Raw genomic sequence first — 112,470 nt, forward strand, 5'->3', positions numbered from 1 at the left:
GACGGTGATCGCGCCCTGGCGCGAATGGGATCTCGCCAGCCGCGAGCAGCTGATCAAATTCGCCGAGCAGCACCAGATCCCGATCGCCAAGGACAAGCGCGGCGAAGCGCCGTTCTCGGTCGACGCCAACCTCCTGCACGCTTCGTCCGAGGGCAAGGTGCTGGAGGATCCGAGCCAGGAAGTGCCCGATTACGTCTATTCGCGCACCGACGGCCCGGAGAATGCGCCCGACAAGGCGACCTATATCACCATCGATTTCAAGGAAGGCGATGCGGTCGGCATCGACGGCCAGGCCCTGTCGCCGGCGACCATCCTGACGAAGCTGAACGAGCTCGGCAAAGTCAACGGCATCGGCCGGCTCGACCTGGTCGAGAACCGCTTCGTCGGCATGAAGTCGCGTGGCATGTACGAGACGCCCGGCGGCACGATCCTCTATTTCGCCCATCGGGCGATCGAGAGCATCACGCTGGACCGTGGCGCGGCGCATCTCAAGGACGAGATCATGCCGAAATATGCCGAGCTGATCTATAACGGCTTCTGGTTCTCGCCCGAGCGCGAGATGCTGCAGGCGCTGATCGACAAGAGCCAGGAATTCGTCACGGGCACGGTCCGGCTGAAGCTCTACAAGGGCAATGTCATCGTGGTCGGCCGCGACAGCCCCTATTCGCTCTACGACCAGGACCTGGTGACCTTCGAGGAAGGCGCGGTCGCCTATGACCACCGCGACGCCGCCGGCTTCATCAAGCTGAACGCGCTGCGCCTGCGCACGCTCGGCCAGCGCAAGAAGAAGCTGGGCCTCTAAGCCCAGGTGCCCTTCGCGGGCAGCGATCAGCGCGGATCGTTCGCCGGGGTGCCGCTCCATTGGCATGGCACCCTGGTCCTGATCCCGCTTTATCTTGCTCTGCAATTCCAGCGCTTCGGCCTCGTCACGGCGAGCCTGCTGGTCGTCGTCCTCGCCGTTGCGATCGTGGCGTCGATCCTGCTGCACGAGGCGGCCCATGTCTGGACCGCGCGGCGGTTCGGCATCGGCGCGCAGGCCATCCTGCTGCACGGCTTCGGCGGCTTCGCACTGCTGGATCACGCGGGGTTTCGGACCCCCCAACGGATCGCCATCAGCCTTGCCGGCCCGCTGATGAACTTGGCGCTGATGCTGGTCGGCCTCGCGCTGTTCCATGGCGTGGCCTTTCTGGCCCGTGGCCCGGATATGCTGCTGCTCGGCGAAGGCACATGGTTCCCCACACCCTTCGTGCGTGGCGGCTCGGCCTGGCTCAACCCGGTTCTTGCCGGGCTCAAGACCTTTACCGAACTCAATGCCCTCTTCGGCCTGCTGAACCTGCTGCCGGGCTTTCCGCTCGACGGTGGCCTGATCGTGCAGGCCCTGCTGGAACATGTGGCAAAGCCGCCGGCCGCGGTCCGTGTGACGGCCGCGCTCGGACTGTTCTTCGGGGTGTGGGTCTGCGCCGCGGCCGGGCTGATCGGGTTCGCTGCGATCGTTCTCGGCCTGCTCCTGATCGCGATCAATGGCTGGGCCTTGAAGAATCCGCAGGACTTCGCCTGAAGCGCCATCGGAGCGGTGCGCCGCCAATCGCGATCGATCGCGGATCACTTGCTCCGCATCGAGCCGGCTTTCGGGCCGGGCGTGCCGACGAAACCGTTGAAGCGGTTGGCCGGGCGGGTCAGCCGATGTTCGCTCCGGCCGCTGTGCTCATGGATGCCGGCTTCGGTCGCCTGGCTGATCATGATCGAGGCGCGGTGGCCGGAGGAAGCGATCGAGGCCTGAGCCGAAGAGGCAAGACCTGCTGCGGTCGACAAGGCTGCGGCAGCAAGCAAGGTGAGAGCCGACTTTCTGATGTCGATGAGAGCAAACATGGTCGCCTCCCCGGTTCAGGCCCCGCCGCGACATGCGGTGGGGTGACCATGGGTGGCGACCTCGCGCGATAAGGTTCAAAGGCTGCGGCCGACCGGCTCGGGTTTTTTCAGCCGGCCAGTTTCTTCAGCCAGCGGCGGGCCTGGGCGCGGACGTTTTTCGGCGCGGTGCCGCCATAGCTGACGCGGCTCGCGACCGAACGGGCGACCGACAGCACGGAGAAGACATCGGCCGTGATGCGCTTGTCGACCGATTGCAGGTCGGCGAGCGTGAGCTTGTGCAGCGGCACGCCCTCGGCCGAGGCGAGGCCGACACATTTCGCCGCGATGTGATGGCTGTCGCGGAAGGGAATGTCGAGCGTGCGGACGCACCAGTCGGCGAGGTCGGTGGCGGTCGAATAACCCTGGCCCGCGGCCTTCTTCATGGTTGCGGCATTGGCAGTCATGTCGCGCACCATGCCGGCGGCCGCGGCGATCGCCAGAGACAGCGAGGCGAGCGCGTCCATGGTCGGCTCCTTGTCCTCCTGCATGTCCTTTTGATAGGTCAGCGGCAGGCCCTTCAGCACCACGACGATGGCGTTGAAGCCGCCGAGCACGCGGCCGACCTTGGCCCGGACCAGTTCGGCGGCGTCCGGATTGCGCTTCTGCGGCATGATCGACGAGCCGGTGGAGAAGGCGTCGGACAGCCGGATGAAGGAAAACGGCGAGGAGCACCAGATGACGATCTCCTCGGCCAGACGCGACAGGTGCACGGCCGTGATGGTGGCCGCGGCGAGCGTCTCCATCACGAAATCGCGATCGGCGACCGAATCCAGCGAATTGGCCGTCGGCCGGTCGAAGCCGAGCGCCTTGGCGGTGGCGTGCCGGTCGATCGGGAAGGAGGTGCCGCACAAGGCGGCGGCGCCGAGCGGGCTCTCGTTCAGGCGACGGCGGGCATCCTGCAGCCGGCCGCGGTCGCGCCCGACCATTTCGACATAAGCCATGAGGTGATGGCCGAAGGTGGTCGGTTGGGCCACCTGCAGGTGGGTAAAGCCGGGCATGACGGTGGCGGCCTCGGCCAGCGCCTTCTCGGCCAGCGCCAGCTGCAGGTCCTTCAACTGGGCATCGAGGCCGTCGGCGGCATCGCGCACCCACAATTTGAAGTCGGTCGCTACCTGGTCGTTGCGCGAGCGGGCGGTGTGCAGCCGTCCGGCCGGGGCGCCGATGATCTCGGCGAGCCGCGCCTCGATGTTCATGTGAATGTCTTCGAGGCTGCGCTTGAAGACGAAGGTGCCGCCGTCGATCTCGGCCAGGACCTGGTCGAGGCCCTTCTGGATCGCGGCCTCGTCGGCGTCGCTCACGATCCCTTGAGCGCGCAACATGGCCGCATGGGCTTTCGAGCCGGCGATGTCCTGCCTATACAGGCGTTGATCGAAATCGATCGAGACGTTGATGTCTTCCATCACGGCGGCCGGTCCAGAGGCGTAGCGGCCGCCCCACATCGCATTGCTCATCGTCTCGTCCTCGATCGTTCTTGTCTTGTCGCATGATCGGGCGGAAAACCGGTTGCCGGTTTTTTCGATCTTGCCGAAATGAGGTGTTCTTCAGTGTCCCGTGCGAAAGTGATCATTGTGCTGGCTGGTCTGATCGGCCTTGGCGCGGGGCTCGGGGCCTTCTACTGGACAGGAGGCCTGTCGAGCAATGCAGGTGTGCAGGCCTGCACGGCGGCACAGCCGCTTTCCGCCCGCCTGAAGCCGCTGGCGCGCGGCGAAGTTGCCGCCTTCAAGGTGACCGACCGGCCGCAGCCGAGCCCGAACCTCAGCTTCAAGGCCGCCGACGGCCGCGACCTGAAGCTGTCCGACTTTCGCGGGCGCATCGTCCTCCTGAACCTGTGGGCGACCTGGTGCGTGCCCTGCCGGCACGAGATGCCGGCGCTCGACAAGCTGCAGGCGACGCTGGGGGGTGAGAATTTCGAGGTGGTCGCCGTCAATATCGACACGCGCCATCCGGACAAAGCCCGCGCCTGGCTGCAGGAGGCCGGCATCCAGCACCTCGCCAATTACGCCGACCATTCGGCCAAGGTGTTTCAGGATCTCAGATCGGTCGGCCGTGCCTTCGGCATGCCGACGACGCTTCTGATCGATGCCCAGGGCTGCGAGCTCGGCCACCTCCCTGGTCCGGCCGAATGGGCGAGCGACGATGCGCTCAACCTGATCCGTGCGGCGATCGCCCGCTGATATCCCTCCGAAGCAGTTCCCAGATCCCATGCCCGACACCACCCCCCTGCGCGCTCAGCTGTTCGCGCTGTTCGACCGCCTCGGCATCAAGACCACGACCCATGAGCACGAGGCCGTGTTCACGGTCGCCGAGAGCCAGCACGTCAAGGAGAGCATTCCGGGCGGCCATACCAAGAACCTGTTCCTGAAGGACAAGAAGGGCCGCCTGTTCCTGGTGGTGGCGCTCGGCTCGGCGGCGATCGACCTGAAGCGGCTGCACGAGACGATCGGCGCCTCGGGGCGGCTGTCCTTCGGTTCGGGCGAGCTTCTGGAGGAGGTCTGGGGCGTCAAGCCGGGTTCGGTGACGCCGTTCGGCGCGATCGCCGATCCGGACGGCCGGGTCACCGTGGTGCTCGACGCCGCCATGATGGAACACGCGGTGCTCAACTATCATCCGCTGGAAAATACCGCGACCACCAGCATCGGGCGCAACGACCTGGTGACGTTCCTGACCGCGACGGGTCATGCGCCTGTTATCGTGCGGGCCAGCAGCTGATTGCCGTCGAAGGCTCCGGTTGGAGAACGGTTCATCACAGGGCTGTCATCGGCGCCATGGTCCGGCCCCAATTCGGCCCCGGTGGGGCCAAGAGCCGAAGCGAGCCTGTGATCGTTGCCTCGTGCCTGATCGACGCCGCTTCGGACTCTTCAGCCCCCCAGCCCCCCGGGGCGCTGTCCGATCGGGCACGAGCGCCGCCAGCCGAAAGGCCGGTGGTGAACGTTCGGTCATCCCCTCCGACGCGAACGTGCGGGCCGGCGCCTGGCGCCGGCCCGCTTTTTTTGCGGGTTACCCAAAATCGCCGTTTCGAGTCATGCTGCGGCGGAGGTGCCCGGCATCGCCGCGCCATCCGGCTGCGACGCAGCGGCGCGTTCCAGGCGCAGGCACGGACCTCGGGAGTGATCGATATGCCCAGCAAGCTCGACCCGGTCGAACGCACCGTGGCACTCGCCGCCCTGCCGTCATGGTCGGAGGTGGCCGGCCGGGACGCGATCACCCGGCGTTTCGTGTTCAGGAATTTCTCCGAGGCCTGGGGATTCATGGCCCGGGTGGCGCTGATCGCCGAGCGCATGGACCATCACCCGGAATGGTTCAATGTCTACAAGACCGTCGAGGTGACGCTGTCGACCCATGACGCCGGGGGCGTGACCCATCTCGACACGACGCTGGCCAAGGCCATGGACGCGATTGCCGGCGGCTGAGCGCGGGGCGTTCGGAGAACGCGCCTCGGCTCAGCGGTCGCAGGTCCAGCTCATGACAGGCAGGCGGGCCTCCCGCTCGGCGATGAAGCCGTGGGCGGAGCGCGCGGGAACCTCCACCTCGATCAGCCGGGTCAGGCCCTGGTCGACGACCTGGCGCAGCTGAACCTTTTCGCCCGGCTCCAGGCGCACGACGGCGCGGCCGTTCTGCGCGGCATCGAGCAAGGTCGCGCCCTCGGACGCGACCTCGATCTCGAAGGTCCGGCACGGCTGCGCGGTCGCCGATTCGGCCTGCGGGGTGACGGTGATCGGCACGGTGCGGACGACACGCGGCGCCTCCGGTCCGGTCTGCGGCAAGGAGGCGGCGGTTTCGGGAAGATGGATCGAGGTGAAGATCGCGATGCCGAGCGCCGCCAGCGCCGCCGCCACCATCGCGACCAGGAACCATTTCAGCCGGCCGGGCGAGCTGTCGGGCAGCTTGACCGCGACCGGGCTGCCGCCGCGCTGGGCCTCGAGGTCCTTTTCGAGCGCCGCCAGCGACGCCAGGTGGGCGATCTGCGCGTCGAGATGGTCGTACCAGCCGTCGAAATCGTCTGGCGCCGGTTCACGCGCCCGATAGGAGCGGTCGAGACCGTCGAGCGTGGCGCGCAAGTCGATATGCGGTCCGGTCGGCGGCGCGCCGATATCGGTGCCGTAGCGGGTGATGGCGATGGCCAGATCGTTCTCGGCGCGCGCGATGACGTCGCGCAGCGCCGTGCGCGTCTCCATATTGGTCTGCACCGCCCGGCGCCTGAGCTCGGTCGGCGGATCGGCGGTGATCTTCAGCTCGGCGGCCGCCAGCCGCAACGCATCCTCGATACTGGGCGCCGGCCGCGTCAGTCCGCCGACCCGCGCCCCGTAGCTGTCGAGGACATGGTAGCGGTAGCGATAGGCCGAGACGAGGGGCGCAACATCCACGAGGGGCGATCCAGAAGGTTCAAGCCGTCGCTTCGGGGCCGCGAATGGCACCGTCGAGACGGATGGCAAAGCCGTTCAACATATTGTTGTCGATGATAGGGTCCACCATCTTGTCATATTCGTCGGGCTTGCCCAGGCCCAAAGGGAACGGCACCTGTGCTTCGAACGACTGGCGGAACTCCGGCGAAACGGTGTCGGAAAGCGGCGTGTGACGCAGGCCGGTCATGAGGCCGGCATCGACGGAAGCCTCGCCGGCGATATCGACCAGGCGGAACCGGCCGCCGATCCCGGCTGCGAGCTTCGCGCCGCGCCTGGCGTTGACGTCGAACGCCGCCACCTTGACGCCAGGCTTGGCGGACCGCCGCGCAGTGGTTTCGCCAAAGGCCGAGGCGCCGCCGGCGACGAAGGCAGCGGTATCCTTGCCGATCTGCATGTCGTCTCCTCTGCGCGGCCCGGATCGCCGTTTCGACGGGCACTCTGCATGCGGTCTTAGAAGAAAGGATTCACCAAGGCAAAGGCCGGCGCCATCAGCGGATCGACCGGCGCAGCGGCATGCGCGGCACGCTGACCGGCAAATGGCGCTTTTCGCCGAACAGCATGACGTCGCGGCTCTTGAACAGGCCGACCAGCAGCGCACCGGCGATCAGGCCGCCGATATGGGCCCACCAGGCCGTGTCGCCGCCATGGGCGGTGAACAGGTGGAACAGCTGCAGCACGATCCAGGCGCCCAGCGCCAGCCAGACCGGGATCGATATCGGCAGCACGTTGAAGGCGAGGCCGAACACCCGGACCCGCGGAAACAGGATCAGATAGGCGGCAAGGACCCCGGAGATCGCGCCGGAGGCACCGACCAGCGGTGCCTGCGAGCCGGGATTGATCGCCAGGTGCAGGGCGGCGGCGAACAGGCCGCAGATCAGGTAGAAGGCGAGGAAGCGGGCATGGCCCATGGCGTCCTCGACATTGTCGGCGAACACCCAGAGGAACAGCATGTTGCCGATCAGATGCATCCAGCCGCCATGCATGAACATATAGGTCAGCCAGGTGAACCAGGGCGACACCAGGGTCAGGTCGGGCGAAAGCGTCGCCTGATTGGTCACGACGGCGGGAATCAGCCCAAGGCCCAGGGCATTGGCATTGGCGGTCTGGGGTGGAACCAGGCCGGTGGTGAACAGAAAGATCGCGACATTCAGGCCGATCAGGCCATAGGTCACGAAGGGCCAGACGATGGCGCGATGCGGGTTCTGGTCGGACAGCGGCAGGAACATTGCCCAAGGTTAGCCTGGGCAGCCGTTTGCTGTCATCCTCGCCGTTCAGCGCTCTTGAATCCACGATGCAGGAATTCTAGTCTCGGATCGTGGAATTGGTCAGGGGCCTTGTCCATTCGGGATCGCGGCCGCGGCTCCGACGTCAGCACTCTCGCAGGATCGACATCATGGCGCCGACCAAGCCCTCGCAGTTGAAGCCCCGCACCCTCGCCGCCCAGGCGCTCGGCTGGGAGGAGCATGGCACCCATGGGGTGGTGACGCCGATCCACGTCGCCACCACCTTCATCCGCGATCCGGACAATCAATATCGCAACGGCTTCGTCTATGGCCGCCCCGACAATCAGACGGTCCGCCAATGCGAGGCCTTGCTGACCGAGCTGGAGCAGGGCGCCGAGACCATCCTGCTCGGTTCCGGCATGTCGGCCGCCACTGCCGTGGTGATGGCGCTGCCGGCCGGCGCGCATATCGTCGCGCCGACGGTAATGTATTGGGCGCTGCGCAACTGGCTGATGAACGATGCCACGACCTATGGCTATCGCACGACCTTCGTCGACGCCTCCGACCTGGCCGCGGTGAAGGCCGCGCTCGAGCCCGGCAAGACCAGGCTGGTCTGGCTGGAGACGCCGTCCAATCCGCTGTGGAGCGTGTCCGACATCGCGGCAATCGCCGACGCGGCCCATGCGGTCGGCGCGGTCGTCGCCGTCGATTCGACCGTGGCGACCCCGGTCTTCACCCGGCCGCTGACGCTCGGGGCCGATATCGTCATGCATGCGGCGACCAAATATCTGAACGGCCATTCCGACGTGGTGGCCGGCGCGCTGGTCACCCGCGAGACCAGTGACCTGTGGACCAGGATCCGCCGGGTGCGTTCGATGCACGGCCAGATCCTCGGGCCGTTCGAGGCGTTCCTGCTGATGCGCGGCATGCGCACGTTGCATGTGCGCGTCGAGGCTCAGGCGCGGGCGGCCTTGAGCCTCGCCGAGCGCCTGAAGGCCCATCCGCTGGTCGCCGACGTGCTCTATCCCGGGCTCACCACGCATCCCCAGCACGCGGTTGCGCTGCGCCAGATGAGCGGCGGCTTTTCCGGGATGATGTCGATCCGGGTCAAGGCCGGCGAGACCGCGGCGGTGTCGACCGCGGCGCGTGTCGCTCTGTGGAAGCGGGCGACCTCGCTCGGCGGTGTCGAGAGCCTGATCGAACATCGCGCCTCGATCGAGGGCGCGGGCTCGCCATGCCCGACCGACCTGCTCAGGCTGTCGGTGGGCCTGGAGGATGTCGACGATCTCTACGAGGATCTCGACCGGGCGCTGCGTGGCGCCAACGCCTGAGCCGGCGCGTGGCGCGCAAGCCTTGCGACGGTCACCAGTCGCAAGGCAGCGCCAGGCATTCCGCGCCGAGGCAGACGCCGTCGAGCCAGCCGCTGTCCGATCCCTTGGCGGCGCTGCGCTTGCGGCCGTCCTGCTGCTCGCCGGTCTCTTCCGAAGCCTCGGTCATGGCGAGCAGCCTCGCATAGGCGCGCCGGCAACGTGAGAATTGCCGCGGCAGAGCCCTGGTCAGCGTCAGGACACCATGGTCGAGCACGGTCTGGCGGGCATATTCCGAGCAGGACCGGCCGCCGGTCAGGGCCCGATAGGCGCAACAGAAGCCCTTATGGGGCGAGACCCATCGCTGATAGACGAAGATCGAGCCCGCTGCGGCATAGCGCACCATCCGTCCCGCCCCCATCGCAAGTCGTCGGGGGGCATCATCGGCAGGTTTGGTTGCGCTCTTATTGCATCCCGCCGGGAGTTCAGTTTCCGCCGTCGAGCAGGCGGCGTGCGATGACCTGGGCCTGGATCTCGGCGGCACCTTCGAAAATATTCAGGATGCGCGCATCGCAAAGCACGCGGCTGACCGGATATTCGAGCGCGAAGCCGTTGCCACCGTGGATCTGCAGCGCATTGTCGGCGGCCGCCCAGGCGACGCGGGCGCCGAGCAGCTTGGCCATGCCGGCCTCCAGGTCGCAGCGCCGGTCATGGTCCTTCTGGCGGGCGGCGTAATAGGTCATCTGGCGGGCGATCATCACCTCGACCGCCATCATGGCGATCTTGTCGGCGACCCGCGGGAAGGAGATCAGCGGCTTGCCGAACTGGATGCGCTCCTGGGCGTAGCGCAGGCCGAGATCCATGGCGGCCTGGCCGACGCCGACGGCGCGCGCGGCGGTCTGGATGCGGGCCGCCTCGAAGGTCTGCATCAGCTGCTTGAAGCCCTGGCCCTCGACCTCGCCGAGCAGGTTCTCGGCCTTCACCTCGAAGCCGTCGAAGCCGATCTCATATTCCTTCATGCCGCGATAGCCGAGCACCTCGATCTCGCCGCCGGTCATGCCGGGGGCCGGGAACGGGTCCTCGTCGGTGCCGCGCGGCTTCTCGGCGATGAACATGGACAGGCCCTTGTAGCCCGGCTCGTCCGGATTGGTGCGCGCCAGCAAGGTCATGACGTCGGCGCGGACCGGATGGGTGATCCAGGTCTTGTTGCCGGAAACCTTGTAGACATCGCCGTCGCGCACCGCGCGGGTCTTGAGCGAAGCGAGGTCCGAGCCGGTATTCGGCTCGGTGAACACGGCGGTCGGCAGTACCTCGCCGGAGGCGATCAGCGGCAGCCACTTGTCCTTCTGGGCATCGGTGCCGCCGGCCAGGATCAGTTCGCAGGCGATTTCCGAGCGGGTGCCGAGCGAGCCGACGCCGATATAGCCGCGCGAGAGCTCCTCGGAGACCACGCACATCGATTCCTTGCCAAGGCCCATGCCGCCGAAGCTTTCCGGCAAGGTCAGGCCGAAGACGCCGAGTTCGGACAGTTTGGCGATGACGTCGAGCGGAATGTACTGGTTGTTCAGGTGCCATTCGTGGGCAAAGGGAATGACCTCGGCGAGCGCGAATTTGCGCATCTCGTCGCGGATCGCCTCGAGCGTCTCGTCGAGCGCCGGCTCACCGAAATGGCCCGAGGACTCGCGCTCCTGGACGAGAACGGCGAGACGGGCGCGGTTGGCCGTGGTGTTGCCCGACGCGATCAGCGTGTCGGCGGCGCCGGCAAAACGCCTGGCGATATCGGTCGGCGTCAGGCCGAGATCGGTCGGCCGGACCGTTTCGCCCTGGCTCATGGCGATGCCGCCGAGCATCTGGGCGAGATATTCGCCAAGGCCGATCCGAACGATCAGTTCCTCGATCTCGCCGAACTTGCCCTGGGCGCTCAGCCGCTCGGCATAGGAGGCGAGCTGGCGTACGCTTTCGACATAGGTCGCAAGCCAGGCCAGGCCATGGGTGGCGCGCTGCTCGCGCTCCAGCGCCGCGGTGGAAATCCGTCCGTCCTCGCTGACCAGCGCGCGCACCGCCGTGGTCGCATCGGCCAGGATGGCGTCGCTTGCGGCAATGGCGCCGCGGGCGAGGTCGAGAAGGTCGGCCGACATGTCCTGGCGGGCGAGGGCGGGGCTCATGGCGGTCTCCCGAGCGCTAAATTCATTATGCTGCGTCGCAAAATAGCGCAGACCGGGGCGGACGCAATCCGCCTAACGACGCGTATCGCCGCGGCGAAGGCGAGCCCGCGGTCAGGACCGGTGGATCGCCAGCCAGACGCCGGCCGCCGTCACCGCCATGCCGACCAGCTGGATGGCGGCGAGCGTCTCGCCGAAGAACAGATAGGACATCAGCGCCGAGACCGGCGGCACCAGATAGATATAGGTCGCCGCCCGCGACACCTCGCCGCGGCCGATCAGGTAGAGGAACAGGCCGACCCCGCCGACCGACAGGCCGAGCACCGACCAGGCCATGGTCAGGACGAGCGTCTGGTTCCAGTCGGCCGCGACCGTGCCGAAGGCTAAAACCAGCGGCACCGTGGCGATGCCGGCCCCGGCATATTGCCAGACCGTGGTCGTGCGCAGGTCACCGCCCGATACGAAGCGCTTCTGGTAGAAGGTGCCGAGCGTCGCCGAGAGCATGGCCATGAGATTGACGCCGAGCGGGACCAGCACGGTCTCGAGGCTGGCGCGGTCGATGCCGACGATCTTCGGGGCCAGGACGAGGAAGATGCCGGCGAAGCCGAGGGCGACGCCGAGGCCCTGCTTCAGCGAAATGCGTTCGCCGACGAGTGCCGGCGCCAGCAGCGCCGTGAAGACGGGCTGCAGGCCGGCCATGATACCGGAAATTCCCGTCGGCACGCCGTTGCGGACCGCCCACCAGACACCGCCGAGATAAAACGTGTGCAGCAGCACGCCCGAGGCGAGCGCGTGGCCGATGCTGCGGGGACTGGACGGCCAGGGCGCGCGGGTCGCGGCGGCGATCACGGCGATGACCGCGGCGGCCAGGGCGAACCGCAGGAGCAGGAACCACAAAGGGTCGGCATAACGGGCGGAAAACCCGGCCACGATCCAACCCGTCGACCAGATCAGGACGAAGACGAGCGGCACGGCCTTGGCGGGCGAGAGCATGGTGGGATCCGGCGAATGGGCGCGGACCCTATTATCCTACCGCGCAACTTTCAATCGAATGGCCGCAATGCGTAATTGCGTTACGTAATGTCATGTAGAACCACATGAAATCATTGCGAAATCATTTTCGATGAGCGGTTCTTTAACTATTCCCCGCGAATGTGGCGCCGCCGGAATTCATGGGGATCCCCACAATGTCGATTCGTATGCCCGCCCTCTCGATACGCCTGCGCATCGCGCTGCTGGCACTGGTACCGATCGCGGGCGTCCTCGCGGCGGGTGTCGCCTCCTGGTATGGCCAGCGCTCCGCGGCGCAGGCCTTCGAGTCCTATGACGGCTATGCCAATCTCGCCCAGGATGCGCAGAAGGTGCGCACCGGCGTACGCGACCTGCGCTTCTATGCGATCGACTTTTCCGAGCGCTATCAGGGCGAAGCGCCCATGCAGTTCAACACCGCGCGGGCCGAGGCGATCATGGCGCTGCGCGCCGCCCGGGCGAAACCGGAGGCGGCTGCGCTCGCGGCCGATATCGACCAGTCGCTGAAGCAGCTCGCCGATGCCGCCCAGGCCTTCGAGCTGATGAAGGCGACGATCGAGACGCTGGGCATGGATGACCGGTCCGGCCTGAACGGCCGCATGACCGAGTCGGTCCAGCAGCTCGAAGTGCTCGCCCGCCGGGTGGCACAGAATTTCGACGACGGCGCCGGCATTCTCGAGCAGGTGCTGCAGATGCGCCGGCATGAAAAGGACTTCATGCTGCGCGGCTCGCAGGAAGACCTGGAGAGCTTCCGCCAGGCCCGGACGAAATTCGTCAACGAGGTCAGCCGGTCGGTCATCGCTCCGGCGATGAAGTCGGACCTGATGAAGGCAGGCGAGGTCTACTGGCCGGCGCTCGACGCCTTCGTCGATGGCACGCGCACGGTCGAGACGACGGTCTGGGAGCTCGAACGGCTGCTGGCCAGCCTCGATCAGACCACCGACAAGCTGGTCGCCGCGGCCGATGCCGGCAAGACCGAGGCGAGCGACGCCAGGCTCGCCGCCCAGAGCGCTACCAGCATGCTGGTCATCGGCATTATCGGCGCCGTGATCCTGCTCTGCTGTGTCGTCGGCCTGGTGCTCGGCCGCTCCATCACCCGCCAGATCGGCGGCATTACCGGTGCCATGCGGGAACTCGCCGCCGGCGACACCTCGATCACCGTGCCGGCGACGGAAGCCAAGGACGAGCTGGGCGAGATGGCCCGCGCGGTCCTGGTGTTCCGCGACAATGCCATCGAGCGCGAGCGGCTGGCCGCCGAGCAGATCGCCGAGGTCGAGGCGCGCAACCGGCGCTCGGGTGCGGTCGATCAGCTGATCCGTGGTTTCGAGGACGTGGCCGAGCGTTCGCTCGGCGCGCTGCGCGGCGCTTCCGGCGAACTCGACGGCGCCTCCGACAATCTGGAGACCGCGTCGGGCGCGGTGACCAGCGAGACGACCAACGCCACGGGCGCCATGGAACAGGCCTCCGGTTCGGTCGCTTCCGCTGCCGCGGCGGCGGAAGAGCTGTCGGCCTCGATCGCCGAGATCGCCACCCAGGCGGCCAAGTCCAACGAGGTCGCCGGTGTCGCCGTGACCGAAGCCGAGCGCACCGCCCAGACCATGGGCTCGCTGGCGCAGGCGGCGACCCGGATCGGCGAGGTGGTCAACCTGATCCAGGCGATCGCCGGCCAGACCAACCTGCTGGCGCTGAACGCCACGATCGAGGCGGCGCGCGCCGGCGAGGCCGGCCGCGGCTTCGCGGTGGTCGCGTCGGAAGTGAAGAACCTGGCGGCGCAGACCGCCAAGGCGACGGAAGAAATCGCCGCTCAGATCGGCGCGATCCAGGATGCCTCGGGCGACGCGGTGACCGCCATCGACAAGGTCAATACGGTCATCGGCGAGATGCGCGGCATCGCGGCATCGGTCGCGGCGGCCGTGGAAGAGCAGAACGCGGCGGTCTCGACCATTGCCAGCGCGGTCAATCGGGCCTCCGACGAGGCGCGTGGCAGCACCGAGGCCATGGTGCGGGTCGGCGGCACCGCCGAGTCGGCGCGGGCGACCGCCGAGGACGTCCGGGCGCTGTCCGGCCGTCTCGGCGAGGAGGCGCAGGCGCTGGATCGCGAAATCCGGGCTTTCCTGGAAGGCGTGCGCGCGGCCTGACGCCGTCCACCGATACAGGCGGGTCCACGAAAAAAGCGCGGCGAGATCATCTCGCCGCGCTTTGTCATGTCGGAACCGGCGCCAATCCCGCGCCAGCTGCCGGTCAGCCCTTGGCGGCGACGACCATGATCTCGACGGTGAACTGCGGGGCGGCGAGCTTCGCCTCGACGGTGGCGCGCGCCGGCGTGTGGCCAGGTGCCACCCAGCCGTCCCAGACGGCGTTCATTTCGGCGAAGGTCGAGATGTCGCTCAGCCAGATATTGACCGACAGCAGGTTCAGCTTGGAGCTGCCGCATTCGGCCAGCAGAGCGTCGATGGTCGACAGGATTTCGGTGGTCTGTTCCTTGACCGATTTGCCGGCCGCGGCCTTGGCCACCTGGCCAGCGAGATAGATGGTATTGCCATGGACGACCGCGCCGCTCATGCGGGGGCCGACCTGCTTGCGCTCGATGGACATGTTTGATCTCCCATGGGCCGCGTTCTCGCGGCGCGCGTGTCGTAGCGCGACCCGCCGGCGGGGCCAACCTGTTTCCGCGCGGTGCGCCGGGATGACGCCATGCGCTGCCGGCGCATCTTGGCCGATCGGAGCTCTTCCTGAGACCGGCGGGATTGGCTACAGAACGCCTGAGAGGCTGCCGGATATCACCATGCTCGACAAGTTCTTCGCACTGATCGCGGATATTGCCGGCGAACGGCAGCAAACATTCGAGCCCGGGGACTACCGGGTCGCGGCGGCCGCCCTGCTGGTCCACGTCATGACCGTCGACGGCGACGTCGCGCCGGTCGAGATGGCCAAACTCAAGGTCATCCTGTCGCGCGGGTTCACGCTGGGGCCGCTCGATACCGAGCTGCTGATCGAGGCCGCGACCAATGCCGAGAACGAAGCGGTGGATCTCGCCACTTTCACCACCGTCCTGGTGCGCAAGCTCGACGAGGCGGAACGCCGGCGCATCGTCGAGATGATGTGGAGCCTGGTGCTCGCCGACGGCAAGGCCCACGAGTTCGAGGAGGCGGTGGTCGCCCGCGCCGCCGATCTCCTGGGCGTCCGGGACGCCGGCGTGTCTCGACCGAACGTCGGCTGACGGCGCCCCCTCCGCGATCCGGTTCAGCCCTTTTCGGCGGCGATCTCGGCCTTGAGGTCGAGCGTGCTGCGCACGCCGAGATCGTCATAATGCGTGTCGAGGAAATGCTTGGCGGCGTGGCGGCCGGCATCGCGCAGCTGAATGAAGAAGTCGTAGTCGGTGACCGTCTTGGAACTGGCGGTCAGCCCGGTGACGACATCGCCCAGCGCGATGCGGTGAATTTTCACGTGCCGATACTGGCCGGGGCCGCGGCCGCGCGGCAGCTTGCCCTCGGCGACCAGGCGCGAGACGAATTCCACCGCGCGCAGTTCCGACTGCAGCGACGAGTTGAAGGTGATCTCGTTGATCCGATTGACGATGTCGTGGGACGAGGTCGGCACCTCCTGGCGGACGACCGGATTGATCTGCACCAGGATGACGTCTTCGGCCTCGGTGGTGCGAAACAGCGGAAAGATCGGCGGATTGCCCATATAGCCGCCGTCCCAATAGGGCACGCCGTCGATTTCCACGGCCTTGAACATCATGGGCAGGCAGGCGGAGGCCATGACCGCCTTGCAGCTCAGGCGGTCGCGGCCGAACAAGGCGAGCTTGCCGGTCTGGACATTGGTCGCGGCGATGAAGACCTGCAACGCCTTGAAGGCGACGAGCCGGTCGAAATCGACGAACTGGTGGATCAGGTCCTGCAGCGGGTTGATGTCGAAGGGGTTGAGGTCATAGGGCGAAAAGAAGCGCTGCATGGAATCGACCCAGGCTTCCATCGGCGACCCTTCATAGGGCACCACCGAGAACAGCCGGTCGAGCACCTTGCGCTGGGTCGGGCCCATATTGCCGTCGAGCGAGGTCGCCTTCCAGAAGGCCGAGAGCCGCTCCTGCGCCGCGACAGCGCCGCCGGCGGCCAGGCCGTCGGCGAGCAGCACCGCGTTGATCGCGCCGGCGGAAGCGCCGGTAATGCCGTCAATGGTCAGCCGGACATCGGAAAGCAGTCCGTCCAGCACGCCCCAGGTGAAGGCGCCGTGGGCGCCTCCGCCCTGCAGCGCGAGATTGATGCGCTTGCCGCCGTTCTTCTTCATGCGGCGGTCCAGCCGCCGTCGATCAGCATGTTGGCGCCGGTCACCGAGGCTGCCGCATCCGAGGCGAGATAGAGCGCGAGCGCCGCGACCTCGTCGGTGGTGACGAATTTCTTGGTCGGTTGCGCCGTCAGCAGCACGTCGTTGATGACCTGGTCCTTGGTCATGTTGCGCGCCTTCATCGTGTCGGGAATCTGCTTTTCCACCAGCGGCGTCCAGACATAACCCGGCGAGATGCAATTGGCGGTGATGCCGAAAGTGGCGAGTTCCAGCGCGATGGTCTTGGTGAAGCCGAGCAATCCGTGCTTGGCGGAGACATAGGCCGACTTGAACGGCGAGGCGACCACCGAATGGGCCGAGGCAATGTTGATGATGCGGCCGAAGCCGTTCTTCTTCATGCCGGGCACCACCGCGCGGGTCAGGTGGAAACCCGAGACCAGATTGATCGCGATGATCGCGTCGAACGTTTCGATCGGGAAATCCTCGACCGGCGCGACATGCTGGATGCCTGCGCTGTTGACCAGGATATCGACCTTGCCGAGACCTTGTTCGGCCGATTTCACCAGGGCGGCGATCTCGGCCGGCTTGGTCATGTCGGCGGGCGTGAACAGCACCTTGCGGCCGGTCTCGGCGGCGAGCGAGGAACGGATCTGCTCGATCTCGTCAGGCTTGCCGAGGCCGTTCAGCATGATGTCGGCGCCTTCATGCGCCAGCGCCTTGGCAATGGCCAGGCCGATGCCGCTGGTCGATCCGGTGACGAGCGCGCTCTTTCCATTCAACGCCATGATATCCATCTCCTGTGTCGCGCCGATCCAACGCCGGACCGCGGCATGTTGGCACGGCGTGTTTCGCTTTGCATTGCAACATTGGCCGAACTGCGGTGCGGCTTTGGCCCGACACGCTGTCGTGATAATAGCCACGGCCGCAGGATCTGGAGTAAGTCAACGCCATGTTGAAAGCCCGAGCAACGGCCCACGATCATGCTTGCGAGCACGGCCATCCGCCGGCCGATGCCCTGGCCTTCGCCGAGGCGCGCTGCGCCGAGCGCCGGCTGAAGCTGACGCCGATCCGCCGCGAGGTGCTGGAACATCTGGCCGCCTCGCCGGCGCCGGTCGGGGCCTATGACCTGATCGAGCGCATGCATATGACGAGCGGCCGGCGTCCGGCGCCGATCACCGTCTACCGGGCGCTGGACTTTCTGCTGGAGGCCGGGCTCGCGCACCGGATCGAAAGCCGCAACGCCTTCATCGCCTGCGCGCACCGGCACGACCGCTCGGATCTGGTCGTGTTCATGATCTGCGATGCCTGCGGCTGCGTGGCGGAGGCGCCGGCTTCCAGCGTTCAGCGCGACCTCGACAAGATCGCGCAGGGTGCCGGCTTCCGGCCGGCGTCACAGGTGGTCGAGATGTTCGGCCGCTGCGCCCATTGCGGCTGACGTCGCGGGCAAGCCGCTCAGGCGGCCTTCAACGCCTCGACAAACGCCTGAACCTCGTTCTGCAGCGTGCCGGCATGGCCGGCGAGGTCGGTGGCCAGCCCGGTCAGTTCACCGGCCGAGCGCCCCGTGGTTTCGGCGGCCTGGCCGACGCCGGCTATCGTGCCGGTGACGCCGGTCGCGGCGGCCGCCGCCTTCTGGCAATTGCCGGCGATCTCGTGGGTCACCGCGCCCTGTTGCTCGATGGCGGCGGCGACCGCCGCGGTGATCGACTTGATCGTGTCGATGGTCGAACCGATCGCGGTGATCGACATGACAGTGGCGGCGGTGGCGCCCTGGATCTCGGTGATCTTGGTGGCGATCTCCTCGGTCGCCCGGGCGGTCTGGGCGGCCAGGTTCTTGACCTCGGAGGCGACCACCGCGAAACCCTTGCCGGCTTCGCCCGCGCGCGCGGCCTCGATGGTCGCATTGAGCGCCAGCAAATTGGTCTGGTCGGCGATCGCCTTGATCAGGTTGACCACATCTCCGATGCGGTCGGCGGAACCGGCGAGATCGCGGATCTGCGCCTCCGAACGCTTGGCCTCGCCGACCGCGGTTTCCGCGCTTTCGGCCGATTTCAGCACCTGCTGATTGATCTCGCGCACCGAGGCGGCGAGCTCTTCGGTGGAGGCTGCGACCGTCTGGACGTTGATCGAGGCGATTTCGGCCGCGCCCGCCACTTCCCCGGCCTGGCGCGAGGTTTCTTCCGCCGTGGCCGAGAGGTCGCCGGCTGAAACCGCGACCCGGCCGGAGGAGGCGGTGAAGCCGGCGGCGAGATCGCTCATCGTGGCGACGAAGGCTTCGGCCACGGCATTGCGCCGCGCGAGCCTTTCGGCCTCGGCGACCTGGCGGCTTTGTTCCTCGGCGCGGGCCTGCTCGGCGTCGCGCATGGTATCGCGGAACACCGCCATGGCGCTGGCCATGGCGCCGACCTCGTCGGTGCGGCCCTGGCCGGGAATGGCGATGTCGAGCTTGCCGGTCGACAGGTCCTGCATGGCGGCCGTCATGCCGCCGATCGGCTTGACGATCATGCGGGCCAGCACGAGCGCGATGGCAAGGCCGGCGACCAGGGACAGAAGAGCGGCGAGCGTCAGCACGGTCGACAGCGAATTGGTCAGGTCGGCGGCATGACGGGTGTCCTGGGTCAGCAGCGCGATCTGGCCGTCGATCAGGCCGCCCTGGCGGACACCCTCGGCGTTGGTCGGCCCCTCGAGCGCGTCGAGAATGCGATTGGTCAGCGGCGCCACCTGGTCGTTCATCATGGCAAGCGGCGCGTTCCAGCCCGAGCCGCTGCGCAGCGAGGTGGCGGCGGCCGAGCCCTTGCGCACCGAGAGGAAACCGAAGCGGATCTGGTTCAGCGCCCGGGTCTGGTCCTCCGACAATGCGCTGGCGAGGCCGCCAATGTCGCGGATGCGGTCGCCGGCCGCGGTCCAGGCCCGCTCGAACGCGGCCTTGTCCTGGTCGCGGCCGAGATGAATGAAGCCGCGCAGGTGACGGGTGGCGGACAGGACGCTCGACTGCAGCGCCACCGCCGCGGTCAGCAATTGCTCGGAGGCCACCGGATTGGCGATTTCCTTGGTGATCAGGATGCCGAGGGCTTCGTCCAGCGGCTGCAGGCGCGGCACGATCTCGCGCTCATAGGCGGTCAGGGCCGGATAATGATCGGCCGTGCCGACGACCGCCAGCAGGCGCTGCTGGGCCTTCTGCATGTCCTCGAACAGCGGATAGGCCGCCCTCCACTGGGCGCGATGGTTTTCGTCGGCGAAATCGGTGGCGAAACGGTCCATGTCGTCGCGGGACCTGGCGAGGTCGCGCCACAGCTGTTCCCAGCGCCTGACATGGGCTTCGTCCGGATCAATCAGGTGATCACGCAGTACAATCTGCGTCCGGTTCACCGCGTCGACGATGCGGGTGCCGAGAATGGCGGTCGGCGAGCGCACCGCCGCGACTTTCTCCATGCTCTCCGAAATGGCCTGGGCGCGCCAGACCGAAACACCGGCGCTCGCCGCCGAGATCGCGATGAGGGCAGCGAAACCGGCGATCAACTTGCTGCGAAGATTGAAGGCGAGCATCCGTGTTCCCATCTGTTCTTTTTGTCACCGGGCAGCTGAGCAAGTCTTGGTGAAGTTTCGATTAAATCGGAGATTCCGTAGCGGAATATCGTCACGAAAGGCGGCTATGACGCTGGGGCAGGGGCGGCGCCTGCGGCGAGCGGCAGCCTGACGCGACCGGCCGGCCCGGCACGGGGGCTCTGGCTTGTCGGGCCCGGGAAGGCTATGTGCTCAGGGCGCGAAGCGGAGACGAAAACGATGATCGAGGGCTTTGGGGTGAAGACCCGCCAGCGGACGGTCGGCGTCAAAGTCGGGGCGGTCCAGGTCGGCGGCGGCGCACCGATCGTCGTCCAGTCGATGACCAATACGGATACGGCCGACATCGAGGCGACGGTGCGCCAGGTCGCGGCGCTGGCGCGGGCCGGCTCCGAACTGGTGCGCATCACGGTCGATCGCGACGAGAGCGCGGCGGCGGTGCCACATATCCGCGACCGTCTCGCCCGCATGCGTGTCGAGGTGCCGCTGGTCGGCGACTTCCACTATATCGGCCACAAGCTTCTTGCCGATCATCCGGCCTGCGCCGAGGCGCTGGACAAATACCGGATCAACCCCGGCAATGTCGGTTTCAAGGCCAAGAAAGACAAGCAGTTCGCGATGATCGTCGAAAAGGCGATCGAGCATGGCAAGGCCGTGCGCATCGGCGCCAACTGGGGGTCGCTCGACCAGGAACTCCTGACCCACCTGATGGACGAGAACGCCCGGAGCGAGGCGCCTCTGGACGCGCGCCGGGTCATGCACGAGGCCATGGTCCAGTCCTGCGTGCTCTCCGCCACGCGTGCCGAGGAGATCGGACTGACGCGCGACCGGATCATCCTGTCGGCCAAGGTTTCCGCGGTGCAGGACCTGATCGCCGTCTATCGGATGCTGGCGCTGAGGGCCGATTATGCCCTGCATCTCGGCCTCACGGAAGCGGGCATGGGCTCGAAAGGCATCGTCGCCTCCTCCGCCGCGCTGGGCGTCGTGCTGCAGGACGGCATCGGCGACACCGTCCGTGTGTCGCTGACGCCCGAGCCGAACGGCGACCGGACGCTGGAGGTCAAGGTCGCCCAGGAAATCCTGCAGACCATGGGGATCAGGACCTTCGTGCCGCTGGTCGCCGCCTGCCCGGGCTGCGGCCGCACCACCTCGACGCTGTTCCAGGAGCTCGCCCAGGACATCCAGGGCTTCATTCACACGTCGATGCCGGAATGGAAGACCCGCTATCCCGGCGTCGAGGCCCTGAATGTCGCGGTGATGGGCTGCATCGTCAACGGGCCGGGCGAATCGAAACATGCCGATATCGGCATCTCGCTGCCCGGTACCGGCGAAAACCCGGCGGCGCCGGTATTCGTCGATGGCCACAAGGTCACCACGCTGCGGGGCCCGACGGTCGCCGCCGATTTCAAGGCCATGGTGATCGACTATATCGAGAAGCGCTACGGCGTCGGTCGCCCGCAGGCCACGGCCGCGGAGTAGGTCATGCCGGCAGCGGTCGTCACCGGCGTCTCCACCGGCATCGGCGAAGCGATCGCCGCCGATCTCGTCAAGCGTGGCTGGCGGGTGTTCGGAACGATACGCCGGGCGGAGGACCGCGACCGGCTGACGGCGATGCTCGGCGAGAATTTCACCGGCCTGATCGCCGACGTGACCGATGCCGGCTCGCTCGGCCTGGCCGCGGCCACGGTGGCCGATGCCCTGGGCTCCGAGCCCCTGGCAGGGCTGGTCTGCAATGCCGGCGTGTCGCTGCCGGGACCGCTCCTGCATCAGCCGCTCGACGAACTCGACCGCCAGTGGGACGTCAATGTCCGCGGTCTGGTGGCGACCGTGCAGGCCTTCGCGGCGCTTGCCGGTGCAAAGCCAGGTTTTGCCGGCAACCCCGGCCGCATCGTCACGATGTCGTCGGTCTCGGGCCAGCTGGTCTGGCCGTTCGTCGGCGGTTATGCGGCCTCCAAACACGCGGTCGAGGCGGTCAGCCACGCGCTGCGCCGCGAGCTGATGCCTTTCGGCGTGGATGTGGTGATCATTGGTCCCGGTCCGGTGGCAACCCCGATCTGGGAGAAGTCGGCCGCGGCCATCGACCGGACGCGCTACCAGGCGACCCTCTACGGTCCGATCATCGCGGGCTTCGAGAAGGAAGTGCTGGCGCGGGCCAGAGATGCGCTGCCGGCCGAGGCGGTCGCCGAGGCGGTGTTTCATGCGCTGACCACGGCGAAGCCGAAGACGCGCTATCCGCTGACGCGCTCGTCGCTGACCAACTGGATCTTGCCGCGGCTCTTGCCGGATCGCCTGCTCGACCGGCTGGCGGCCAGGCGCCTGGGCCTCGGCAGGCGAACATAATCAGGCGCCCGGCCGGTTCGACGAACCGGGCGCCGGTTCATCTCAGCGGAACAGCAGGGACGACAGCTTGCGGCGGCCGGCGAGCGTCGCCTCGTCCATCGGTCCCCACGCCTCGAAGAACTGGACGAGCTGCTTGCGCGCGCCATCGTCGTTCCAGGCGCGGTCGCGCTTGAAGATCTCGAGCAGGTGGTCGGCAGCCTCGTCGCGCTTGCCGGCGGCATTCAGCGCCACCGCCAGGTCGAAACGGGCCTGATGATCGGCCGGATTGCTGGCGAGCTTCTCTTCGAATTCCTGTATCGGGCCCAGTTCGGCCGCCTGTTCGGCAAGCTCGAGCGCCGCCTTGGCCGCCGCCACGGCCTTGTCGTTCAGCTTGTCGGCCGGCACCTGCGCCAGGACGGCCTTGGCCTGTTCCAGGTCACCGCTGGCGACCGCCGCACGGGCAAGGCCGCCCAGGGCGGCCAGATTGTCCGGCTCGACGTCCAGCACCTGGGCATAGATCTCGGCCGCGCCGGGAAGATCACCCTCGGCCAGGATGGCGTCGGCCTGGGCGATGACCTCGGCCATGTCGGCTCCGGCCTTGCCGCCCACCAGCTTTTCGATGAAGGCGTTGACCTGACCTTCCGGCAGGGCTCCCATGAACCCGTCGACGCCCTGGCCCTTGTCGAAGGCGACGACCGCCGGGATCGACTGGATGCCGAGCTGGCCGGCGATCTGGGGATGGTCGTCGATGTTCATCTTGACCAGCTTGACCTTGCCCTTGAAGGCATTGACCACCTTCTCGAGCACCGGGGTCAGCTGCTTGCAGGGTCCGCACCAGGGCGCCCAGAAGTCGACCAGAACCGGCTGGCTCTTGGATTCCTCCAGCACGTCCTTGACGAAATCCTTGGTGGTCGTGTCCTTGATCCAGCCGCCGGCCGGAGCCGCGGCGTTGGGGGCGGGGGCTGGGGCCGCCTGGGGCGCTGCGCCGCCATAACCACCGCCGAACGAGCCACCGAAGGACCCACCAAATTTCGCGCTGCCATTGCCGCTCATCGCATGCTCCCTGCGGGGGGCCAATGACCCCGCCCTGGCCGAATTGTTCGAGGCATAGATGGACGCTCGGGCTCAAATTGCAACGTGAAATCGAACCGCGCCCGACGACGGCCGCCTTTCGACCATCGGTCGACTGGCCTGACGGCGCCGGCTTGACAGGGCAGGAGTGCCGACTAGCGTCTTGGCCCAAGCAAGACTGGCCGCTTCGCTCGGCCGAGGAGGACGCATTGACCCATGGCGGACCGCTCGCCGGCCTGACGGTGATCGAACTGGCGGGCCTGGGGCCCGGACCATTCTGCGGCATGATGCTGGCCGACATGGGCGCCGAGGTGATCCGTGTCGACCGCGCAGGCGCCGCCTCCTGGTCGGCGGACGGCTCGCTCGGCCGCGGCCGCAAGTCGATCGCGGTCGACCTGAAGAAGCCGGGGGCGGCCGAGCTCATCCTGCGCTTCGTGGCCAAGGCTGATGCACTGATCGAAGGCTTTCGCCCCGGCGTCGCCGAGCGGCTCGGGCTCGGCCCGGACATTTGCCTCGCCGCCAACCCGCGTCTCGTCTATGGCCGGATGACCGGCTGGGGCCAGACCGGACCGCTCGCGTCGGCGCCCGGCCACGACATCAATTACGCGGCTCTGTCGGGCATGCTCTGGCCGATCGGCCCGGCCGACCGGCCGCCGGCCATTCCCCTGAACCTGGTCGGCGATTTCGGCGGCGGCGGCATGATGCTGGCGCTTGGCATTACCGCCGGCGTGCTCAGCGCACGCGCCACCGGCAAGGGCCAGGTGGTCGATGCCGCGATGGTCGACGGGGCCGCGGTGCTGGGCACGATCATCTTCGGCATGATCGGCAACAAGACCTGGAAGGTCGAGCGTGAAGCCAACATGCTCGACGGTGGAGCGCCGTTCTACGGCGTCTATGAGACCGCCGATGGGCGCTACGTCTCGATCGGTTCGCTCGAGCCGCAATTCTACGCCGCCCTGATCAGGCTGCTGGACCTGACCGATCCGCGTTTCGCCAAGCAGTGGGACAAGGCCATGTGGCCGGACCTCAGGGCGACATTGACGGCGACGTTCAAGTCCCGGTCGCGTGATGCCTGGTGCGACCTGCTGGACGGCAGCGACGTCTGTTTCGCGCCGGTGCTGGATCCGGCCGAAGCCGCGACCCACCCTCATAATCTCGCGCGCGGCACCTTCGCCGAGGTCGATGGCGCGCCCATGCCCAAGCCTGCGCCGCGCTTTTCCGGAACGCCGACCCAGCTGGGGGCGGCGTCCGGCGAGCCGGGAGCCGATACCGGCGCCCTTCTGCTGAGCGCGGGTTTCAGCCGCCAGGAGATCGAGGCGGCCAGGGCCTCGGGCCTGGTCGCCGGCCGGATCGATCCGTAACCGAAGCCATGACGGGTGCGGCGATGCATCGCGATATCGATGCCCGGCCGCCCGATCCGAGGGACAAAGCATGACCGAGAGCTTCGCCGACATCATCGAGCGGGCCCGCCCGCTGATCGCCTCCGCGCCGGTCTCGGATGCGCTCGACCAGCACGGCTTTCACCGCCAGATCCTGCCGCCCCATATTCGCCCGGTCGATGACGGGACGGTGCTGTTCGGTCCGGTGCGCACCGGCTCCTACCGGCCGATCTGGGAGACCATCGAGACCGTCTACGATCTGGAAATCGCCCTGGTCGACGACCTCAAGCCCGGCGAGGTCTGCGTCATGGCCTGCGGCGGCAATCTCGGTATCGGCCCCTGGGGCGAACTGCTGTCGACACGCGCCCGCTACCTGAAGGCCGCCGGCTTCCTGACCGACGGCGCGGCGCGCGACATCGTCGCCATCCGCGCCATGGGCTTTCCGGTGTTCACCGGCGCGCTGTCGCCGGGCGACACCCAGGGACGCGGCATGATGGCGGCCAAGGATATTCCGATCCGCATCGGTGAGACCGATATCGCGCCCGGCGACATCATCGTCGGCGACGTCGACGGCGTGGTGGTGGTGCCGCGGGCGGCGGCGCTGGCGGTGCTGTCGACCGCGCTCGACAAGATCACCGGCGAGCGCCGCATGCGCGCCGATATCGAAGCCGGCATGTCGCTGGCCGAGGCCTTCAAGAAACACGGCCTGCTGTAGGGCCCGAAGCCTGGGGCGCGACGCTCAGGCGACCGTGCTGAGCGGCGGCGCCTCGGCATGGCCGCTCGAGGGATCGCCGTCGTCGAAGATGGCGTCGCTCCACTGCAGCTTGCGATAGTTGAAGCCGCGCTGGATGGTCGGTTTGACAATGGCGAAATAGGGCGAAATGTCGAAATCGCGCGGTGCGTAGAGCGAATGGTGGCGAATATGCAGGATCTCGCGCCGGGCGGCCCGGCCGCGCGCGCGCTGCTCGCCTTCCTTGGCCACCCGCTCGATCTTCGGCAGGATCGGGTAGCGCACGGATTCGAAGGCCTGGGCGATCAGCGTCGAGCAGATCGCGCGGGTCGGATCGCCCGAGCCGAAGGCGATCATCCGGCGGCGCCAGCGCACCGGTACCGGCATGGGCACCAGGAAGCGCAGCATGTCGAGAATGTTCTTCAGATCGTAATCGAGGCCGATCCGGTCGATCATGAAGCTGCAGACCCGGTGCTGGTCCTCGGCGGTCAGGCCGACCGGCCGGCAGATGCGGGTGTGGAAGTCGCGATATTTCGACAGCGGCGCGGAGATCACGCCCTCGCCGAGATAGGCTTCGATCAACACGTGAGGTTCGCCATTGGGCTCGAAGCGGCCCTCGATCGGCCCGACATACATGGCGGCATGGGACCAGGTCGACTGGGTCAGATATTTGATCACCGCGGAGATCCGGGTATCGCCCTCGACCAGCAGGATGTCGGCCGGGCGGAGCGCCGAGCGGAGTGCGAAGGGATCGCTCGGCGTGGTCGGCTCGTAGCCGGGCGAACGCTTGTCCAGGAAGCGCGCGACGCGCCGTCCGAGCGCCTCGAGTAGCCGTTCTCCCATCACGTCCCTCCCCAGGGACCCCCGTCACCTGGAGGTCGAGTGTCTGTCGCGATCGGTTGCGAACAGGTTCACGTGTCGCCCCACCATGGCCAAGACGATGCCATGAGCCCGTGATAAGCGTCACATATTGTCGGGATTCGCAGAGCACAATGAACGGATTGTTGATGACCCGCCGCAGTCTCCTCGCCGCTTCGGCAGCCCTGGCGGCGGGACCTGCCTCGGCCCAGGGCGAGCGATTGCCGGCCGAAGTCGACGTCGTGATCATCGGTGCGGGCGCCGCCGGCATCGCTGCCGCGCGCAAGCTGATCGCGGCCGGCCGGTCGGCCGTGGTGCTGGAGGCCAAGGACCGGGTCGGCGGCCGCTGCGTCACCGATACCGTCAATTTCGGCACGCCGATGGATCTCGGCGCTCATTGGATTCACGCCCCGGCCGACAATCCGCTGGTGCCGCTCGCCCGCGGCGCGGGATTTTCGCTCTATGACGATCCGGACAAGCCGCGCCTGATGATCAAGGGCCGGGGGCCGCGCGAGGGCGAGCGGGAGGGCTTCGCCTCGGCGCTGCGCCGCGCGCAGCGGGCGATCCTCGACGCCGGCGAGGCCGGGCGCGAAGTGGCGCTGTCGGAGGTGGTGCCGACCGATCTCGCCGACTGGCGGCCGACGGTGGAGTTCCTGAAGGGCGCCTGGGATTCCGGCAAGGAGATGGCGCAGATCTCCTGCGTCGATTTCTACAATGCCATCGAGACCCGCGACATGTTCTGTCGCGAGGGCTACGGCACGGTCGTCGCCAGGCTGGCGGAGGGCCTGCCGGTGCGATTGTCGACAGCGGTGACCAAGGTCGACTGGTCGGGCCGCGGCGTGACGGTGGAAACGCCCGCCGGCACGCTGAAGGCCCATCACGCCATCGTCACGGTGTCGACCGCCGTGCTGGCTGCCAATGTCATCCGCTTTTCGCCGGCCCTTCCGAAGCGCCAGCAGGACGCCTTCAATGCGCTGTCCTGCGGCGCCTACGAGCATCTGATCGTCCAGTTGCCCGACAATCCCGCCGATGCCAGCCCGGACGAGGCTTTCGTGGTCAAGGCGGACGGACCGGCGACGGCCAAGCCGCTGGCCCGGATCGGGGGTTCGGACTGGTGGTATCTCGATGTCGGCGGCCGGTTCGCCCGCGATCTCGCGGCGGCAGGACCGGCGGCGATGAAGGCCTTCGCCAGCGAGTTCGTCGGCAATGAGCTCGGGCCGCGGGCGCGCCGGGCGCTCGGTGAGGTGCAGGTGACCTCGTGGAGCACCGATCCCTTCGTGCGTGGCGCCTGGTCGGTGGCCGGCCCTGGCGCGACGCCGCAGCGGCTGCGGCTGGCCGAACCGGTCGGCCAGCGCATCCTGCTCGCTGGCGAGGCGACCGATGACGGCCTGTGGGGCACGGTCGGCGGTGCCTGGGCGTCCGGCGAGCGGGCTGCCGATCAGGCGCTGCGCTGGCTCGCGCCGCCGGCCGCCAACCGGCGACGTCGCTGACGCCGGCGGCGGCCGGTCCCATGTCGACGGCCCGTTAATGTCAACGGCTCATTAACGTTAACGGATTATGACCTGGATATTGAGGGGGAGGGGCCGCTCGATTCCGGAGTTCACCATGCCGCGTCTCATTTCGCTGCTGCCGCCCAGGTCGGTTCTGATCCTGGCGGTGACCGTCGCCGCCCTGGCGACCGGCGGCTGCACGACACGTTCGCGTTCCAGCGGCGGCGACATCACCGGCTCTGTGCCGCAGGCGCCGTTCACCGAGCAGCAAGCACGCCAGGAACTCGACGGCCTCGCGGCGCGCTATCAATCGAGCCCGCAGGATGTCCCCAACGCCATGCGTTATGGCCGGGCCCTGCGCGCGACCGGCCAGGCGACCCAGGCGGTGGCGGTGCTGGAGCGGGTGGCGATCAAGGATCCGACCAACATGGCCCTGCTGGGCGAATTCGGCCGGGCCCTGGCCGATGTCGGCCGTTTCGACCAGGCCATGGAAGTGCTGTCGCGGGCGCAGCGGCCGGACATGCCGGACTGGCGGGTGGTCAATGTCCAGGCTTCGATCCTCGACCAGATGTCGCGGCATGACGAGGCCCAGAAGATGTACCAGGACGCGCTCAAGATCGCGCCCGGCCATCCGTCGATCCTGAGCAATCTCGGCCTGTCGCTGGCGCTATCCCGCAAGCTGCCCCAGGCCGAGCAGGTGCTGAGGCAGGCGGCCGCCCATCCGCAGGCAGATCGCCGGGTCAGGCAGAACCTGGCGCTGGTCATCGGCCTGCAGGGGCGTTTTGCCGAGGCCGAAGAACTGGCGCGCAGGGATCTGGCACCCGCGGAAGCCGAGCAGAATGTCGCCTATCTCCGGCAGATGCTGGCCCAGCAGAACTCCTGGCAGCAGTTGCGCCAGGGCGACCGGCGCCCGGCGAGCAGGGCGGCCGCGCAGCCGGCGCCGCGCGGATGATGCAGGCCTGATAAGGCAACGGCCGGACGCTGGTGCATCCGGCCGCCGATATCGTCTCAAGCTGGCGCGTCGGCTTATTCGGCGGCGAGACGCACCGCGGGCGCCGCCGCCTTCACGTCGGCGTCGACATAGGGCTCGAACTTGGTGAAGTTCTCCTGGAACATCTCGACCAGCTTGCGCGCGGTCGTGTCGAACTCGGCCTTATCGCGCCAGGTCTTGATCGGGTAGAGCATGTGCGGCGGCACGCCGGGCACCGAGGTCGGCACCGCGAAGCCGAAATAGGGGTCGCGGCGGAAGTCGGCGCGGTTCAGCGAGCCGTCGAGGGCCGAGCGCAGCAGCAGCCGGGTGATCGAGATCGGCATGCGGCGGCCGACGCCATGCTTGCCGCCGGTCCAGCCGGTATTGACCAGCCAGCAATCGACATGGTGCCGGGCGATCAGCTCGCGCAGCAGATTGCCGTATTCGGACGGGTGGCGCGGCATGAAGGGGGCGCCGAAGCAGGTCGAAAAGGTCGGCTGCGGCTCGGTGACGCCCTTCTCGGTGCCGGCGACCTTGGCGGTGAAGCCCGAGAGGAAGTGATACATCGCCTCCGCAGGCGTCAGCTTGGCGATCGGCGGCATGACGCCATAGGCATCCGCCGTCAGCATCACGATGTTCTTCGGATGGCCGGCGCGGCCGGTCTCCGAGGCATTCGCGATGAAATGCATGGGATAGGCGACGCGGGTGTTCTCGGTCTTCGAGCTGTCGTCGAAATCCGGCACGCGGGTGACCGGGTCGATGACGACATTTTCCATCACCGAACCGAAACGCTCGGTCGTCGCGTAGATCTCCGGCTCGGCCTCGCGCGACAGCTTGATCGCCTTGGCATAGCAGCCGCCCTCGAAATTGAAGATGCCGTCCTTACCCCAGCCATGCTCGTCGTCGCCGATGAGCGTGCGGGTGGCGTCGGCCGACAGCGTGGTCTTGCCGGTGCCCGACAGGCCGAAGAACACCGCGGTATCACCGCTCGGCCCGACATTGGCCGAGCAATGCATCGGCATGACCCCCTGCGGCGGCAGCAGGAAGTTGAGCATGGTGAAGACCGACTTCTTCATCTCGCCGGCATAGCTGGAGCCGCCGATCAGCACGATCTTGCGGGTGAAGTCGCAGGCGATCACGGTCTCGGTGCGGACGCCGTATTTTTTCGGGTCGGCCCGGAACGAGGGCAGGTCGACGATCGTCATGTCCGGCACGAAGGACGCGAGCTCGGCAAGCGCCGGGCGGATCAGCAGATTGCGGATGAACAGGTTGTGCCAGGCATATTCGGTGAACACGCGGGTCTTGATCCGGGTCGCCGGATCGGCGCCGCCATGCAGGTCCTGAACGAACAGTTCGCGGCCCTTGGCATGGGCCAGCATGTCCGCCATCAGAAGCGCGAAGGCGTCAGGGGTGATCGCGCCGTTATTGTCCCACCAGACGGTCTTGTCGGTGGTGGCGTCGCGCACGACGAACTTGTCCTTGGGCGAGCGTCCGGTGTGCTGGCCGGTCTCGGCGACAACGCAGCCGCCGGCCGAAAGCTTGGCCTCGCCGCGGGCGATGGCCTCTTCGACCAACTGCGGCTCGAGATAGTTCCAGTGGATCGCCTTCAGCCCCGAAAAGCCGAAAGCTTCGGCCCCATGCGCCTTATTCCAGGTTCCGGTCTGATTCACGGAAGTCCTCCCTTAAGCCCCCGCGTGTTCCGCCTCGCGGGGGCAGTATGGTGATCCCAGGACGGGGGTCACGAAAGATGGCGCTTCCCCTAATCCAAAGGCTCTTTGCCGGCAAGTGCAACCGATGGCAGAGGCCCCGGGTTCCCGGCCCGGTGCCGCGTGGTCGAGATACGATGGCCGGGCCCGGCCGGTTGAAAGGCTTGCCAAGGCGATCGCCGCGCGGCAGAGACGCGCGATGAAGCCGGTTTCGAACCCGTCCGACCGTACATTGCGCTCTGCCGCCGAGCTGGTCGAGGCGCGACTTGTCGCGCCCGCGCGCGCGGGCGAGGCGGCGCGGGTGGCGGAGCGTTATGCGGTGGCGGTGACGCCGGCGGTGGCCGCGCTGATCGACCCGGAGGCCGCGAACGATCCGATCGCCGCGCAATTCGTGCCCGATATCCGCGAGCTCGACCGGCAGGCCGTCGAGCGCGACGATCCGATCGGCGACCACGCCTATTCACCGGTCGAGGGCATCGTCCACCGCTACCCCGACCGGGTGCTGCTGAAAGTCGTCCATGTCTGCCCGGTCTATTGCCGCTTCTGTTTCCGCAGGGAAATGGTCGGGCCGAAGGGCATGGGCAACCTGTCGCCGGCGGCACTCGCCGCGGCGCTCGCCTATATCGCCGCCCGGCCCGAGATCTTCGAGGTGATCCTGACCGGCGGCGATCCCTTCATGCTGTCGGCGCGGCGCGTCCGCGCCGTGACGCGAGCGCTCGCCGCCATCCCACATGTCAAGGTCATCCGCTGGCATACCCGCGTGCCGGTGGTCGATCCGGCCCGCGTCACCGCCGATTTCGCCCGTGCCCTGAGGGCACCGGGCAAGGCCGTCTATGTCGCGGTGCACGCCAATCATCCGCGCGAATTCAGCACCGAAGCCGAGGCGGCCCTCGCGCTGCTGGCCGATGCCGGCATCGCGCTGGTCAGCCAGACCGTGCTGCTGAAGGGCGTCAATGACGATGCCGAGACGATGGCGGCGCTGATGCGCGCGTTCCTCGCCAACCGGGTGAAGCCCTATTACCTGCACCATGCCGACCTGGCGCCGGGCACGGGGCATTTCCGCACCACCATTGCCGAGGGCCAGGCGCTGATGCGGCAATTGCGCGGCCGGCTCTCCGGCCTCGCCCAGCCGACCTATGTGCTCGATATTCCCGGCGGCGAAGGCAAGGTGCCGATCGGCCCGGATTATTCGGGCGCCGGCGAGGTGACCGATTATCGCGGCGGCCGGCACGACTACCCGCCCAATGACAATAAGAAGAAGGAGACCTGAGCCATGGATGTGAAGGACAGCAATGGCGCCATCCTGAAGGACGGTGACAACGTGACCCTGATCAAGGATCTGAAGGTCAAGGGCACCTCGGTCACCTTGAAACGCGGCACTGTGGTCAAGGGCATCCGGCTGACCGACAACGCCGACGAGGTCGAGTGCCGGGTCGAGAAGGTCAAGGGTCTGGTGCTCAGGACCGAGTTTCTCAAGAAGGCTTGAGCGGACCGACCTCCGCTCTGCACGGCGATCATGACGGCCTGATTTTGGTGCAGACAAGTCGTGGATATCAGGGACAAGCCCGGGCAAGACGATGTGCTGGCCGCACGGCGTGCAAGGCCGCGGAGCGGGCTTTGCGTCTTGGTCGATCCCGCCTCCGCCTTCAGGGGCAACTCTCGTCTTGGCCGGGCTTGTCCCGGCCATCCACGAATTCGCCCCAACGGCTCATCGACAGCGGTGCATTCAAGGGTGGATTTGTGGGGAAAGCGCGGCGTCACCGCAGGCTCTATTCGTCGATCGGCACGCGGCTTTCGACCATGATTTCTTCCGGGGTGAGCCGGCAGCGATAGGCCAGCATCTCGACGCCGCGCTCGCGCGCCCGGTCGAAGGCGCGGCCATAGGCCGGGTCGATATCCCTGGCGAGCGCGAAACGGTCGGCGCCGCCATATTGGATCAGGAAGACCATGACGGCGCGGGCTCCGGCCTCGACCTGGTCGCCGAGCTCCTCCAGGTGCTTGGCGCCGCGCGCGGTCACCGAGTCCGGGAATTCGGCGAGGCCCGGCCGGCGCATCAGGTGGACGTTCTTGACCTCGACATAACAGGGCGGCCGGCCCTCGGCGGTCAGCAGCATGTCGACGCGCGAATTCCGGCCATAGGCGACCTCCGGGCGGAGCGTCCCATAACCCGACAGTTCGGCAATGGTGCCATCCAGGACGGCGGCGGCGACCAGGCCGTTGGGATGGCTGGTATTGATGCCGACCATTTCGATGCCGCGGCCGAAGTCGATCTCGGCAAGCTCCCAGGAATGGCTGAGCTTGCGCGCCGGATTGTTCGATTTCGACAGCCAGACCTTGGCGCCCGGCACGTTCAGCCCGAGCATCGAGCCCGGATTGGCGCAGTGCACGGTCATCGCCTCGCCGGTGTCGAGCACGACATCGGCGAGGAAGCGCTTGTAGCGGAGGACCAGGCGTCCCGGAATCAGCGGTGTCGGAAAGCGCATGCCTCGCTCAGGCGACGTTGCCGCCGAGCTCGTCGTCGACATGGGCGCGGACGATCTCCTCGAAGCTGTTCTCGGCGGTGAAGCCGAAACTGCTCGCGCGCGCCGCGTTGAAACGCTGCGGCCAGCCGGAGACGATCTTGATGATGACCGGGTCGGGCTCGCGGCGCACCAGCTTCAGGGCCTTGTCGCCGCCGATCTTGCGCAGCGCATCGAGCTCTTCGCCAATGGTGGCGGCCACCCCCGGCATGGTCAGGTTGCGGCGCCAGCCGAGCGGCTCGAGGTTCATCGTCGCAGCATGAACCAGGAAGCCGACCGCCGAGCGCGGGCTCGCGTGCCAATGCATCACGTCGTCGCCAACCGGGAGGACCGCTTCCTGGCCGGCGAGCGGCTCGCGGATGATGTTGGAGAAGAAGCCGGAGGCCGCCTTGTTCGGCTTGCCGGGGCGCACGCAAATGGTCGGCAGGCGGATGCCGATGCCGTCGAAACAGCCCTTGCGCGAATAATCGGTCAGCAGCAGCTCGCCGATCGCCTTCTGGGTGCCGTAGCTGGTGAGCGGCGTGTGGAAGAACTCGTCCTCGATCACTTCGCGGAACGGCGCGCCATAGACCGCGATGGAGGAGGTGAACACGACGCGCGGATGATAGGGCGCGCGCAGCCCTTCCTGGCGGATCGCCTCGTAGAGCTGGCGGGTGCCGTCGAGATTGATCCGGTAGCCCTTGTCGAAATCCGCCTCGGCCTCGCCGGATACGATGGCGGCGAGATGGAAGATCACGTCCGGACGGGCACCGATCATCGGACCGGCGGTGTTGGGCGCCGAGATATCGGTCGCCCAGGCGGTCACCCGGCCGCCGAAGCCCTTCGGCTTCTCGGGCGCCACGACATCGACGAGCGACAGGGCGGTGATCGGCTTGCCGCCGAGTTGGCCGTCTTCGACAAGGCGGTCGGTCAGCTTGCGGCCAACCATGCCGGCGGCCCCGATGATCAGAATATGCAAGAGCGTATCCCCTGTGCGCTGAGTGATTACGCCGACCTTACCGCCCTATCGCGACACGGGGAACCGGTGTTGACGCTTGGGCCGGATGCGGCCGTCGCATCGAGCACCATTGACGCATCGAGCGGCCCGCGCCATGCAGCAGGCAACAAGGGCGACGATCCCGGAACATTTGGGAGTGGAGACACCATGGCGACCGTCTTGTCCGGCGAGTGGGACTATATCATCTGTGGCGCCGGCACCGCCGGCTGCGTGCTGGCCAACCGGTTGAGCGCCAATCCGAAAAACCGCGTGCTGCTGATCGAGGCCGGCACCAAGGATGACTGGATCTGGTTCCACATCCCGGTCGGCTATCTCTTCGCCATCGGCAATCCCAGGTCCGACTGGATGTTCAAGACCGAGCCGCAGGCCGGCCTCAACGGCCGCTCGCTGGTCTATCCGCGCGGCAAGGTGATGGGCGGCTCGTCGGCGATCAACGCCATGATCGTGATGCGCGGCCAGGCCGCCGATTACGACCACTGGCGCCAGCTCGGCCTGACCGGCTGGGGCTGGGACGACGTCAAGCCGATCTTCAAGGGCGTCGAGGATCATTTCCTCGGCGCGACAGAACATCACGGCGCCGGCGGCGAATGGCGGGTGGAGGCGCCGCGGGTGCGCTGGGACCTGCTCGACAGGGTGCGCGAGGCGGCGACCCAGATGGGCATTGCCGCCATTGACGACTTCAACACCGGCGACAACGAGGGCGCCGCCTATTTTCACGTGAATCAGAAAAAGGGCCTGCGTTGGTCGTCGGCGCGCGGCTTCCTGAAACCCATCATCGACAGGCGTGACAATCTGGAAGTGCTGTCCGGCGCCGTCGTCGAGCGGCTGACGGTCGAGGGCGGCCGGATCACCGGCGTCGAGCTCCGGCGCGGCGGCGAAACGCTGGTCGCCCGTTCAGCCGGCGAGGTCATCCTGGCTTCCGGCTCGGTCGGCTCGACCCAGATCCTCGAACTCTCCGGCATCGGCCGCGGCGAGGTGCTCGGCCGCCACGGCATCGCCGTGGCGCTCGACAAGCCGGGTGTCGGCGAGAACCTGCAGGACCATCTGCAACTGCGCGCGATCTATAAGATCGACGGCGTCAAGACGCTGAACGAGACCTATCACAACCTGATGAAACGGGCCTGGATGGGGATGGAATATGCGTTGTTCCGCTCGGGTCCCCTGACCATGGCGCCGTCGCAGCTCGGCATTTTCACCCGCTCCGATCCGCATCAGGAGCGGGCCAATATCCAGTTCCACATCCAGCCCTTGTCGCTCGACAAGTTCGGCGAGCCGCTGCACCGCTTTCCCGCCTTCACCGCGGCGGCCTGCAATCTGCGGCCGACCTCGCGCGGCTCGATCCATATCCGCTCGGCCGATTTCGCCGACAAGCCGATCATCCAGCCGAACTATCTGGCGACCGAGGAAGACCGGCTGGTGGCGGCCGATTGCATCCGCCAGACCCGCAGGCTGATCAGCCAGCCGGCGCTCGCACCTTATCACCCGCAGGAATATCTGCCGGGGCCGTCGGTCGGCGACGATCCGGAAAGCCTCGCCAAGGCGGCCGGCGACATCGGCACGACCATCTTCCATCCGGTCGGCACGGCCAAGATGGGGCTGCGCTCCGATCCGACCGCCGTGGTCGACGAGCGGCTCAAGGTGATCGGCATCGACGGCCTGCGCGTGGTCGACGCTTCGGTGATGCCGACGATCACCTCGGGCAATACCAATACGCCGACGCTGATGATCGCCGAGAAGGGCTCGCGGATGATCCTGGAGGACGCCCGACGCTAACAATCGGCTGGTGCCGTCGCAACCGGCCGAAACAGTGCCGCCCTAAAGCGCTTCTTTTCGCAACGATGCGAAGGATGGGGAGCGAATGCAGGGGATGACGAGACGGGTGGCCGTGGCCCTGGCGCTGATGCCGGGGATCTTCGGCCTGGCCAACTGCCGCGGCGAGAGCGCGGCGGTGGTCGCCGAGGCCGGTTATGTGAAGGGGCGGGCGGTCGACGACCAGGGGCGGCCCCTGGCGGGCATCCAGGTCAGCGCGGTCTATCAGTCCTATGGCGGCGGGCGGGCGATGCGTTATGGCGCAAGCCACAGCCGCAGCGACGTGACCGGAGCCGACGGCAGCTATCGCATCAGGATTTCCGATATGGCGCCGGGGGAATATTCGGCATCGGCCTATCGACCGGGGACCGGCGGCGATGCCGGCATCCAGGTCGCGCTGCTGGCAGAGGATCCTGCCCTGTTCGCCAACAATGCCGCGACCATCCGCAATTTCAGGATGGAATTCGTCGAGCAATTGCCCGGCAATCCCTATGGCAATGGCGGGATCTTCGTCGTCGAGACGGTCTTCGGCCACACCGTCGCGTTCGCCGATATCGAGGTCACGCTGCGGCCGACCGGGGGCGGCCGGACCATCGTCCGGCGACTCCGCCAGACCGGCGAGGGCTGGGTGGCCACCGGTGTGCCGCCGGGACAATATCGCGCCTCCGCCACGCTCAACGGCCGGCCGCTCTTGATGAATGCCAGCGGCATGGACGATGGCAGCGATCCCTTCGCGACCAGCCTGGTGGGGAATTTCAAGGGCGGTTTCAGCGGCAACCTGTTCCGCGTCAGGGTCAAGCCGCATTAGGTGCTGGGGCAACGAGGGCTGAAGCGGCCGGCATTTGCAGAACACTCTCACCTGACCGCTGCGACAGACGTCACCCCCGGCCGAGGCGAAGCCGAGGGGAAGGGGGCCAGAAGTTGCAGAGTTGAACCTTACCGCAGCGATCCTGTCGGAAATTGGCCAATCTGGACGATCATTCCAGTTGATGGCCTCGTCCAAGCCGCTCCTGGACCCCCTTCCCTCGCTTCGCTCGCCCCCGGCAAAGCAATTGCTTTGCCTTGGGGTGACGTAGAGATTGAGACTCAGCCGTCGGCGCATCCGGGCGGATGCGCCGACAACCGCAAAGGTCACGCCGGCATGGCGGTTTCGACGAGCTTGGCCCAGTAGCTGGTACCGGCGGGGATCGCCTTGTCGTCGAAGTCATAGGCCGGGTGGTGGCAGGCGGCGGTGTCGCCATTGCCGACGAAGATGTAGCAGCCGGGCCGCTCGTTGAGCATGTAGGAGAAGTCTTCGGCGCCCATCAGCGGCGGCGTGTCGGTGTCGACCTTGTCGGTGCCGACAATGCTCTTGGCGACCTCCGCGGCGAATTTGGTCTGGGCCTCGTGATTGAAGGTGACCGGATAGCCCCTGAGGTAATCGACCTTGGCGGTGCAGCCCATGGCCTCGGCGATGCCCTCGGCGGTCTGCTTCATGCGCTCCTCGACCAGGTCCTGCACCTCCGGCTTGAAGGTACGCACCGTGCCGAGCATGCGCAACGTCTGCGGAATGACGTTGAAGGCCTCGCCCGCATGGATCGAGGTGATCGACACGACGGCGCATTCGATCGGGTCGACATTGCGCGACACGATGGTCTGCATCGCCTGGCCGATGGCGAAGCCGACCGGCACCGGGTCGATGCACAGATGCGGCATGGCGCCGTGGCCGCCCTTGCCTTCGATATCGATGATGAAGCGGTCGGCGGCCGCCATGGACGGGCCGGTGCGGACGGCGAAAGTGCCGAGCGGAATGCCCGGCATATTGTGCATGCCATAGACCTCCTGGATGCCGAAGCGGGTCATCAGGCCGTCCTTGACCATCAGGTCGCCGCCGCCGCCGCCTTCTTCCGCCGGCTGGAAGATCATGATCGCCGTGCCGTCGAAATTGCGCGTCTCGGCGAGATATTTGGCGGCGCCCAGCAGCATGGCGGTGTGGCCGTCATGGCCGCAGGCATGCATCTTGCCGGGGATCTTCGACTTGTAGGGGGCGTCGGTCGCCTCTTCGATCGGCAGCGCGTCCATGTCGGCGCGCAGGCCGATGACCTTGCCGGACCCACCCTTGCGGCCCTTGATCACCGCCACCACGCCGGTCTTGCCGAGCCCGGTGACCACTTCGTCGCAGCCGAATTCCCTGAGCTTGTCGGCGACGATGCCCGAGGTGCGGAACACGTCGAACAGCAATTCGGGGTTCTCGTGGAAATCCCGGCGCCAAGCGGTGATTTCATCGGCGAGATCGGCGACGCGGTTGATGATGGGCATGGAACGCTCCGAACGGAAGACAGGTGGCGAGAGATGGCTGGTGTCAGGTCATTCTGCGCCTCTCCGCGCGCGAACGGGAGAGGCGCAGCACGGGATAGGGATCAGGCGGCGAGCCGCATCTCGACCAGCTTGGCCCAATAGCTCATGCCGATCGGGATGATCTCGTCGTTGAAATCGTAAGCCGGGTGATGCAGGCCGGCGCTGTCGCCCTGGCCGACGAAGATGAAGGCGCCGGGACGGGCTTCCAGCATGAAGGAGAAGTCCTCGCCGCCCATGACCGGGGTGACGTCGCGCTCGACACCGGCCTCGCCGACCACCGCGGCCGCGGCATCGGCCGCGAAGACGGTGTTTTCGGCATGGTTCCGGGTCACCGGATAGTCACGGTAATAATGCAGCTTGGCGGTCGCGCCGAACAGGGCGGCGGTGCCTTCGACGATGGCGTGCAGGCGAGCCTCGACGAAATCGCGCATCTCGGGCGTCAAGGTGCGCACGGTGCCGAGCAAGGTGGCGGTCTGCGGGATGACATTGTCGGTGAAACCGGCATTGAAGGCGCAGATCGAGACCACGACATTGTCGAGCGGATTGACGTTGCGCGACACGATCGACTGGACATTGGCGACGATCTGGGAGGCGACCAGCACAGTGTCGACCGACAGATGCGGCTTGGCGGCATGGCCGCCCTTGCCCTCGACCTCGATGCGGATGCGATCGGCGGCGGCCAGCAGCGGACCTGCGCGCAGCGCGAAGGCGCCGACCGGCATGCCCGGCGTATTGTGCATGCCATAGACTTCCTGGATGCCGAAGCGGTCCATCATGCCGTCATTGACCATTTCGCGGCCGCCGCCGCCGCCCTCTTCGGCCGGCTGGAAGATGACCGCGACGGTGCCGTCGAAATTGCGCGTCTCGGCGAGATATTTGGCGGCGCCCAGCAGCATGGCGGTGTGGCCGTCATGGCCGCAGGCATGCATCTTGCCCGCGGTCTTCGAGGCATAGGCCTTGCCGGTGATCTCGGTCAGCGGCAGGGCGTCCATGTCGGCGCGCAGGCCGATGACCTTGCCCGAGCCGCTCTTCGATCCCTTGATCAGGCCGACCACGCCGGTCTTGCCGATGCCGGTGACCACCTCGTCGCAGCCGAATTCCCGGAGCTTGTCGGCGACGATGCCGGCGGTGCGATGAACATCGAACTGCAGCTCCGGATGCTCGTGCAGGTCACGGCGCCAGGCGGTGACTTCGTCGTGAAGCGCGGAAATGCGGTTGTTGATGGGCATGGGATGTCTCCGAACAGAAAACGGGTGGTCGTCGGGTCTGGGGCGCGCCACTCTCCGCCTCGCGAGCACGGGGCGGGAGGGGCGATTGGCCGGGCGGATGTCAGGCGGTGAGCCGCGTCTCCACGAGCTTGGCCCAATAGCTCATGCCGATCGGGATGATCTCGTCGTTGAAGTCATAGGCGGGATGATGAACGTTTGCGGTGTCGCCCTGGCCGATGAAGATGAAGGCGCCGGGGCGGGCGTTCAGCATATAGGAGAAATCCTCGCCGCCCATGACCGGAATGGCGACACGGTTGACGCTTGCATCGCCGACGATGGCGGCGGCGGCATCGGCCGCGTAGGGCGTGTTGGCCTCGTGGTTGACGGTCACCGGCACGATCCGCTCGTAGTGCAGCGTCGCCTTGGCGCCGAACAGGGCGGCGGTGCCTTCGACCACCTCCTTCAGCCGCTTCTCGACATAGTCCCTGATCTCGGCGCTCAGGGTGCGCACCGTGCCGCGCAGCTCGGCGGTCTGGGGAATGACATTGTTGGCGAAACCGCCATTGAAGGCGCAGATCGAGACGACGGCGTTCTCCAGCGGGTCGATATTGCGCGAGACGATCGACTGGGCGGCGACGACGATATGCGAGGCGACCAGGATGGTGTCGACCGACAGGTGGGGCTTGGCGGCGTGGCCGCCCTTGCCTTCGACCTCGATGCGGAAATTATCGACCGCCGCGAGCAGCGGGCCGGGCCGGAGCGCGAAGGAACCGACGGGCAGGCCCGGCGCATTGTGCATGCCATAGACCTCCTGGATGCCGAAGCGCTCCATCATGCCGTCGTCGACCATGGCCTGGCCGCCCTTTTCGCCCTCTTCCGCCGGCTGGAAGATGACCGCGACGGTGCCGTCGAAATTGCGGGTCTCGGCGAGATATTTGGCCGCGCCCAGCAGCATGGCGGTATGGCCGTCATGGCCGCAGGCATGCATTTTCCCGGGGATCTTGGAGGCGTGCGGCTTGCCGGACATCTCGGTGAGCGGCAGGGCGTCCATATCGGCGCGCAGGCCGATGACCTTGCCGGACCCGCTTTTCGCGCCCTTGATGATGCCGACCACGCCGGTCCGGCCGATGCCGGTGACGACCTCGTCGCAGCCGAACTCCCGGAGCTTGTCGGCGACGATGCCTGCGGTGCGATGGACGTCGAACTGCAGTTCGGGATGTTCGTGCAGGTCGCGCCGCCAGGCGGTGACTTCATCATGCAGGGCGGAAATGCGGTTGACGATCGGCATGGGGTGGCTCCAGGGCGAAAACGGATGGTGCGGGCCTTGCGGCCGGACACCACGATGATCGGTCATGCGATGGATCAGGCGGCGAGCCGGCTCTCGACGAGCTTGGCCCAATAGCTCATGCCGATCGGGATGATCTCGTCGTTGAAGTCATAGGCGGGATGGTGGACATTGGCACCCTCGCCCTGGCCAATGAAGATGAAGGCGCCGGGGCGGGCCTCCAGCATGAAGGAGAAGTCCTCGCTGCCCATCACCGGCGGGAAGGCGCGGTCGACGCCGGCCTCGCCGACGACGCTTGCCGCGGCATCGCCGGCAAATCCGGCCTCCGCGCCGTGGTTGGCGGTCACCGGGGCGCCGCGCCGGTAGGTGAGCCTGGCGGTGGCGCCGAACAGGGCGGCGGTGCCCTCGACGACCGCGCGCAGGCGCGCCTCGACGATGTCGCGCACCTCGGGCGTCAGGGTGCGCACCGAGCCGAGCAAGGTGGCGGTCTGCGGGATGACGTTTTCGGCAAAGCCCGCATTGAACGTGCAGATGGAGACCACGACGTTTTCGAGTGGATCGACATTGCGCGACACGATCGACTGGACATTGGCGAGGATCTGCGCGGCGACCAGGATGGTGTCGACCGAATTATGCGGCTGCGCGGCATGGCCGCCCTTGCCCTCGACCTCGATGCGAATGCCGTCGGCGGCCGCCATCAGCGGCCCGGGGCGCAGCGCGAAAGTGCCGACCGGCAGTCCCGGCGCATTGTGCATGCCGTAGACTTCCTGGATGCCGAAGCGCTCCATGAGGCGATCCTGCACCATTTCGCGGGCGCCACCGCCACCCTCTTCGGCCGGCTGGAAGATGACCGCGACGGTGCCATCGAAATTGCGCGTCTCGGCGAGATATTTGGCGGCGCCCAACAGCATGGCGGTGTGGCCGTCATGGCCGCAGGCATGCATCTTTCCCGGCGTTTTCGAGGCGTAGGCCTTGCCGGTGATCTCGGTCAGCGGCAGGGCGTCCATGTCGGCGCGCAGACCGATGATCTTGCCCGATCCCAGGCCCGCTCCTTGGCCCGCTCCTTGGCCCCGGCCCTTGATCAGGCCGACCACGCCGGTCCTGCCGATACCGGTGACCACCTCGTCGCAGCCGAATTCCCGGAGCTTGTCGGCGACGATGCCGGCGGTGCGATGAACGTCGAACTGCAGCTCCGGATGCTCGTGAATGTCGCGGCGCCAGGCGGTGACTTCGTCATGCAGGGCGGAGATGCGGTTGACGATGGGCATGAATGTCCTCGCGGTCGGAAGGGGCAGAGCAAATCCGAGCGAACAGCGCCGGTCAATCGAGCTGCCATGCGGATGCGCCATCTTGACGTGCATGGCTCGGCTGGCGACGATCCGCCGATGCATATGACCAGCGTCGAGCTTCTCCACCGCCTTGTCGGCTTTCCGACCGTTTCGGACACCGACAACCGCGCCCTGATCGACTTCGTCGGCGACTATCTGACGGCCCATGGCGTGGCCTTCGAGCTGGTGCCGCAGGCCGACGGGCGCAATTTCAATCTGTGGGCGACGATCGGCCCGGCCGTCGATGGCGGCCTGGTTCTGTCGGGCCATGTCGACGTGGTGCCGGTCGAGGGCCAGCCCTGGACCACCGACCCCTTCACCCTGGTCGCCAAGGGCGACAAGCTTTATGGCCGCGGCGCCTGCGACATGAAGGGGTTCGACGCCTGCGTGCTGGCGGCGGTGCCGGCCATGCTGAAAGCCAAGCTGAAGCGGCCGATCCATATCTGCCTGTCGGCGGATGAGGAGGTCCGCATGGCCGGGGTGCGCGCGATGATCGCCAAGCTCGGCAAGGACTGGGTCAAGCCGGCGCTCTGCATCGTCGGCGAGCCGAGCCGGATGAAGGTGGTCACCGGCCACAAGGGCTATTTGCGCATCGATACCCATGTGCGCGGCTTCGAGGTTCATTCCAGCAACCGTTACGCCGGGGTTTCCGCCGTGATGGTCGCCGCCCGGCTGGTCGCCTGGCTGGAACAGCGCGACCTGAAGAACAAGGCCGAGGCGGAAAGGACCGGCGGCGTGCCGCATTTCGATCCGGGCTGGACCATGCTGCATGTCGGCATGATCCAGGGCGGCACGGCCCATAACATCACCGCGCTGGACTGTCGGTTCGTCACCGGCATCCGGGTCGTGCCGGGCGACGACGGCGAAAATTATGCCCGGGAATACGAGCATTTCGTCCGCACCGAGATCGAGCCGGCGATGAAGGCGGTGCATCCGAGCGCCGGCGTCACGATCACCCGGGGTTATGCTTCGCCGGCGCTCGGGGCCGAACCCGAGGGCGAGGCCGAGCGGCTCGCCCGCAAGCTGACCGGCGACAACGGCACCCATGTGGTGGCCTATGGCGCGGAGGCCGGCTTCTTTCAGCATGCCGGCCTGTCGACGGTGATCTGCGGACCCGGCGACATCGCCCAGGCGCATCAGCCCGACGAGTGGATCGAGGTGTCGGAGCTGGACAAGTGCGACGCTTTCATCGCCGGCCTGATCAGGGAATGCGCGGCGTGAGGCGCTCCGGCGGCCGTTAGCCGGCAGGCTGGCACATAAAGAAATCTTTATGTCTTTATTGCCTCGCGCCGGCTGGCGTGCTAGAGGCCGCGCGACCGCTGGACGGGCGTCCGGCGATGCCTGTTCTCTCCCGCCTGTCCCCTAGAGGATCCCATGGCCGCCACCGACTACATCGTCAAAGACATTTCGCTCGCCGCCTTCGGCCGCAAGGAAATCGACCTCGCCGAGACCGAAATGCCGGGGCTCATGGCGACCCGCGCCGAATTCGGCGCGTCGCAGCCGCTGAAGGGCGCCCGCATCGCCGGCTCGCTGCACATGACCATCCAGACCGCGGTGCTGATCGAGACCCTGAAGGCTCTCGGCGCCGACATCCGCTGGGTGTCCTGCAATATCTATTCGACCCAGGACCATGCCGCCGCCGCGATCGCCGCCGCCGGCATCCCGGTCTTCGCCTATAAGGGCGAGACGCTGACCGAGTACTGGGACTACACCGCCAAGCTGTTCGACTGGCATGGCGGCGGCACGCCCAACATGATCCTCGACGACGGCGGCGATGCCACCATGTTCGTGCATCTCGGCCTGCGCGCCGAGAACGGCGACACCGCCTTCCTCGACAAGCCGGAATCGGAAGAAGAGGAAATCTTCTTCGCCCTGCTGAAGAAGAAGCTCGCCGAGAAGCCGAAGGGCTGGTTCGCCGAGCTCGCCAAGGCGATCAAGGGCGTTTCGGAAGAGACCACCACGGGCGTCAACCGGCTCTACCAGCTGGCGTCCGCCGGCAAGCTCCTGTTCCCGGCGATCAACGTCAACGATTCCGTCACCAAGTCGAAGTTCGACAACCTCTACGGCTGCCGTGAATCGCTGGTCGACGCGATCCGCCGCGGCACCGACGTGATGATGTCGGGCAAGGTCGCTTTCGTCGCCGGCTTCGGCGATGTCGGCAAGGGCTCGGCGGCGTCGCTGCGCCAGGCCGGCTGCCGCGTCATCGTCTCGGAAGTCGATCCGATCTGCGCCCTGCAGGCGGCGATGGAAGGCTATGAGGTCGCCACCATCGAGGACGCCCTGCCGCGCGCCGACATCTATGTCACCGCCACCGGCAACAAGGACATCATCACGGTCGACCACATGCGCGGCATGAAGGACCGGGCGATCGTCTGCAATATCGGCCATTTCGACAATGAGATTCAGGTCGCCGGCCTGAAGAACCTGAAGTGGAACAACGTCAAGCCGCAGGTCGACGAGATCGAGATGTCGTCGGGCAAGCGCATCATCCTTCTGTCGGAAGGCCGGCTGGTCAACCTCGGCAACGCCATGGGCCATCCCTCCTTCGTCATGTCGGCCTCGTTCACCAACCAGACGATCGCGCAGATCGAATTGTGGACCAATCCCGGCAAGTACGAGAAGAAGGTCTACACCTTGCCGAAGCATCTCGACGAAAAGGTCGCCATGCTGCACCTGGAGAAGATCGGCGTGAAGCTGACCAAGCTGCGTCCCGATCAGGCCGCCTATATCGGCGTGCCGCAGCAGGGCCCGTTCAAGGCCGACCACTATCGCTATTGATCGCGAGCTTCGGCTCTGCGACGGATAAGGCCCGGCCCTGCGCCGGGCCTTTTTTGTTCAAGCTTCCGCGTCTCGCTGAACGCTATTCCTTGTCGCTCGACACTGGTCCTGACATGGCGACGCTCATGCCTCCCTTCTCGCTCTCCACCTTCACCGCCGGCATCATCGCGCCCCTGGTCGGGTTCGCGGGTACGGTCGCGCTGGTGATCGCGGCGGCCCAGGCGGTCGGCGCCACGCCCGGCCAGACCATCTCCTGGCTCGCCGCCATTTCGCTGGCCCAGGCAATTGGTGGAATGACGCTGACCTGGCGCTACAAGATGCCGATCATCGTGGCCTGGTCGACACCCGGAGCCGCCCTGATCGCGGCAACCGGCGGCACCATCACCATGCCGGCGGCGGTCGGTGCCTTCGTGCTGGTGGCGCTGATGATCGTCGCCACCGGCCTGATCCGGCCGGTCGGCGACCTCGTGGCGCGGATCCCGCCGGCCATCGCCTCGGCCATGCTCGCCGGCGTGCTGTTCAAATTCGTCGTTGATGTCGCGCTGACCGCCCCGGGCACGCCGCTGCTGGTGCTGCCGCTGCTGGCGATCTTCCTGGTCGCGCGCCTGGTCCATCCGGCCAGCGCCATGCTGGTGGTGGTCGCCGCGGGCGTTGCACTGACCTACGGGCTCGGGCTCGCCGGCCCGCTGCCGCGCGAACTCGGCCTGTCGCAGCTCGAATGGGTCACGCCGGTCTTCGACCTCGGCGCGCTGGTCGGCCTCGGCGTGCCGCTCTACCTGGTCACCATGGCGGCGCAGAACCTGCCGGGCCTCGCGGTGCTCAGGGCCAACGGCTACAACCCGCCGGTCGGTCCGGTGCTGACGGTGACCGGCATCGTCTCGTTGGTCTCGGCGCCGTTCGGCGCGCATACCACCAATCTCGCGGCGATCACCGCGGCGATCTGCGCCGGTCCCGACGCCCATCCCGACCGCGACAAGCGCTGGCCGGCGGGCATCGTCTACGGCATCGCCTTCCTGCTGCTCGCCGCTTTCGCCGGCACCTTCGTGGCGCTGTTCGCCGCCATGCCCAAGGCGTTGATAACAACCATTGCCGGGCTGGCGCTGGCCGGCGCGCTGATGGGCGCGCTGTCGATCGCCATGAGCGACGACAAGACGCGTTTCCCGGCGATCCTCAGCTTCGCGACGGCGGCCTCGGGGGTCTCGGTTTTCGGCGTCGGCGCGGCTTTCTGGGGCTTGGGCGTCGGCCTCCTCGCGCTCGGCATCGAGCGCATCTGTCACAAGATCGGCATAGGATAACCGTCACGACACGGTGAACTTCAAGACCGGCATCCTTGACGTGCGGAAGCCAATCCCTACCTTCATTGGCCGTAGTTTTGATTCCAGGAGAGCGCCATGGGTGCCGTTTCCGCCACCACAGATGCCACCTTCGAGAGCGACGTCATCAAGGCCGACGCGCCCGTCGTGGTCGATTTCTGGGCACCGTGGTGCGGCCCATGCCGAATGATCGCTCCGGCGCTCGACGCCATCTCGACCGAGCTCGGCGACAAGGTGAAGATCGTCAAGGTGAATGTCGACGAGAACCCGAAGATCGCGTCCAATTACGGCATCATGTCGATCCCGACCCTGATGATCTTCAAGGGCGGCAAGCTGGTCGACCGCAAGACCGGCGCTTCGCCGCAGGCGGCGCTGAAGCAGTGGATCACCACCCACGCCTGAGCGTCGGACGGCTTGATGCCTTAAGAACCGCCGGCTCGCCGGCGGTTTTGTTTTTGCGGCCGACCCCTGGTGGTCCCTCGGCACAGCCCGGATGCCGCAGGTGGTGGATTTGCCGCTAGTCTCGCCGGATGAACGGCGAAGGGGACGATGACAAACCGGCGCGCCGGTCGGCCGCCCGGCGATTGCGGGCGGGCGGCGCACGGATGCTCGACTGGCTGTTGCCGCCCCTGTGCCTGGCCTGCCGCAATCCGGTCGGCGATCATGGCGCGCTCTGTCCCGGCTGCTGGCGGCGCGTCGGTCATATCGAGGCGCCGGTCTGCGACCGGCTCGGCACACCCATGCCCTTCGATCTCGGGCCGGGCGCGCTCTCCCCCCAGGCGATCGCCAATCCACCGGCCTTCGACCGGGCGCGCGCGGCGTTCCGGTTCGACGATGTCGGCCGGGCGCTGGTCCATGGGCTCAAATATGGCGACCGGCTGGAGATCGCGCCGGCGCTGGCCGGCTGGATGGTGCGGGCCGGCCGCGACATCCTGAACGATGCCGATGCGCTGATCCCGGTGCCGCTGCACTGGAGCCGGCTGCTGCGCCGCCGGTTCAACCAGGCGGCCGAACTGACCCGGCATCTCTCCGCCAGAACCGGCATATCGAACGAGGCGCTGGTGCTCCGGCGGCGCCGGCGGACATTGCATCAGGTCGGCCTGACGCGCGCCCAGCGGCTGGACAATGTGGCGGGCGCCTTCCACGTGCCGGACGAACAGAAGAGCCGGGTCAGCGGGCGCCGGCTCGTGCTGGTCGACGACGTGCTGACGACGGGAGCGACCCTTGAAGCCTGCGCACGGGTGCTGCGCCGCGCCGGCGCGGCTCGCATCGATGTGCTGACGGCGGCGAGGGTTGTGGAGGGCACCTTCGCAGTCCATATCTGATGGCCGATACGACCCACGAGATGAGCGTGATGCCTGAAATCGTCATCTATACCAAGGATTACTGCCCCTATTGCCATGCAGCCAAACAGCTGCTGACGAGCAAGGGCGCAGTGTTCACCGAAATCGACATTCAGAAGCAGCCCGAGCGGCGCGCCGAAATGATCCAGAGGTCCGGTGGCAGCTCGACGGTGCCGCAGATCTTCATCGGTTCGCAGCATGTCGGCGGCTCCGACGACATTCACGCGCTCGACGATGCCGGCAAGCTCGATCCGCTCCTGGCGGCCTGATCCCGATGACCGAAACGAGCAGCAGCTTCACCGCGGCCTGCGTGCAGATGCGCGCGGATGTCGACGTCAAGGCGAGCCTGGAGCAGTCGCTCGGGCTCGTCCGGGAAGCCGCACGGGCCGGCGCGGTCTATGTCCAGACGCCGGAAATGACCAATATCCTGCAGCCGGACCGGCCGAAATTCTTCGAAACCATCAAGGCCGAAGCGGACGACCCGTCGCTGCCGGTGCTCCAGGCTGAAGCCATGCGGCTCGGCATCTGGCTGCATATCGGCTCGCTCGCCATCAAGATCGGCGACAGGCAGGCGGCCAATCGCGGCTATGTCATCTCCCCCGATGGCGAGATCGTGGCTGCCTACGACAAGATCCACATGTTCGACGTCAATCTGGCCAATGGCCAGTCCTATCGGGAATCGGCGGCCTATGCCCCGGGTGACCGTGCCGTCGTCACCGATCTGCCCTGGGCGAGGCTCGGGGTGACGATCTGCTACGACCTGCGTTTCCCGCAGCTCTATCGGACGCTGGCCGAGGCCGGCGCCGGCATCATGGCGATCCCGTCCTCGTTCACGGTGCCGACCGGCCAGGCCCACTGGCATGTGCTGATGCGGGCACGCGCCATCGAGACCGGTTCCTTCGTGATCGCGGCGGCCCAGGGCGGCAAACATGCCAGCGGCCGCGAGACCTATGGCCACAGCCTGATCGTCGATCCCTGGGGCACGATCCTCGCCGAAGCCGATCACGACGCGCCGGCCGTGGTGCTGGCCGAGATCGATCCGGCCAAGGTCGCCGAGACGCGTGGCCGGATCCCGTCACTCGCCAATGGCCGGGTGTTCCGGCTGGAGGGCGCGTCATGATCAAATATGCCCTGATCTGCGACAAGGCGCACGAATTCGAAAGCTGGTTCCCGTCCTCGGACAGTTTCGACCAGCAGCTCGCACGCGGTTTCGTCACCTGTCCGGCTTGCGGTTCCGCCAGGATCGGCAAGACCATCATGGCGCCGCAGGTGGCGCGCCGGGACCGCGCGGTGGCGCCGGCACCGGTGCCGGACGAGCCGCGCAAAGTGGCGATGGTCTCGCCCGAGGAGCAGGAGCTGCGCGCCAAGCTCAAGGAATTGCGCGACCACCTGGTGGCCAATTCCGACGCGGTCGGCGACAAATTCGCCGAGGAAGCGCGCAAGATCCACTATGGCGAGACCGAGCATCGCTCGATTCATGGTTCGGCGACGCCGGACGAAGCGCGCGAACTCGCCGAGGAGGGGATCGAGTTCCACGCCCTGCCGGTGCTGCCGGGCGAGCGGAATTGATCGACCGGCCGGCTTCCTATTCGCCGGGGGCGCTGCTACCCCTCGGCGAACAGGAGCCCTTGCATGTCCCGCTTCGCCGCCGCGTTCCTTGCGTCGCTTGCCTGCCTGGTTCTGCCGGCGCGTGCCGACGAACCCACGATCCGAGTGACCAATGAGAGCGTTCCGACGCTTTGCGCGGAAGAGGACAATGTCGACCTGCGCTTCCACTCGCCATCGGCCAGGCGTTTCCGCATCGAGGCCCAGCACCCGGCGGTGATCGGCGCGATCGTGCAGGATTCGACCGCGCCCGATTTCACCAATTGCACCATTACCGACAAGGCCGACCACCGCTTCACGCCGCGGCGGGTGGTGCTGCACGACGATGCACGGCTGAGGGTGGTCGGCATCACGTTCGACAAGTTCTGGCGGCCCGAGCGGGTGCCGGTGACGGTGGCCGGGCGGCGCGACGAGGGCTTTCACCTGATCCAGCTGTTCCACAAGGAACGTGGGCAGCCGGCATATGAGTTCCTCGTACTCTATCCGGTCGACGGCTATTGGCGCATCAAGCCGAGGCCGCCGCGCCATTTGCGCGACATCGTCTACGGCACGTCGTTCCTGGTCGGCCCGATCGAGGTGATGCAGCGGCCGGTGGTCAACCTGACCGCCATCGCCTTCGACCCTGACAGCATGACCTTCGACCTCACCTTCAAGGCCGGCGGCACCGCGAAACTCAAGGTCGATACGGTCGATCGCCAGCGGGTGGCGGTGGAGGTCGAACTCGACCGGCCGGTGGCGAATGGTCCCTTTGCCGGCCTGCGCTCGATGTATGTCGCCGAAACCAATGCCGACGGCGCCCATGTCCATTGGCGCGCGCCGGGTGAAAACCGCTGGCACCAGAGCCCGGTGATGGATTTCCAGGGCGGCCAGGGCATTGAGGTCCGGCTCGGCCGCAACCTTGCCAGCCGCCATAATACGTCCTCGCCGGATCATCTGTTGTCGGCGTTTCGGGACTAGGCATCGTCGTCGGTGATCATAGCGGGTTGATTTTGGTGCAGAGAAAGTCGTGGATGCCCGGGACAAGCCCGGGCAAGACGATGTCAGGGCCTACACGGTCCAGGGCCGCCATACCCAACGCATAGTGGTCGATCCGTCGCGCCTCCTCGAAAGGACGCCTCGTCCTGGCCGGGCTTGTCCCGGCCATCCACGACTTCAAGTGGGAACACCCCATCAAGGGTTGCACCGACCAGGGAGGTAGATGCAGCGCGCACCAGCCGCGACGGCTTCGGGCCGCTTGTCTTCCGTCCTGTCGGATGCTCCACTCCGTGCAACAGCACGTCGGCCGGCCGCGCATCAGGGGCGACAACGACCGGATCTGGGGAGGGACAACAGATGAAAGCCGTCGTCATCGAGGGTTTCGGCGATCCCGCGGCCACCATTCAGCTGAAGGACCTGCCCGACCTGTCGCCACCGGCCGCCGGCGAGGTCACGGTGGAAATGCTGGTGCTCAACATCAATCCGTCGGACCTGTTGCAGATCCAGGGCCTCTACGGCGTCTCCAAGCCGCCCTTGCCGTTCGTTCCCGGCGGCGAGGCGGTCGGCCGCATCGCGGCGGTGGGCGAGGGTGTCCAGGGCTTCGCCGTCGGCGACATCGTCTCGCCGATGATCCTCAATTGCTGGGTCGAGCGGGTGAATATCAAGGCGCATCTCGCCATGAAGCTGCCCGCCAATATCGACCTGCTGCAGGCTTCGATGATCAAGGGCAATCCGGCGACCGCCGAGGCGCTGCTGATGGATCAGGTGCCGCTGAAAGCCGGTGACTGGCTGATGCAGAATGCCGCCAATTCGGCGGTCGGCACATTCCTGGTCAAGCTCGCGGCCGAGCGCGGCATCAACACCTTGAACATCGTGCGGCGCGACAGCGCGGTCGCCACCGTCAAGGCGGCCGGCGGCACGGCGGTGGTGGCCGACGGGCTCGACGATGCCAGGGCCTTTCGCAAGCTGACCCGGGAACTGACCGGCGGGGCGCCGGTCAAGCTGGCGCTCGACGCCATTGGCGGGGCGGCCACCGGCGTCATGGCCAATGCCGTCGCCGATGGCGGCACGATCGTCAATTACGGCCTTCTGTCCGGCGAGCAGTGCCGGATCGACGCGCAGCACCTGATCTTCCGGAAGGTGACGCTGAAGGGCTTCTGGCTGATCCACTGGTTCGCCGATGCCGGGCGCGAGCGGCTGGCCGCGACCTATGCCAGCATCGCCAAGGGCATGGCGCAGGGCACGCTGACCACGCCGGTAGCCGAGGTCATCCCGTTCGAGGAGGCCAGGCGCGCCATGACCGCGGCCGGCGAGGGCGGCCGCGCCGGCAAGGTGCTGATGGTCACGAAGGCCTACAGGGAATAGGGGCGGTCCTCAGGGACCGTTCGAGAACTCCATCGGGCGGCTCGCCTGTGCCCGCTCGATCCAGAGCGCTCCCCGCGAAGGCAATTCTCGTCTTGCCCGGGCTTGTCCCGGCCAGGACGACGGGCCGCGGAGCGAGGAGCCGGCGGCTCTCAGCCATAGAGCCGCTTGATCGCCTCGGCATATTTCGCCTCGATCGCCTGGCGCCGCACCTTCATGGTGGCGGTGACCTCGCCGTCGTCGTGGTCGAGCTCCTTGTCGAGGATTTCGAAACGCCTGATACGGGCCACCTGGGCCAGCGTGTCATTGGCCTTGTCGACATCGGCGGTGACCAGCTCGCGCACCGCCGGATGCTGCGACAGGTTCTTGTAATTGGTGAAGGCGATGCCCTTCATCTCGGCCCATTTGCCGACGGTTTCGATCTCGATCTGAATCAGTGCCGCGACATATTTGCGCCGGTCGCCGAAGACGATGCATTCCTTGATGAAGGGGCTGGTCTTCACCGCGTGCTCGATTTCGGTCGGCGACAGGTTCTTGCCGCCGGCGGTGATCATGATGTCCTTCTTGCGATCGACGATCTTGATGTGTCGGCCGGCCTGTTCGGCGACGTCGCCGGTATGCAGCCAGCCGTCGACGATCGCGGCCGCGGTCGCCGCCTCGTTCTTGTAATAGCCCTCGAACACGGCCGGTCCCCGGACCAGGATCTCGCCATCGCCGGCGAGGTCGACGCTGATGCCCTTCATCGCCGTGCCGACCGTGCCGACGACGACGTCGTCGACGCTCTGGCCGAGCACGCCGCCGGAGGTCTCGGTCATGCCGTAGAGCTCGACCAGGGGCACGCCGATGGTGCGGAAGAAGCGGATGACCTCGGGCGAGATCGGTGCCGCGCCGGTGAAGGCGACACGGCAACGGGTCAGGCCAATGGCGTTTTTCAGGGCGCGGAACACGGCGACATAGGCGAGCCCATATTTGGCGCGCTCGGCGAGCGTCCATTGCGCCGGTGCCTTGGCGGCGAAGGGCTCGCACAGGCTGAACGCCGTCTTGTACAGCCATTGCTGCACCGGGCGCGCCTCGTACATCTTCACCTGGATGCCCGAATGCATCTTTTCCCAGATACGCGGCACGCCGAGGAAACTCGACGGCGCCACCTCGCGCAGGTCCTCCTGGACGGTGCGCAGGCTCTCGCCGAAATTCACCTGGCTCGCCGAATAGAGCGGCCCGAACACGGTGGTCGCCTGTTCCGCGACATGGCAGAGCGGCAGGTAGGACAAGGTCGACCAGCCCTCGCCGATGCCGTAGCGGTCGAGCAGGCCGGCGGCTCCGGCCCGAATGTTGCGGTAGGACAGCATCGCGCCCTTGGGCTTGCCGGTCGAGCCGGAGGTATAGATCAGCAGCGCGATGTCGTTCAGCGAATGGCCGGCCATCAGGGTGTCGGCCATGCCCGGGTTCTTCTCGTCCTCGGCGCGGCCGAGCGCCTCGACCTCGTCGAAGGTCATGACCAGGCCCGGCTCGTAACCGGCCAGGCCGCGATTTTCGAGCGCGATGACCTTGGTGATCTTCGGCAATTGGGCGCGCGCCTCGACGATCTTGTCGATCTGCTCCTGGTCCTCGCAGACCACGATACTGACATCGGCGTGGTCGAGCACATAAGCGACCTCGCCGGACGGACTGGTCGGATAGACCCCGACCGTCACCGCGCCGACAATGCCGGCGCCGAGCTGCGCCAGCACCCATTCGATGCGGTTCTCGGAGATCACGCCGACATGGCCCTTGGGGCCGAGGCCGAGCGCGCGCAGCCCCAGGCCGACATGGCGGGCGCGCCGCCAATAGTCGGCGAAGCTGGTCGGCTGCCAGATGCCGAAGCGCTTCTGCCGGATGGCGATGGCATCCGGCCTGGTGTGGGCATAGTCGCGCAGCATCTCGACAATGGTCCTGGCCGGCAGCGCCGCCGGATCGGCTGCGGCAGGCGCCGCCGCGCCGGAGGTGTCGCGGAGCTGGTCCAGCGGAATGACGGTCGCGGTCATGACAGCCACCTCTTCCTGCGCTTGTAATGCTTGATGTCGCGATAGCTCTTATGCGCCAGGCCCAGGTAGAATTCCTGGACGTCGCGGTCGGCGATCAGCCGGTCGGTCGGGCCGTCGATGACGATGCGGCCGGTTTCCATGATGTAGCCGTAATGGGCGATGGACAGCGCAACGGCGGCATTCTGCTCGACCAGCAGCATGGAGACGCCCTGTTCGGCATTGATCCGGGCGATGATCGAGAAGATCTCCTCGACCAGCAAAGGCGCGAGGCCGAGCGAGGGCTCGTCGAGCAGGATGACGCGCGGCTGGGCCACCAGGGCGCGGCCGATGGCGAGCATCTGCTGTTCACCGCCGGAGAGGTAGCCGGCGATGTTCTTGCGCCGCTCGGCGAGCCGCGGGAAATAGCGGTAGACATTGTCGAAGTCGGGCCTGGCGTCGGGCTTGCCGCTGAGCGCATAGGTCGCCGCGACCAGGTTCTCCTCGACGGTCAGGTCGGCGAAGATGCGCCGGCCCTCCATGACGTGAAACAACCCTGAGCGGACCAGCCGGTGCGGCGCGCTCTGCTCGACCGGCTTGCCGTCGAACAGGATGCGGCCTTCGGTGACCAGGCCGTTCTCCATCGGCAGCAGGGCCGAGACCGCCTTCAGCACCGTCGACTTGCCGGCGCCGTTGGAGCCGAGCAACGCCACGATCTGGCCCTTGGGGACCGCGAGCGACAGGCCGCGCAAGGCCTGGATGGCCTTGTTGTAGACCACCTCGATATTGTTGACCTCGAGGATCATGTCGCTGGCCGCTGTCATGGCTCGCCGCTGGTGAGAGGACGGAGTGGACAAAACCGGGACTGTCGCCATGGCTGCGGCATCAGCCGGCGGCCCCGATGGCGATCCAGTCGGAGGCCGGTACGAGGCGCTTCTCGGCCGCCTTGAACTCGTAGATGCGCCCGACCGGAATCGAATTGCGGGCGATCGATGCCGGCACGCCGATCAGGCCGCCGGTGTCGAAATTCGGGATCGAGCGTGCCGCCTTCATCAGGTTCGTCGCGTTGAGTTCCTGATTGGCGGCGAGCGTGCGCCTGAGCGTTTCCGCGGCGATCAGCGCATTGGTCCAGCCCTGGAAATAGGCATTGATGCGGGTGCGTGCCGGATTGACTTCGCGGATCGCGGCGAGCTGCGCGCCGGCGACGCTGGTGTCGAATTCGTAGCAGGAGACGCCCAGATAGCCGTCGGCGACGGCACCGGCGCGGTTCATCAAGGTGGCATCGGTCGAAAAGATCGTGCCCATGAAGCGCGAGGTCATGCCGGCCTGGCGGGCCTGGGCCATGAATTCCGGGATCGGCTGCAGCGCATAGCCATGGAAAATGACGTAGTCGGGATTGCGCCGGCGGATCTTCAGCACATCGCCCGACACATCGACCGAGCCCGGCTGGGTGGCGATCTTCTCGACCACGGTCAGGCCGAGCCGCACGGCCTCGCGTTCGGTCGCGGCAATCGGGTCGCGGCCGAATTCGGTGTCGGAATGGACAAGCACGACGCCGGCATTGCGCTTCTGGCCCTGGATATAGCGCAGCAGCACCTTCATCTGGTCGGTGTAGTTCGGCCCGGGCATCCACTGGTTGGGGAAACCGGCGGGGTCGTCGACTTCGGTCGCGAAGGAATTGCCGGCCATCACGGTGGTGCCGCGCCGGTTCAGTTCGGGATTGATCGCCTTCTGGAAGCCGGTGGAATCACCCAGGAAGACCGGCATCCGGTGCTGGCTGGTCATGCGGGTGAAGATCGCCACCGCCTGGTCGACCCGGTAGGCGGAATCCTCGGTCAGGAAGCGGATCCGCCGGCCGGCGATGCCGCCCTGCTTGTTGACCCAGTCGAAATGGTCGCGGCTGCCCTCGAAGCTTTCGATGCCGGCAAAGGCGAAGACGCCGGTCAGCGCCGTGGCGGAGCCGATGACGATCTCGGGTTCCTGCGCGAAGCCGCGGCCGGCTGACGTCGCGACCAGTGCGGCGCCGAGGCCGAGACGCGTGAAGGTGCGGCGATGCAGTGCCGGCATTGATCCTCTCCCCCTTGTTCTTGTCTTGTCTTTGGCCGGCGCGGACGCCGATGCGCCCCGCCGGCCTCGGCCGGCGGGGCTTTTCGGGTTCAGCTGGTCGGCGCGATGGTCATCCAGTCGGAGGCCGCGACCAGCCGCTTCTCGGCCGCCTTGAACTCGTAGATGCGGCCGACGGGCAATGAATTGCGGGTGACCGAAACCGGCACGCCGACGACGCCGCCGGTGTCGAAACCCTGGATCGAGCGCGCCGCCTTCATCAGGTTGACGGCGTTGAACTCCTGATTGGCAGCAATCGTGCGCTTCAGCGTCTCGACCGCGATCATGGCGTTGGTCCAACCCTGGAAATAGGCATTGGTGCGCACGCGGGTGCCGTTGAACTCGCGCACCAGCGCCATCTGGGCGCCGGGGGCGTTGGGGTCGAAATTGTAGCAGGAGACGCCGAGATAGCCGTCGGCGACCGCCCCGGCCCGGCCCATCAGCACCGTGTCGGTCGAATAGAAGGTGCCCATGAATTTCGAGGTCATGCCGGCCTGGCGGGCCTGGGCCATGAATTCCGGGATCGGCTGCAGCACATAGCCGTGGAAGATCACGTAATCCGGGTTGCGCCGGCGGATCTTCAGGACATCGGCGGAAACGTCCACCGACCCCGGCTGGGTGATGATCTTCTCGACGATGTTGAGGCCGAGGCGGGTCGCCTCCTGCTCGGCGGCGGCGATCGGGTCGCGGCCGAATTCGGTGTCGGAATTGACCAGGACGACGGAGGCGCCGCGCTTCTGGGCCTGGATGTAGCGCAGCAGCACGCGCAGCTGGTCGGAATAGTTCGGGCCCGGGATCCACTGGTTGGGGAAGCCGGCGGGGTCGTCGATCTCGGTGGCGAAGGATGCGCCGGCCATGACGGTGGTGCCGCGCCGGTTCAGCTCCGGGTTGATCGCCTTCTGGAAGCCGGTGGAATCGCCGAAGAAGATCGGGATGGTGTTCTGGCTGGTCAGCTTGGTGAAGATCGCCACCGCATTGTCGACCCGGTAGCCGGAATCCTCGGCGAGATATTTGATCTTGCGGCCGGCGACGCCGCCCTGGCGGTTGATCCAGTCGAAATAGTCGCGCGCGCCCTCGAAACCCTCGACACCGGCAAAGGCGAAGACACCGGTGAGCGGGCTCGCCGCGCCGATGACGATGTCGGGTGCCTGGGCAAAGCCCCGGCCGGCCGAGGTCGCGACCAGGGCGGCGCCGAGGCCGAGCTGATTGAACATGCGCCGGGAAAGCTTGGTCGAACGGCTTCGGGTCATGCGGGTCTCCTCCAGGGTTTCGCCCCGCCTTGCCGGCGGTGTCCAGGTCTCAGGTTCTGAATGGCCAGAGCGCGAAGAAGCGCCTCACACGCCGCCACATCTCGGCCAGCCCCATTGGCTCGAAGATCAGAAAGCCGACGATCAGCACGCCGAACACGACGTTCCGGACCGGCGCCAGATAGATCGGCGCGTCCGGGTACCAGGGGGTGATCACCGCCGCCGCGAGCTTCAGGAACTCCGGCACCAGGGTCATGAACACCGCGCCGAAAATGGCCCCGACAATGGTGCCGGCGCCGCCGACGATGACCGCGGCGAGGAAGAAGATCGAGGCGAGCGCCGGGAAGCTTTCCGGTGTCACGACGCGGAACAGATAGGCCCACAGGCCGCCTGCCACCCCGGCATAAAAGGACGAGATGGCGAAGCTGATCAGCTTGTACTTGAACAAGGGGATGCCGATGATCTCGGCGGAGATGTCGCGGTCGCGAATGGCGATGAAGGCACGTCCGACCCGGGTGCGGAACAGGTTCCTGGCCGCCAGCACCATGACGACGGCGATCGGCATGATCAGCCAGTAGAGCCGCTCGGGTGTCGCCAGCTCGATGCCGAAGACGCTGGCCGTGGGCACGTTGAGGCCGCGCAGGCCGCCGGTCACCGGCGTCCAGTTCAAAAAGACGAAATGCAGGATCACCGAAGCCGCGAGCGTCGCGATGGCGAGATAGAGACCCTTGATGCGCAGCGACGGCAGGCCGACGAGAATGCCGATGGCCGCGGCGATCGCGCCGGCCAGGATCAGGTTGAGATGGACCGGCGTGCCGAACCGGCCGTCGAAAAAGGCGACGGTATAGGCGCCGACCGCCATGAAGGCGGCATGGCCGAGGCTGACCTGGCCGGTATAGCCGGTCAGGATGTTCAACCCGGTGGTCGAGATGACGTTGATCATCACCAGCACGGCGAGGAACATCCAGTAGCCGGAGCCGACCAGCGGATAGGCGAACAAGGCGAGGATCAGAAGGCCGAACCAGACGCGCTGGGTGTCGGTCTTGAACAACGCCTCGTCGGCGGCATAGCTCTCCTTGGCGGTGGCGATCCTCATGTCACAGCCTCTCGATCTCGTGGGTGCCGAACAGGCCGTAGGGCCTCACCGTGAGCACGACGAGCAGGATCGAGAAGGTGGCGAGCAGCTTGAATTCGCCACCGAACACCAGTCCGACCATGGCTTCGAGCCAGCCGACGAACAGGCCGGCGATCAGCGCCCCGGCAATGCTGTCGAGGCCGCCGAGGATGACCACCACGAAGACCGACAGGCCGAACACGCCCATGGCCGAGGAAATGCCGCCGACCGAGCCGACCAGGATGCCGGCGAGCGCCGCCACCACCGAGGCGAGCATCCAGGAAAACGAGAAGACGCCGGGCACGTCGATGCCGACGGAGGAGGCAGCCGCCCGGTCGGTGGCGGTCGCGCGCAGCGCCACGCCGCCGCGCCAGAAGGCGAAGACCGTGATCAGCACCGAGACGACGGCGGCGGCGATCAGGAAGGAATAGGCGGTTTTCGACGGCACGAAGGCCTCGCCGAGGATCAGGGGCTGGTTCGGCAGGAATTCCGGCAGCCGGCGCGGCTCGGCGCTCCAGATGATCTCGACCAGGCCGATCAGGATCGACGACAGGCCGATGGTGACCATGAACACCGAGATCGGATTGTCTTTCAGCAGCGGCCGGATCATCACCCGCTCGATGACGCCGCCGACCAGGGCGGCCACCACCAGGGTCGCCGGGATCGCCGCCCAGATCGGCAAGGCGAGGCCGGCCGAGAAGCCGTAGAACACGAAGGCGCCGACCATCAGCATCTCGCCGATGGCCAGATTGATCACCTTGGTCGCCTTGTAGATGATGACGAAGGCGACGCCGGTCAGCGCCAGCAGCGCGCCGGTGCCGAGCCCGGCGAGGCTGGTTTCGACGAGGTCGACGAGATCGATCCTGCCAAACATCAGGCCACCGCCTCCGCCGGGGTTTTGCGCGGGTCGCCGGACGAACCGAGATAGGCCTTGATCACGTCCGGGTTGGCGCGGACCTCGGCGGGCGTGCCGGCGGCGATGCGGCGGCCGAAGTTCAGGACGCAGACATGGTCCGAGATATCCATGACCATGCCCATGTCGTGCTCGACCAGGAGGACGGTGACGCCCCATTCGTCGCGCACGTCGAGAATGGCGCGGGCCATGTCCTCGGTCTCCTCGCGGTTCATGCCGGCGACCGGTTCGTCGAGCATCAGGATGCGCGGCCGCATGGCCAGCGCCCGGGCGAGTTCCACCTTCTTCTGCAGGCCGTAGGGCAGGATCGCCACCGGCACGTTGCGGATATGGTCGAGTTCGAGGAAGTCGATGACGTCGCGCTCGATCTCGGCGCGCAGCTGCATTTCCTCGCGCCGGGCGCGGCCCCAGTACAGAAAGGCGTCGAGGACATTGGTCTGGAGATGGGCGTGACGGCCGAGCTTGATGTTGTCGAGCACGGTCATGCCGCGGAACAGGGCGATGTTCTGGAAGGTGCGGGCAAGGCCCAGCCTGGCCCGGTCACGCGCCGGCACATGGGTAATGTCCTGGCCGTCGAGCAGCACCTTGCCGCTTTTCGGCCGGTAGAAGCCGGACATGGCATTGAAGGCGGAGGTCTTGCCGGCGCCGTTCGGGCCGATCAGCGCGGTGATCGAGCCGGGCGCCACCGACAGCGATACGCCGTCCAGAGCCTTGACGCCGCCGAACTGCAGCGACAAGGCCTCGACCTCCAGACGTGCGGCAGACGGCCGCGCCGGCGCGGCCGATGATGATGGCGGCAACGCCATATCCTCCCTGGACCGGCGCTGCGCGGGATTTCCCGTCTTCGGCGCCGCATGATTCCCCCGTCCGGGCGGGCCGGACTTGGCAGGAAGGCTAGCGCTGGTTGCGCGAAGGTCAATGCGATTTCGTGCTTCAAACCGCCCCATCCGTCCTTCGGCCGATGGCGGCTGGCCGGGAATGCCTGGGAATTGACCTTCCGGCGGGCGGAACCGGCCGGAATGCCACGTTCGTGGGATGTCCTGCGGGATCGGGTCGCGCGCCGCCGGCGGTATCGACACGCCGCGAGCGGCCAAAGCGCACATGACGCTCGGGCGGCGCGCGATTTTGCGTTATGGGAGGCAGCGGTGCGGCGTCATCGGTCCGTTCGACCTTGATGCAGTGCCGGAAATCGCCCATTCTCGGGCGGTACATCCATAGAATGCAGCGAGCATTCGGTCGTGGCCTCTCCAGGCCCGTGCATGGGGCGATTTTGCGATGAGTTCGAAGACATATTCCACCGCCCGCGAGGCGCTTGCCGGGCAGATCAAGGACGGCATGACCATCATGTCCGGCGGCTTCGGCCTCTGTGGCATTCCGGACGTGCTGATCGAGGCGGTGCGCGACTCGGGCGCCAAGAACCTGACCGTCATCTCCAACAATGCCGGCGTCGACGGCGCGGGCCTCGGCATCCTGCTCGAGACCAAGCAGATCAAGAAGATGATCTCGTCCTATGTCGGCGAGAACAAGCTGTTCGCCCAGCAGTTCCTGTCCGGCGAGCTCGAGCTGGAATTCAATCCGCAGGGCACGCTGGCCGAGCGCATCCGGGCGGGCGGCGCCGGCATCCCTGCCTTCTTCACCAAGACCGGCGTCGGCACGATCATCGCCGATGGCAAGGAAATCCGCGATTTCGACGGCGAGACCTATGTGATGGAACGCGGCCTGTTCGCCGACATCGCGCTGGTTCATGCCTGGAAGGCCGATGGCGAAGGCAATCTGGTCTATCGGAAGACCGCGCGGAACTTCAATCCGATGATGGCGACCGCCGCCAAACTCACCATTGCCCAGGTCGAGCACCTGGTCGCACCCGGCGAGATCGATCCCGACCATATCCACACCGCCGGCATCTATGTGAAGCGCATCGTCCATATCGCCAATCCGGTGAAGCGGATCGAGCAGCGCACCACGCGCCCGCGGCAAGCGGCCTGAGAGGAGCATTAGTCTGATGGCTTGGACCCGTGATGAAATGGCCGCGCGCGCGGCCAAGGAGCTGCGCGACGGCTTCTACGTCAATCTCGGCATCGGTATTCCGACGCTCGTCTCCAACCACATCCCCGACGGCATGAACGTCCAGCTCCAGTCGGAGAACGGCATGCTCGGCATGGGCCCGTTCCCGTTCGAGGGCGAAGAGGATCCCGACCTCATCAATGCCGGCAAGCAGACCATCACCGAACTGCCGACGACCAGCTATTTCTCGTCATCCGACAGCTTCGCCATGATCCGCGGCGGTCATATCAACCTGTCGATCCTGGGCGCCATGCAGGTGGCCGAGAACGGCGACCTGGCCAACTGGATGATCCCCGGCAAGATGGTCAAGGGCATGGGCGGCGCCATGGACCTGGTCGCGGGCGTGCAGAAGGTCGTGGTGGTCATGGAGCACAGCGCCAAGGACGGCCCGAAGCTGCTGCATCGCTGCAACCTGCCGCTGACCGGGGCCGCCGTGGTCGACCTGGTGATCACCGACCTCGGCGTCTTCACCATCGACAAGAAGGGTGGCACCGGCATGACGCTCATCGAGCTCGCCACCGGCGTCACTCTCGATGATGTGAAGGCCAATACGGGCGCCGCCTTCTCGGTCAGCCCGACGCTCGCCGCCGCGGCCTGATACCGGGCCAGGCCCGCCAATGCCTTCGTGTCGCGCCGGCCCCGGTCGGCGCGACACGCATTTGCGGGCCGCCTGGCTGCCACGGCCGGCGCCCCGTGACTGGCCATTGAAAAGCCACGCAGCGACGCCATCTCTGCGCGATCATTGATGTCGCTCGTTCTGATGGCCGGCCGTCGCGGGCGGCAGCCCCGGACCCAGGATCACGTCGCGTGAGCCTCGCCTCTTCCCTGAAACGTGTGTTGACGATCGTCGGCGCCACGGCGCTGGCGCTGGCGCTCGCCTTGGCCCTGGTGCCCGCGCTGCTGCCGGCGGAAGGCGTTCGTGATGCCGTGGTGACCGAGCTGAGCCGCCGTCTCGGCGTGCCGGTGACCATATCCGGTCCGGTCTCGGTCTCGGTCCTGCCGCAACTTTCGGTGCAGCTCGACGGCGTGACCATCGGGACCGGCGGCGAGGTGCTGGCGACCGCCGACGCGGCGGTCGGCGCGCTCCGCCTGTTCCCGCTGCTCGCCGGCAGGGTTTCGATTTCCGACTACACCCTGGTCAGGCCGCGCATCACGGTCCGGGTCGCGGCCGACGGCGCGTCGAACTGGGATCGTGCGCTGGAGGCGGTCCGCCAGCTTTCCGGCGAACGTGCCGGCGGGCTGCCGGATTTCAAGATCGTCCAGGGCGCGGCGGTGGTGGTCGACGAAAAGACCCAGCAGCGGCTCGAGATCGACGATATGGAGATCGCGGTGTCATGGCCGCGGTTCGAGCGCCAGGCCAACCTCTCCGGCCGCTTCTCGGTGCGCGACGAGCCGGTCGAGATCAGCGCCGTGATCGGGCGCCCGCTGGCGCTTCTGACCGCCGAGCCGACCGGCCTGAAGATGCGGCTGTCGGCGGCCCCGGTCAGGGTCGGTTTCGAGGGCCAGATCGCCGGACGGGCGCAGACCATGGCCGCCGGCACCATGACGGTCGAAACCGCCTCGCTGCGTGCGCTGCTGCGCTGGCTCGGCCAGCATCCCGGCGTCGGATCGGCGCTCGGGTCGTTCGCGCTCAAGGGCGAGGTGCGCGTCACGTCGACCGAGCTCGCCTTCTCCCAGGTCAATGCCGAGCTCGACGGCAATCTGGCCGAGGGGGCCCTGACGGTGAGCTTCGAAGGCGCGCGGCCTCAGGTGCAGGGCACGCTCGATGCCGGCCGGGTGGTCGCGACGCCCTATTTCTCCGACATGAATCCGATCCCCGAGACCGACCGGGGCTGGAACCGCCGGCCGATCGATCTCAGCGCGCTCACCTCGTCGGATATCGACCTGCGGCTGTCGGCGCGCGAGGTGGTGCTGGGCGGGGCGACGCTCGGCCGCTCAGCAGCCTCCGTGACCTCGCGCAATGGCCGCCTGACGCTCACTCTCGGCGAAGCCCAGGCCTATGGCGGCAGCCTGCGCGGCGCCCTTGTCCTGTCGCCCCATGCCGATGGCGTCGAGGTCCGGGCGACGCTCAACGTCCAGCGCGCGGAACTCGGCCAGGGCCTGGCCGAATGGTTCGGCTATCGCCGGCTGGAGGGCACCGGCAATGCCCAGATCAGCATCGAGGGTCATGGTCCGACCATGTCGGACCTGGCGCGGACCGCCTCCGGCCAGGCGACGCTGACGGCGGTCGACGGCGCGATCCGCGGTTTCAATGCCGAGGCGATCCTGCGCCGGCTGGAGCGGCGGCCGCTGGCGGCGACCGGCGTCGACGCGCGCTCGGGACGCACGCCCTATGAGCGGATGGCGGCGACCATCCGCATCGTCAACGGCATTGCCAGCACCGATGATATCGTGCTCGACGGCCAGATCGTGCGCGTCAGGCTGGAAGGGTCGGCGCAGCTGCAGGCGCGCGAACTCGACCTGCGCGGTATCGCCATGCTGAAACGCAGCACCGGCACGCCGGCCACCGCCGAGAGCAATTTCGAACTGCCCTTCGTCGTCCAGGGCTCCTGGGACGATCCCTTCGTGCTGCCGGATCCGCAAAGCCTGATCCGGCGCTCGGGCGCCGCCGCGCCGCTGCGCGACGTCAACCGCGACCGCGACGCGCTGCGGGCGGTGCTCGACGCCATCAATCGCCAGGCCGGCCAGGAGGCCGCGGGCGAGCCGATGCCGCCGATCCCGTCTTTCGCGCCCTATCCGTCGTTCAGGCCGCAAAACTGAGATGAGGCGCGCGGTTGCCTTCGGCATGCCAGCTTCGCTGTGGCATGGTGGCCGAACCGATTCGTCCCCGCTTTCCGGAACCACAATGCGCTCACGCCTCCGCCTGGTCCTCGCTCGGGTCCTGCTCTCCCTCCTGGCCGTGGTTCTGATCGCCGGCCAGGTCCTGGCCCAGGCGCCGGCACGCGATCCGGCCGAGCAGGCGAAGGCGGCGCTCGACCAGATCGAAGCGGCCCTGGAACGCCGGCTCGGCGGCGACGAGCTCACCGATCTCAAGCGCAAGCTCGATCCGGTCCGCGATGCCTTGGCCGCGGCTCTCGCCGAGGTCGAGCCGCGCCTGGCCGAAGCCCGCGAAAGGCTGACCCAGCTCGGGCCGAAGCCGGCCGACACGGCGCCGGCCGAGGCGCCGGAAGCGCGCCAGTTGCGCGACACCCAGACCAAGGCGGTCGCCGATATCGATGCGCGGGTGCGCAATATCAAGGTGCTGCAGGTACGCGCCGACCAGTTCGCCGACCGGATCGTGGAAAAGCGGCGCCAGCTGTTCACCGCCGAGCTGTTCGAGCGATCGAACTCGGTGGTCGACCCGCGCTTCTGGTCGGACCTGTCGGGCGCGCTGCCATGGATGGCGCGATCGTCGGGCTTCCTGGTCACCGACTGGTGGCAACACCTGACCGATGTCGTCGGCACCGGCCGGCTGGCGGTGGCCGCCGCGACCGGGCTGCTGGCGGCCGGCGTGCTGTTCTGGCTCTACCGGACGCTCCGGCGGCGTGGCCTCTACCGGCGTCCGGACGACAATCCGGCCTCCGAGCTCGCCAAGGTGCTCGCCGATCTCCGGGTCAGCGCCGAACGCTCGCTGGTTCTGCCGATCCTGGTCGGCATCGCGCTCGCCATCGTCGAGAATTTCGGCCTCGTCCTGCCGCGCGCCGAACCGCTGGTGCCGCAGGCCCTGATGGCGGCGGTGCTGGTCATTTCGTTCACCCGCGGCGTCATGCAGGGCGCCTTCGCGCCGGGCGCGCCGGCCTATCGGCTGGTGCCGATGCCGGACGCCCAGGCCGAGGCGATTTTCGACGCCCTGCGCGGCGCCGCCTGGGTCGTCGCCGCCGGCATCTTCCTGCTGGCTTTGGCGCGCGTGCTGATCGCGCCGGTGGCGATTACCGCGCTGATCACCAGCCTGACCGCGCTGGCGATCGTCGTCATCATCCTCGTCTATCTCCGGCGCACCACCGAGCGCGAAGACGAGGACGCGGGCACCGACGATGAGGCGCCGCAAACCACCGAGGCGCCCGCCGCCGCGCCCGCCGAGCCGGCCATCTGGGGCTGGTCGCGGCCGGTGCTCTGGCTGATCGTCGCCGTGGTGCTGGTCGGACTGATCGCCGGCTATTCGGCGCTCGCCGCCTTCGTTGCCACCCGCCTCGTGGCAGCCGTGGTGATCACCGCCGCCACCATTCTGATCCTGCACCTGCTCGATGCCGTGATCGCCGAATGGTGTGGCGCGGGGACCCATCGCGGCCGCGTGCTGGCGGCCTCGATCGGCATCAAGCCCGAGCGGCTGCAATTGGCGGGCACCTTGCTCGCCGGCGTGCTCAGGGTGATCATCCTGATCCTTTCAGCCTTCTCCGTGTTCGGCCCCTGGGGCTTCGGCGGCGCTGCGGCGACCTTCGACGACGCCTTTTTCGGCTTGCGTTTCCACGAACTCAGGACCCTTGCGCTGACCATTGCCGGCGGCGTCGTCGTCTTGCTCGTCGGTTTCTTCATGCTGCGCGGCGTGCAGCGCTGGGTGCGCGACAAGGTGCTGCCGCTGTCCGGCATGGATGCCGGCCTGCAGAATTCGGTCGCCACCATCTTCGGCTATGCCGGCTTCGCCCTGGTGCTGGGCATCACCTTGCGCCAGCTCGGCCTTGACCTGTCGAACCTCGCCATCGTCGCCGGTGCGCTGTCGGTCGGCATCGGTTTCGGCCTGCAGTCGATCACCTCGAATTTCGTCTCGGGGCTGATCCTGCTCGCCGAGCGGCCGATCCGGGTCGGCGATTCCATCGTGGTGAAAGGCGAGGAGGGTTATGTCCGCAAGATCTCGGTCCGTTCGACCGAGATCGAGACCTTCGAGCGCGCCACCGTCATCGTGCCCAATGCCGATATGATCACTGGCGTGGTCAAGAACTGGACCCATTCGAACACGCTGAGCCGGATCGCGGTGCCGGTCCGGGTCGCCTATGATTCCGATCCGGAGGTCGTGCGCGACGAGCTCGTCGCGGTGGCCTGCGACAACCGCTTCATCATGCAACAGCCGCCGCCGCGGGTGTTCCTGATGCGCTTCGCCGATACCGGCCTCGACTTCGAGCTGCGCTGCGTGGTCTCCAATGTCGAATATTCGCTGACCGTGCGCAGCGACCTGCAGCTCGCCATTCTCAACCGGTTCCGCGAACGCGGCATCATGATCGCGCCGCCGCCACCGGCTGCCGTTGCCCGTCAATAGGCTGACGGTCGCATTCATGCCGGGTTCAGCGCCAACCCGGCATAAGTCACTCTATGGCAAGGGCTAATCCGCCCGGCGCGATCCTCGTCAGGTGACCAGGACGCACCGGCGGCGAGAACCGCCGCGCGCCCCGTCCGCCCCGGACGGCCAATGCCCATGCACACCGCCGCCGATGACGGCCCCGACGACGACCACCCGGTCGGCGAACCCTGGCGTTCGCCCGCCGGATCGGATGGAACATGATGACCCAGATCGACATGCATGATGTCTTCGCCCCGGCGCTCAGCAAGGCGGCGGCGATCCTCAAGGGCGAGAAGCGGCCTGATTTCAAGCGTGACGAAGTGCTTGCCGAGATCTTCGCGGCGACGGTGGCCCGCGATCCCGATCGCATCGCCATGATCGAGCAGGGCCGCCGGCTGACCTTTCGCGAGGTCGACCGGCTCTCGGCCGTGATGGCGTCCAATCTGCTGGCGCGGGGCATCGGTGTCGGCGACGTGGTCGGCCTGTGGATGCCGCGCGGCGCCGATCTCTTGATCGCCCAGATCGCCATCACCCGGACCGGCGCCGCCTGGCTGCCTTTCGACGCCGACGCTCCGGTCGAGCGCATCGCGGTCTGCCTCGCCGATGCCGAGGCCAAGGGCCTGGTGACCCATGATACCGGGCGGCCGCGCGCCGAGGCCGCCGGCCTGACCGTGTTCACCCAGGCGGATCTGGCGATCAGCGACGCGGCGATCGCGCTGCCGGTTCGCCCGGCCGGCCTGACGCCGGATCATCCCGCCTATCTGATCTATACCTCGGGCTCGACCGGCACGCCCAAGGGCATCGTCGTCAGCCACGGCAATATCTGCCACTACCTGCGCGCGGCCAACGCGGTCTACGGCATCACGCCCGAGGACGTCGTGTTCCAGGGCGCTTCTGTGGCCTTCGACCTGTCGATGGAAGAGATCTGGATCCCCTATCTCGTCGGCGCCACCATGGTGGTGGCGACGGCCGATGTCATGGGCGAGACCGACAAGCTGGCGCGGCTGCTGGCCGACGAGCGGGTCACCGTGCTCGACACCGTGCCGACCCTGCTCGCCATGCTGACCGAGGACGTGCCGTCGCTGCGGGTCGTCATCCTGGGCGGCGAGGCCTGCCCGCCGGCGATCGTCGAGCGCTGGGCGACGCCTGGCCGCCGCCTGTTCAATTCCTACGGCCCGACCGAAGCGACCGTGGTCGCGACCGTCGCCGAGGTGGCGCGCGACGAGCCGGTCACTATTGGCGGTCCGATCCCCAACTATAGCTGCTATGTCGCCGATCCCGAGACACTGGCGCTGAAACCGGTCGGCGCGGAGGGCGAATTGCTGATCGGCGGCCCCGGCGTCGCCAAGGGCTATCTGAAGCGCGATGCGCTGACCGCCCAGAAATTCATCGCCAACCCCTATGCTTCGGATGGTGACGATCCGGTGCTCTATCGCTCCGGCGATGCCGTGGTCGTCGACCCCGATGGCCTGATCCACTTCCGCGGCCGGATCGACGACCAGGTCAAGATCCGCGGCTTCCGGGTCGAGCTCGGCGAGATCGAGGCGCGCATCCAAGCCTTGCCCGGGATCGGCAATGCCGCGGTCGTGCTGCGCAACGATGACGGCCTGGACCAGCTCGTCGCGTTTCTGGTGCCGGCGGCCGGCGGAATCGCCGCGCTCGACGCCAAGGCGCTGCGCCGCGGGCTCGCCCAGAGCCTGCCCGCCTATATGGTGCCTGCTCGTTTCGAGATCGTCACGGTCTTGCCGCGGCTTTCCTCCGGCAAGGTCGACCGCAAGGCGCTGAAGGCGCTGCCGCTGGCGCTCGCCGACACGGCCGACCACCAGGACGAACCGCGATCCGCGACGGAAGCGGCGCTGCTCGCGGCCGCGGCCAAGGTCTTTCCGGGCCAGGCGGTGCCGTTCGATGCCGATTTCTTCACCGACATGGGCGGCCACTCCCTGCTGGCGGCGCGCTTCATCGGCCATGTCCGCGAGGACGCCCGCTTCGCCGCGATCACGCTCCAGGACGTCTATGGCCTGCGCAACCTGCGAGCCATGGCCGCGGCGCTCGACCAGCGGGGCACCGGTCTCGCGCGCGACCTGTCCTTCGAGCCGGTGCCGCTGCTGCGCCGGTTCTGGTGCGGGCTCGCCCAGGCGGTCACCTTGCCGGTGATCCTGTTTCTTCTCTCCGCCCAATGGCTCGGCATCTTCGTGGTGTTCCAGATGCTGGACGCCGACGAACTGGGCTTTTCCGGCCAGGTGTTCTCGCTGCTCGGCGTCTATGTCGCGATCACCGTGATCACCAGCCTCATCGGCATTGCCGGCAAATGGCTGGCGATCGGCCGGATGAAGCCGGGCGTCTATCCGCTCTGGGGCAGCTATTATTTCCGCTGGTGGCTGGCCTCGCGCTTCACCTCGCTGATCAAGGCGAAATGGTTCCAGGGCACGCCGGTCATGACCGCCTATATGCGGCTGATGGGCGCCCGGATCGGCCGCGACGTCATCATTTCCGATTTCGACGCCGGCTCGATCGACCTGATCAGCATCGGCGATCGGGTCACGACCGGCGCCAAGACCAAATTCGCCAATGTCGAGATCGTCGGCAACACCCTGATCGTCGGTACCATCGCCATTGGCGACGACGCCTATATCGGGACCTCCTCGGTGATCGGCGAGAACGCGGTGATCGGCGAGGGCGCCGAGATCGGCGATCTCAGCGCGGTCGAGCCGGGCACCCATGTGCCGGCCTGGGAGCTCTGGTCGGGCGCGCCCGCCGCCAAGACCGGCCTGGTCGACCGGGCCGCCTTGCCGGCGCAGGCCGGGGCGTCGCGTGCCCGGCGGTTCTCGATGACCGCGCTTTATGTCATCGCGCTCGTCACCGTGCCGCCGCTCGGGCTGCTGCCGATCTTCCCGGCCTTCTGGGCCTTCGACAACATGGACCAGGTCATTTCCGGCTTCACCAAGGCCGATACGCTGACCTATCTGCCGCTGCTCGCCTTCCCGACCGCGATTCTGCTGATCGTCTTCACCATGCTGATGCTGGTCGGCATGCGCTGGATCATCCTGCCGCGGCGGCTGCAGCCGGGCGTCCATTCGGTTCACTCCTCGGTCTATTTTCGCAAATGGGTGCTGGGGCTCGCCACCGAGGTGAAGCTCGAGACGCTGTCGTCGCTGTTCGCCACGCTCTACATGCGGACCTGGTACCGCCTGATGGGCATGCGCATCGGCAAGGGCTCGGAGATCTCGACCGCCATCAACGGCCGCTACGACCTGGTCGAGATCGGCGCCAACAACTTCATCGCCGACGAGGTGCTGCTCGGCGACGAGGACATCCGGCGCGGCTGGATGGAGCTGAAAATGGTCACCACCGGCGACCGGGTGTTCGTCGGCAATGACGCGGTGGTGCCGCCCGGCACGGTGATCGGCGACGATGCCCTGCTCGGCATCAAGTCGGTGCCGCCGGCGGCCCGGGCCATCGCCGCCAAGGAAACCTGGTTCGGCTCGCCGGCCATTCAGCTGCCGACCCGCCAGAAGGTCGATGCCGCGGCGAGCTGGACCTATGAGCCCTCGTTCGGGCGCAAGGCCGCGCGCGCCCTGTTCGAGGCGGCCCATACCGCCATCCCGACCATGCTGTTCATCACGCTCGGCTACTGGGCCGTGGCCCTCCTGGAGACCCAGATCGACGAGAGCCGCTGGTTCGCCGTCTTCGGGGTCTTCCTGCTCGCCTCCTGCATCATTCCGATCGTGATGACGCTCGCCACCGCCGGTCTGAAATGGCTGATGGTCGGACGCTACCGGCCCGGCATGCAGCCGCTCTGGTCGTTCTGGTCGATGCGCGCCGAGGCGACCGCCGTGCTCTATTGGGGCCTGGCCGGCAAGGTGTTCCTGGAATCGCTGCGCGGCACGCCGTTCCTGCCGATCGTCCTGCGCCTCTATGGCACGCGCACCGGCAAGGGCATCTGCATGAACTCGACCGATATCACCGAGTTCGACTGCGTGACGATCGGCGACCATTGCGCGATCAATGCCATGTCGGCCCTGCAGACCCACCTCTACGAGGACCGGATCATGAAGGTCGGCCGGGTCGAGCTCGGGCGCGGCGTCACCGTCGGCGCCGGTGCGACGGTGCTCTACGACACCAAGGTCGGCGATTTCGCCCAGCTCGGCTGCCTCACCGTGGTCATGAAGGGGGAGACAATACCGGCCAGCAGCGCCTGGACCGGCGCGCCTGCCCAACCGACCAAGGTCATGCATTGAGCCTCGATGTCGATTTCCGCTTCCAGGCCCCCGACGCGCGCGCGCCGGGGGCTTTCGCCGTGGCGCGTGAGGGATTAGGGCCGCTGGCCCGGCCGATCGTCCATGTGCTCGACCGGCGCGACCCCGTGGTTGCCGCCGCGCTTCAGGCGGTGGTGCTGCCACGGCCCGAGCGCGACCTTCTGGCCGGCATCCATCATGCCGGGCGGCGGGCCGAGCTGACCGCGCGGCGGGCGGCGCTCAGGCTCGCGATCGGTGCGGCGCTCGGGCTGGCGCCGCCCCTCGTGCCGCTCGGGCGCGGCCCGGCCGGCGAGCCGGTGGTGACCGGGTTCGGCCTGCATGTCTCGGCGTCGAGCCGGGGCCATCGCCTTGCAGTGGGGCTCTGGAACCTGCCCGTCGGTGTCGATGTCGAGGGGCCGATCGCCGAGGCGGCGCTGCCGCGGGCGATGATGCATGTGCGCGAGATCGCGCTGGTGGAGGCGGCGGCGGTCGCCGACCAGCCCGTGACGGCGGCGCTGGTCTGGGCCGCCAAGGAGGCGGCCTGGAAAGCCGCGACCATGCCGATCACGCGTGACCCCCAGGGCTTCGCCGTCACGATCGACGCGACCGGCCAGGTGACGGTCGAGGATCCCGGTCAGCCGGCGACCGGCGGCATCGCGCTCTGGCTGCCGGAGATCGACGGCGCGGTCGCGGTGGTGGTCGCCGGCGCGCCTCCCGCGCCGGCCGTTGCCGCGGACGGTGCTAAGCGCTGAATAGCGGCTGCATCGGCGCGATCGCTTCGGCACCGTATTCGAGGGAACCTACGGGAACAGCGCCGCCGATCGCCTCGATGACCCGGGCCGGCCAGACCGGCCCGAAACCGCCGCAGAGCTCGAGCAACTGAACCCCGTCATCGACCAGTTCCCTGGCGACCGCCAGGCCTTGCGACGGCTCGCTCACCCCAACAGCGATCATCTCGAACTGGCTCGAGGCCACCGCCATGCGATGGCGTGAGGCGTCGGGCGCGCCACCGGTGACGATGAAGCCGAATTTCCTCAGGGCCATGGATGGCTCTCCTGCAGAGCGGGTGCAGGGATCGCGCCGCCATCCCGCCGCGACGCGGACCGGCCGAGAGGCCGAGACCTTCGTTTCGTCGATGGGGGCGCCGTTCGACCGGCACCACCCGCAAACGTCCGTGTTATTCGTGCGGTCCGTCGCGCCTTACGGAGGACAAGGCGTCAAGCATGATGTCGCGGATTTCGGGTGCGAGCTCCGGCCGCCATTTCAGTCCGATCGACCTGACGGCATCGAGATCGCGCACCGGTCTTGCGACGACCTCCTCGCTCGCCAGGCTGCGCGGCGCGATGGCAATTCCGACGCCCTGGGCGACGAGCCGCATGGCCAGATCGTCGCGTTCCGCCCGGGCGGCGATCCGCATGCGGACCCGATCCGGCCACAGCCGCCCCCGCTGCATCTCGCAGCGCGTGCGCAGGACGATGCTTTCGCCGTCGAGATCAGCCAGCGACACGTCCGGATGCTGGCCGCGGGCAAAGCGGTGGCCATGGGCGGCCAGGACGACAAAGGGCTCGCGCCACAGGACCCGGGCATGATCCCCCGACGCCTCGACCGAGGTCCAGACGGCGTCGATGCGCCCTTGCCTGAGCCATTCGGCAAGGCGCAGCGGACCGCCTTCCCATAATTGCAGCCGGACATCCGGCGCGAGCCGGGCGAGGGATGCCGCACATTCGGCCACGTCGTTCGCGGCGATGGTCTGCAGGACCCCGAGGATCAGCCTGGCGGGCTTCGCCTGCTCGGCGCGGAATTTCGCGCGCGCCTCATCGCATTGCCGGAGTATTTCCAGGACGTCGCGGTGGAACTGCATCGCGCGGGCGGTCGGCCGCTGGCGCCGGCCGCTGTCCGAGCGCTCGAACAGCGGATGGCCGAGTTCGATCTCGAGCGCCTTCAGGCTCGCCGACACGGCCGGCTGGGACACCCGCAGACGTTCCGCCGCCTTGACCACGCCGCCGCAGTCGACGACCGCCGCGAAGAACCGCAGGTGCTGGATCTTCATCGCGATCCCTTATGTCTTTCCATCGATTTTATATATTATGCTTATATCATGCGCCGCCGCTAGGTTCCGCTCGCGACCGCACCCGACAGCGGTGCGACAAGGCGGAGCACGTCATGGCCTATCAGCATATCCTGACCGAGACGCACGGCACGGTCGGCCTCATCCGGTTCAACCGCCCGGCGTTCCGCAACGCGCTCTGCTTCGCGCTGCTGCCGGAGCTGCGCCGGGCGATCGATGCCTTCGAACTGGACGAGGCGATCGGGGCGATCGTGCTGACCGGCAATGACCTGGCCTTCGCGGCCGGCGCCGACATCAAGGAAATGGCCGGGCTGACGAGTTTCGCCGAGGTCTTCGCCCGCGAGTTCAGCGGCGGCGACTGGCTGCGCATCGCCACCAGCCGCAAGCCGGTGATCGCGGCGGTCGCCGGCTACGCGCTCGGCGGCGGCTGCGAGCTCGCCATGGCCTGCGACTTCATCCTGGCGGCCGAGACGGCGAAGTTCGGCCAGCTCGAGATCACCGTCGGCATCACCCCGGGCGGCGGCGGCACGCAGCGCCTGACCCGCTTCGTCGGCAAATCCAAGGCGATGGAGATGTGCCTGACCGGTCGGCTGATGGATGCCGCCGAGGCGGAGCGTGCCGGCCTGGTCAGCCGCGTTGTCGCCTCGGCGGAGCTCGTCGACGAGGCCATCCGCGTCGCCGCGAAGATCGCCGCCATGTCCCGGCCGGTCGCCATGATGGTCAAGGAATGCGTCAACCGGGCCTATGAGACGCCGCTCGCCGAGGGCCTGCTGTTCGAGCGCCGGGCCTTTCATGCCGCCTTCTCGCTCGACGACCAGAAGGAGGGCATGGCCGCCTTCGTCGAGAAGCGCCCGGCGGTGTTCACGCACCGGTAAGGGCCCGCCGGCACCCCGCCCGACAGGTGCAATCCGGGCGCTAACCGTTCTGGCCGATGACCGCCGGCCTGATGTCCTCGCTGTCGCCGATCCAGCTCAGGAACATGCGATGGCCGGGCGGGGTGATGTCGATGACCCGGCTTTCGGCGCTGCGCCGGACCCAGCCCTTGTCCAGCATGAGGTCGAGCAACGCCTTGCCGAGCGAGCCGGCCAGATGCGGGCGGCGCTCGCTCCAGTCAAGGCAGGCCCGGCACATCGGCCGGCGGCTTGTCGCCATGCGTTCGAAATCGATGCCCTCGGCGGCGAACAGCGCCTTGCCGATAGGGGTCATCGCCAGCGCGCCGTCATGGTCGGCGAGGCGGCCATTGGCAACAAAGGCATCGAGCAGGCGGACCGCCCATTCGCCGGCGATATGATCGTAGCAGACGCGGGCCTTGCGCATCGCGGGTTCGCGCGGGCCGGTGCGGGTGCGCAGCCGCCCGGTGCGGGCGGCAATGCCCATCAGGCCCTCGAGAACCTGGGCGATATCACCGCCGGACAGCTGGAAATAGCGGTGCCGCCCCTGGGCCGCGACCAGCAGCAGGCCCGCCTCGCTGAGCTTGGCGAGATGGCCGCTGGCGGTCTGGGCGGTGATGCCGGCCTCGCGGGCGAGTTCGCCGGCGGTCAGCGCGCGGCCGGACATCAGGGCGGCGAGCATGTTGGCGCGCGCGGGATCGCCGATCAGCGCGGCCACTTCGGAAATGCTGGGTCCGTCTTTCATGGCTGCAGTCTAGACCGGCCGCGCGGACAATGCTTCGGCGGCGGCCGAAACGTCGAAGAAGGCCGGATCGGTCCCGCGCGACCCGGCGCCTCAGGTGGTCAGCCATTCCCTGAGCTTGGTGGTGCGCACCTGTGACCGGCCGCCGCTGACGGCGATCTTCAGCGCGCGGGTTTCGCCGACCATGACGACCAGCGAGCGGCCGCGGGTCACCGCCGTATAGATCAGGTTGCGCGCCAGCATGGCGTAGTGCTGCATGGTCACCGGCACCACCACGGCCGGATATTCCGAGCCCTGGCTCTTGTGAATGGTGGTGGCATAGGCCGGCATGAGGTTTTCGAGCTCGGTGAAGGAATAGCTGACCTGCCGCCCGTCGAAGAGGGCGACCAGCTCGCCTTCCTCCTGGTCGATGCGCAGGACCGAGCCGAGATCGCCGTTGAACACGTCGCGGTCATAGTCGTTGGCGGTCTGCATGACCCGGTCGCCGGCGGCATAGGTCCAGCCGTAACGCTCGATCGAGCGGCCCTTGGGCGGGTTCAGGACCTTCTGCACCTCGATATTGAGATTGCGCGCGCCGAGCACGCCCTTGTTCATCGGCGCCAGGATCTGCACGTCGCGCATCGGATCGAGGCCGAAGCGGCGCGGGATCCGTTCCTTGACGATCTCGATGATCTTGGCGAGGCCGTCCTCGGGGGAGTTCATCTCGACGAAATAGAAGTCGCTCTGCACGCCGGGCTCGGGCAGTTCCGGCATCTCGCCGCGGTTGATGCGGTGGGCATTGGCGATGATGCGGCTCGCCTCGGCCTGGCGGAACACCTCGGTCAGGCGGGCGACCGGCACGAGGTCGGAAGCGATCACGTCGGCCAGCACCTGGCCGGGACCGACGGGCGGCAGCTGGTCGACGTCGCCGACCAGCAGCAGGGCCGAAGACGCCGGCAGGGCCTCGACGAGCGCCATCATCAAGGGCACGTCGACCATCGAGGTCTCGTCGACCACCAGCAGGTCGCAGTCGATCAGATTGTCGCGGCCGCGCGCGAAGGCGCCGAATTCCGGATCGATCTCGAGCAGGCGGTGAATGGTCTTGGCTTCGATGCCGGTCTGCTCGGTCATGCGCTTGGCGGCGCGCCCGGTGGGCGCCGCCAGCACCACCGAGACCTCCTGGCGGGTGAGGATCTTCAGGATGGTGTCGAGCAGCGTGGTCTTGCCGACACCCGGGCCACCGGTGATCACCGAGACCTTGGCGCTCAGGATGACGTTCAGCGCCTCGCGCTGCGACGGCGCCAGCGCCTTGCCGGTCCGCGCCTCGACCCGCGGCACTTCGGCCGACAGATCGATCCGGCCCCAGGGCGGTTGGCCGACGGTCAATTCCTTCAGCTTGTCGCCGATGACCTTTTCGGCGCGGTGCAATTCCTTGAGGAACAGATGCGGCTGGCCGCCGATCGTGTCGGCGATCAGGTTGCGGTTCGCCACCTCGCTGTCGGCGGCCTGTTCGATCAGCTCCTCGTCGGCATCGAGCAGGCGGGCCGCCAGCGCCACGGCGGCCTCGCGCGGCAGGCCGCAATGGCCGTCGTCGCGGGCTTCCTGCAAGGCGAAGCTGATGCCGGCGCGCAGCCGTTCCGGCGCATCGCGCTTCAGGCCGAGCGAGGTCGCGACCTGGTCGGCGGTGAGAAAGCCGATGCCACGCACGTCGCGGGCGAGCCGGTAGGGATCCTGGCGGATCAATCCGACCGCCTCCGGCCCGAGCGCGCGGAACACCCGCGTCGCCTGGCCGAGGCCGAGGCCGTGTTCCTGCAGGAAGACGCCGAGGTCGCGCACGATGCGGTCCTCGGCCCAGCTTTCGGTGATGCGCTTGTACCGGGCCTCGGTCAGCCCGGGCAATTCGCGCAGGCGATGCGGCTCGTTGTCGAGCACCTCGAAGGTGCGCTTGCCGAAAGCCTGGACGATCTTGTGGGCGGTGGCGATGCCGATGCCCTTGATGGCGCCCGACGAGAGGTAGCGCTCGATGCCGTCCCGGGAGGCGGGCGGGGCGGTGACCAGGGCGGTCGCCTTGAACTGCAGGCCATGGGTGCGGTCGTTCACCCAGCTGCCCTGCGCGGTCATCATTTCGCCGGCGGCCACCGCCGATGTCGTGCCGACGATGGACACGGGCTGCGGCCGCCCGCGCACACGCACCTTCAGCACCGCGAAGCCGGTCGCGGGCGAATGGAACGTCACGCGTTCGACGGTGCCGGTGAGCGTTTCGACCGGACTTTCAGACGACGAGGCAGCGCTCTCGCGCATGGGCGAATCGGGGACCACGATGGACGGGAAACTGAAGAGAGCCTAGAACGCCGCGCCGCATCCGTCCACGCGCTCCAGCCCTCCGAGCCCCATACATGGCCTTTTCGCTCGCCGATGTCAGCCTCGCCCAGGCGATCCTGGTGGCGGGCACGGCCTTCGGGGCGGCGATCGTCGGCGGCATGGCCGGCTACGGCACCGGGCTTCTGATGCCGCTGGTGCTGGTGCCCATCATCGGCGCCGAAAATGTCGTGCCGGTCATCGCGATCTCGGCACTGTTCACCAATGTCAGCCGGTTTCTCGCCATGCGGGCGTCCGTCGACTGGCGCAAGGTCGCGCTGATGCTGCCGGTTTCGGTGCCGCTGGTCGTGCTGTCGGCCTATGGCTTCACCCGGCTCGATACGCGCGGCGCCTCGATCCTGATCGGCGCCATGCTGATCATCCTGGTGCCGCTGCGCCGCCTGCTCGCCCGTGCCGGCTTCACGCTGCAGGGCTGGCAACTGGTGCCGGCCGGCGGCGTCTACGGCCTGGTGACCGGGGCCTCGACCGGCGCAGGCGTCATCCTGGTGTCGTTCCTGATGGCCGCCGGCCTGACCGGCCAGGCGGTGATCGCCACCGACGCGGCGATCTCGATCGTCATCGGGCTCGCCAAATCCGCGACCTTCGGTGTCAACGACGCCCTGCCGACGCCGCTCCTGCTGTTCGCGCTGCTGGTCGGTTGCGCGACCGTGCCCGGCGCCTTCGTCGCCAAGCGCATCCTGGAGGCGATGCCGATCAGCCTGCATACGGTCATGCTGGAAGCGGTGATCGTGGCCGGCGGTCTCGCCGTGCTCGGCCGCGGCATCGTCGGCGGCTGACGCGAGCGCTTGGCTGCCCTGCATCCGAGAGTTGCTCCGAACCGCATTGTCGTCGACTTTCGACGCCAGCATGATCGTTTCGGGCCTTGTCTTGGCGGGGGCTAGATGTCGGCGACCCAAGTCATCCTTCAATTGCTCGGCGATGTCGCGCTGCTGCTCTGGGGCATTCACATGGTGCATACCGGCATCATGCGGGCGTTCGGCAGCGAGCTCAGGCGCGTCCTGGCGATCGGCCTGAAGAACCGCCTGTCGGCCTTCCTGTCCGGCGTGGCGGTCACCACGGCCTTGCAAAGCAGCACCGCGACGGCCTTGCTCGCCACCTCGTTCGCCTCGGCGGGCGCGGTCAGCCTGGTCTCGGCCATGGCCCTGATGCTGGGCGCCAATGTCGGCACGGCGGTGATCGTCCAGGCCTTGTCCTTCGACATCACGCTGGTCTTCCCGGTGTTCATCCTGGGCGGCCTGGTGGCGTTCCGGCGCGGCAGCCGGACGCGGGTGCGCGATCTCGGCCGCGCCGCGATCGGCCTCGGCCTGATGCTGCTGGCGCTGCATCTGCTGGCCCAGGCCATGCACCCGGTGGAAGACGCGCCGGCGATACGCGAGCTGTTCGCGGCGCTGACCCGCGATCCGCTGCTGAATCTCGCGGTCGCCGCGCTGCTGACCTGGGCAGCCCATTCGAGCGTCGCCGTGGTGCTGTTCATCATGTCGATGGCCGCGGCCGGCCATGTCGCGCCGGCGGCGGCGCTCGCCATGGTGCTCGGCGCCAATCTCGGCAGCGCGCTCAATCCGGCGATCGAGGCGGTCGGCGACGATCCGGCCAAGCTGAGGCTAGCGGTCGGCAATCTCATGAACCGGATCGTCGGCTGCCTGGTGGCCCTGCCGCTGCTCGGGCCGATCGCACGCGAGCTCGGTGCCTGGGGGCTCGCGCCGGGGCCGATGGCGGCGACATTCCACCTCGGTTTCAACCTGATCGTCGCACTGGCCTTCATTGGTCTCCTGCCGGTCATCGCCCGCCTGCTGGTCCGCCTGTTCCCCGAGACGATCAAGGCCGGTGACCCCGGCGTGCCGAAATATCTGTCGGCCTCGGCGCTCGACACGCCGGCCGTGGCACTGGCCAATGCCGTGCGCGAGACGCTGCGCATGACCGATGTGGTCGAAGCCATGTTGCGTGGCTCGCAGGACGTGTTCCACACCAGCGACCGCAAGCGGGTGGCCGAGGTCGTGCACATGGACAACATCCTCGACCGGCTGCATGCGAGCATCGAGCAATATCTCTCAGCGATCGACGGCGAGGCGCTGACCGAGGCGGAGACCCGGCGGCTGTCCGACATCCTGGCCTTCGCGATCAATCTCGAGCATATCGGCGACGTCATCGAGAAGAGCCTGATGAAGCTCGCGGCCAAGCAGATCAAGAACCGGCTCGCCTTGCCGCCGGACGCGCTGGCCGAGATCGAACAGATGCACGGCCGGCTCCTGGAGGACCTGCAACTGGCGATCGCCGTGTTCACCGGCGGCGAACTGACGGCGGCGCGCAAGCTCGCCGAGGAAAAGGAGGTCTTCCGCAACCGCGAACGCGAGGCGACCGAGCGGCATTTCGCCCGGGTGCGCAGCGGCAATGGCGAACGCTATGAGGTCAGCGGATTGCACCTGGACATCCTGCGCGACCTCAAGCGCATCTCCGCCCATGTGATCGCAACCGCCTATCCGCTGCTCGAGCAAAGCGAGATGCTGCGCCAGAGCCGGCTCACCTGAGTACGCGACTTCGTGTCCGAATTGCGGCGGCTTGCCTTATTTCGGACTCATATCACTGTTACCTCACGTCTATCGAGTTTCGGCCGAACGACTTGGCCTGCACCGCGATTCGTCCGGTGCTCTGCTGACGACCTCCCTAACGTCGATGATTTATGCAGCGTTGTTTCGCGTCCGCATGTCTTAATACGCATACGTTCCTCGAAAGGACATCTACATGGCTACCGGAACCGTGAAGTGGTTCAACTCCCAGAAGGGCTATGGATTCATCCAGCCCGACGCTGGTGGGCCCGACGTTTTCGTTCACATCAGCGCTGTCGAGCGCGCTGGCCTTTACGGCCTCAATGAAGGCCAGAAGGTTTCCTTCGAAGTCGTCGCCGACCGCCGTACCGGCAAGTCGTCGGCCGACCAGTTGAAGGTCGCGGCCTGATCCCGACGCGCGATCGCCTCTTCACGCCTGCTACGGATGTACTGGCATCGAGAGGTTGGCGATCACGCGTCAATTTGATTACAAGGCAACCCTTGTCAGGGCGATTCTGTCGTCCTGGCCGGGGTTTTTTGTATCGCGTATAAGGCGCTGCCCACGGAGGGGCTTGCCATGGCGAAAGAAGACGTACTCACGTTCGACGGCATGGTGACCGAAGTCATGCCCGATGCCCGTTTCCGGGTGGAGCTCGACAATGGTCACATGGTGGTCGTCTATACGGCGGGCAAAATGAAGAAGAACCGCATCAAGACGCTGGTTGGCGATCGGGTGACGGTCGAAATGACCCCATATGATCTCGACAAGGGCCGGCTGGTGTTTCGCCACAAGGGTGAAGGCGCCGGTGCTCCGCGTCCGCCTGGCGCGCCTGCGCGCCGTCCGCCGCCGCGTCGGCGCTGATTGGTCCCTCCTTTCGAAGCCGTCGGTGATGAACGCCGGCGGCAGCGCGTCCGGCTGATCCGATCCCGGGCCGATCCATGTCCTCCCCCCGCTCCGCGACCTTGCTCGGCTTCGGCGCCATCGGCCTCTGGGGCCTGCTGGCGCTGTTCACCACCGCTTCGGGGCAGGTGCCGCCGTTCCAGCTCACCGCCATGACCTTCGCCATTGGCGGGGTCATCGGGCTTGTCGTCGTCGCCTTGCGGCCAGGGGGCTTGAGCCTCTTCGCCCAGTCGCCGACGGTCTGGTTTCACGGTGTCGCCGGGCTGTTCGGCTATCACGCGCTCTATTTCACCGCTCTGCGGTTCGCGCCGCCGGCCGAAGCCAACCTGATCAACTACACGTGGCCGCTGCTCATCGTGGTGTTCTCGGCTTTCCTGCCGGGGCACGGGCTCAAGCTCCATCACCTGATCGGGGCGGCCCTCGGGCTTGCCGGAACGATCTTGATCATTGCCGGGCGCGGCGGGCTCGGCAGTGGTTTCGAAGCCGGCCATCTCATCGGCTATGCCGCGGCCTGCGCCTGTGCGCTGGTCTGGACGACCTATTCGGTCACCGCGCGCCTTTTGCCCCATGTGCCGACCGAGGCGGTCGCCGGCTTCTGCCTGGCGACGGCCGTGCTCGCCGGTCTCTGCCATGCCGCCTTCGAGACGACGGTCTGGCCGGCGAGCCTGTCGGAATGGTTGGCCATCCTGGCGCTCGGCCTCGGCCCGGTGGGGGCGGCCTTCTATCTCTGGGACCGCGGCATGAAGCGCGGCGACATTCAGGTTCTGGGCGCGGCGAGTTATGCCGCGCCGGTGCTGTCGACGCTCGCCCTGGTCGTCTTCGGCTTCTCGCAGCCGAGCCTGGCGCTGGCCGGCGCGGTCGTGCTGATCGTGCTGGGATCGCTGATCGCTTCCAGGGATCTGCTGCGCAAGGCGCCCTAGGCGGCCGCCCGCCGTTCGAAGCGCTCAGCTCCTGGGCGGCCGGCGGCAGTGATAGCCATAGACGTCGGCATAGCCGAGCCGGGCATAGAGCGCGCGCGCCTTCTCATTGACGTCGCGCACCTGCAAATAGGCCGATTTGGCCCCCTTCGAGCGGCCCCAGTGCATCAGCGCGGTGACCATGCGGGAGCCGACGCCCTGGCCACGGGCGGCCGGGGTCACGGCGAGGTCGTAGAGCCCGACATAACCGCGCTCGGCGACGCCGAGGCCGTAGCCGACCGGCTCGCGGCCGATGAAGATGGTGGCGAAGGCGGCGTCGACCCGGATCGACGAAACGATCTCGGCGAGCACGTCGCGTTGCCAGTCGGCGAGTTCGTAGGCGCCGGCGGCGCCCTCGATCCAATCCACCGAGGGCTCTTCGGCGAGCACCACGGCGACGGCCGGTGCGCCCTGCAGCTTCACCCGCTCGGCGAGCGAGGCGACCATCACCTTGGTCGGGTCGAACAGCGTCCAGCCGGCGGCGGCAAGCGCCGCATCGACGCCCTCGGCGGCCAGCGGGGTGATCCGCACCATCGGCTCGATACCGGCCTTGCGATAGAGCGACTTCACCGCCTGGATCAGGTCCGCCGTGGGCAGGTCGGACGGAAACCACGGGCTGGCGGCATTGGCGCGCTTGGTATGGCCGCGCGCCATGCGCAGGAGCCAGCCGTCCATATGAATGGTCTGCAGCGCCGGCCAGGCATTGAACATCCGCTCCTCGAGGTCGCGGACGAGGGAGATGTCGGTCATGATCCAGGGTTCCAGCCGGGCGGGGCCAGCGTGAAGCCGGCGAAGTCGAAGCCGGGCGCGACAGTGCAGCCGACCAGGGTCCAGGCGCCGCGGCTCTCGGCCGCCTGCCAGTGATCGCGGGGCACCACGCCCTGCGGGCGTTCACCGCCGGCGAGATCGATGCCGAGCGTGGTCACCGTCACCGGCCCCTTGACGTCGGCGGCGATGGTCAAGGTCAGCGGCGCGCCGCCATACCAGTGCCAGATCTCGGTCGCGTCGACCCGGTGCCAGTGCGAGCGTTCGCCCTGGCGCAGCAGGAAATAGATCAGCGTCGAGGCGGCGCGGCCGCCGCCGGCCGGCGCGTCGCGGAAGGTTTCGCGGAAATGGCCGCCCTCGGGATGCGGCTCCAGGGCGAGCAGGCGAATGATCTCGTCGGCGGTCAGGTCAGGCGTCATCACGGCTCACTTGCGCGCGCGGCCGAAATCCGGGTCGGGCGTGTCCTGGTGCTGGTCGATGATCGAGCGCCGGATCGCGCGGGTGCGGGTGAACAGGTCGAACAGCTGCTCGCCCTGGGCCCAGCGGATATTGCGCTGGAGCGCGATCAGGTCCTCGGTGAAGCGTCCGAGCACTTCGAGCACCGCGTCCTTGTTGTGCAGGAACACGTCGCGCCACATGGTCGGATCGGAGGCGGCGATGCGGGTGAAGTCGCGGAAGCCGCCGGCCGAGAACTTGATCACCTCGCTCTCGGTGACCTGCTCGAGATCGGAGGCGGTGCCGACGATGTTATAGGCGATCAGGTGCGGCACATGGCTGGTGATGGCCAGCACCAGGTCGTGGTGGTCCGGTGCCATCACCTCGGTCTTCGACCCGAGCGCCTGCCAGAAGCCGGTCAGCCGCTCAACCGCCTGCGGGTCGGTGCCGGCCGGCGGCGTGATGATGCACCAGCGTTCGTGGAACAGTTCGGGGAAGCCGGAATCCGGGCCCGAATGTTCGGTGCCGGCGACTGGATGGGCCGGAATGAAATGCACGTCGGCGGGCAGGAACGGCGTCATCTGCGCCACCACCGACCCCTTGACCGAGCCGACATCGGAAACGATGGCGCCGGCTTTCAGATGCGGTGCGATGACCTCCGCGACCGCTCCGCAGGCGCCGACCGGCACGCAGAGAATGACCAGGTCGGCATTCTCGACCGCGGCCGCGAGATCGGTGGTGACCTCGTCGGCCAAACCGAGTTCCTTGACCCGTGCGACCACCGTCTCGGAGCGATCGGCCGCCACCACCGTGCCGGCGATGCCGAGGCCGCGGAGCGCGCGCGCGATCGACGAGCCGATCAGCCCGATGCCGATCAGCGCAACCCGCTCGAAGCGCAGCGGCGCGGTCACGCTCCCCTGGCCCCGAGGAACTCCTTGAGCGTCGCGACCAAATGCCGGTTCGCTTCTTCGGTGCCGATGGTCAGGCGCAGCGCGTCGGGCAGGCCATAGGCGCCGACCTTGCGCAGGACCAGGCCCTTGGACACCAGGAAGGCATCCGCGTCATTGGCGGTCTTGCCCGCGGCCTTGGGGAAGTGGATCAACAGGAAATTGCCGACCGACGGGGTCACCGTCAGGCCGAGCGCGGTCAGCTCGCTGGTCAGCCAGGGCAGCCATTTCTCGTTATGCGCGATGGCAGCCTGGACGAAGGGCTGGTCTTCGACCGCGGCGACGCCGGCATTGATGGCAGCGGCGTTGACGTTGAACGGCCCGCGAATGCGGTTCAGGGCGTCGACCAGGTGGTCCGGGCCGTAGAGCCAGCCGATGCGCAGCGCCGCCAGCCCGTAGATCTTCGAGAAGGTCCGGGTCATCACGACGTTTTCGTTCGAGGCGACCAGTTCCAGGCCGCTCTCGTAGTCGTTGCGGCGGACATATTCGGCATAGGCCGCGTCGAGCACCAGCAGCACCGACTTGGGCAGGCCGGCATGCAGCCGCTTGACCTCGTCGAAGGGAATATAGGTGCCGGTCGGATTGTTGGGGTTGGCGAGGTAGACGACCTTGGTCCTCGGCGTCACCGCCTGCAGGATGGCGTCGACATCGGTGTGCAGGTTCTTTTCCTTGACCACGACGGGCGTGCCGCCGGCGGCCAGGATGGCGATCTTGTAGACCAGGAAGCCATGCTCGGTGAAAATGCCCTCGTCGCCGGGGCCGATATAGGCATGGGTGATCAGCGACAACAGCTCATCCGAGCCCGAGCCGCAGATCAGCCGGGCGGGGTCGAGGCCGTAAAGCTTGCCGATCGCCTCGCGCAGCGCCGCGGAGGTGCCTTCCGGATAGAGCTCCAGCTTGTCGGCGACATGCCGATAGGCCGCGATCGCCTTCGGGCTCGGCCCGAGCGGCGTCTCGTTCGACGACAGCTTGTAGACCTTGTCGATACCCGGGGCGCCGGACTTGCCGGGCACATAGGCATCGATCGCCATGATGCCGGGGCGGGGAAGGGGACGCGTTGCGGCGGTGCTCATCGGAACATGCTCATAGGGCACGAGGACGTATCGAGACCCGAGATCAGGCCGCGACTGGCTTTGCGGTGTAGCCGACCGTGCGCGCGGCTTCAACAGCAAGGCCGGCAGAGACGTCACGCGCGATCTCGGCTTCGTCGGCGTCGCGCGGCCCCCAGGCCAGCACATGGTGGCCGCCGGCGGTGGTCGCACTGGCGAGCACCGCGTCGACGGGTGCCTTCGGCACCGCGGCAAGGGTGATGGCGACCAGCCGCATGTCGAGACCGGCGGTGTCGATGGAGGGATGGCCGATCACCACCGCCTGGGGCGGCCTCGGGCTCGCTCCGCGCGCGATCGCCGGTGCGGTCGCCATGGCGATCGGCTGGCCGGCAAGCCCGAGCTTGTCCCACCAGGGCGCGCGCGCCGGGCCGAGCCCGACCAGGCCCAGATCGCCGCGCTCGCGGGCGATCGCCGTGATGACCGAGGCGGGCGTCGAATGCTGCACCAGCGGCACGCCGAAACCGAAATGGAAGCGGGCGAGCTCGCGCGCGCCCTCCTGTTCGGGCCCCATCACGACATGCACCGAATGCGGCGCCTGGACATAGGTGAAGGTGGAGATGATCTGGCGCCAGATCTGCGCCACCAGCTCCACCGGCAGGCGGCCGTGATGGCGCTCGACCAGGCGGCGCACCACGTCGGCCTCGCGGGCGGGGCGGAAGGCCGAGCCGGTCTCGGCGGTCTTCTTGACCTCGATCAGCCGCTCGATGATCTGCCCGCGCTGCATCAGGAGCTCGTGCATGGCCGTGTCGATCCGGTCGATCTCGCTGCGGAGATCGGCGAGGCTCGGCGGTTTGGCTTGCGTCATGGCGGGACCGGAAGCTGGGATTGGCGCGGCTGAGGCGATAGCGCCGGCAGGTCAGCCGCGCGCGGCCGGAACCATGGCGGTGACCTCGATCTCGACCTTGATCTCGGGCTTGAGCAGCCCCGCGACCACCACCAGGGTGGCGGCCGGCCGGATCTCGCCGAAGATCTCACCGAAGATCGGGAAGACCTTTTCGGCGTCGGCGGCCTCGGTGATGTAATAGGTCGCGCGCACCACGTCGTTCAGCGACGCACCGGCCTCGGCCAAGGTCGTGGCGATGGTCTTGAAGCAGTTGCGGGCCTGGTCCTCGACGCCGGCGGGCAGGACCATGGTGGCATAGTCGTAGCCGGTGGTGCCGGCGACGAAGACGAAGCCGCCCTGGACCACCGCGCGGGAATAACCCGCAGCCTTTTCGAACGGCGAACCAGTGGAGATGAGACGCCGTTCCATCGATCACTCTTTCCGCGCCGGGGTCTCGCCGCCTGCGCTGCGCTGTCCGATCACATCCAGGGGCGGGCGGCGCCGACGGTCTTTTCGAAGTTGTCGATCGACTTCGCCTTGACCATGGTCAGGCCGATATCGTCGAGGCCGTTCATCATGCAGTGCTTGCGGAAGGCGTCGATCTCGAATTTCAGCGTGCCGCCGTCGGGACCGCGGATCTCCTGGCTCTCCAGGTCGATGGTCAGGGTCGCGTTGGAGCCGCGGTCGGCATCCTCGAACAGCTTCTCCAGGTCCTCGGGCGAGACCGTGATCGGCAGCACACCGTTCTTGAAGCAGTTATTGTAGAAGATGTCGGCGAAGCTGGTCGAGATGACGCAGCGGATGCCGTAGTCGAGCAGCGCCCAGGGCGCATGCTCGCGCGACGAGCCGCAGCCGAAATTGTCGCCGGCGACCAGGATCTGGGCCTGGCGATAGGCCGGCTTGTTGAGGATGAAATCCGGGTTTTCCGAACCGTCGTCCTTGTAGCGCGCCTCGGAGAACAGGCCCTTGCCGAGGCCGGTGCGCTTGATCGTCTTCAGATACTGCTTGGGGATGATCATGTCGGTGTCGACATTGATCGTTCGCATGGGCGCTGCGACGCCGGTCAGCGTGGTGAACTTCTGCATGGGGTTCCCCCTGAATTTCTGCAGCCGGATGTATCAGAGCCATCGGCGCTTGGGCAAGGCGAGGAATGCGCAGCGGGGTTGCGGCCAGGCGCAAGCTCGACGATATCCGGTTCGAACCGGAGATCATCATGACCGTGCACGCGACCATCGAGGCCAAGCTCACCCAGGCCTTCGCGCCCGTTTCCCTGGCCGTCATCGACGAAAGCGAGCAGCACCATGGTCACGGCGGCTGGCGGGAGGGCGGCGAAACCCATTTCCGGGTGAAATTGGTGTCGGCCGTGTTCGCCGGCAAGTCGCGGGTCGATCGTCACCGCATGATCAACCAGGTGCTCGACGCCGAGCTGAAGGGCCGCGTTCACGCGCTGGCGATCGAGGCGCGGGCGCCTGGCGAATAGGCCCTCCGCGGTTCCGTGCCTCAGGTCGTGCCGGCGATCAGGATATCGGCGGTGGCCAGATTGCAGGCCATCGGCACGTTGTAGACGACGGCGAGCCGGGTCAGTGCCTTGACGTCGACGTCGTGGGGATGCGGCGACAGCGGGTCGACCAGGAAGATCAGCAGGCTGATGGCGCCTTCGACGATCAGCGCGCCGATCTGCTGGTCGCCGCCGAGCGGGCCGCTCTTCATCAGGCGGATATCGAGCTCGGCGACTTCGCGTTTCAGCAGCGAGCCGGTCGTGCCGGTCGCGACGATCCGGTGCCGGGCCAGAACCGCGCGATGACGCGTGGCCCAGGCGACCATGTCGGGCTTCTTCTGATCATGGGCGATGAGGGCGATCGCCTGCTCTTGTCTCGGTTGCTCGCTCATCGGCTCCTGGGCCCTTGTCCCTGTCGCGGTTCCGGCCGGTTCAGCCTTGCCGCTCCAGTGGCGTGATCTTCAAGGCGGTGATGCGGTTGCGCTGCTTGCGCAGCACGTGGAAACGGAAGCCGTGGAAGGTGAAGGTCTGGCCGGTCTCGGGGATCGAGCGTGCCTCGTGGATGACCAACCCGGCAATGGTGGTGGCTTCCTCGTCCGGCAGGCGCCAGTCCATGGCGCGGTTGAGATCGCGGATCGGCACGCTGCCGTCGACATTGACCGAGCCGTCGGCCTGCGGCCTGACGCCGATGACCTGAACGTCGTGTTCGTCTTTGATGTCGCCGACGATCTCCTCGATGATGTCCTCGAGGGTCACCAGGCCCATCACCTCGCCATATTCGTCGACGACCAGGGCGAAATGGGTCTTGCGCCGCAGGAAGGCCTTCAGCTGGTCCTGCAGGCTGGTCGAGTCGGGCACGAACCAGGCCGGCAGCGCCAGGCTGGTCAGGTCGATCTTGCTGACGTCGCCATTGGCCGCCGCCATGGCGCGCAGCAGATCCTTGCCGTGCAGCACGCCGATGATGTTCTCCGGCGTGTCGCGCCACAAGGGAATGCGGGTATAGGGCGCGGCGAGCACGTCGCGCACCACCTTGTCGGGGGCGTCGCCCGCGTCGATCGTCACCATCTTGGTGCGGTGGACCATGACGTCGGAGACCGACAGGTCCTTCAGGTCGAGAATGCCGCCGACCATGTCGCGGTCGAGCTTCTCGAACGAACCTTCCTTGTGCATCAGGTCGACCGTGCCGCGCAGCTCCTCGGCACCCGACAGGACGCTCTGGTTCTGCTTGATCTTCAGGCCGAACAGGCGCAGCACGCCACGCACGATCGCCTCGATCGCCAAAAGCACCGGGCCGAGCACGGCGACCACCCAGGAGACCGGCCGGGCAATGGCCAGCGATACCTGCTCGGGGCGCACGATCGCCACCGTCTTCGGCATGACCTCGGCGAAGACAATGATCACCACCGACATGATGGCGGTCGCGTAGATCACGCCCTCGGCGCCGAAGAAGCCGACCATCAGGCTGGTGGTGAAGGAGGAGACGCCGATATTGACCACGTTGTTGCCGACCAGCATGGCGCCGATCAGCCGTTCGCGCACCTCGAGCATGCGGTTGACGATTCCCGCCCGGGCATCGCCGGAGGTCTCCAGCGCCAGCATGCGCGCCTTGGAGGTGGCGGACATGGCCGTCTCGCCCGCCGAAAAGAAGGCCGAGAGCATGAGGCTGACCACGATGATCGCCAGCGCCAGCCACGGGTTGATGATGATGTGGTCCATGATCTCCTCGGCCGCCGGGGAGGCGGCTAACCTCATTGCCCCGCGTGCCGCCGATCCCTCATCCGGCTGCCGCTAGCGGCGCGCGAGCTCTTCCACGAGGAACGAGCGCACGGCCGTCGGGTCGACGTCCCTGGCGATGAAGCTCCGTCCGATGCCGCGCGTCAGGATGAAGGTGAGCGCACCGCGCGTGACCTTCTTGTCCTGCTGGATCGCGGCCATCAGCCGGTCGACATCGCCGACGCCTCCGGGAATATGGGCGAGTTCGCTGGGCAATCCAACGGCGGTCAGATGCGATCGCATGCGCTCGGCGTCATCGGCGGCGCAAAGGCCGAGGCTGGCCGAGAAGCGATAGGCCTGCGCCATGCCGATGGCGACGCCCTCGCCATGGACGAGGCGGGTGCCGTCATACTGGGTGGCCGCCTCCAGCGCATGGCCGAAGGTATGGCCGAGATTGAGCAAGGCGCGGTCGCCGGTCTCGGTTTCGTCGCGGGCGACCACGGCGGCCTTGGCCCGGCAGGAGGTGGCGATCGCCTGGACCCGGTCGCGGCCGCCCTGGAACACGCCGCGCCAATTGGCCTCGAGCCAGCCGAAGAAGCCGGGGTCGTCGATCAGGCCGTATTTGGCGACCTCGGCATAACCGGCGCGGAACTCGCGGGTCGACAAGGTGTCGAGCACGTCGGTATCGGCCAGCACCAGGCCGGGCTGGTAGAAGGCGCCGATCAGGTTCTTGCCGTGGCGCGAATTGATGCCGGTCTTGCCGCCGACCGAGGAATCGACCTGGGCGAGCAGGCTGGTCGGCATCTGCACGAAACCCATGCCGCGCCGGACGATGGCCGCGGCAAAGCCGGCGAGGTCGCCGACCACGCCGCCGCCGAGCGCCACGACCAGGTCGCCGCGCTCCATGCGGGCGGCGAGCAATTGATCGACCACCTGTTCGAGCATGGCGAAGCGCTTGGTCGCCTCGCCCGGCGGAACGCTGATCCGGACATGGCGGATGCCGGCCTTATCGAGGCTCCGTTCGAGCGCCGGTGCATGCAAGGCCCCGACCGTCTCGTCGGTCACGATGGCGACCGCGCGGCCGGGAAAACGCGCGGCAATGGTCGCGCCAGCGCCGGCGATCAGGCCGGAGCCGATCAGGATGTCATAGGAGCGTTCGCCCAGCGCGACCGGGACGCTGGTGACGCTATCGGGCTCGGATGTGGCGCTCACGGCTGCTTCAACTCCTTAGGCGCCAGCAGCCGGTCGACCAGCACGCCGACCGCCTCTTCGACGATCTCTTCGTGCGAGGCCTCGCGCGAGACGATGGCGAGGTCGGCTTCGGCATAGACCGGGTAGCGTTCTTCCATCAGGCGGCGCAGCACCGCCTCCGGATCGGCCTGTTTCAGCAGCGGACGGTCGCTGCGCCGCCGGACCCGGCGCATCAGCACGTCGAGATCGGCCTTGAGCCAGAGCGAAATGCCGTGGGCGCGAATATTGGCGCGGGTTTCGGGGTTCATGAAGGCACCGCCGCCGGTGGCGAGCACTTGCGGGCCGTCCTTCAGGATGCGCGCGACGACACGCACCTCGCCGGCGCGGAAATAGGCCTCGCCATGCTTTTCGAAGATTTCCGGGATCGACATGACATGGGCCTTCTCGATCTCGTGGTCGGCATCGATGAAGGGCAGGCCAATGCGCTGGGCGAGCCGGCGGCCGATCGAGGTCTTGCCGGCGCCCATCAGGCCGACGAGCACGATCGAGCGCGCGCCGAGCGCGGCGCGCAGGCCTGTCGTGTCGATCTCGGCGGTCGTCGCGCCCATGGTGGTCCCCGTTTCGATACCCCTGTGTCACGAAGTGCCGGAGAGGGCAACGGGGCAGGCCGGCTAATCAGCTGATGCCAGATGTGCGGGGCGAGGTCCTCGGCGGTCGGGTCGGCCAAAGGCCGCGGCACGCGCGCGTCGCATGGACGTCGAAGTCGCCGCGGGGGTATCGCCTCACCTCTCCCTGCCAGGGAAGGTCGGCAAGCCGGCACTGGGAGAGGGGGAATTACGCATTCAGAACAAGGTTTTAGGCGTTTCGCATGGTGGCCGCTCGATTGGCGCGTCGCCCCCTCCCGGCCGGCTGACGTCGGCACACATCCTTCGGACGCGCCCGAATGGGTCACGCTTCGAAATTTCGCGCCGGAACCACCACTCCTTACCTCTCCCCGGCGGGGAGAGGTCGGCCGAAGGCCGGGAGAGGGGGAGTAGGTCTTTCCGAACAAGCTTTGCGCGTTTCGCATGGTGCTCACTCGGCGAGCGCCTCGCCCCCTCTCCCGACCGCTCGCTGCGCTCGCAGTCGACCTCTCCCCGCCGGGGAGAGGTGAAGAACAGTGGTTCCGGCGCGCGTTTTCGAGGAACGCTACCCATGCCGGTACCTAGGCCGTCGGCATCTCGCGGGCGGCGATGGCTTCGGCAATGGCGACCAGGCGACGCGCCATGTCGGCATGAAGGCGCTCGACCATGCGGCCTTCGACCTGCAGCGCGCCCTTGGCGGCGTTCTCCGGTTGCTCGAAGGCAGCGATGATCTTGCGCGCCCAGGCGACCTCGGCTTCGCCGGGCGAGAAGGCCTGGTTGCAGCCGGCGATCTGGTTCGGATGGATCAGGGTCTTGCCGTCGAAACCCATGTCGCGGGCCTCTGCGCATTCCCTGACGAAGCCGGCTTCGTCGGCAATCTCGTTCCAGACGCCGTCGACGATAACAAGGCCGTGGGCGCGGGCGGCGGCAAGGCAGGTCATCAGCCAGGAATTCATCGGCGCGCGGCCGGGCACCAGGCGGGCGCCGGTTTCCTTGGCGAGGTCATTGGTGCCCATAACGAAGCCGGAAAGCCTGGTCGATGGCTCGCGGGCGGCCGCGGCGATGGCCCCGGCATTCAGCATGGCGAGCGGCGTTTCCATCATCGCCCAGACCCGCGTGCGTGTCGGCGCGCCGGCCTTGGCCAGCGCCCGGCCGGCGGCGACCAGGTCGTCGCCGGTATTGACCTTCGGGATGAGGATGACGTCCGGCCCGGTCGCGGCGATCGCCGCGAGATCGGCCTGGCCCCAGGGGGTTTCCAGGCCATTGAGGCGCACCACGACCTCGCGATGGCCGAAGCCGCCGGCCGTCACTGCCGCTGCGACCTGTTCCCGCGCGGTCGTCTTGGCGTCGGGGGCCACCGCGTCCTCGAGGTCGAGGATGACCACGTCGGCCGGCAAGGTGCGGGCCTTGTCGAGCGCGCGGGCATTGGAGCCCGGCATGTAGAGAACGGAGCGGCGAGGGCGGTTCGACATGTTGGGCGATCCGGGAATTGGCGGGCGGTCCGAAAAGGCGCTATGCGCTGGGCGACTGGCCCAAGGCTAGCCGCCTAGCGGCGGCCGTGCCATCGTCCTTTCGCTTAGATTGATTTTGCTCTTCTGCTTCAGGGTTGTGCGGCGCGTGACTGATACGGATGTTCTGATCGTCGGCGGCGGGATCATGGGATCCTGTGCCGCCTACTTCCTCAAGAAAGAGCTGGGCTTCGCCGGCACGGTGCGGGTCGTCGAACGCGACCCGAGCTATGCCCAGTCGTCGACCACGCTGTCGGCCGCCTCGATCCGCCAGCAGTTCTCGACGCCGGAAAACATCCGGATGAGCCGGTTCGGCATCGAGATCATCCGCGGCCTGAAGCAGCGTTTCAGCCCGGATGCCGATATCGGCTTTCACGAAGGCGGTTATCTGATCCTGGCGAGCGAGACCGGCCGCGGCGTGCTCGAAGCCAATTGGCGGACGCAGAGCGCGGAAGGCGCCGACATCCTGCTCTTGTCGCCGGAGGAGCTGAAACAGCGCTTTCCGTGGCTCAGCACCGACGAATTGGCGGCCGGCGCCTGGGGGCGGACCGGCGAAGGCTGGTTCGACGCCGCCATGCTGCTCGACCTGTTCCGCAAGGCGGCGCGCGAGGCCGGCGCCGTCTATCAGAAGGCCGAGGTCAAGAGCCTCGTGCGTGACGGCAGCCGGATCACCGGGGTGACGCTTTCCGACGGCGAACGGGTGACCTGCGGCACCTGCGTGCTCGCTGCCGGCGCCTGGGCCGGGCGGCTTGCGCAAGACGCCGGCATCGCGCTGCCGGTCGAGCCGCGCAAGCGCACGGTGTTCGTGGCGAAATGCCCGGCGTCCTTCGCCAACATGCCGCTGATCGTCGACCCCTCGGGGGTCTGGATGCGGCCCGAGCGCGACCTGATCATCGGTGGCTGGGGACCGGGCGAAAACGATCCGGATCCGGCGGCTTACGGTGATTTCGAACCGGATCATGACCAGTTCGAAACCTATGTCTGGCCGGCCTGGGCAACCCGCATCCCGGCGCTCGAAGAATTGCGCCTGATCCGCGCCTGGGCGGGGCATTACGATTTCAACACGCTCGACCACAACGCGATCCTCGGGCCGCATCCGGAAATCGGCAATCTGCAGTTCATCAACGGCTTCTCCGGTCACGGATTGCAGCAGGCGCCCGCCGCCGGCCGCGCCGTCGCGGAACAGATCATGTTTGGCGGCTACCGGTCGCTGGATCTGTCGGTGTTCGGTTACGACCGCATCATCCGCGGTGAACCGGTGCTGGAATTGAACGTTATCTGATCGCGCGGCAGGGCCGCCGGGAGAGCTTCACATGAAAGTCTGTGTCTATGGGGCCGGCGCCGTCGGCGGCCATCTCGCGGCGCGTTTGATCGCCAAGGGCGATGCCGAGGTTTCGGTGGTGGCGCGCGGGGCGCATCTCGCCGCGGTCCGCGACAACGGCCTGTTCCTGGAAACCGAGGGCAAAGTCATCGGCGGCAAGCCTTTCGCCGCGACCGACGATCCCGCCGAACTGCCGCCGCAGGACCTGGTCGTGCTGTCGCTGAAGGCGCCGTCGCTGCCGTCGGTGGCCAAGCCCCTGCGCCGGCTGCTGGCGCCGAGTGCCGCCGCCCTGTTCTTCAACAACGGCATTCCCTGGTGGTGGCGTTACGGCATCGACGACGGTGGCTCGCTGGCGCTGCTCGATCCAGGCGGCCTGCTGTGGCGCGAGCTCGGGCCGGACTGCGTGCTGGGCGGCGTGGTCTATTCCTCCAACGCCTTGAAGGAACCGGGCGTCGTCACCCATTACGGCGCCAACAAGTGGATTATCGGCGAACCGACCGGCGATCGTTCGCCGCGGGCGGAGGCTGCGGCCGAATTGTTCGAGGCGGCCGGCCTGAACGCGCCGGTCTCCGAGGATATCCGCCGCGACATGTGGGAAAAGCTGTTCCGCAACGTCGCCGGCAATCCCCTGTCGGCGATCACCCGCGTGCCGACCGCCGAATGGTCGACGGCGCCCGGCATCGGCGAGGTCGGGCGCGGCCTGATCAACGAGACGGTCGAGGTTGCCCGGGCGCTCGGCTGGGATTTCGGCGACAGTGTCGATGCCGCGACGATCGTCAATCCGCCTGCCGGGCGCGCCGGCGGCCGCTCATCCATGCTGCAGGATGTCGAAGCAGGCCGGCCAATGGAGGTCGAGGCCATTGTCGGCCAGGTCCAGGCCTTCGGCCGCGAGGCCGGCGTCGCGACGCCGACCATCGATGTCATCCTGCCGCTGCTGCGCGGCCTCGACGCGGCGATCCAGCACAAGCGCTGACACCGCGACCGGCGCGGCTCCCGCGTCGGTCGGTCAGGCATTGGACCGGTTACGCGTTTGACATGTTACCTATTGGACATGGGCCGGCGGCGGACGTTCGGGCGCAGATGCTCGAACGGAATGACGCCGGTATCGTCGAGGGCCGCGCCGGGCGAGGCGCCGACCACCACGCTGTCGGCATAGGGCTGCCAGTCGCCGCGGAAATGCACCGAGCTCTTCAGCACGACCACCTTGTAGCCGGTAATGTCGACGCCGAGATGGGTGCAGACCGCGATGCAATGCGGCTGCTGGCGCACCGTGCCGACCACCACGTCGATGCCACCGATCCGGAGCCAGGCGGACGGCCCCATATGGATCGGCTGGCCGCCGACCATCGGGCCGGTGCCGGTGAACCGGCCATCGGAAATCGCGATGACCTCGGCGGAGGCCGATAGCGGCTCCTCGCCCGGGCCCGTGCCATGGGCGGCGAAGGTGACGGCGATGGTCTGCCCGATGCCGGCCTGATGCGCCTTCGCCGCGATGGCCGGCTCATGGAACAGGGCGGCGAGCGCGTTCTCGGCCTTGCGGGCGATCAGCGCTTTCAGGAAGCCGGTGGTGATCGACGAGCCGCCGGCGCCGGGATTGTCCTGGGTGTCGGCGATGATCACCGGTTTCGACGCCGAGGCGGCGCGGGAAAAGGCGGTGTCGAGGGCCTCGTCGCGCGGTTTGGCGAGGTGTTCGAGGAAGGCTGCCTCCGAGCGGATCACCGCCTTGGCCAGCCGGTCGACGGCCGCGTCGACCTCGGCCTGGTTCGCGCCATAGCCAATGACGGTGGCGCCCATGTCGAAGATGTCGGCCGAGGGGAAGCCCGGGCAAAGCGACAGGTGCACGCCGGTTTCCGCCTCGATCTCCTCGAGCAGCGCGTAGAGGCCTTTCATCGGCTCGATCATCGAGCAGCCCGAGGCGATCGGGATCAGGAACGGCATCTGGCGGAAGGCGCGGGCCGGCCTGGGTCCCCAGGCGCGCACCGTGTCGAACCAGCGGCCGACGCGCTGGCCGGTCTGCAGCCAGTCGATATGGGGATAGGTGCGATAGGCCGACATGAAGCTGGCATTGTCGACCATCAGCTGGGTCACATTGGCATGCAGGTCGAGCGAGGCGACGATGGGCACGTCCGGTCCGACCAGCCGGCGCACCCGGCGCAGCAATTCACCCTCGGCATCCTCGATGGTCTCGGTGGTCATGGCGCCATGCAGCTCCAGGAACACGGCGTCGGGGGCCGCGTCGGCGATATCGGCGAGGAGATAGGCCGAAGCGCGCTCGAACACGCTGTCGGCAACCCGGCCGGAGGGCTGGGCAAACGACCAGGACAGCGGCACGATCGTGTGGCCGGCGGCGATCGCCACATCCATGAAGCCGGTAATGGCGATGTTGAACGGCGCGAATTTGGCCGGAATCGTGTCGCCGCGCGTGAAGCCCGGCCAGGCGCCGGCCTGGTTGAAGCTCGCCCAGCCGGTCGGCTCAGGAACGAAGGTATTGGTCTCGTGCATGAAGCCGCCACAGGCGATGCGCATGGTCATGGATGTCTCGCGGGTTGAACCTGGCGGCTATTGGTGGCCGATTGCGGTCACGCCGTCATCCCCGGACTCGGGCTGGTCTGCGATGCGGCGGCGGCGGGGCCGGCAGGGTTGCCGGTTCGCGCTTGCCGGCGCCCGGCCGCGTTTCCCGTTTGAGGGCGGCGCATCCCGCCGGTAAGCTCGGTCGTGACGGGAGAGTTGTCTGGAGCCGGATGCCACATATTCACGTGACGGGTACGGAGCGCCGCTTCAATGTCGTCGTGGCCGTGGAAGACCGCGGCGAATGGCGCATGTTCCTGCCTTTCCCGGCGCACCGGGTCCGGCGGGCCGCACCGGTCGGCACGGACCGGTTCGTCTGCCTGTCCGAGGCGGGTGATGTCCGCCTCATCGATCATCGCTCCGGTGCGGATGTCGCGCGGGCCACCGTCCGACTGCGCGGCGGCGAGAACATTCTGGTGGTCGAGCGGTCGGGCATCATCGTGCTCTACGATGCGAAGCCCTATTTCTCGTCGCTCGACGCGCCGCACAGCATTCACATTCTCAGGGCTGACGATCTCGGCACGATCGCCACGGGCGATGCGATCAGGCTGTCGACGGATCGATCGACGGGACGTTTTGTCGGGCGCGAGGCGGAGCCGGCCGAGGCCGGTGAGCTGATCGGCCTGCGGATTCGCGGCCGGATCGTCGAGGATACGGCCGGGCGGCTCGGCTTCGTCGGCGAGATCGGCGCGCGGCATGCGCTGTTCCGGATCGATGGTGCCGATCTGTCGGTGAGCGTCACGCCGATCCCCGAGGGCGCCATGCCCTGGCAGTGGTTCAGCCCGAGCGGGGGCCATGCTCTCGCGCCTCACATCGGCAGGCCGTTCGCAGCCGACGATCTCGATGGCGCCGGGGCCGGCCAGGAGGCCTTTCTCGCGGGTTATCACGGCAATAAGGGGACACTGGAGCTCTGGGCGACCGCGCCGCCACGGCTCGTGCGGCTGATCAGGACGGGTGCCGGACTGCCGCCCGATTTTGTCGGCGATGTCGTCTGGGAACCGGATGAAACCGGCTTCTGGGCCAAATTTGTCGGAAATTCACGCCGTATTGGGTTCCAACGCGTCGGTCTCGATGGATCGCTGTCGCCTGCCTTCGGTTTCGACCGGTTCCGCGACAAGAGCTATCCGGTCACGCAGGACATCGCCGACGTCGCGGATCCGGCAGAGGTCGAGGTCCGGGTCTTTGCCGATTCGAGCTTCATCCAGCGCGCATGGTGCACCGAGCCGCTGCCGTTCAGGCTGATCGGGGAGCAGGAGGATGGTTTTCGCCCGGACACCGCTCCCTATCCGCCGGAGGCCGCGGTCACGCGCTTCCTGGCCCGATCGGCGCGCCCGCATGTCGTCATCGTCAGGGATTTTTCGGCGTCCGCCGTGGCGGATGTGCTTCGGCAGCTGGCCGGCGACATCGGCGAGCGTCTCGGCGATCTCTGCCAGGACGACGTGCTGGAATTGTCGTTCAAGGTCGGCCGGCGCACGCTGACCGAGACGCGGTTTTTCGGGCGGCTGGCCGCCGACCATGTCGATGTGGCCGCGGAGCTTCGCCAGCTCCTTCTGGCCTATCTTAGAGCCCAGCCGGCGGTGGTCGAGGCGAAGCAATTGTTCCGGCAACTCTGGGGGCCGGAAGGCCAGGGTGCCCTTGGTCCGGCCATGCAGGCGCTGCTTCGTCTCGATCCCGCCGCTCATGACGTCTTCCGCACCTATCTGGCTCTGCGTGACGGCGAACACGAGACGCATTCGACCGACGTGATCATGAAGGACTATGTCGCCGCCACCGGCTGGCGGGACCGCGCCATGATCGGTTTCGGCATCTATTTCGCGCTGATCCGGCAGAGGGACGGCCGAGAGGCGCTGTTCGGCGGGCTTCTCGACGAATATGGGCTGGTCGAGGCCGCCGCAGCGATGATCGGCGCCGATGAGTTCGCCGCTCTCATCGTCGCGGAGATCGACCGGTTCGTCGTCGTGCCAGGGTTGGACCGCGGCGACGGGACGGACCTTTATCGTGCGCTTCAGCCGAGCCTCGAGACGAGCGACTATGGCCTGGCGGTTCTGGCCGCGCTGCCGTCCGCGGGCGGCCCGGTCCTGGCGCGCCGGGAGGCGGAACAAGGGGTCAATCCCGACTTCCTGGCTGCCGTCGCCGTGCGTGACGAGGAGACGCCGAAGGCCGCGCGGCCGTGGTGGGCGCGCCTGTTCGGCCGGCGGACCTGACGGCGGGCCGGGCGGCACCGGCGATGCGATTGCGATGGGGCTGCGTTCCCCGGTTGCCGCTGGCGGCCAGGGCCCGGGCTGATAGCCTTCGCACCAGGCCGCCCCGCAGAGGCAGCAACCGATGGTGGGGGGAGACGTTCATGGCGAAACGGTTCTGGAGTGAAGGGCCCGTGGCGACGCGGCGGTCGGTGATGGCGGGCATGCTGGCGCTCGCCTCCGGGCGACCGGCGCTGGCGGAGGATTATCCGGCCGGCCGGCCGATCCGGGTGGTGGTGCCGTTCGCCGCCGGCGGCGGCACCGACGCCGTGACCCGCATCGTCGCCGAACATGCCGCCAAGGCCTGGGGCACGGCCATTGTCATCGAGAACAAGCCCGGCGGCGGCACCATGATCGCCTCGCAGAGCGTCGCGGCGGCGCCGGCCGACGGCTATACCGTGCTCGCCATCTCCAACAGTTTCCTGGTCTCGCCGATGCTCGCCGAGCAGGCGCCTTATGATTCCGAGCGTGACTTCACCGCGGTGGCGCTGCTCGCCTCCAGTCCGCATGTCCTGGTGGTCAATCCCGCGGTGCCGGTGCGCAGCCTCGCCGAGCTGACGTCCTGGGCCAAGGCCCATGCCGATACCGCCAGCTTCGCCTCGTTCGGCCGCGGCGCCTCCAACCACCTCGGCTTCGAGGTGCTGAAGCGCCGCCTCGGCGTCGAGATCGTCCATGTGCCCTATGGCGGCAGTGCGCCGGCGATGAAGGATCTGCTCGGCGGCCATGTGCCGATGATGCTGGGCGACCTGCAGAATGTCCGCGAGCAGGTGACCGCCGGCACGCTCAGGGCGGTCGCGGTTGCCAACGAGACGCGGCTCGCCTCGCTGCCGGATGTGCCGACGATTGAAGAAGCCGGCATATCGGGTTTCACCTCGAAGTCGTGGTTTGGCCTGGTGATGCGTGCCGGCACGCCCGCGCCGATCGTCAGCCGGTGGAACGCGGCGGTGCGGGCCGCCCTCGACGATCCCGCGATACGCGCCAAGCTGGAACCGCATGGCGTGACGCTGAGCAACACGACGCCGGCCGAGTTCGGCGCCTTCCTGCGCAGCGAGGCGGCCAAGGCGGCGGACGCGATCCGCCTCGCCGGGTTGAAATGACGGCGAGGCGGCGGAGGCGGGAGGGCCCCGATCAGTCCCGGTCCCAGCGCTGTTGCTGGGCCGAGACCGCCATGTAGTCGTAGTAGAAATCGGAAATGGCCCAATAGGCCTGGCTGTCGCGGTGGAAGGCGGCCTGGTGTTCGTAGATCTTCTTGAACGCCGGGTTCTGCTCCGACATCTCCTTGTAGAGGTCGAGGGCGATCTTGTAGCTGGCGCGCAGGATGTCGTTCGGCAGCGGCCGCAATTGCGCGCCGGCGGCGACCAGGCGGCGCAGCGCCGGCGGGTTCAGCACATCGTATTTGGCCTGCATGTCGTGGCCGGCCATGGCCGCGGCGGTCCGCAGGATGGTCTGGTAGGTCTTGGGCAGGGCCTTCCACTTGTCGAGATTGAAGAAGAAGCTGAGTTCGGCGCCGCCCTCCCAGAAGGCCGGGTAATAATAGTAGGGCGCGATCTTCACGAAGCCGAGCTTCTCGTCGTCATAGGGCCCGACGAATTCGGCGGCATCGAGCACGCCGCGCTCGAGCGCCGGATAGATGTCGCCGGCGCCGAGCTGCTGCGGGATGACGCCGAGCTTCTGCAGCACCGTGCCGCCCAGGCCGCCGATGCGCATCTTCAGCCCGCTGAGATCGGCCCTGGACTTGATCTCCTTGCGGAACCAGCCGCCCATTTGCGTCCCGGTATTGCCGGCCGGCAGGTTGTAGAGGCCGAATTTGGCGTAGAACTCGTTCAGCAGTTCGATGCCGCCGCCGCGATAGAGCCAGGCGTTCTGCTGGCGGCTGTTCGGCCCCCAGGGGATCGCCGTGCCGAAGGCGAAGCCGGTATCCTTGCCGATATAGAAATAGGAACCGGTCTGGCCCATCTCGACCGTGCCGTTGCCGACCGCGTCGGCGACCGCCAGCGCCGGCACGACCTCGCCGGCGGCGAAGACCTGGATCTTGAAGGCGCCGTCGGTGGCGTCCGAGACCAGTTCGGACAGGAAGGTGCAGGCGCCATAAAGCGTTTCAAGCGATTTCGGATAGCTCGAGGTCAGTCGCCAGGTGATGCTCGGGGTGCCTTGAGCAATGGCGGGGCTGGCGACCGCGACGGCGGCGCTGCCGATGCCGGCGGTCTTGAGAAAGGCGCGGCGCTTCATGGGGCGTTTCCTCGGGCTCGGTGTGATTCTTCTGGTTGGGGCGGGACGTTAGCGCATGGCGCGGCCCTGGCGAGCCGCTTCGTCGCGTCCTTCGCAGAGATACGTACGGGCCCGAAAGCAAAAGGCCGCCGCGGATGCGACGGCCTTCGCCTGTCAGGAATCGCGTGCCGCGCGCGGCCGTCAACCCATGGTGGGGATCGAGAACTCGGCGCCGTCCTTGATGCCCGAGGGCCAGCGCGAGGTGATCGTCTTGGTCTTGGTGTAGAAGCGGAAGGCGTCCGGGCCGTGCTGGTTCAGGTCGCCGAAGGACGAGCGCTTCCAGCCGCCGAAGGTGTAATAGGCCAGCGGCACCGGGATCGGCACGTTGACGCCGACCATGCCGACCTGGACCTTGGCGGCGAAGTCGCGGGCGGCATCGCCGTCGCGGGTATAGATCGCGACGCCATTGCCATATTCGTGGTCATTGGCCAGCGCGAGCGCCTCGTTATAGGTCTTGGCACGCACCACCGAGAGCACCGGCCCGAAGATCTCCTCCTGGTAGATGCGCATCTCCTTGGTGACGTTGTCGAACAGACAGCCGCCCATGTAGAAGCCGTTCTCGTAGCCCTGCATCTTGAAGCCGCGGCCGTCGACGACCAGCTTGGCGCCTTCCTTGATGCCGATATCGACATAACCCTTCACCCGCTCCAGCGCCTGGCTGGTGACGAGCGGGCCGAAATCGGCGTCGGCCGAGGTCGAGGGGCCGATCTTCAGGCCCTCGACGCGCGGCACCAGCCGCTCCATCAGCCGGTTGGCGGCTTCCTCGCCGACCGGCACGGCCACCGAGATCGCCATGCAGCGCTCGCCGGCCGAGCCGTAGCCGGCGCCGATCAGCGCGTCCGCCGCCTGGTCCATGTCGGCGTCGGGCATGATGATCATGTGGTTCTTGGCGCCGCCGAAGCACTGCACGCGCTTGCCGTTGGCGCAGCCGCGCGCATAGACATATTCGGCGATCGAGGTCGAGCCGACGAAGCCGACCGCCTTGATGTCGGGATCGTCGAGCACGGCGTCGACCGATTCCTTGTCGCCGTTGACGACGTTGAAAATGCCCGGCGGCAGGCCGGCCTCGATGAACAGCTCGGCGAGCATCAGAGGCACGCCCGGGTCACGCTCGGAGGGCTTCAGGATGAAAGCGTTGCCGGCGGCGATCGCAGGACCCGCCTTCCACAGCGGGATCATGGCCGGGAAGTTGAATGGCGTGATGCCGGCGACCACGCCGAGCGGCTGGCGCATCGAGTAGATGTCGATGCCCGGGCCGGCGCCTTCGGTATATTCGCCCTTCATCATCTGCGGCGCGCCGATCGAAAACTCGATCACTTCCAGGCCGCGCTGAATGTCGCCCTTGGCATCGGGAATGGTTTTCCCATGCTCACGCGCCAGCAGGTCCGCCATCTTGTCGTTGTCGCGGGCGCAGAGCTCGAGAAATTTCATCAGCACGCGGGCGCGGCGCTGCGGATTGGTGGCGGCCCAGGCCGGCTGGGCGGCCTGGGCGTTTTCGACCGCGGCGCGGACTTCCGCCTTGGTCGCCAGCGCGACCTTGCCGAAGACCGAGCCGTCGAGCGGCTGGAACACGTCGGCCGTGCGGCCCGACTGACCTGCGACATGCTTGCCGCCGATAAAATGTCCGTAGTTGCGCATGGAGGATCCTCCCTTGGGGTCGTTGCCGTCAGAACTAGAGCGCAATGGTGCAAGAACCAAGCGCGAAGATCGCGCATGCATTGTGCGGATTTTGGCGTAAGCTTTCGCCATGACGCCAAACTGGGATCATGTGCGGGTATTTCTCGCGGTGGCGCGCACCGGGCAGTTCCTGTCGGCGGCGCGGCTCTTGTCGCTCGACCACGCCACGGTGGCGCGGCGCATGTCGCTGCTCGAGGAAGCGCTCGGCGCGCAGCTGTTCTCGCGCTCGACGGCGGGCGTGACGCTGACGCTGGCGGGCGAAAAATTCCTCAGCGCGGCGGAAGGCATGGAGACCGCCTGGCTGGACGCGCAGGCGAGCGTCTCGCAGGTCGACCGGGTGGTGTCGGGCACGGTGCGCATCGGCGCGCCCGAGGGGTTCGGCGGGCTGTTCCTGGCGCCGCGGGTCGGGCGGCTGGCCGAGCGGCATCCGGGGCTGACCATTCAGCTGGTGCCGCTGCAGCGGACGCTGTCGCTGTCGAAACGCGAGGCGGATCTCGCCATCGTCATCGACCCGCCGAAGGACGGCCGGCTCACCGTGCGCAAGCTGACCGATTACGGGCTCGGGCTTTATGCCGCGCGCGACTATCTCGCGCGCCACCCGCTGCCGGCGGCCCCTGATGACCTGAAACGCCACCTGCTGGTCACCTCGGTGCAGGACCTGCATTATTCGGAAGCGCTGACCTATTATCCGCCGGCCTTCGACAGCGGGCAGCGGCGGCTCGAATGCGCCAGCGTGACGGCCCAGGTCGAAGCGGTGAAGGCGGGCGTCGGCATCGGCATCCTGCACCACTACGCCGCCCGCGACGTCGCCGGCCTGACGGCGATCCTGCCGGGCCTGAACATTCGCCGCAGCTACCACCTCGTCGCCCATGTCGACACGCGGCGGATCGCCCGCGTCGACGAGGCCTATCGGTTCATCATCGAGGAGGTGGAGGTCGCCGGAAACCTGTTTTCCTGACCGCGACCCGTGGCGGCCGGGCGCGAATGCCCGGCGCGACGAAGAGCCTGGTGCCCGCGGGGGCGGACCCGCGGACACCAGGCCCGAGCATTTCCCGGGTCGCGAGGACGCCGGGAAACACTCTTGGGGGCAGGTGGCAGCCGGCTATTCGGCTGCGACCCGGATGGGGCCATGCGGCTGGCTGTTGGCGGGGCTCGGCGGAGCGCCGTGGCCATGCCCGCCGTCGCCCTCGCCCGGCTCGTCGGCCGGGCCGATGAAGCGGCCGAACAGCCAGCCGAAGAAGCGGCCGACATCGTCCATGACCGTGTAGAAGGACGGCACGAAGACGAGGCTCAGCACGGTCGAGACGATCAGGCCGCCGATGACCGCGATGGCCATGGGTGCCCGGAACTCGCCGCCGTCGCCCATGCCGATCGCCGGCGGGATCATGCCGACGGCCATGGCCAGCGTCGTCATGATGATCGGGCGGGCACGCTTGCGGCCGGCATCGAGCATGGCCTCCTTGCGTGGCACGCCGTCGCGCACCCGTTCGACCGCGAAGTCGACCAGCATGATGGCGTTCTTGGTGACGATGCCCATCAGCATGAGGATGCCGATGACGACAGGCATGGAAATGGCGTTCTTGGTCAGCAGCAGGGCGATGATGACGCCGCCGAGCGACAGCGGCAGCGACATCAGGATGGTCAGCGGCTGGAACAGCGAGTGGAACAGCAGCACCAGCACGCCGAGCACCATCAGGAGGCCGGTGCCCATGGCCAGCGCGAAGCCCTGGAACACCTCCGCCATGATCTCGGCGTCGCCGCCGCGCTGGAACGACACGCCGGCCGGCAGGTTCTGCGCCGCCGGCAGCGCCATGACCATGTCGAGGGCGGGGCCGATCTCCAGGCCGCCGGTCAGGTCGGTGCCGATATTGACCCGGCGCATGCGGTTGTAGCGCTCGATCGACGAGGGCCCCTGGCCGAAGGTGATGTCGGCGACCGCGGTCAACGGCACCTGCTGGTTGGTCGCGGTGGTGACGGTGAGCTGCGACAAGAGGTCGAGATTGGTCCGCGCGGCGGTGTCGAGCTGGACCCGGATCGGGATCTGACGGTCGCCGGCGTTGAACTTGGCGAGGTTGGCCGCGACGTCGCCGATGGTGGCGATGCGCACGGCCTCCGAGATCTGATCGGTGGTGACGCCGTAGCGGGCGGCCTCGTCGGCGCGCGGCACGACGCGGATTTCCGGCCGGTCGAGGCCGGCGGCGGCGGCGACATTGACGAAGCCCGGCAGGCGCCGCATCTCGGTCTCGAGATTGGCGACGGCCTTGTTCAGGTTGGCCGCGTCGGTGCCGCGGACGATGATCGACAATTCACGCTCGCCATTGTCGTTGACATACCAGGCGCGGATGTCGGGGATCTGGTTGAACAGCCCGGACACCGACTGCTGGATCTGGCGCTGGGTGCGGCTCCGCTCGGTCTTGTGGCTCAGCCGGACGATGACCGAGGCGCGGCGGATTTCGCGCGTGCCGGTCGGCGTGGAGCCGCCGACCACCAGCACGGAACGAACCTCCGGCACCTCCTGGCGCAGCAGTTTGGCCAGCTCGTCGGTGCGGTTGCGGGTGTCCTCCAGGGTCGAGCCCGGCGGCAGCTCCACCGAGACGACGAAGCGGGCCTCGTCCGGGAAGGGAATGAAGCCGGTCGGCAGGAAGCGGATCGAGAAGATCGAGACCGCGAAAATGGCGATGCCGGCCATCAGCGTCAGGTAGCGGAACCGCATGGTGCCGTTGAGGAAGCGCAGGTAGCCGCGCATCAGCCGGCCGTCCTTGGCTTCCTTGTGCTCGTGAGGCTTGAGGAAATAGGCCGCCAGCATGGGTGTCACCAGGCGCGCCACCAGCAGCGAGAACAGCACCGCCACGGCGACCACCAGGCCGAACTGCTTGAAATATTGGCCGGCGATGCCGCCCATGAACGACACGGGCGCGAAGACCGCGACAATGGTGAAGGAGATGGCGATGACCGCCAGCCCGATCTCGTCGGCGGCTTCCATGGCGGCGCGATAGGGCGATTTGCCCATCTTCATATGCCGGACGATGTTCTCGATCTCGACGATGGCGTCGTCGACCAGGATGCCGGTCACCAGGATGATGGCGAGCAGCGACACCAGGTTCATCGAGAAGCCCATCATCTCCATGACCCAGAAGGTCGGGATGATGGAGAGTGGCAGGGCGAAGGCCGAGATCAGCGTGGCGCGGAAATCGCGCAGGAACAGGAAGACGACGATGACGGTGAGCAGGGCGCCCTCCATCAGCATTTCCATGGCCGAGTGGTAATTGCCCTCGGTGTAGTTCACCGAATTGTCGATCTCGCTGAAGGCGACGTTCGGATTGGACACCCGCATCTCGTCGATCCGGGCGCGCGCCAGCGCCGCCACGCGGGCGTCGGAGGCGCCTTTCGAGCGGAAGATCTGGAAGGCGACAGTCGGGGTCTCGCCATTGACCCGGGTGAAGGCGCGCGGCTCCTCGTAGAGGTCGCTGACCTTGCCGAGGTCGGAGAGCCGCACCTCGCGGCCACCGGGCAGGACGATCTTGGTGTTGGCGAGGTCGTCGACATTGATGGCGGAGGCAAGCGTGCGGATCGACTGCTCCTGGCCCGCGACATCGCCGCGGCCGCCGGCGAGATCGACATTGGTGGCGCGCAGCTGGCGGTTGACGTCGCCGGCGGTGATGCCGAGCGCCATCAGCCGGTCCGGCTCCAGCGCGATGCGGATCTCGCGGGTGACGCCGCCGTAGCGGGCGACCCGGCCGATGCCCTTCAGGCCCTGCAGCTCGCGCTTCACCGTGTCGTCGATGAACCAGGACAATTGCTCGAGCGTCATGGCGGGCGCGGCCACCGCCACCGTCATGATCGGCTGGTTCTCGATGTCGAGCCGCTCGATGATCGGCTCCTCGATGCCGCGCGGCAGATCGGCGCGGATCTTGGACATGGCGTCCTTGACGTCGTTGAGCGCCCGGTCGGTGTTCACCTCCAGGCGGAACTCGATGATCGTCACCGAGCTGCCGTCGGTGAGGGTGCTCATGACGTTCTTGACGCCGGTGATATTGGCGACCGCGTCCTCGACCTTCTTGGAGACCTGGGTCTCCAGCTCGGACGGCGCGGCGCCCGACTGGGTCACCGTCACCGAGACCAGGGGAATGTCGATATTGGGAAAGCGGGTGATCGGCAGGTTGAGGAAGCTCATCCAGCCGAGGAAACAGAGCACCACGAACAGCACGATCGCCGGGACCGGCTGGCGGATCGAATAAGCCGAGACGTTCAGGGCCATGGGGACGCCTCGTTCAGCGGGCTGCGAGGGAGACCGGGGTGACCCGGTCGCCGTTGCGGACGAAGCTGCCGGAGACGGCCACGACCAGTTCGCCCGCCTGCAGGCCCTGGCGGATCTCGACGCGGTTGTCGGCGCGCAGCCCGGGCGTGACCGCGCGGGTCTCGACCACGCCGTCCTTGACCACCTGAACCGAGACCGCGTTCTGCGCGAACATCACCGCCGACAGCGGCACCAGCACGCCTTCGGAGCGGGCGACCTCGACCATGCCGCGGCCGAACGAGCCGAGCGGCGGCCGGTCGGCGCCGTCGAGCGCGATGCGCACGCGGCCGAGCCGATTGCTGCGGTTGACCTCGGGGGCGACCAGGCGCACCGAGCCGGTCAGCTGTTTTTCCCAGCCGGCGGCATCGATCGTCGCCTTCTGGCCGGGCTTCAGCTTGGCCAGGGTCGTTTCGGAAATGTCGCCTTCGAGCTCGACGGCGCCTTCCGAGATGATGCGGAACAAGGGGTCGCCGACGGCGGTGGCGACCGCGCCGACGCGCGCGGTGCGGCGCGACACGACGCCGGCGACCGGCGTGCGGATTTCCGAGCGGGCAATGCGCAATTCGATGTCGCGGCGCTGGGCGCGGGCAAGCGTCAGGTCGGCTTCGCCCAGCTGCAGCGCATGGTTGGCGGCGTCGAGCCGGGCAGTGGCGGCCCGCGAGGCCGACAGGCGCTGGTCGAGCTGGTCGTTGGAGGCGACGCCGGTGGTCTGCAGCTGGCGGGTACGCTGCAGCTGCTGATCGGCCAGGCCCTTGTTGGCGGTCGCCTCGGTGATCGAGGCGTTGGACTGGGCGATGCTTGCTTCGGCGCGGGTGATCTGGGCGGCGTTCTGGGCCAGCTGGACGTCCAGCATGGCGCGGTTGAGCCGGGCCAGCACCTGGCCGGCGGCGACCTGGTCACCTTCCTCGGCGAGGATCTCGATGATCGACAGGCCCTCGATCTCGGGCGAGATCAGCACCTCTTCGCGCGCCACGAACGAGCCGGTGACGATGACGAGGTCGCGCACTTCGCCGCGGGTCGCGGTGGCGACCGTGACCGAGGGGGGGCGTGGCTCGGTCGCGCGCTGTTCGGGGGCCGCCAGCGCGGCGCCGGCATGGAGCGAAAGGACAAGGGCGAGAAGCGGCAGGGAGCGGTTCATGTGGCGGCTTCAGGTCAGGTTGTCGTTGGATGGGGCGAGCGGCGTCAGCAGCATGGAGCGCATGACGTCGAACATGATCTCGACATGCGGGATCGGGTCGAAATCGGGATCGCGGACGCGGCGCAGCATCAGCCCGTCGGCAAAGGTGATCATGAACTGCACGGTGCGTTCGAGATCGGCATGGGGCTGGGTATGGCCGCGCGCGCGCGCCGTCTCCAATGCGCCATAAAGCTGCTGGTAGATGAACTCGTCGGTCTTGACGCGCAGCGCCGCGATCTGCGGGTTGCGCGCCGCCTCCGACATGATCTCGATCCACATGCCGCAACTGGCGCGGGGCTCTTCGACCAGATGGAAATAGGCGAGCGCACGGAACGAGGCCCACAGGTCGTCGGCGGTGGCGAGGGCTTCGAAGCCCTCGGCGGCCTCGGCGAGATCGCGCTCGCAAAGGCCTTCGATCATCGCTTCCTTGGACCGGAAATAACGATAGAGGTTGCCCGGGCTCATGCCGGCCTCGCCGCAGATCTCGGCCATGGTCGCGCCGTGAAAACCCGAGCGCACGAAGCAGCGCTCGGCAGCATCCAGGATCGTCGTCTTGCGGTCGGTGCGCTGGATTTCGTCGATACGCGGCATGGTCTGGATGGCACCTCGGCTGACGCGGCGTCATTATCGGTGAACACACTTTTTTGCAATGCAAAAAGTGAATGAACGTTCGCTTTCTTATAACAAGCCGCAAGACAGGCGAATTTGAGGCGGACGCCTCGCGCCTGATCGCGCCCGGCCCGGGCGAGGCGGAAATCCCTGACGGGACTACGCGCTAAGCCCAATTGTGGCAGGCGCCCAAGGCCGCTAACCCGGAGATAATGACAAGCATCCGGCCCGTGCCTTCGCAGGCGACGCCGCGAATGTCCGGTCCTCCCATCCGCCGAGGGGAGACGCGTCATGCATCATTTGAAGTCGCTTTACGTCCAGGTGCTGTTGGGCATTTTCATCGGCGTCCTGCTCGGCCATTTCTTTCCCGATCTCGGCGTCGCGATGCAGCCCTTCGGCACGGGTTTCATCAAGCTGATCAAGATGCTGATCGCGCCGGTGATCTTTCTCACCGTCAGCATCGGCATCGCCAAGATGAACGACCTGAAGTCGCTCGGCCGGGTCGGGCTCAAGTCGATCGTCTATTTCGAGGTGCTGACCACCGCGGCGCTGGCCATCGGCCTGCTGGTCGCCAATGTCTGGCGCCCGGGCGCCGGCTTCAACGCCGACCCGGCCAAGCTCGACGCCAAGTCGATCGCCTCCTATCAGGCCGCCGCCGCCGAGCAGTCGACCGTCGACTTCTTCCTCAACATCATCCCGAACTCGGTGGTCGACGCCTTCGCCAAGGGCGACCTCCTGCAGATCCTGCTGTTCTCGATCCTGTTCGGCATCGCGCTGACCCAGCTCGGCAGTGCCGGCGAGAAGATCCTGGATCTGCTCGAGCAATTGTCGCAGGCCTTCTTCAAGATCGTCACCATGGTGATGTATCTGGCGCCGCTCGGGGCTTTCGGCGCGATGGCCTTCACCGTCGGCAAGTTCGGCACGGCGACGCTGGCCAACCTGTTCGAGATCATGGTGGCCGTCTATGCCGCCTGCATCCTGTTCATCTTCGTGGTGCTGAACGCGGTTGCCTGGCTGTCGGGTTTCTCGCTCTGGCGGTTCATCCGCTATATCCGCCAGGAGCTGATGCTGGTGCTCGGCACCTCGTCGTCGGAGGCAGCCCTGCCGCGGCTGATGGAGAAATTGGAAAAGGCCGGCTGCGCCAAGCCGGTGGTCGGGCTGGTGGTGCCGACCGGCTATTCGTTCAATCTCGACGGCACCTGCATCTACCTGACCATGGCGGCCCTGTTCATCGCCCAGGCCCTGAACATTCCGCTGAGCTTCACCGAACAGCTGACCTTGCTCGGCATCCTGCTGCTCACCTCGAAGGGAGCGGCAGGCGTCACCGGCTCGGGTTTCATCGTGCTGGCGGCGACGCTGTCGGCGCTGCACGGCAAGATCCCGGTGGAAGGCGTGGCGCTGATCCTCGGCGTCGACCGCTTCATGTCGGAGGCCCGCGCGCTGACCAATCTCATCGGCAATGGGGTCGCCACCATGGTGGTGGCCAAATGGGAGAATGCCCGCGACGACGTGCAGATGGAGCGGGCCTTGTCGGGCGCCTTCGATGCCGAGGAGGACCGGAGCCTGCCCCTGCCTGCGGCCGTCTAGCGCCGGCGCCGCAGGGCGCCCGCCCTTCATAGGGACACACCGGATTGAGTCGGACGCGCGATGGTGCTCGGCTGTCGCCACAGCTTCGGCGCGAAGGCGCCCGATTCGGGGCCAAGGATGGCCCTCCACGACCAGGGAGACCACCATGTTCAGGACTCTGCTTCTCGCCGGCGCTCTCGCGGCCGGCGCCGCGACCGGCGCTTTCGCCCAGGCGACCCAGCCGGCAACGCCGGCCCGCCCGGCGACACCGCCGGCGGCAGCGGCCCCGGCGACGCCCGCCCGCCCCGCCGCGACCACGCCGCAATCGGCGCTGATCGACATCAACTCGGCGACCCGCGCGGAGCTGATGACCCTGACCGGCATCGGCGAAGCCCGCGCCGACGCGATCATTCGCGGCCGCCCCTATCGCGGCAAGGACGACCTGCCCAACCGGAACATCATCCCGCAGGGCGTCTATGACGGCATCAAGGACAAGATCATCGCCCGCCAGCGCTGAGCATCGATACCGGCGATTTCCGCCGCGCCGGTCGCGGCGGAAACGCCTCGGCCGGCCCTGACCAGGTTATTTCGCCGGCAGGGTCCTCAAGAAAGCGACGATGGCGTCGAGCTCGTCGGCCGCGATATTGCGATAGAAGCCATAGGCCATGGGCGGCAGCATGGCCGAGCCGTCCGGCCGCTTGCCCGTCGTGATCATGGCTTTCACCTGCTCGTCGCTGTAGCGGGCGAGATTGGTCGGCGTCAGGTTGGCGGCGTGACTGATGCCCCAGGGGCCGTTGAACGTCATGCCGCCCGCGCCCAGGCCGTTGGCGATGTCGGGCGCGCCGTTCGGCAGGCGGGCCGAATGACATTCCAGGCAATGACCGAGCGGGCCGGCGAGATAGGCGCCATAGGCGAGCCTGTCGCCGCGTGGCGGCGTCGCGACGGCACCGACCGGCGGGCCGTAATTTGCCGGCAATGGAATGCGGTAGACCGAACGCGCCACCTGGTTCCTGACCGCCGGGACCTGGCGCAGATAGGCGACGATCGCCTTGGCGTCGTCATCCGACATGCGGCGATAGAAAGGGATCGGCATGGGCGGCCCGATGATCGAGCCGTCAGGGCGCTTGCCCTCGCGGATCGCCGCGATGATCTGCTCATCGGTCCAGCGGCCGATGCCGGTCTCGGGATCCGGCGTGATGTTCGGCGCATAGGCGGTGAAGGGCGGTTCATCGGCCATCAGCCGGCCGGCCAGCTCCATGCCCGGGGCCGGGCCGTTCGGCGTCAGCGGCGTATGGCAGTTGCCGCAGGCGGCGATGCCCTGCATCAGGCTGCGGCCGCGATCGACCAAGGATTGCGCATTGGCCGCCGGCGTCAGGCCGAGACACATCATGACCATCAGCGCCCAGCGCGCCGGTCCGGCAAAGTCCATGGCGATCCCCCCCGAGGCGACCGTCATTCCCCAATGATCGGAGCGCCGCCTGCAGAGTGCGGGGGAAGGCCGGGCCTGTCATGTTGGGAATTGTCGGTAAGACAATCCACGCTACGGTCCCGGCCGGGGCATCATGGCCGGGACGCGCGGCTCGGAGCGAGCGCCCGTCTCGCAGCCCTACCGCTTCCAGCCCCGCCTCGGCTTGCCGCCGCCCTTGTGGCGCGCCTCGGCGCCGACGGGCACCTCGCGGTCGGTGCCCGGGCCCATGCTGTCGAGATCCGGCTTGGTCGCGCGTGACGGCGGCAAATTGGCCGCCTTGCCGTATTTGCGCTCGCCGCGATAGCCGCCGGTCCTGTCGTCGACGGTCTGCTGGCGCGCCAGCGGATCGTCCATCACGGCAAGCTCGGTCTCGCGCAGGCGCTTCAGTTCGTCGCGCAGGCGCGCGGCCTCCTCGAAGCGCAGGTCGGCGGCGGCCTCGCGCATGCGCTTTTCCAGATCGGCGGTGACCGCCGCCAGATTGTGGCCGACGGAAGCGCCGCTCTTGGTCAGGCCGGCATCGACGGTGACATGGTCCTTCTCGTAGACCGAATCGAGGATCTGCGAGATGGCGCGCTTGATGGTCTGCGGCGTGATGCCATGGGCGGCGTTATAGGCCTCTTGCTTCTCACGCCGCCGATTGGTCTCGGCAATGGCGCGCTCCAGCGAACCGGTCATCTGGTCGGCATAGAGCAGCACCCGGCCGTCGACATTGCGGGCGGCGCGGCCGATGGTCTGGATCAGCGAGGTTTCGGAGCGCAGGAAGCCTTCCTTGTCGGCATCGAGAATGGCGACCAGCGCGCATTCGGGAATGTCGAGGCCCTCGCGCAGCAGGTTGATGCCAACCAGCACGTCGAAGGCGCCGAGCCGGAGATCGCGGAGGATCTCGATGCGCTCGATCGTGTCGATGTCGGAATGCATGTAGCGGACGCGGACGCCCTGCTCGTGCAGATATTCGGTCAGGTCCTCGGCCATGCGCTTGGTCAAGACCGTGACCAGCGAGCGATAGCCGGCGGCAGCCGTCGCCTTGACCTCGCCGATCAGGTCGTCGACCTGGGTGCGGGCGGGGCGGATGATGCAGGGCGGGTCGATCAGGCCGGTCGGGCGGATCACCTGCTCGGCGAAGACGCCGCCGGTCTGTTCCAGCTCCCAGCCGCCCGGCGTCGCCGAGACGTGGACGGTCTGCGGCCGCATCGCCTCCCATTCCTCGAAGCGCAGGGGACGGTTGTCCATGCAGGAGGGCAGGCGGAAGCCATATTCGGCCAGCGTCGCCTTGCGCCGGAAGTCGCCACGATACATGCCGCCGATCTGCGGCACGGTGACATGGCTCTCGTCGACGAAGACCAGGGCATTGTCGGGGACATATTCGAACAAGGTCGGTGGCGGCTCGCCCGGGCGGCGGCCGGTCAGCCAGCGCGAATAGTTCTCGATGCCGGCGCAGGAGCCGGTGGCCTCCATCATTTCCAGGTCGAACAAGGTGCGCTGCTCGAGCCGCTGGGCCTCGAGCAGGCGGCCGGCCTTGTTCAGCTCCTCGAGCCGCCAGCGCAGCTCTTCCTTGATGCCCGTGATGGCCTGAACCAGGGTCGGGCGCGGCGTCACATAGTGCGAATTGGCATAGACCTTGACGAAGGACAGGTCGGCATTCTTCTGGCCGGTCAGCGGGTCGAATTCGTGGATCGACTCGACCTCGTCGCCGAACAGGCCGATGCGCCAGGCGCGGTCTTCCAGGTGGGCCGGGAACAGCTCGATGGTGTCGCCGCGCACCCGGAAGGTGCCGCGCGAGAAATCCATCTGGGTGCGCTTGTATTGCAGGGCGATCAGGTCGGCGATCAGCTGGCGCTGGTCGAGCTTCTCGCCGACCTTCACGCCGAAGGTCATGGCGGTATAGGTCTCGACCGAGCCGATGCCGTAGATGCAGGAGACCGAGGCGACGATGATCACATCGTCGCGTTCGAGCAGAGCGCGGGTGGCCGAGTGGCGCATCCGGTCGATCTGCTCGTTGATCGAGGATTCCTTCTCGATATAG

The 112,470-nt window shown here is 67.4% G+C and carries 101 protein-coding genes (2 of these 101 running past the window's edge); 49 read left to right on the plus strand and 52 right to left on the minus strand.

The features are described 5' to 3' along the window. Together AC07WJ_RS03460 and AC07WJ_RS03465 are read left to right on the plus strand one after the other, a co-directional pair. Positions 1-802: the 3' portion of an argininosuccinate synthase gene (locus tag AC07WJ_RS03460; RefSeq protein WP_494933122.1), read on the plus strand. The gene continues 434 nt to the left of window position 1, outside the view; the window shows 802 of its 1,236 coding nt (coding positions 435-1,236); its start codon lies beyond the left edge, outside the window; the stop codon is at positions 800-802. Between the two features lie 48 nt (positions 803-850). Beyond that, positions 851-1,558, plus strand: a complete 708-nt coding sequence (locus tag AC07WJ_RS03465; RefSeq protein WP_494933123.1) for a site-2 protease family protein — start codon at positions 851-853, stop codon at positions 1,556-1,558. 44 nt (positions 1,559-1,602) lie between these two features. On the opposite strand, the gene AC07WJ_RS03470 is transcribed toward AC07WJ_RS03465, so the two are convergent. Then, the gene (locus AC07WJ_RS03470) at positions 1,603-1,869 is read right to left on the minus strand and encodes a hypothetical protein (protein WP_494933124.1); all 267 of its coding nucleotides are present in this window, start codon (positions 1,867-1,869) and stop codon (positions 1,603-1,605) included. 107 nt (positions 1,870-1,976) lie between these two features. Next, positions 1,977-3,359 (minus strand): argininosuccinate lyase, encoded by a 1,383-nt coding sequence (gene argH / locus AC07WJ_RS03475; protein WP_494933125.1) that lies wholly within the window; start codon positions 3,357-3,359, stop codon positions 1,977-1,979. A 78-nt stretch (positions 3,360-3,437) separates the two neighbouring features. Between argH and tlpA the strand changes: the two genes are divergently transcribed. From tlpA to AC07WJ_RS03490, 3 genes are all read left to right on the plus strand, one after another. Then, entirely contained in the window at positions 3,438-4,082 is a 645-nt protein-coding gene (tlpA, locus tag AC07WJ_RS03480) for a thiol:disulfide interchange protein TlpA (RefSeq protein WP_494933126.1), read from the plus strand. A gap of 28 nt (positions 4,083-4,110) precedes the next feature. Next, positions 4,111-4,617 (plus strand): prolyl-tRNA synthetase associated domain-containing protein, encoded by a 507-nt coding sequence (locus AC07WJ_RS03485; RefSeq protein ID WP_494933127.1) that lies wholly within the window; start codon positions 4,111-4,113, stop codon positions 4,615-4,617. A 407-nt stretch (positions 4,618-5,024) separates the two neighbouring features. Continuing rightward, complete coding sequence (locus tag AC07WJ_RS03490; RefSeq protein ID WP_494933128.1) at positions 5,025-5,318, plus strand: 4a-hydroxytetrahydrobiopterin dehydratase; 294 nt, start codon at positions 5,025-5,027, stop codon at positions 5,316-5,318. A gap of 30 nt (positions 5,319-5,348) precedes the next feature. Here AC07WJ_RS03490 and AC07WJ_RS03495 read toward each other — a convergent pair whose 3' ends face one another. From AC07WJ_RS03495 to AC07WJ_RS03505, 3 genes are all read right to left on the minus strand, one after another. Beyond that, positions 5,349-6,272 carry a hypothetical protein gene (locus AC07WJ_RS03495; protein ID WP_494933129.1) on the minus strand — a complete coding sequence of 308 codons (924 nt, stop codon included), beginning with the start codon at positions 6,270-6,272 and terminating at the stop codon, positions 5,349-5,351. Between the two features lie 19 nt (positions 6,273-6,291). Then, positions 6,292-6,705, minus strand: coding sequence for a hypothetical protein (locus tag AC07WJ_RS03500; protein ID WP_494933130.1), 414 nt, complete (start codon positions 6,703-6,705; stop codon positions 6,292-6,294). 94 nt (positions 6,706-6,799) lie between these two features. Then, positions 6,800-7,537 carry a rhomboid family intramembrane serine protease gene (locus AC07WJ_RS03505; protein ID WP_494933131.1) on the minus strand — a complete coding sequence of 246 codons (738 nt, stop codon included), beginning with the start codon at positions 7,535-7,537 and terminating at the stop codon, positions 6,800-6,802. A 167-nt stretch (positions 7,538-7,704) separates the two neighbouring features. Between AC07WJ_RS03505 and AC07WJ_RS03510 the strand changes: the two genes are divergently transcribed. Next, positions 7,705-8,865: a trans-sulfuration enzyme family protein gene (locus AC07WJ_RS03510; RefSeq protein ID WP_494933132.1), complete on the plus strand. Its 1,161-nt coding sequence runs from the start codon at positions 7,705-7,707 to the stop codon at positions 8,863-8,865. A gap of 31 nt (positions 8,866-8,896) precedes the next feature. Here AC07WJ_RS03510 and yidD read toward each other — a convergent pair whose 3' ends face one another. The 3 genes from yidD to AC07WJ_RS03525 form a co-directional block, all read right to left on the minus strand. After that, positions 8,897-9,247 (minus strand): membrane protein insertion efficiency factor YidD, encoded by a 351-nt coding sequence (gene yidD / locus AC07WJ_RS03515; RefSeq protein ID WP_494933133.1) that lies wholly within the window; start codon positions 9,245-9,247, stop codon positions 8,897-8,899. 79 nt (positions 9,248-9,326) lie between these two features. Next, positions 9,327-11,006, minus strand: coding sequence for an acyl-CoA dehydrogenase family protein (locus tag AC07WJ_RS03520; RefSeq protein WP_494933134.1), 1,680 nt, complete (start codon positions 11,004-11,006; stop codon positions 9,327-9,329). A gap of 111 nt (positions 11,007-11,117) precedes the next feature. Beyond that, positions 11,118-11,996, minus strand: a complete 879-nt coding sequence (locus AC07WJ_RS03525; RefSeq protein ID WP_494933135.1) for a DMT family transporter — start codon at positions 11,994-11,996, stop codon at positions 11,118-11,120. Between the two features lie 194 nt (positions 11,997-12,190). Here AC07WJ_RS03525 and AC07WJ_RS03530 point away from each other — a divergent pair, with 194 nt between their 5' ends. Continuing rightward, positions 12,191-14,170: a methyl-accepting chemotaxis protein gene (locus AC07WJ_RS03530; RefSeq protein ID WP_494933136.1), complete on the plus strand. Its 1,980-nt coding sequence runs from the start codon at positions 12,191-12,193 to the stop codon at positions 14,168-14,170. A gap of 103 nt (positions 14,171-14,273) precedes the next feature. Here AC07WJ_RS03530 and AC07WJ_RS03535 read toward each other — a convergent pair whose 3' ends face one another. After that, complete coding sequence (locus AC07WJ_RS03535) at positions 14,274-14,627, minus strand: RidA family protein (RefSeq protein WP_494933137.1); 354 nt, start codon at positions 14,625-14,627, stop codon at positions 14,274-14,276. 190 nt (positions 14,628-14,817) lie between these two features. Between AC07WJ_RS03535 and AC07WJ_RS03540 the strand changes: the two genes are divergently transcribed. Then, a complete protein-coding gene (locus AC07WJ_RS03540; protein ID WP_494933138.1) occupies positions 14,818-15,252 on the plus strand; it encodes a tellurite resistance TerB family protein in 435 nt (144 codons plus the stop codon). Between the two features lie 23 nt (positions 15,253-15,275). Here the strand turns inward: AC07WJ_RS03540 and AC07WJ_RS03545 are convergent, their stop codons facing one another. Continuing rightward, the gene (locus AC07WJ_RS03545; protein WP_494933139.1) at positions 15,276-16,322 is read right to left on the minus strand and encodes a patatin-like phospholipase family protein; all 1,047 of its coding nucleotides are present in this window, start codon (positions 16,320-16,322) and stop codon (positions 15,276-15,278) included. Then, positions 16,319-17,107: a 3-hydroxybutyrate dehydrogenase gene (locus AC07WJ_RS03550; protein WP_494933828.1), complete on the minus strand. Its 789-nt coding sequence runs from the start codon at positions 17,105-17,107 to the stop codon at positions 16,319-16,321. Before AC07WJ_RS03550 ends, AC07WJ_RS03545 begins: the two co-directional genes overlap by 4 nt. Before the next feature lie 161 nt (positions 17,108-17,268). Between AC07WJ_RS03550 and AC07WJ_RS03555 the strand changes: the two genes are divergently transcribed. Further along, positions 17,269-17,754 carry a transcriptional repressor gene (locus tag AC07WJ_RS03555; RefSeq protein WP_494933140.1) on the plus strand — a complete coding sequence of 162 codons (486 nt, stop codon included), beginning with the start codon at positions 17,269-17,271 and terminating at the stop codon, positions 17,752-17,754. 17 nt (positions 17,755-17,771) lie between these two features. Here AC07WJ_RS03555 and AC07WJ_RS03560 read toward each other — a convergent pair whose 3' ends face one another. Further along, a complete protein-coding gene (locus tag AC07WJ_RS03560) occupies positions 17,772-19,874 on the minus strand; it encodes a methyl-accepting chemotaxis protein (RefSeq protein ID WP_494933141.1) in 2,103 nt (700 codons plus the stop codon). A 225-nt stretch (positions 19,875-20,099) separates the two neighbouring features. On the opposite strand from AC07WJ_RS03560, the gene ispG reads away from it, so the two are divergent. Together ispG and AC07WJ_RS03570 are read left to right on the plus strand one after the other, a co-directional pair. Continuing rightward, the gene (ispG, locus tag AC07WJ_RS03565; protein ID WP_494933142.1) at positions 20,100-21,356 is read left to right on the plus strand and encodes a flavodoxin-dependent (E)-4-hydroxy-3-methylbut-2-enyl-diphosphate synthase; all 1,257 of its coding nucleotides are present in this window, start codon (positions 20,100-20,102) and stop codon (positions 21,354-21,356) included. A gap of 3 nt (positions 21,357-21,359) precedes the next feature. Next, entirely contained in the window at positions 21,360-22,217 is an 858-nt protein-coding gene (locus AC07WJ_RS03570; RefSeq protein ID WP_494933143.1) for an SDR family NAD(P)-dependent oxidoreductase, read from the plus strand. Positions 22,218-22,259: 42 nt separating this feature from the next. On the opposite strand, the gene trxA (AC07WJ_RS03575) is transcribed toward AC07WJ_RS03570, so the two are convergent. Next, positions 22,260-23,249 (minus strand): thioredoxin, encoded by a 990-nt coding sequence (gene trxA / locus AC07WJ_RS03575; RefSeq protein WP_494933144.1) that lies wholly within the window; start codon positions 23,247-23,249, stop codon positions 22,260-22,262. Positions 23,250-23,476: 227 nt separating this feature from the next. Between trxA (AC07WJ_RS03575) and AC07WJ_RS03580 the strand changes: the two genes are divergently transcribed. Next, a complete protein-coding gene (locus AC07WJ_RS03580; RefSeq protein ID WP_494933145.1) occupies positions 23,477-24,628 on the plus strand; it encodes a CaiB/BaiF CoA transferase family protein in 1,152 nt (383 codons plus the stop codon). Between the two features lie 70 nt (positions 24,629-24,698). Next, positions 24,699-25,361, plus strand: coding sequence for an RraA family protein (locus tag AC07WJ_RS03585; RefSeq protein WP_494933146.1), 663 nt, complete (start codon positions 24,699-24,701; stop codon positions 25,359-25,361). 24 nt (positions 25,362-25,385) lie between these two features. On the opposite strand, the gene AC07WJ_RS03590 is transcribed toward AC07WJ_RS03585, so the two are convergent. After that, positions 25,386-26,219, minus strand: a complete 834-nt coding sequence (locus AC07WJ_RS03590) for a C40 family peptidase (protein WP_494933147.1) — start codon at positions 26,217-26,219, stop codon at positions 25,386-25,388. 164 nt (positions 26,220-26,383) lie between these two features. On the opposite strand from AC07WJ_RS03590, the gene AC07WJ_RS03595 reads away from it, so the two are divergent. Together AC07WJ_RS03595 and AC07WJ_RS03600 are read left to right on the plus strand one after the other, a co-directional pair. Then, positions 26,384-27,724, plus strand: coding sequence for a flavin monoamine oxidase family protein (locus AC07WJ_RS03595; RefSeq protein ID WP_494933148.1), 1,341 nt, complete (start codon positions 26,384-26,386; stop codon positions 27,722-27,724). Positions 27,725-27,839: 115 nt separating this feature from the next. Next, positions 27,840-28,676, plus strand: coding sequence for a tetratricopeptide repeat protein (locus tag AC07WJ_RS03600; RefSeq protein ID WP_494933149.1), 837 nt, complete (start codon positions 27,840-27,842; stop codon positions 28,674-28,676). A gap of 74 nt (positions 28,677-28,750) precedes the next feature. On the opposite strand, the gene AC07WJ_RS03605 is transcribed toward AC07WJ_RS03600, so the two are convergent. Then, a complete protein-coding gene (locus tag AC07WJ_RS03605) occupies positions 28,751-30,364 on the minus strand; it encodes a phosphoenolpyruvate carboxykinase (protein ID WP_494933150.1) in 1,614 nt (537 codons plus the stop codon). Between the two features lie 235 nt (positions 30,365-30,599). Between AC07WJ_RS03605 and AC07WJ_RS03610 the strand changes: the two genes are divergently transcribed. Together AC07WJ_RS03610 and AC07WJ_RS03615 are read left to right on the plus strand one after the other, a co-directional pair. Then, complete coding sequence (locus AC07WJ_RS03610) at positions 30,600-31,670, plus strand: lysine-2,3-aminomutase-like protein (protein WP_494933151.1); 1,071 nt, start codon at positions 30,600-30,602, stop codon at positions 31,668-31,670. Positions 31,671-31,673: 3 nt separating this feature from the next. Beyond that, positions 31,674-31,886 (plus strand): alkylphosphonate utilization protein, encoded by a 213-nt coding sequence (locus AC07WJ_RS03615; RefSeq protein ID WP_494933152.1) that lies wholly within the window; start codon positions 31,674-31,676, stop codon positions 31,884-31,886. 283 nt (positions 31,887-32,169) lie between these two features. On the opposite strand, the gene sfsA is transcribed toward AC07WJ_RS03615, so the two are convergent. Then, complete coding sequence (sfsA, locus tag AC07WJ_RS03620) at positions 32,170-32,883, minus strand: DNA/RNA nuclease SfsA (protein WP_494933153.1); 714 nt, start codon at positions 32,881-32,883, stop codon at positions 32,170-32,172. Positions 32,884-32,890: 7 nt separating this feature from the next. Beyond that, entirely contained in the window at positions 32,891-33,877 is a 987-nt protein-coding gene (denD, locus tag AC07WJ_RS03625) for a D-erythronate dehydrogenase (protein WP_494933154.1), read from the minus strand. A 186-nt stretch (positions 33,878-34,063) separates the two neighbouring features. On the opposite strand from denD, the gene AC07WJ_RS03630 reads away from it, so the two are divergent. Next, positions 34,064-35,689, plus strand: coding sequence for a GMC family oxidoreductase (locus tag AC07WJ_RS03630; RefSeq protein ID WP_494933155.1), 1,626 nt, complete (start codon positions 34,064-34,066; stop codon positions 35,687-35,689). A 94-nt stretch (positions 35,690-35,783) separates the two neighbouring features. Next, positions 35,784-36,533 carry a carboxypeptidase-like regulatory domain-containing protein gene (locus AC07WJ_RS03635; protein WP_494933156.1) on the plus strand — a complete coding sequence of 250 codons (750 nt, stop codon included), beginning with the start codon at positions 35,784-35,786 and terminating at the stop codon, positions 36,531-36,533. Positions 36,534-36,856: 323 nt separating this feature from the next. On the opposite strand, the gene AC07WJ_RS03640 is transcribed toward AC07WJ_RS03635, so the two are convergent. The 4 genes from AC07WJ_RS03640 to AC07WJ_RS03655 all read right to left on the minus strand — a co-directional run bounded on the left by AC07WJ_RS03640 (position 36,857) and on the right by AC07WJ_RS03655 (position 41,823). After that, entirely contained in the window at positions 36,857-38,023 is a 1,167-nt protein-coding gene (locus tag AC07WJ_RS03640; protein WP_494933157.1) for a M20 aminoacylase family protein, read from the minus strand. Positions 38,024-38,124: 101 nt separating this feature from the next. After that, positions 38,125-39,291, minus strand: a complete 1,167-nt coding sequence (locus tag AC07WJ_RS03645; RefSeq protein ID WP_494933158.1) for a M20 aminoacylase family protein — start codon at positions 39,289-39,291, stop codon at positions 38,125-38,127. A 100-nt stretch (positions 39,292-39,391) separates the two neighbouring features. After that, positions 39,392-40,558, minus strand: coding sequence for a M20 aminoacylase family protein (locus AC07WJ_RS03650; protein ID WP_494933829.1), 1,167 nt, complete (start codon positions 40,556-40,558; stop codon positions 39,392-39,394). Positions 40,559-40,632: 74 nt separating this feature from the next. Next, a complete protein-coding gene (locus AC07WJ_RS03655; protein WP_494933159.1) occupies positions 40,633-41,823 on the minus strand; it encodes a M20 aminoacylase family protein in 1,191 nt (396 codons plus the stop codon). A 117-nt stretch (positions 41,824-41,940) separates the two neighbouring features. On the opposite strand from AC07WJ_RS03655, the gene argE reads away from it, so the two are divergent. The 10 genes from argE (at position 41,941) to AC07WJ_RS03705 (ending at position 51,262) form a co-directional block, all read left to right on the plus strand. Beyond that, entirely contained in the window at positions 41,941-43,104 is a 1,164-nt protein-coding gene (argE, locus tag AC07WJ_RS03660) for an acetylornithine deacetylase (protein ID WP_494933160.1), read from the plus strand. A gap of 153 nt (positions 43,105-43,257) precedes the next feature. After that, positions 43,258-44,661: an adenosylhomocysteinase gene (ahcY, locus tag AC07WJ_RS03665; protein WP_494933161.1), complete on the plus strand. Its 1,404-nt coding sequence runs from the start codon at positions 43,258-43,260 to the stop codon at positions 44,659-44,661. A gap of 125 nt (positions 44,662-44,786) precedes the next feature. Next, positions 44,787-45,956: a benzoate/H(+) symporter BenE family transporter gene (locus AC07WJ_RS03670; protein WP_494933162.1), complete on the plus strand. Its 1,170-nt coding sequence runs from the start codon at positions 44,787-44,789 to the stop codon at positions 45,954-45,956. A 96-nt stretch (positions 45,957-46,052) separates the two neighbouring features. Next, complete coding sequence (trxA, locus tag AC07WJ_RS03675; RefSeq protein ID WP_136959929.1) at positions 46,053-46,376, plus strand: thioredoxin; 324 nt, start codon at positions 46,053-46,055, stop codon at positions 46,374-46,376. A 203-nt stretch (positions 46,377-46,579) separates the two neighbouring features. After that, on the plus strand, positions 46,580-47,299 hold the full coding sequence (locus AC07WJ_RS03680; RefSeq protein ID WP_494933163.1) for a ComF family protein: 720 nt from the start codon (positions 46,580-46,582) through the stop codon (positions 47,297-47,299). Between the two features lie 29 nt (positions 47,300-47,328). Continuing rightward, on the plus strand, positions 47,329-47,586 hold the full coding sequence (grxC, locus tag AC07WJ_RS03685; protein WP_494933830.1) for a glutaredoxin 3: 258 nt from the start codon (positions 47,329-47,331) through the stop codon (positions 47,584-47,586). A gap of 5 nt (positions 47,587-47,591) precedes the next feature. Beyond that, entirely contained in the window at positions 47,592-48,437 is an 846-nt protein-coding gene (locus AC07WJ_RS03690) for a carbon-nitrogen hydrolase family protein (protein ID WP_494933164.1), read from the plus strand. Beyond that, complete coding sequence (locus tag AC07WJ_RS03695) at positions 48,434-48,886, plus strand: DUF1178 family protein (protein ID WP_494933165.1); 453 nt, start codon at positions 48,434-48,436, stop codon at positions 48,884-48,886. Before AC07WJ_RS03690 ends, AC07WJ_RS03695 begins: the two co-directional genes overlap by 4 nt. 63 nt (positions 48,887-48,949) lie before the next feature. Continuing rightward, positions 48,950-49,879, plus strand: a complete 930-nt coding sequence (locus tag AC07WJ_RS03700; protein ID WP_494933166.1) for a hypothetical protein — start codon at positions 48,950-48,952, stop codon at positions 49,877-49,879. A 375-nt stretch (positions 49,880-50,254) separates the two neighbouring features. Continuing rightward, a complete protein-coding gene (locus AC07WJ_RS03705; protein WP_494933167.1) occupies positions 50,255-51,262 on the plus strand; it encodes a zinc-dependent alcohol dehydrogenase family protein in 1,008 nt (335 codons plus the stop codon). A gap of 149 nt (positions 51,263-51,411) precedes the next feature. Here AC07WJ_RS03705 and AC07WJ_RS03710 read toward each other — a convergent pair whose 3' ends face one another. From AC07WJ_RS03710 to AC07WJ_RS03740, 7 genes are all read right to left on the minus strand, one after another. Further along, positions 51,412-53,283 carry an AMP-dependent synthetase/ligase gene (locus tag AC07WJ_RS03710; protein WP_494933168.1) on the minus strand — a complete coding sequence of 624 codons (1,872 nt, stop codon included), beginning with the start codon at positions 53,281-53,283 and terminating at the stop codon, positions 51,412-51,414. Next, positions 53,280-54,083: an ABC transporter ATP-binding protein gene (locus AC07WJ_RS03715; RefSeq protein ID WP_494933169.1), complete on the minus strand. Its 804-nt coding sequence runs from the start codon at positions 54,081-54,083 to the stop codon at positions 53,280-53,282. The genes AC07WJ_RS03710 and AC07WJ_RS03715 overlap by 4 nt, the downstream gene beginning before the upstream one ends. A gap of 61 nt (positions 54,084-54,144) precedes the next feature. Continuing rightward, positions 54,145-55,326, minus strand: a complete 1,182-nt coding sequence (locus AC07WJ_RS03720) for an ABC transporter substrate-binding protein (RefSeq protein ID WP_494933170.1) — start codon at positions 55,324-55,326, stop codon at positions 54,145-54,147. A gap of 89 nt (positions 55,327-55,415) precedes the next feature. Then, positions 55,416-56,612: an ABC transporter substrate-binding protein gene (locus AC07WJ_RS03725; protein WP_494933171.1), complete on the minus strand. Its 1,197-nt coding sequence runs from the start codon at positions 56,610-56,612 to the stop codon at positions 55,416-55,418. Positions 56,613-56,661: 49 nt separating this feature from the next. Further along, positions 56,662-57,705 carry a branched-chain amino acid ABC transporter permease gene (locus AC07WJ_RS03730; RefSeq protein WP_494933172.1) on the minus strand — a complete coding sequence of 348 codons (1,044 nt, stop codon included), beginning with the start codon at positions 57,703-57,705 and terminating at the stop codon, positions 56,662-56,664. Position 57,706: 1 nt separating this feature from the next. Beyond that, entirely contained in the window at positions 57,707-58,597 is an 891-nt protein-coding gene (locus AC07WJ_RS03735) for a branched-chain amino acid ABC transporter permease (RefSeq protein WP_494933173.1), read from the minus strand. After that, positions 58,597-59,442 carry an ABC transporter ATP-binding protein gene (locus AC07WJ_RS03740; protein WP_494933174.1) on the minus strand — a complete coding sequence of 282 codons (846 nt, stop codon included), beginning with the start codon at positions 59,440-59,442 and terminating at the stop codon, positions 58,597-58,599. Before AC07WJ_RS03740 ends, AC07WJ_RS03735 begins: the two co-directional genes overlap by 1 nt. Before the next feature lie 469 nt (positions 59,443-59,911). Between AC07WJ_RS03740 and AC07WJ_RS03745 the strand changes: the two genes are divergently transcribed. The 6 genes from AC07WJ_RS03745 to AC07WJ_RS03770 all read left to right on the plus strand — a co-directional run bounded on the left by AC07WJ_RS03745 (position 59,912) and on the right by AC07WJ_RS03770 (position 70,938). Beyond that, positions 59,912-60,622 (plus strand): CoA transferase subunit A, encoded by a 711-nt coding sequence (locus AC07WJ_RS03745; RefSeq protein ID WP_494933175.1) that lies wholly within the window; start codon positions 59,912-59,914, stop codon positions 60,620-60,622. 16 nt (positions 60,623-60,638) lie between these two features. Then, positions 60,639-61,298, plus strand: coding sequence for a 3-oxoacid CoA-transferase subunit B (locus AC07WJ_RS03750; protein ID WP_494933176.1), 660 nt, complete (start codon positions 60,639-60,641; stop codon positions 61,296-61,298). Positions 61,299-61,507: 209 nt separating this feature from the next. After that, on the plus strand, positions 61,508-63,460 hold the full coding sequence (locus tag AC07WJ_RS03755) for an AsmA family protein (RefSeq protein ID WP_494933177.1): 1,953 nt from the start codon (positions 61,508-61,510) through the stop codon (positions 63,458-63,460). Positions 63,461-63,545: 85 nt separating this feature from the next. Beyond that, a complete protein-coding gene (locus AC07WJ_RS03760; protein ID WP_494933178.1) occupies positions 63,546-65,930 on the plus strand; it encodes a DUF3772 domain-containing protein in 2,385 nt (794 codons plus the stop codon). A gap of 239 nt (positions 65,931-66,169) precedes the next feature. Next, positions 66,170-70,189 (plus strand): Pls/PosA family non-ribosomal peptide synthetase, encoded by a 4,020-nt coding sequence (locus AC07WJ_RS03765; protein WP_494933179.1) that lies wholly within the window; start codon positions 66,170-66,172, stop codon positions 70,187-70,189. Further along, positions 70,186-70,938 carry a 4'-phosphopantetheinyl transferase family protein gene (locus AC07WJ_RS03770; protein ID WP_494933180.1) on the plus strand — a complete coding sequence of 251 codons (753 nt, stop codon included), beginning with the start codon at positions 70,186-70,188 and terminating at the stop codon, positions 70,936-70,938. Before AC07WJ_RS03765 ends, AC07WJ_RS03770 begins: the two co-directional genes overlap by 4 nt. Here the strand turns inward: AC07WJ_RS03770 and AC07WJ_RS03775 are convergent. Continuing rightward, entirely contained in the window at positions 70,928-71,230 is a 303-nt protein-coding gene (locus tag AC07WJ_RS03775; protein WP_494933181.1) for a DUF6506 family protein, read from the minus strand. The two genes, AC07WJ_RS03770 and AC07WJ_RS03775, sit on opposite strands and share 11 nt — an antisense overlap. Before the next feature lie 133 nt (positions 71,231-71,363). Continuing rightward, on the minus strand, positions 71,364-72,236 hold the full coding sequence (locus AC07WJ_RS03780) for a LysR family transcriptional regulator (RefSeq protein ID WP_494933182.1): 873 nt from the start codon (positions 72,234-72,236) through the stop codon (positions 71,364-71,366). 113 nt (positions 72,237-72,349) lie between these two features. Between AC07WJ_RS03780 and AC07WJ_RS03785 the strand changes: the two genes are divergently transcribed. Then, the gene (locus AC07WJ_RS03785) at positions 72,350-73,129 is read left to right on the plus strand and encodes an enoyl-CoA hydratase (RefSeq protein ID WP_494933183.1); all 780 of its coding nucleotides are present in this window, start codon (positions 72,350-72,352) and stop codon (positions 73,127-73,129) included. Positions 73,130-73,169: 40 nt separating this feature from the next. Here AC07WJ_RS03785 and AC07WJ_RS03790 read toward each other — a convergent pair whose 3' ends face one another. Together AC07WJ_RS03790 and recD2 are read right to left on the minus strand one after the other, a co-directional pair. Beyond that, positions 73,170-73,889, minus strand: a complete 720-nt coding sequence (locus AC07WJ_RS03790; RefSeq protein ID WP_494933184.1) for an ArsR/SmtB family transcription factor — start codon at positions 73,887-73,889, stop codon at positions 73,170-73,172. 90 nt (positions 73,890-73,979) lie between these two features. After that, positions 73,980-76,166 (minus strand): SF1B family DNA helicase RecD2, encoded by a 2,187-nt coding sequence (gene recD2, locus AC07WJ_RS03795; RefSeq protein ID WP_494933185.1) that lies wholly within the window; start codon positions 76,164-76,166, stop codon positions 73,980-73,982. 95 nt (positions 76,167-76,261) lie between these two features. Between recD2 and AC07WJ_RS03800 the strand changes: the two genes are divergently transcribed. From AC07WJ_RS03800 to yddG, 5 genes are all read left to right on the plus strand, one after another. Continuing rightward, positions 76,262-77,020, plus strand: coding sequence for a TSUP family transporter (locus AC07WJ_RS03800; RefSeq protein ID WP_494933186.1), 759 nt, complete (start codon positions 76,262-76,264; stop codon positions 77,018-77,020). Positions 77,021-77,125: 105 nt separating this feature from the next. Further along, positions 77,126-78,769 carry a Na/Pi cotransporter family protein gene (locus AC07WJ_RS03805; RefSeq protein ID WP_494933187.1) on the plus strand — a complete coding sequence of 548 codons (1,644 nt, stop codon included), beginning with the start codon at positions 77,126-77,128 and terminating at the stop codon, positions 78,767-78,769. 214 nt (positions 78,770-78,983) lie between these two features. Continuing rightward, positions 78,984-79,196, plus strand: coding sequence for a cold-shock protein (locus AC07WJ_RS03810; RefSeq protein WP_136959907.1), 213 nt, complete (start codon positions 78,984-78,986; stop codon positions 79,194-79,196). 168 nt (positions 79,197-79,364) lie between these two features. Further along, positions 79,365-79,649 carry a translation initiation factor IF-1 gene (gene infA / locus AC07WJ_RS03815; protein WP_494933188.1) on the plus strand — a complete coding sequence of 95 codons (285 nt, stop codon included), beginning with the start codon at positions 79,365-79,367 and terminating at the stop codon, positions 79,647-79,649. Positions 79,650-79,726: 77 nt separating this feature from the next. Continuing rightward, entirely contained in the window at positions 79,727-80,608 is an 882-nt protein-coding gene (gene yddG, locus AC07WJ_RS03820) for an aromatic amino acid exporter YddG (RefSeq protein ID WP_494933189.1), read from the plus strand. Positions 80,609-80,632: 24 nt separating this feature from the next. Here the strand turns inward: yddG and AC07WJ_RS03825 are convergent, their stop codons facing one another. From AC07WJ_RS03825 to leuD, 7 genes are read right to left on the minus strand one after another with little or no spacing between them, the layout of a single operon-like run. Continuing rightward, entirely contained in the window at positions 80,633-81,394 is a 762-nt protein-coding gene (locus AC07WJ_RS03825) for a GNAT family N-acetyltransferase (protein WP_494933190.1), read from the minus strand. Beyond that, positions 81,391-81,828, minus strand: a complete 438-nt coding sequence (locus AC07WJ_RS03830; protein ID WP_494933191.1) for a cupin domain-containing protein — start codon at positions 81,826-81,828, stop codon at positions 81,391-81,393. The genes AC07WJ_RS03825 and AC07WJ_RS03830 overlap by 4 nt, the downstream gene beginning before the upstream one ends. A 6-nt stretch (positions 81,829-81,834) precedes the next feature. Then, a complete protein-coding gene (locus tag AC07WJ_RS03835) occupies positions 81,835-82,755 on the minus strand; it encodes a prephenate/arogenate dehydrogenase family protein (protein ID WP_494933192.1) in 921 nt (306 codons plus the stop codon). After that, positions 82,752-83,864: a histidinol-phosphate transaminase gene (gene hisC, locus AC07WJ_RS03840; protein WP_494933193.1), complete on the minus strand. Its 1,113-nt coding sequence runs from the start codon at positions 83,862-83,864 to the stop codon at positions 82,752-82,754. The genes AC07WJ_RS03835 and hisC overlap by 4 nt, the downstream gene beginning before the upstream one ends. A gap of 43 nt (positions 83,865-83,907) precedes the next feature. Further along, a complete protein-coding gene (locus AC07WJ_RS03845; RefSeq protein ID WP_494933194.1) occupies positions 83,908-84,705 on the minus strand; it encodes a chorismate mutase in 798 nt (265 codons plus the stop codon). Positions 84,706-84,756: 51 nt separating this feature from the next. Next, positions 84,757-85,152: a RidA family protein gene (locus AC07WJ_RS03850; RefSeq protein WP_494933195.1), complete on the minus strand. Its 396-nt coding sequence runs from the start codon at positions 85,150-85,152 to the stop codon at positions 84,757-84,759. A gap of 50 nt (positions 85,153-85,202) precedes the next feature. Next, a complete protein-coding gene (gene leuD / locus AC07WJ_RS03855) occupies positions 85,203-85,808 on the minus strand; it encodes a 3-isopropylmalate dehydratase small subunit (RefSeq protein WP_494933196.1) in 606 nt (201 codons plus the stop codon). A gap of 128 nt (positions 85,809-85,936) precedes the next feature. Between leuD and AC07WJ_RS03860 the strand changes: the two genes are divergently transcribed. Next, positions 85,937-86,203 (plus strand): BolA family protein, encoded by a 267-nt coding sequence (locus AC07WJ_RS03860; protein ID WP_494933831.1) that lies wholly within the window; start codon positions 85,937-85,939, stop codon positions 86,201-86,203. Between the two features lie 20 nt (positions 86,204-86,223). Here AC07WJ_RS03860 and AC07WJ_RS03865 read toward each other — a convergent pair whose 3' ends face one another. From AC07WJ_RS03865 to AC07WJ_RS03885, 5 genes are all read right to left on the minus strand, one after another. Then, positions 86,224-86,613, minus strand: a complete 390-nt coding sequence (locus tag AC07WJ_RS03865; RefSeq protein WP_494933197.1) for a methylglyoxal synthase — start codon at positions 86,611-86,613, stop codon at positions 86,224-86,226. 40 nt (positions 86,614-86,653) lie between these two features. After that, positions 86,654-87,937 carry an HlyC/CorC family transporter gene (locus AC07WJ_RS03870; protein WP_494933198.1) on the minus strand — a complete coding sequence of 428 codons (1,284 nt, stop codon included), beginning with the start codon at positions 87,935-87,937 and terminating at the stop codon, positions 86,654-86,656. Between the two features lie 72 nt (positions 87,938-88,009). Beyond that, positions 88,010-89,146 carry a 3-dehydroquinate synthase gene (gene aroB, locus AC07WJ_RS03875; protein ID WP_494933199.1) on the minus strand — a complete coding sequence of 379 codons (1,137 nt, stop codon included), beginning with the start codon at positions 89,144-89,146 and terminating at the stop codon, positions 88,010-88,012. Continuing rightward, complete coding sequence (locus AC07WJ_RS03880; RefSeq protein WP_494933200.1) at positions 89,143-89,733, minus strand: shikimate kinase; 591 nt, start codon at positions 89,731-89,733, stop codon at positions 89,143-89,145. Before AC07WJ_RS03880 ends, aroB begins: the two co-directional genes overlap by 4 nt. A 596-nt stretch (positions 89,734-90,329) precedes the next feature. Beyond that, on the minus strand, positions 90,330-91,220 hold the full coding sequence (locus AC07WJ_RS03885; RefSeq protein ID WP_494933201.1) for an HpcH/HpaI aldolase/citrate lyase family protein: 891 nt from the start codon (positions 91,218-91,220) through the stop codon (positions 90,330-90,332). Between the two features lie 145 nt (positions 91,221-91,365). On the opposite strand from AC07WJ_RS03885, the gene AC07WJ_RS03890 reads away from it, so the two are divergent. Further along, the gene (locus AC07WJ_RS03890) at positions 91,366-92,538 is read left to right on the plus strand and encodes an NAD(P)/FAD-dependent oxidoreductase (RefSeq protein ID WP_494933202.1); all 1,173 of its coding nucleotides are present in this window, start codon (positions 91,366-91,368) and stop codon (positions 92,536-92,538) included. A gap of 31 nt (positions 92,539-92,569) precedes the next feature. After that, entirely contained in the window at positions 92,570-93,550 is a 981-nt protein-coding gene (locus AC07WJ_RS03895; protein WP_494933203.1) for a ketopantoate reductase family protein, read from the plus strand. A gap of 65 nt (positions 93,551-93,615) precedes the next feature. Here AC07WJ_RS03895 and AC07WJ_RS03900 read toward each other — a convergent pair whose 3' ends face one another. Beyond that, positions 93,616-95,109 carry a M81 family metallopeptidase gene (locus tag AC07WJ_RS03900; RefSeq protein WP_494933204.1) on the minus strand — a complete coding sequence of 498 codons (1,494 nt, stop codon included), beginning with the start codon at positions 95,107-95,109 and terminating at the stop codon, positions 93,616-93,618. 209 nt (positions 95,110-95,318) lie between these two features. Between AC07WJ_RS03900 and AC07WJ_RS03905 the strand changes: the two genes are divergently transcribed. Together AC07WJ_RS03905 and AC07WJ_RS03910 are read left to right on the plus strand one after the other, a co-directional pair. Continuing rightward, the gene (locus AC07WJ_RS03905; RefSeq protein ID WP_494933205.1) at positions 95,319-97,349 is read left to right on the plus strand and encodes a hypothetical protein; all 2,031 of its coding nucleotides are present in this window, start codon (positions 95,319-95,321) and stop codon (positions 97,347-97,349) included. A gap of 140 nt (positions 97,350-97,489) precedes the next feature. Beyond that, a complete protein-coding gene (locus tag AC07WJ_RS03910; RefSeq protein WP_494933206.1) occupies positions 97,490-98,482 on the plus strand; it encodes a Bug family tripartite tricarboxylate transporter substrate binding protein in 993 nt (330 codons plus the stop codon). A 31-nt stretch (positions 98,483-98,513) separates the two neighbouring features. Here AC07WJ_RS03910 and AC07WJ_RS03915 read toward each other — a convergent pair whose 3' ends face one another. Both AC07WJ_RS03915 and AC07WJ_RS03920 read right to left on the minus strand, forming a co-directional pair. Then, a complete protein-coding gene (locus AC07WJ_RS03915; protein ID WP_494933207.1) occupies positions 98,514-99,614 on the minus strand; it encodes a TRAP transporter substrate-binding protein in 1,101 nt (366 codons plus the stop codon). 180 nt (positions 99,615-99,794) lie between these two features. Further along, the gene (locus AC07WJ_RS03920) at positions 99,795-101,291 is read right to left on the minus strand and encodes a CoA-acylating methylmalonate-semialdehyde dehydrogenase (RefSeq protein ID WP_494933208.1); all 1,497 of its coding nucleotides are present in this window, start codon (positions 101,289-101,291) and stop codon (positions 99,795-99,797) included. A gap of 109 nt (positions 101,292-101,400) precedes the next feature. Between AC07WJ_RS03920 and AC07WJ_RS03925 the strand changes: the two genes are divergently transcribed. Then, a complete protein-coding gene (locus AC07WJ_RS03925) occupies positions 101,401-102,288 on the plus strand; it encodes a LysR family transcriptional regulator (RefSeq protein WP_494933209.1) in 888 nt (295 codons plus the stop codon). A gap of 144 nt (positions 102,289-102,432) precedes the next feature. On the opposite strand, the gene AC07WJ_RS03930 is transcribed toward AC07WJ_RS03925, so the two are convergent. The 3 genes from AC07WJ_RS03930 to AC07WJ_RS03940 are packed head-to-tail and all read right to left on the minus strand — an operon-like array spanning position 102,433 to position 107,395. Further along, positions 102,433-105,588 carry an efflux RND transporter permease subunit gene (locus AC07WJ_RS03930; RefSeq protein ID WP_494933210.1) on the minus strand — a complete coding sequence of 1,052 codons (3,156 nt, stop codon included), beginning with the start codon at positions 105,586-105,588 and terminating at the stop codon, positions 102,433-102,435. A 13-nt stretch (positions 105,589-105,601) separates the two neighbouring features. Continuing rightward, entirely contained in the window at positions 105,602-106,765 is a 1,164-nt protein-coding gene (locus tag AC07WJ_RS03935) for an efflux RND transporter periplasmic adaptor subunit (protein ID WP_494933211.1), read from the minus strand. Between the two features lie 9 nt (positions 106,766-106,774). Beyond that, on the minus strand, positions 106,775-107,395 hold the full coding sequence (locus tag AC07WJ_RS03940) for a TetR/AcrR family transcriptional regulator (RefSeq protein ID WP_494933212.1): 621 nt from the start codon (positions 107,393-107,395) through the stop codon (positions 106,775-106,777). Between the two features lie 309 nt (positions 107,396-107,704). Here AC07WJ_RS03940 and AC07WJ_RS03945 point away from each other — a divergent pair, with 309 nt between their 5' ends. After that, complete coding sequence (locus tag AC07WJ_RS03945) at positions 107,705-109,000, plus strand: dicarboxylate/amino acid:cation symporter (protein WP_494933213.1); 1,296 nt, start codon at positions 107,705-107,707, stop codon at positions 108,998-109,000. 145 nt (positions 109,001-109,145) lie between these two features. Further along, positions 109,146-109,496, plus strand: coding sequence for a ComEA family DNA-binding protein (locus tag AC07WJ_RS03950; RefSeq protein ID WP_494933214.1), 351 nt, complete (start codon positions 109,146-109,148; stop codon positions 109,494-109,496). A gap of 66 nt (positions 109,497-109,562) precedes the next feature. Here the strand turns inward: AC07WJ_RS03950 and AC07WJ_RS03955 are convergent, their stop codons facing one another. Both AC07WJ_RS03955 and uvrB read right to left on the minus strand, forming a co-directional pair. Then, positions 109,563-110,408, minus strand: a complete 846-nt coding sequence (locus tag AC07WJ_RS03955) for a c-type cytochrome (protein ID WP_494933215.1) — start codon at positions 110,406-110,408, stop codon at positions 109,563-109,565. A 177-nt stretch (positions 110,409-110,585) separates the two neighbouring features. Beyond that, positions 110,586-112,470, minus strand: partial view of an excinuclease ABC subunit UvrB gene (uvrB, locus tag AC07WJ_RS03960; protein ID WP_494933216.1) — the 3' portion only. 716 nt of this gene lie beyond the right edge of the window; the window shows 1,885 of its 2,601 coding nt (coding positions 717-2,601); its start codon lies off the right edge, out of view; it ends in the stop codon at positions 110,586-110,588.

This window comes from Phreatobacter sp. GW821-FHT04C01 (assembly GCF_059420385.1).

Coding starts and splice junctions, on each gene's coding strand:
- AC07WJ_RS03560 (WP_494933141.1), bottom strand. CDS start 19,874: ATGGGAACACGGATGCTCGCCTTCAATCTTCGCAGCAAGTTGATCGCC.
- AC07WJ_RS03505 (WP_494933131.1), bottom strand. CDS start 7,537: ATGTTCCTGCCGCTGTCCGACCAGAACCCGCATCGCGCCATCGTCTGG.
- AC07WJ_RS03880 (WP_494933200.1), bottom strand. CDS start 89,733: ATGGGCGCGACGACCGCCGAGATCGACACGACAGGCCTGCGCGCCGCG.
- hisC (WP_494933193.1), bottom strand. CDS start 83,864: ATGAGCACCGCCGCAACGCGTCCCCTTCCCCGCCCCGGCATCATGGCG.
- AC07WJ_RS03790 (WP_494933184.1), bottom strand. CDS start 73,889: ATGAAAGACGGACCCAGCATTTCCGAAGTGGCCGCGCTGATCGGCGAT.
- AC07WJ_RS03510 (WP_494933132.1), top strand. CDS start 7,705: ATGGCGCCGACCAAGCCCTCGCAGTTGAAGCCCCGCACCCTCGCCGCC.
- AC07WJ_RS03865 (WP_494933197.1), bottom strand. CDS start 86,613: ATGAGCGAGCAACCGAGACAAGAGCAGGCGATCGCCCTCATCGCCCAT.
- AC07WJ_RS03950 (WP_494933214.1), top strand. CDS start 109,146: ATGTTCAGGACTCTGCTTCTCGCCGGCGCTCTCGCGGCCGGCGCCGCG.
- AC07WJ_RS03690 (WP_494933164.1), top strand. CDS start 47,592: ATGACCGAAACGAGCAGCAGCTTCACCGCGGCCTGCGTGCAGATGCGC.
- AC07WJ_RS03725 (WP_494933171.1), bottom strand. CDS start 56,612: ATGACCCGAAGCCGTTCGACCAAGCTTTCCCGGCGCATGTTCAATCAG.
- AC07WJ_RS03955 (WP_494933215.1), bottom strand. CDS start 110,408: ATGGACTTTGCCGGACCGGCGCGCTGGGCGCTGATGGTCATGATGTGT.
- AC07WJ_RS03540 (WP_494933138.1), top strand. CDS start 14,818: ATGCTCGACAAGTTCTTCGCACTGATCGCGGATATTGCCGGCGAACGG.
- AC07WJ_RS03760 (WP_494933178.1), top strand. CDS start 63,546: ATGCGCTCACGCCTCCGCCTGGTCCTCGCTCGGGTCCTGCTCTCCCTC.
- AC07WJ_RS03870 (WP_494933198.1), bottom strand. CDS start 87,937: ATGGACCACATCATCATCAACCCGTGGCTGGCGCTGGCGATCATCGTG.
- yddG (WP_494933189.1), top strand. CDS start 79,727: ATGTCCTCCCCCCGCTCCGCGACCTTGCTCGGCTTCGGCGCCATCGGC.
- AC07WJ_RS03750 (WP_494933176.1), top strand. CDS start 60,639: ATGGCTTGGACCCGTGATGAAATGGCCGCGCGCGCGGCCAAGGAGCTG.
- AC07WJ_RS03705 (WP_494933167.1), top strand. CDS start 50,255: ATGAAAGCCGTCGTCATCGAGGGTTTCGGCGATCCCGCGGCCACCATT.
- yidD (WP_494933133.1), bottom strand. CDS start 9,247: ATGGTGCGCTATGCCGCAGCGGGCTCGATCTTCGTCTATCAGCGATGG.
- AC07WJ_RS03740 (WP_494933174.1), bottom strand. CDS start 59,442: ATGGCGTTGCCGCCATCATCATCGGCCGCGCCGGCGCGGCCGTCTGCC.
- AC07WJ_RS03710 (WP_494933168.1), bottom strand. CDS start 53,283: ATGACCGCGACCGTCATTCCGCTGGACCAGCTCCGCGACACCTCCGGC.
- AC07WJ_RS03775 (WP_494933181.1), bottom strand. CDS start 71,230: ATGGCCCTGAGGAAATTCGGCTTCATCGTCACCGGTGGCGCGCCCGAC.
- trxA (WP_136959929.1), top strand. CDS start 46,053: ATGGGTGCCGTTTCCGCCACCACAGATGCCACCTTCGAGAGCGACGTC.
- trxA (WP_494933144.1), bottom strand. CDS start 23,249: ATGAGCGGCAATGGCAGCGCGAAATTTGGTGGGTCCTTCGGTGGCTCG.
- AC07WJ_RS03860 (WP_494933831.1), top strand. CDS start 85,937: ATGACCGTGCACGCGACCATCGAGGCCAAGCTCACCCAGGCCTTCGCG.
- AC07WJ_RS03470 (WP_494933124.1), bottom strand. CDS start 1,869: ATGTTTGCTCTCATCGACATCAGAAAGTCGGCTCTCACCTTGCTTGCT.
- AC07WJ_RS03945 (WP_494933213.1), top strand. CDS start 107,705: ATGCATCATTTGAAGTCGCTTTACGTCCAGGTGCTGTTGGGCATTTTC.
- AC07WJ_RS03830 (WP_494933191.1), bottom strand. CDS start 81,828: ATGACGCCTGACCTGACCGCCGACGAGATCATTCGCCTGCTCGCCCTG.
- AC07WJ_RS03655 (WP_494933159.1), bottom strand. CDS start 41,823: ATGCCCATCGTCAACCGCATCTCCGCCCTGCATGACGAAGTCACCGCC.
- recD2 (WP_494933185.1), bottom strand. CDS start 76,166: ATGCGCGAGAGCGCTGCCTCGTCGTCTGAAAGTCCGGTCGAAACGCTC.
- AC07WJ_RS03895 (WP_494933203.1), top strand. CDS start 92,570: ATGAAAGTCTGTGTCTATGGGGCCGGCGCCGTCGGCGGCCATCTCGCG.
- AC07WJ_RS03545 (WP_494933139.1), bottom strand. CDS start 16,322: ATGAAGAAGAACGGCGGCAAGCGCATCAATCTCGCGCTGCAGGGCGGA.
- AC07WJ_RS03730 (WP_494933172.1), bottom strand. CDS start 57,705: ATGAGGATCGCCACCGCCAAGGAGAGCTATGCCGCCGACGAGGCGTTG.
- AC07WJ_RS03885 (WP_494933201.1), bottom strand. CDS start 91,220: ATGTCGAACCGCCCTCGCCGCTCCGTTCTCTACATGCCGGGCTCCAAT.
- AC07WJ_RS03910 (WP_494933206.1), top strand. CDS start 97,490: ATGGCGAAACGGTTCTGGAGTGAAGGGCCCGTGGCGACGCGGCGGTCG.
- AC07WJ_RS03530 (WP_494933136.1), top strand. CDS start 12,191: ATGTCGATTCGTATGCCCGCCCTCTCGATACGCCTGCGCATCGCGCTG.
- AC07WJ_RS03850 (WP_494933195.1), bottom strand. CDS start 85,152: ATGGAACGGCGTCTCATCTCCACTGGTTCGCCGTTCGAAAAGGCTGCG.
- AC07WJ_RS03615 (WP_494933152.1), top strand. CDS start 31,674: ATGGATGTGAAGGACAGCAATGGCGCCATCCTGAAGGACGGTGACAAC.
- AC07WJ_RS03590 (WP_494933147.1), bottom strand. CDS start 26,219: ATGGGAGAACGGCTACTCGAGGCGCTCGGACGGCGCGTCGCGCGCTTC.
- AC07WJ_RS03700 (WP_494933166.1), top strand. CDS start 48,950: ATGTCCCGCTTCGCCGCCGCGTTCCTTGCGTCGCTTGCCTGCCTGGTT.
- AC07WJ_RS03525 (WP_494933135.1), bottom strand. CDS start 11,996: ATGCTCTCGCCCGCCAAGGCCGTGCCGCTCGTCTTCGTCCTGATCTGG.
- AC07WJ_RS03935 (WP_494933211.1), bottom strand. CDS start 106,765: ATGAACCGCTCCCTGCCGCTTCTCGCCCTTGTCCTTTCGCTCCATGCC.
- AC07WJ_RS03485 (WP_494933127.1), top strand. CDS start 4,111: ATGCCCGACACCACCCCCCTGCGCGCTCAGCTGTTCGCGCTGTTCGAC.
- AC07WJ_RS03810 (WP_136959907.1), top strand. CDS start 78,984: ATGGCTACCGGAACCGTGAAGTGGTTCAACTCCCAGAAGGGCTATGGA.
- AC07WJ_RS03640 (WP_494933157.1), bottom strand. CDS start 38,023: ATGCCCATCATCAACCGCGTCGCCGATCTCGCCGATGAAATCACCGCT.
- AC07WJ_RS03845 (WP_494933194.1), bottom strand. CDS start 84,705: ATGACGCAAGCCAAACCGCCGAGCCTCGCCGATCTCCGCAGCGAGATC.
- AC07WJ_RS03585 (WP_494933146.1), top strand. CDS start 24,699: ATGACCGAGAGCTTCGCCGACATCATCGAGCGGGCCCGCCCGCTGATC.
- argE (WP_494933160.1), top strand. CDS start 41,941: ATGCATATGACCAGCGTCGAGCTTCTCCACCGCCTTGTCGGCTTTCCG.
- AC07WJ_RS03680 (WP_494933163.1), top strand. CDS start 46,580: ATGCTCGACTGGCTGTTGCCGCCCCTGTGCCTGGCCTGCCGCAATCCG.
- AC07WJ_RS03500 (WP_494933130.1), bottom strand. CDS start 6,705: ATGCAGATCGGCAAGGATACCGCTGCCTTCGTCGCCGGCGGCGCCTCG.
- AC07WJ_RS03735 (WP_494933173.1), bottom strand. CDS start 58,597: ATGTTTGGCAGGATCGATCTCGTCGACCTCGTCGAAACCAGCCTCGCC.
- AC07WJ_RS03490 (WP_494933128.1), top strand. CDS start 5,025: ATGCCCAGCAAGCTCGACCCGGTCGAACGCACCGTGGCACTCGCCGCC.
- infA (WP_494933188.1), top strand. CDS start 79,365: ATGGCGAAAGAAGACGTACTCACGTTCGACGGCATGGTGACCGAAGTC.
- AC07WJ_RS03915 (WP_494933207.1), bottom strand. CDS start 99,614: ATGAAGCGCCGCGCCTTTCTCAAGACCGCCGGCATCGGCAGCGCCGCC.
- AC07WJ_RS03695 (WP_494933165.1), top strand. CDS start 48,434: ATGATCAAATATGCCCTGATCTGCGACAAGGCGCACGAATTCGAAAGC.
- AC07WJ_RS03800 (WP_494933186.1), top strand. CDS start 76,262: ATGGCCTTTTCGCTCGCCGATGTCAGCCTCGCCCAGGCGATCCTGGTG.
- grxC (WP_494933830.1), top strand. CDS start 47,329: ATGCCTGAAATCGTCATCTATACCAAGGATTACTGCCCCTATTGCCAT.
- AC07WJ_RS03765 (WP_494933179.1), top strand. CDS start 66,170: ATGATGACCCAGATCGACATGCATGATGTCTTCGCCCCGGCGCTCAGC.
- ispG (WP_494933142.1), top strand. CDS start 20,100: ATGATCGAGGGCTTTGGGGTGAAGACCCGCCAGCGGACGGTCGGCGTC.
- AC07WJ_RS03535 (WP_494933137.1), bottom strand. CDS start 14,627: ATGTCCATCGAGCGCAAGCAGGTCGGCCCCCGCATGAGCGGCGCGGTC.
- AC07WJ_RS03600 (WP_494933149.1), top strand. CDS start 27,840: ATGCCGCGTCTCATTTCGCTGCTGCCGCCCAGGTCGGTTCTGATCCTG.
- AC07WJ_RS03925 (WP_494933209.1), top strand. CDS start 101,401: ATGACGCCAAACTGGGATCATGTGCGGGTATTTCTCGCGGTGGCGCGC.
- AC07WJ_RS03805 (WP_494933187.1), top strand. CDS start 77,126: ATGTCGGCGACCCAAGTCATCCTTCAATTGCTCGGCGATGTCGCGCTG.
- ahcY (WP_494933161.1), top strand. CDS start 43,258: ATGGCCGCCACCGACTACATCGTCAAAGACATTTCGCTCGCCGCCTTC.
- AC07WJ_RS03905 (WP_494933205.1), top strand. CDS start 95,319: ATGCCACATATTCACGTGACGGGTACGGAGCGCCGCTTCAATGTCGTC.
- AC07WJ_RS03920 (WP_494933208.1), bottom strand. CDS start 101,291: ATGCGCAACTACGGACATTTTATCGGCGGCAAGCATGTCGCAGGTCAG.
- AC07WJ_RS03520 (WP_494933134.1), bottom strand. CDS start 11,006: ATGAGCCCCGCCCTCGCCCGCCAGGACATGTCGGCCGACCTTCTCGAC.
- AC07WJ_RS03720 (WP_494933170.1), bottom strand. CDS start 55,326: ATGCCGGCACTGCATCGCCGCACCTTCACGCGTCTCGGCCTCGGCGCC.
- AC07WJ_RS03630 (WP_494933155.1), top strand. CDS start 34,064: ATGGCGACCGTCTTGTCCGGCGAGTGGGACTATATCATCTGTGGCGCC.
- AC07WJ_RS03930 (WP_494933210.1), bottom strand. CDS start 105,588: ATGGCCCTGAACGTCTCGGCTTATTCGATCCGCCAGCCGGTCCCGGCG.
- AC07WJ_RS03715 (WP_494933169.1), bottom strand. CDS start 54,083: ATGACAGCGGCCAGCGACATGATCCTCGAGGTCAACAATATCGAGGTG.
- AC07WJ_RS03595 (WP_494933148.1), top strand. CDS start 26,384: ATGACCCGCCGCAGTCTCCTCGCCGCTTCGGCAGCCCTGGCGGCGGGA.
- AC07WJ_RS03635 (WP_494933156.1), top strand. CDS start 35,784: ATGACGAGACGGGTGGCCGTGGCCCTGGCGCTGATGCCGGGGATCTTC.
- AC07WJ_RS03745 (WP_494933175.1), top strand. CDS start 59,912: ATGAGTTCGAAGACATATTCCACCGCCCGCGAGGCGCTTGCCGGGCAG.
- AC07WJ_RS03780 (WP_494933182.1), bottom strand. CDS start 72,236: ATGAAGATCCAGCACCTGCGGTTCTTCGCGGCGGTCGTCGACTGCGGC.
- argH (WP_494933125.1), bottom strand. CDS start 3,359: ATGAGCAATGCGATGTGGGGCGGCCGCTACGCCTCTGGACCGGCCGCC.
- AC07WJ_RS03670 (WP_494933162.1), top strand. CDS start 44,787: ATGCCTCCCTTCTCGCTCTCCACCTTCACCGCCGGCATCATCGCGCCC.
- AC07WJ_RS03825 (WP_494933190.1), bottom strand. CDS start 81,394: ATGACCGACATCTCCCTCGTCCGCGACCTCGAGGAGCGGATGTTCAAT.
- AC07WJ_RS03785 (WP_494933183.1), top strand. CDS start 72,350: ATGGCCTATCAGCATATCCTGACCGAGACGCACGGCACGGTCGGCCTC.
- AC07WJ_RS03645 (WP_494933158.1), bottom strand. CDS start 39,291: ATGCCCATCAACAACCGCATTTCCGCGCTTCACGACGAAGTCACCGCC.
- AC07WJ_RS03900 (WP_494933204.1), bottom strand. CDS start 95,109: ATGACCATGCGCATCGCCTGTGGCGGCTTCATGCACGAGACCAATACC.
- AC07WJ_RS03650 (WP_494933829.1), bottom strand. CDS start 40,558: ATGCCGATCGTCAACCGCATTTCCGCCCTGCATGATGAAGTCACCGCC.
- leuD (WP_494933196.1), bottom strand. CDS start 85,808: ATGCAGAAGTTCACCACGCTGACCGGCGTCGCAGCGCCCATGCGAACG.
- tlpA (WP_494933126.1), top strand. CDS start 3,438: ATGAGGTGTTCTTCAGTGTCCCGTGCGAAAGTGATCATTGTGCTGGCT.
- AC07WJ_RS03570 (WP_494933143.1), top strand. CDS start 21,360: ATGCCGGCAGCGGTCGTCACCGGCGTCTCCACCGGCATCGGCGAAGCG.
- sfsA (WP_494933153.1), bottom strand. CDS start 32,883: ATGCGCTTTCCGACACCGCTGATTCCGGGACGCCTGGTCCTCCGCTAC.
- AC07WJ_RS03940 (WP_494933212.1), bottom strand. CDS start 107,395: ATGCCGCGTATCGACGAAATCCAGCGCACCGACCGCAAGACGACGATC.
- AC07WJ_RS03610 (WP_494933151.1), top strand. CDS start 30,600: ATGAAGCCGGTTTCGAACCCGTCCGACCGTACATTGCGCTCTGCCGCC.
- AC07WJ_RS03555 (WP_494933140.1), top strand. CDS start 17,269: ATGTTGAAAGCCCGAGCAACGGCCCACGATCATGCTTGCGAGCACGGC.